Genomic DNA, 115,343 nt, shown 5'->3' with positions numbered 1-115,343 from the left:
GGTAGCCGAGCGCGGCGTCGACGGCGGCGTCCTGCGACTCGGCCATCTGGCCGAGGTTGCGCTTCTCGATCTCCGCGTCGCTCTTGCCGGGCGGATAGACGGAGTCGTGCGGCAGGACGGCCCGGTCCGTACGGAACCAGCCGTCGACGACGTCCGCGAGGTCGACGTGGGTCCGGGGCCCGGTCGCGACGATCGTCGTCATGCGCAGCTCGCCGTCGGTCTTGTCGACCGGCGCGCCGGAGATGGTGATCACCTCCTGGCCCTTGTGCCGCCCCAGCACGTCGGCGGTCGAGCCGGGCTGCGCCAGGGTGTACGGCAGCGGCGCGAACCCGGCCACGCCGAGCAGCGCGAGGACGGGCAGCCCGGAGACGAGCAGGGCACGGGTCCGGTTACGCAGGAGACTGGTGAGCAGCACGACGCCAATCTATCGGCCGGGCTCAGCGCAGGGCGTCGGCGACCTCGCGGGCGGCGTCGACCACGCGCAGGCCGACCCGCTCCGGGACCGAGTCCGCCAGCATCACCACGCCGACGCTGCCCTCGATGCCCGTCACGCCCACCAGCGGGGCGGCCGCGCCGCTCGCGCCCGCCTCCAGCTCGCCGTGCGTGAGCGTGTAGCCGGGGTCACCGAGGGCGCCCTGGCGGGCGGCGAGTATCGCCCGTCCGGCGGCGCCGCGGTCCAGCGGGTGGCGGAAACCGGCCCGGTACGCGACGTGGTAGTCCGTCCAGGTGGGTTCGACGACCGCGACGGCGAGGGCCTCGGCCCCGTCGACGAGCGTGAGGTGCGCGGTGGCGCCGATGTCCTCGGCCAGCGAGCGCAGCGCGGGCAGGGCGGCCTCGCGCACCAGCGGATGGACCTGCCGGCCCAGCCGCAGCACACCGAGCCCGACCCGGGCGCGGCCGCCCAGGTCGCGGCGTACGAGCGCGTGCTGTTCGAGCGTGGCGAGCAGGCGGTAGACGACGGTGCGGTTGACACCGAGCTTGTTGGACAGCTCGGTGACGGTCAGCCCGTGATCGGTGTCGGCGAGCAGCTTGAGGACGCGCAGTCCCCGGTCGAGCGTCTGGGAGGTCTCCGCGGTCACGACGCCCTCTCCTTCGGAGTGAGTCGGCGGACACTCTCAACGTCGGCTGCGCCGCCGGTCCCATCGGCGACGCACGGAGAGGCCGCCGGCAGGCCATGGCACACCGGCTGCGCTCCGCGGCGGCGTTGCCACGGGGCGTTTGCATTGCGATTGCCGGGACAGTAGCGAGGGACTCCGCTTAGCGGAAGACCTCGTCCAGAATCCGGGCGCAAGCGTTTGCTGTGCGGGGTATTCGCCCTGTTTTGCCCATGTTGGGCCGCTGGTGTTCGTCAACCGGGGCGTGAAAACCCTGTGCGGGGCGGCCCGCGCGGAGGGGCGGTCGGCGGCTTGGCGGGCCGGACCCGGAGGGGGACCGCCCGGCAGGGCGCGCCGCCGGACGCCCGCGACACGCGAGGCGCCGCGCGAGACCGCGCGGCGCCCCAGTCGCCAGGTCGCTACGCCACGGGGTGGCGGCTCAGCGCATGCGGGTCGCCCACTCCTGGACCTTCTTGATGCGCTCCCGGATCTGGCCCGCCGTCGCCTCCGCGCTCGGCGGGCCGCCGCACACCCGGCGCAGCTCCGTGTGGATCACGCCGTGCGGCTTGCCGCTCTGGTGGACGTACGCGCTCACCATCGTGTTCAGCTGCTTCCTCAGCTCCAGCAGCTCCTTGTGCGATACGACGGGCCGCCGCTCCGCCGGCAGCTCCAGCAGGTCGGCCTCCTCGGCCGGCTTCTGCCGGCTGTGGGCGATCTGCCGGGCCTGCCGCTTGCGCAGCAGCAGCTGCACCTGGTCGGGCTCGAGCAGGCCCGGGATGCCGAGGTAGTCCTGCTCCTCCTCGCTGCCGGGGTGGGCCTGCATGCCGAACTCGGCGCCGTCGTACAGCACCCGGTCGAAGACCGCGTCGGACTCCAGCGCCTCGAAGGGCAGCATGTCCTGCTCGCCGGTGTCCTCGTCCTGCTGCTTGTTGGCCTCGTCCATCTCCTTCTCGGACTCGGCGTACGGGTCCTCGTCCTCGCCCGCCTTCTTCGGCTTGTCGAGGGCGTGGTCCCGCTCGACCTCCATCTCGCTCGCGAAGCCGAGCAGCGTGGGGATCGTCGGAAGGAACACGGACGCGGTCTCGCCGCGCCTGCGCGATCGCACGAAACGGCCGACGGCCTGGGCGAAGAACAGCGGCGTGGAGATCGTCGTCGCGTACACGCCGACGGCGAGGCGCGGGACGTCGACGCCCTCGGACACCATGCGGACCGCGACCATCCAGCGGTCGTCGCCGTCGCTGAACTCGTCGATCCGCTTCGACGCGCCCGCGTCGTCCGACAGGACCACGGTCGCCTTCGTCCCGGTGATCTCGCGGATGAGCTTGGCGTACGCGCGGGCCGAGTCCTGGTCGGAGGCGATGACGAGGCCGCCCGCGTCGGGGATGCCCTTCCTGACCTCGGTCAGCCGCTGGTCGGCGGCGCGCAGGACGTTGGGCATCCAGTCGCCGCGCGGGTCGAGGGCGGTGCGCCACGCCTGGGAGACGGCGTCCTTGGTCATCGGCTCGCCGAGCTTCGCGGCGACCTCGTCGCCCGCCTTCGTGCGCCAGCGCATGTTGCCGCTGTAGCTGAGGAAGATCACGGGGCGGACGACGCCGTCGGCGAGGGCGTTGCCGTATCCGTACGTGTAGTCGGCGGACGAGCGCCGGATGCCGGCGTTGTCCTCCTCGTACGTGACGAAGGGGATGGGGTTGGTGTCGGACCGGAAGGGCGTACCGGTGAGCGCGAGCCGCCGCGTGGCGGGCTCGAAGGCCTCCAGGCAGGCCTCGCCCCAGGACTTGGAGTCGCCGGCGTGGTGGATCTCGTCGAGGATGACGAGCGTCTTGCGCTGCTCGCTGCGGTTGCGGTGCAGCATGGGCCGCACGCCGACACCGGCGTAGGTGACGGCGACGCCCTGGTACTCCTTGCTGAGCGGCCCGGCGCTGTACTCCGGGTCCAGCTTGATGCCTATGCGCGCCGCCGCGGCCGCCCACTGCTTCTTCAGGTGCTCGGTCGGGGCGACGACGGTGACCTGCTGGACGATGTGGTGGTGCAGCAGCCAGGACGCGAGGGTCAGCGCGAAGGTCGTCTTGCCGGCGCCGGGCGTCGCGACGGCGAGGAAGTCGCGGGGCTGCTCCTGGATGTACCTGTCCATCGCGGCCTGCTGCCAGGCGCGCAGCTTGTTGGCGGTGCCCCAGGGGGCGCGGCCGGGGAAGGCGGGTGAGAGGTGATGGGAGGCGGTAGTAGTCACGGTCTCCGATTCGGCTCTCGGGTTACGGCGGTCACGCCGCCTGCGGCGTTACGTACGACAACCGGGCCACCCTACCGGGGGCCCGGCTCCGTTCCCGTCCGTACGACGCGGTGACCACGACGACTGCGACGCGGGTCACAGCCGTCGCGGTGTCACCGGGTTTCGGCGCCCGGTCCCAGCCGCGTCGCCACCCATACCCCCACCAGCGCGACCGCTGCCATCGGCAGGAACACCGCCGCGAAGGCCGCCGTGTGGGAGCCCGTCGCCGCGGCGGCCGCGTGGCCCGAGAGCGCGCCGCCGCCGAGGGCGGCGAAGGCGGCGCCGCCCGCCGCGAGGAGCATGACGTTCGACAGGCCGTCCGAGATCTGGAGCGCGGCGGAGTTCGTGCCCGCCTCCTCCGGCGCGGACAGCTTCAGCAGCAGCACGCTCGTCGAGGCGACCACCATGCCCATGCCGAGGCAGCCGACGCCCCAGGCCACACCCAGGGTCCAGACAGGCACGGAGGGGATGAGGACGCTCGGCGCGGCGGCGATGGCCGCGGTGACCAGCAGCATGCCGAAGACCATCAGCCCCTGCCGGTACGGCTCCACGCGCGGCCGTGCCTGGATGTACGAGCCGAGGGCCCAGGTCAGGCCGCCGACCGCGAGCGACAGCCCGGCCATGGTGGGGCTCAGGCCCCGCTCGCTGACCAGCATCAGCGGCACGAACGACTCCGCCGAGATGAACGCCCCCATCGAGATGCCGCGCAGCAGCACCACCGACGGCAGCCCGCGCGCCGCCCGGTACGTGCCGCGCGGCAGCAGGCCCCGCACGGCGGGGACCAGCAGCGCCGCGCCCGCGACCGCCGGGAGGACTGACAGCCAGCGCAGCTCCTGCCCCGCGTACTGGAGCAGCCCCACCCCCAGCGAGATCCCGAGCGCCAGCCGGATACGGCGCCGGTCGAAGGGCACCGGCGGCGCCTCCGGGTCCGTGGGCCCCGACGCCATCCGCCGTACCGCGGGCAGCGCGAGTGCCAGCGGCAGCACGACGAGGACGGGGATGCCGACGAAGACCCACCGCCAGCCGAGCCGCTCGGTGACCGTCCCGGCGACCAGCGGCCCGACCACCGACGGCACCACCCAGCCCGCGGAGAACGCGGCCATGATGGCGGGGCGCAGCCGCTCCGCGTAGGCGCGGCTGATCACGACGTACAGCGCCACGATCACCAGCCCGCCGCCCAGCCCCTGCACGGCCCGCCCGACGATGAACAGCCACATCGCCCCGGCCGTCCCCGACAGCAGCAGCCCGGCCCCGAAGGCCGTGATACCGGTGGTGAGCGGCGCGAGCGGCCCGGCGCGGTCGGACCACTGCCCGGAGAGGACCATGGCGAAGAGGCTGGTGGTGAAGTACGCGGAGAAGGCGAAGGCGTACAGCGGGATCCCGTGCAACTCCCGCGCGGCGACCGGCATCGCCGTACCGATGGCGGTCGCCTCGAAGGCGATCAGCACGATGACGGAGACGACGCCGATGCTGAGCGCGCGGTGCTCCCGGTCGAGTACGCCGCCGCGCGGCTCTTCCTGCTGGTTGCCGGCGGATGTGCCGGCGCTGCTCTCCAAGGCGGTCATGCACCTCACAGTAAGGGGCATGAGAGGCGATGGCCCCTGTCTCCGGACGGGGAAGATCTCCCCCCTTGGTCGTACGACCATGAACGGCGTATGGCAGTCGTGTTGCGGCCCGCCCGCCGGGCTTTCCTTCCAACTGCCGCCGCCCGTACGGTCGTACCGAAGCACCGACCGAAGCACCGACCGAAGCACCACCGCACGACCGTGTGCCCGAGTGGCTGAGGGGCCAGACTGCAAATCTGGTGACGCGGGTTCGATTCCCGCCACGGTCTCTACGGAACGAGGGCGCGGTCCAGTCCCGCCAGGACCGCGTCCACCGTTCCCTCCACGTCGAGCTCCGACGTGTCCCGCCACAGCCCGACCCGTGGCGTCTCCTCCCGCAGCACCCGGTCCAGCCGCTCTCGCCCACCACCACACCTCCGGGCGCTCACGCCGGGCGGCGGGGGGCGATCACCGACCCGGCTCTCAAACCCCGCACGCGAGCGCGGCTACGGCCGATGAGTAGGCTCCTGTTCGCTCCGGTGCCTGCTCCGGTGCTCGCTGAGGGGGGATTCGCACATGGAACGGCCGCGCCAAGAAGCCCGGCGGGTCGGCCCGTACCACCTGATCACCCGCCTGGACCCGCCGGAGACCCCGCACGTGCCCGTCCGCCGCTTCATCGCGCGCGGCGCGGACGGCGACCGTACGGTGCTGGTCAACGCCCCGCTGCCGGGCGCGGATCCGGCGCGCTTCGCGGTGGAGGCGGACACGGCGCGGCGGCTGATGGGGCCGTGGGTGGCCCCGGTGACGGAGGTGCCGCCGCCCGGGGCGGGCTCCTGGTACGCCACGCCCTACCTTCCCGTACTGCCCCTCCCCGTCGCGCTCGCCGTCCACGGCGGCCCGCTCCCCGAGCCCACCGTCCGCGCCCTGGGCGCCGCCCTCGCCGAGACGCTCGCGGCGGCGCACGCGCAGGGCCTCACGCACGCGGGCGTGTCACCCGCCGCCGTACTGCTGGCCGCCGACGGGCCGCGGCTCGGCTGCTTCGGAGCCGTACGGGCGGCGGGGCCGGACGGCGAGCGGCGCGCGGACCTGCCGGGGCTGGATCCGGGGGCGCTCGCGCCCGAGCTGCTCGCGGGCGGCAGGCCGCGCCCGCCGGGCGACGTGTACGGACTCGGCGCGGTCCTCGCGTACGCCGCGACCGGCACCACCGTCCCGGAACGAACCGAACTCCCGCCCGCCCTGCGCCCCTTGGCCTCCGCGTGCCTCACCCGTGACGCGGCCGCACGGCCGTCGGCCGCAGCGCTCCTCGCCGACCTCGTGCCCCGTACCCCGCACGAGACCGTCGTGACCTCGGCGGGCTCGCTCCTCACCCCCGGCTGGCTGCCGGGCCGGATCGTCGCGGCGCTGGCGCGCCAGTCGGCCTCGGTCCTCGCCGCCGAACTCCCCACCGGGCCCAGGAACTGACCACGCCCATGCTGTCCCCCCTCACCCACGACGACCCCGCCGAGCTCGGCGGCTACCGCCTGCTCGCCCGGCTGGGCAGCGGCGGCATGGGCACGGTGTACCTGGCCCGCTCGGCCGGCGGCCGCACGGTCGCACTCAAGACCATGCGCGCGGCGCTCGCCGCCGACCCGGCCTTCCGCAGCCGTTTCCACCTGGAGACCAACGCGGCACGGATCATCGGCGACCGCCACGGCGCGGCGGTCTTCGACGCCGACCCGCTCGCCGAGACTCCGTGGCTGGCGACCGAGTACGTCCTCGGCCCGCCCCTCGACGATGCCGTCGCCCGGTGCGGCCCGCTCCCCGAGCCCACCGTCCGCGCCCTGGGCGCCGCCCTCGCCGGCGCGCTGGGCCAACTGCACTCCTCGGACGTGGTCCACCGGGACCTGAAGCCCTCGAACGTCATGGTCACGGCGTACGGCCCCAAGGTCATCGACTTCGGCATCGCCCGCGCGGCCGGCACCACCCACCTGACCGGCACGGGCACGACGACCGGCACGCCCGCCTTCATGTCGCCGGAGCAGGCCACGGGCCGGGAGCACGCCCCGCCGGGCGACGTCTTCGCCCTCGCGGGCGTCCTCACCTTCGCCGCCACGGGCCGGGGCCCCTTCGGCACGGGCGCCCCGGCGGACCTCCTCTACCGCGTCCGCTACGCCGAGCCGGACCTCACCGCCGTCCCCGCGTCCCTGGCCCCGCTCCTCGCCCGCTGCCTCGCCAAGGACCCGGCCCTGCGCCCCACTCCGGCGGAGCTGGCCGCGGTCCTCCACGACGGCCACGGCGACTTCGCGGACCACCTCCCGCCCCTGCTGCTCGCCGACATCGCCCGCCGCGCGACGGAGGTCTGGCGGCACGAGCCGCACCGCCTCCCGGCGCCTTCGAGCGACCCGTACGCGGAGACGGTCCCGGCGGCGGGGCGCCGGATGTCCCGCCGCGGGCTGCTGGCGTTGGGCGGCTTCTCCGTGCTGGGTGCCGGCGGCGCGGCGCTCGGCATCCGGTCCTGGCTGTCGGCCGGCGAGCCGTCCGGCGGCGACGAGCCACCGCCGGAGCCGCGGCTCGCCGCGTCGCCGCCCTCGCTGTGGGAGAAGAAGGTGTGGACGGGCGACGAGGAGCAGCGGGGCTTTCCGCTGCTCGTCGGCGAGGACGTGGCCACGGTGGTCGGCCTGGGGATCGCCGGGCTCGTGCCGCGGACCGGCAAGGACGCGTGGTTCTGCAACGTGCAGACGGCGTCGCGCCTCGTCACCGCGGGCCCCGAGGGCATCCACCTCGTCCCGCAATCGGACGCGGACCACCAGGACTTCGCCGTCCACACCATCGACACGAAGAACCCCCGAAAGCCCGGGCCGGCACTCGTCACGCTCAAGGGCCTCAACGCCAACATGAGCATCGCCCAGCTGCTGGGCGTCTCCGACGGCACGCTGTACGCCGTGGCAGGGCAGGGGACGTACACCTCGGTGCTCTCGACGTACCTGCTCGCCATCGACGTACGCCGGCGCAAGGAGGTGTGGCGGCAGGAGGTCTCCCACCCCCAGCGCGACGAGAAGTTCGACATCACCCAGTACGTCCTCACCTCGGCCGTGCGCGGGGACCGGCTCATCACCTTCGAGCTCACCGGTGAGGAGCGGCGCACGCAGGTCACCGCGCGCGACACGAGGACCGGTGAGACGCGCTGGTCGCGGCTGCTCGAGGTGAAGCGGCAGGACGTCTACAAGAGCCCGCTCGCCGTGGACGAGCGGTGCGTCTACGTCCCCGGCGCCCCGCTCGCCGCCCTCCGGCTCTCCGACGGCAAGCCGCTCTGGGAGCACCAGGGCCAGGAGCCCTTCGGCGCCCCGGCCGTGCGGGACGGCGTCGTCTACGCCGCTTCCGAGGGGCGGCTCGTGGCGGTGAGCGCCGCCGAGGGGAAGGTGCTCTGGAAGGAGAAGGAGCTCCCGGACGCGAAACCCGACCTGTCGGTGCCGCCGGTGGTCGGTGAGAAGTACGTGTACAGCAAGGTGGCCAAGGGGCTCAGCGCGGTGGACCTCCGCACGCACAGGGCCGCCTACATCTTCCAGACCACCGCCGATCGCCTCGTTCCCCAGGAGCGGGAGGGGCTTCTCATGGCCGCGGGTGAGGGTTTCCTCATCTGCCTCCCCCTCCAGTGAGCGCAGGACTGTGAACACAGAGACCAAGACACCGCTTCCCCTGCTCCCCCTCGGCACGGGCGACCCCCTGCGCCTGGGTCCGTACCGACTCGTCGGCGTACTCGGCGAAGGCGGTATGGGAAAGGTCTACCTGGCGGGTGATCAGAGTGGCCGTCCGGCCGCGGTGAAGGTCCTGCGCCCCGAGTTGGCGCACGACCGGAACCTGGCGCAGCGCTTCGTCCGCGAGGCGCACACGGCGCGGGCCGTCACGAGCAAGGGCGTCGCCCGGGTCCTGGCCGCGCAGGTGGAGGGCGGACGGCCGTGGATCGCGACCGAGTTCCTCGCCGGCCCGACGCTGGACCAGGCCGTCACCGCGTACGGCCCCCTCGGCGAGGACGCCGTCCGCGCGCTGGCCGCGGCTCTGGCCCGTACGCTGCAGGACGTCCACGCCGCCGGTTTGGTCCACCGGGACGTCAAGCCCTCCAACATCGTGCTGACGGCGGACGGTCCGCGCCTGATCGACTTCGGCATCGCCCGCCCGGAACACGGCCTCACCCTCACCACCACCGGCCAGATCCCCGTCACCCCGGGCTACGGGGCTCCCGAGCAGGTGCTCGGGCAGCGGGTGACGCCGGCCGCGGACGTGTTCTCGCTGGGCGCCGTCCTCGTCTTCGCGGCGAGCGGCCGTCCGGCGTACGACGGCCCGTACGTCGCCGCCGTCCAGTACGCCGTGGTCCACGGGCAGCCGGACCTGGGCGGCCTTCCGCCCCGGCTCCAGCAGCTCGTCGGCCCGTGCCTGCTGAAGGACGCGGCCTTTCGTCCGTCGCCGGAGGGGATCGCCAAGGCGTTCGCGCCGACGGCGAGCGCCCGCCGCGTCTGGCGCAACGGCCCGTGGGCCGGGGACATCAGGCGCCGGGAAACCGAGACCCGGCGGCTCACCGCCGTCGCCCGGCCGACCGCGGGCCCGGAGACGTCGCGCCGCCGCTTCCTCGCGTGGGCGGGCATGGGCGGTGCCGTCGTCCTCGCGGGCGGCGGGGCGTCCGCCTGGTGGCTGACCCGGCGGGACGCGACCGCCTTGCCGCCCGCCGGGGACGCGCCGGCGGCGACTCCCCTGAGGGAGGGCGAGTACAGCGAGGGCCTCACGCCGCAGCCGCTGTGGACGGCGCGGAAGGCGGCCGCCACAGGTTCGCCGCCCACTCCGGTGGTCCTCCGCGATGTGGTCGTCTTCGCCGCCGCGGGTGGCGGGGTGGCGGCCCACACGGTGACCGACGGGAAGCGGAAGTGGTCCCTCCCCGGGGTCGCGGCGCGCGCTCGCCAGCTGCCCCTGAACCGGGACCTCTTCGTGGCCGCCGACGCGGAGGGCTCGCTCCTGGCCTTCGACGCGTCCACCAGCGAACGGAAGTGGTCCACGGACGCGGATGTCGCCCTGCTGCTCGCCACGAGCGACGACGCCGTCTTCGTCCTGACGCGCGAGGGACGGCTCCGCGCGATCGACAGCGCCACGCGGAGCGTCCGCTGGACCGTACCGGCCAGGGCGGGCGCGGCGGGCGACCCCGGCCCGCAGGCCGTCCACGGCTCGGGGCGTCTGGTCGTCTCCGGCACGGACGGCAGCGTCTTCGCCCTCGACGCCGCCACCGGCCGCGAGGTCTGGCGCGCCGACGCCCAGGCCAAGGGGCCCCTCCTGCCGGCGGTCGACGGCGACACCGTGTACCTCGGCGGCCGTACGCTCACCGCGCGGGGGCTGGCGGACGGCCGGGAGATCGCGTCGCTCCCCGCGAGCACCCCCCTGGAGAGGACCAAGGGTGGCTGGGGGCCGCCGGCGCTGGACGACGACGGGGTCACCGCCCACGACGGAGGGCTCCTCTACCGGTTCAAGAAGGACCTGACCAGGAGCGAGCTCTGGATGAAGAACACGGCGGCGACCCGGCCCGTCCTGGTCCCCCCGGTGATCCAGGGCAACAGCATCTGGGTCGTCGAGGGCGACAAGGACCCCGCCGACGGCGGCGTGTCGGCCTTCGACAAGGCCGAGCAGACGCGCATGTGGACCTTCCAGCCGGACGACCACGGCCCTTGGGCGGTGGCGGCCGGCGGCAACCGCGTGTTCCTGGTCAGCCGGGGAGACGTGACCGCCATGCCCGTGTTCTGACGCCTTCCCGGGCACGGCGGCTCACACGGTTACGCCTTGGGCACCGCGACCGCCGCCTGAGGGCGGATGGGCAGCCGGTTGACGGGGCGGCCCGTGGCGGCGCGGACGGCGGAGGCCACGGCGGCCGGGGCGGTGACCACCGGGACGGCGCTGGCGGCCTTGGCGCCGAACGGCGCCACCACGTCGCGCTCCTCGACGAGTTTGACGATGCGGATGTCCGGGGCGTCCAGGGACGTCGGCAGGGCGTAGCCCGTGAGGTCCGGGTGGCGGACGAGGCCGCGGGGGGTGCGGAGGTTCTCGGTGAGGGCCGCGCCGATGCCCTGGGTGACGCCCGCCTCGATGCGGGTGGCGAGCTGGGCGGGGTTCAGCACGCGGCCCACGTCCTGGGCGACCGCCATCTCGACGACGCGGACGGAGCCGATCTCGACGTCGACGTCGACAACGGCGCGGATGGCGCAGAAGGCGAGGCCCACGAAGGCGTCGCCCTGGCCGGCGTCGTCGAGGGGTTCGGTGGGGTGGGGGCGGCACTGGGCGGTGGCCCAGAGCTCCTTGCCGTCCAACGCCTCCATGACGGTGGTGGACAGGACCCCGTCGTACGAGGTGATCTTGCCGTCCGTGATCTGGAGCAGTTCGGTGGACATGCCGAACTTGTGGGCCAGCGGCTGGAGGAGCTGCGTGCGCACCATCTTGGCGGCGCGTTCGACCGCGCCGCCCGAGACCCAGGTGTGGCGGCCGTGCGCGGCGGGGCCGGCCGGGGGCTGGTCGGTGTCGACGGAGGCGACGTGGACCTCGTCGACGCCCAGGACCTCCTGGACGATCTGGCGGGCGAGGGTGGAGAAGCCCTGGCCGGTCTCGACCGCCGCACAGATGACGGTGGCCACGCCGTCGTGGACCTTGACCGTGGCCGTGGAGACCTCGTCCGTGCCCTCCGCGCCGAGCATGTGGACCATGCCGAGCGCGTACCCGACGCCCCGCCGTACGGCGCCCGGCTCGCCCGCGCCCTCCGGGCCGCCGGGGAGCAGCCAGCCGTCCTCCGGGGAGCCCTCGGGGAGGTCGGGGAGCGGGAAGTCGCGGACGGCCTGGAGGAGTTCGGCGACGGGCGCCGGGCAGGTGACCGTCTGTCCCGTGGGGAGGAGGTCGCCGGTGGCCATGGCGTTGCGCAGGCGCAGGTCGGCCGGGTCCAGGCCCAACCGCGCGGCGAGCTTGTCCATCTGCGCCTCGTACGCGGCGCAGACCTGCATCGCGCCCTCGCCGCGCACGTGGCCGGAGGGCGGGTTGTTGGTGCGGACGGCCCAGCCCTCGATGAAGGCGTGCGGCACGACGTACGGGCCGCAGGCGAAGGCGACGGCCGCGGCGAGGGACTCGGAGGAGGCCTCGGCGTACGCGCCCGCGTCGAGGAGGATCTGCGCCTCGACCTTGACCAGGCGGCCCTCGGCGTCGGCGTGGTGGCGGTAGCGCAGCAGTGTGGGGTGTCTGTGGGCGTGGCCGAGGAAGGACTCCTCGCGGGTGGCGGCCAGTTTGACGGGGCAGCCGGTGCGCAGGGCGAGCAGCCCCAGCGGGATCTGGAAGCCGGGGTCCTCGCGGTCGCCCATGGCGCCGGGGACGCCGGTGACGACGACCTTGACCTGTTCGGGCGCGAGGCCGAAACAGGCGGCGGCCAGGTCCCGGTCGGTGTGCGGGTCGGTGGAGGCGGTGTAGATCTCCACGCCGCCGTCCGGGCGCGGCACGGCGAGCCCCGCCTCGGCGCCGATGGGCGCCGGGTCCTGGCGGCCGATGCGGTACAGGCCCTCGACAACGACCTCGCCGACCGCCTCCGGGTCGCCGTAGCGCAGCGGGATGTGGCGGATCAGGTTGCCGTCGGGGTGGAGGGGCGGGGCCGCGAAGGCCTTCTCCGGGTCGGTGACCGGGTCGAGGAGTTCGTACTCGACCGCGATGGCGGCGGCGGCCAGGCGGGCGGTGTCCGGGTGATCGGCGGCGACCGCGGCGATGGCCTCGCCGTGGTGGCGCACGAGGTCGGAGGCGAAGACGGGGCGGTCGGCGACGGTGCGGCCGTACGTGGCGGCGCCCGGCACGTCGGCGTGGGTCACGACGGCGCGGACGCCCGGCATCTCGGCCGCGGCGCTGGTGTCGATCGACACCACGCGCGCGTGGGCGTGCGGCGAACGCAGGACGGCCGCCCACAGCAGGCCCTCGGCCCACAGGTCGGAGGCGTACGGGAAGGTGCCCTCGGTCTTGGCGCGGGCGTCGGCGGACGGGAGCGACGCGCCGAGCCCGTGGGTCGGCACCTCCTGCTGCGGGACCTGGGGGGCGTCGACCGCCGGGATGGCGGTGGCCGCGTCGTTGCTCACGCCATGCCTCCGTCGTGCGGGTGGGGAACCTGGTGCGGGATGCGGGCCGTGTCGGCCGCTTCGGCGGCTGCTTCCGCCGCCGCGGCGGCGGAGGCGGCGCGCTCGGCGGCCACCTCCCGTACGGCGTCGAGGACGCCGCGGTACCCGGTGCAGCGGCAGAGGTTGCCGCACAGCGCCTGGCGGGTCTCCAGTTCGGTCGGGGCGTGGTTGCCCTCGAGCAGGTCGTGCACGGTCATGGCCATGCCGGGGATGCAGAAACCGCACTGGACGGCACCGCACGCGGCGAGGGCCCGCTGCACGTCGGAGGGCTCGCCGTTCACGGCAAGGCCCTCGACCGTGCGGACCTCGCTGCCGGCCGCGGTGGCCGCGGGGACCAGGCAGGAGGCGACGAGGCGGCCGTCGACCTGGACGTTGCAGGCGCCGCACTCGCCCTGCGAGCAGCCGTCCTTGGCGCCGGCGAGGCCGAGGCGCTCGCGCAGCACGTAGAGCAGCGACTCGCCGATCCACGCCTCGGAGACGGGGCGGTCGGTGCCGTTGACGCGCAGGACGTACGAGACGTGGGGGTGTTCGTCGCTGTCGGCGGCCTGGGGCGGCGCAGCGGCTTCTTCCCGCGGCTCCGGTTCCGGCTCCGGCTGCGGTTCCGGCTCCGGGGTCTGTGCCTCCTGCGGTTCCGGCTGCGGTCCCGGTTCCGCCGCCGGCTCGGGCTCGGCGGCGGGGACGGGCTCGGCCTCCGGCTCCGGTTCCTGCGGCGCCGCCTCCACGGGCGCGGGTGCGGGCTCGGGCGCGGGCTCCGGCGCGGTCACCGGCTCCGGGGTCGCCCAGGGCGCGGGGGCGCCGCCCGGCAGGGTGGCCGGCGGGTTGCCGCTCGTCCACTGCGAGGCCAGCGCCGAGGCCGCGAACTCGCCCGATTCGTCCGGGATATCCCCTTGTGCGACCGGAATCGTCCACTGTCCGGTCAGCTCGGTGGGCGCGGCCTCCGGCGCAGCCGCGGCCTCCGGGCCGGTGGGAGCGGCCGGCGCGGCCGGGAAGCTCCACTGCGCGGTCGCGTTCGGGTCGTGCGCCGCCCACGCCTCCGCCGGTACGTAGCCGTGCCCGGGGGCCTCCAGCGGGGCACCCTCGCCCGCGAGTTCCGGCGGCAGCTGGACGAAGGCGGTCGCGTCACCGTCGTACTCGCCCTGCGGCGTCGGCCGCCAGCCGCCGTACTCCGGCCCGTACTCCTGCCCGTACGGCTGCTCGTTCTCGTGCTCGTTCTCGCCGGTGGTCACGACAGCGCCCTCCCCAGTGCTCGTCGGGCCAGCGCGGCGACCGTGCGCCGCAAGTGCAGTACGGCGGGCGGCAGCTGCTCCCCGCCCTCCGGCGGATCCGGGATGCACGCCGCCGCGACGTACTCCCCGAACGCCGCCAACGCCTCCGGGACCAGCCCCCGGTCGCCGTCCCAGTCGATCAGCGACGCGATCCAGCGCTCGGCCTCCAGCGGCCGCAGCGGCATCGGGGCGATGGCGCCCACCGCGCAGCGCACGCCACGCCGCGCCGGGTCCAGGACGAGCGCGACGGACGCGGTGGCGCGGCCGGGTCCGGTCCGGCCGGTGGCCTTCAGGAAGACCTGCGGCGCGTGCAGCAGGGGGACGCGGACGAAGCCGACCAGTTCGCCCGGCGCGAGCAGCTCGCGGCCGGCCAGCAGGTACGACACCGGGATCTCGCGCGTACCGGCCGGGCCCGCCACGACGAGGTCCGCCTCCAGGGCGGCCAGCACGGGCAGGGAGTCACCGGTGGGCGCGGCGCTGACGATGTTGCCGCCGAGGGTGCCCGCGTTGCGGATCTGGGGCGGTCCGGCGGCGCGGGCGGCGGCGGCGAGCGCGGGGATGAGCGCCGCGAAGTCGGGGCGGCCCATGCGCGCGTGGGTGAGACCGGCGCCGAGGAGGGCGTGGCCGTCCTGGTACTGCCAGCCGCGGATCTCGTTGATGCGGCCGAGTCCGACGAGGCCGGCCGGGCGGAGCTGGCCCTTGTTGACGGCGGCCATCAGATCGGTGCCGCCCGCTACGGGCACGGCGGCGGGCATGGCCGTGAGCGCCGCCACGGCCGCGTCGAGCGTGGCCGGCAGCGTCACGGACTGCGCCGCCTGCGGTGCGTGCGTGGTCAACCCAGCTGCCCCTTCCCGGTGTCCCCGGATGTCCCCGGCTGTCCCGCCTGTGTTGCCGTACCGTACGTGCTCACAGAGCCGACGTGGCAACTCTGGCACATCTTCCGGGCTGCTCGACGCGAGGGTCCGCGAAGGGCGCATCCGCCCCGGACGTCCCGTGACCTGCGGGATGGGCGGGTTTGCCGCGCGATCGGCGGCAGGTGCGGATTGCGACGTCATTGCCACTTCTCGGCGACCTTGTACGGCTTGTTCCGGACGGCCTCCACCGTGGCAGGCGGCGGGCGCGCGGCGGGCTCCGTTCGGGCCGGGCTCACACGTTCGGGGGCGGCCCCTCGATCGGGCGTCCGAGTACGCCGGGGCGCCGCTGCCACGGCAACGGGCCGCTGGGCGGCCGGTAGTCGACGCCGAGCGCGTCCAGGCGCCGGTAGTGGACGCCCATGCGGCGTTCGAAGTCCGCGAAGTCGCGCTCGGCGGGGGCCGGGAGGCCGGTGGACCAGGCGACCTCGGCGAAGGCGGCGAGGCGGGGGAAGACCTGGTAGTCGACGCGGGCGCGGGTCTCCATGGCCTCGGTCCAGGCGTTGGCCTGGGTGCCGATGACGTGCGCGGCGGCCTCCGGGGAGAGTCCCGGCGGTACGGGGTCGAAGCGGTAGACGTCCTCCAGGGTGCGGACGAACCCGATGGGCACGGGCTCGTCAGGGCCGCCGTGCTGCCGGTGGTCGAGGTAGACGTGCTGTTCGGGGCACATGACGACGTCGTGGCCGGCCTCGGCGGCGGCCATCCCGCCGGCGTACCCGCGCCAGGAGGCGACGGTGGCGCCGGGCGCGAGGCCCAACGATGTCGTCTCGCCCTCCAGGATCTCGTCCCACCCGATCAGGCGGCGGCCCCGCTCCGCCAGCCAGCGGTCGAAGTGCCGGATGAACCAGGACTGGAGCTCGTACTCGTCCGCCAGGCCGAGCTCCTTGATGCGGGACTGTGCGGTCGGGGACGCCTTCCACTGGTCCTTGGGGCACTCGTCGCCGCCCAGGTGGATGTACGGGGAGGGGAAGAGGTCGAGGACCTCCTCCAGCACCTCCTCGAAGAAGCGGAGGGTGGTGTCGGTGGGGGCGAGGACGTTCGGGTTGACGCCCCAGGTGTCCCAGACGGAGAGCGCGCTCGTGTCGACGACGTCGGTGTTGCCGAGCTCCGGGTACGCGGCGATGGCGGCCTGCGCGTGGCCGGGGAGGTCGATCTCCGGGACGATGCGGACGTGCCGCTCGGCGGCGTACGCGACGATCTCGCGGATGTCGTCGTGCGTGTAGAAGCCGCCGTGCGGGGTGTCGTACCAGAGCTCCGAGGCCCGGTGCCCCCGCTTCGTCCGCGGCCGCCAGGCGCCGACCTCCGTGAGGCGGGGGTGGCGCCGGATCTCGACGCGCCAGCCCTGGTCGTCGGTGAGGTGGAGGTGGAGGACGTTGAGCTTGTGGGCGGCCAGGAGGTCGACGTAGCGCAGGACGTCGTCCTTGGGGAGGAAGTGGCGGGCGACGTCGAGCAGGAGGCCACGCCAGGGGAAGCGGGGCTCGTCCTCGATGACGACCGTGGGCACGTACCAGTCCCGGCCGCGCGGGCCGATGGGCGCCCTGCGGTACGCGTCGGGGCCGAGGAGCTGCCGGAACGTCTGGGCGCCCCAGAAGACGCCCGCGGCGCTGCCGCCCTGGATGCGCCGGGCGTACCCGTCGATGACGATGCGGTACCCCTCGGGCGCCAGCCCCGGTTCGATGCTCAGCACGATGCGGTTGTCGTCGTCGTTCCCGTCCGGGAAGGGGAGCCCGGTGGCGGCGCCGATCGTGGCGCGGAACCAGCGCGCGACGCCCTCGGTGCCCGGCTGGGCCTCCAGTTGGGTGTCCGTGTCGAGGGGGTCGAGGCCGGGGGGCGGCACCTCCCGGGAACGGGAGGGGGCGGGGATCAGGTCGAGGGGCTCCATGGGTCAGTCCTTCACCGCGCCGCCGAGCCCGGACACCAGGCGGCGCTGTACGAGTACGAAGAAGACCAGCACCGGGATGGTCATCACCGTCGACGCGGCCATTATGCCGCCCCAGTCGTTCTCGTCCGGTTTGAAGAAGACGAGGAGCGCCATGGGGAGGGTCGACTGCGAGGTGTCGCTGACGAGGAACGACTTCGCGAAGAGGAAGTCGTTCCAGGTGGAGATGAAGGAGAAGACGCTCGTCGCGACGAGCCCGGGGAAGACCAGCGGGAAGAGGATCCGCCACAGGAAGCGTCCCCGGCTCGCGCCGTCGAGGTACGCGGCCTCCTCCAGTGCCTCGGGGACCGCCTTGACGAAGCCGCGGAGCATCCAGATCGCGAAGGGGAGGGAGAAGGCGAGGTGCGGCAGGATCAGCGAGCCGAGGGTGTTGAGCTGGCCGAGGTCCCGCATCAGGAAGAAGAGCGGGATGGTCAGCGCCTCGATCGGGACCATCTGCGCGACGAGGAACATCACGAGCAGCGTCGTACGGAAGCGGAACCGGAAGCGGGTGACGGCGGTGGCCGCGAGGAAGGCGATGAGCGCGGACGCGACGACGACGGCGGAGGCGACGAGGAGGCTGTTGAGGAAGTAGCGGCCGAAGTCCTCCTGTTGGAAGACGCGGCGGAAGGAGTCGAGGGACGGGGCGAGCGTCCAGGGGCGGGCGTCGGTGGACTGGATCTCGCCGGCCGGCTTGAAGGCGGAGAGGACCATCCAGTACAGGGGGAAGGCGACGACGCCCGCGACGAGGAGGGCGGCGGCGTCGGCGGCCAGGCGACCGGGCGCGCGCGGGCGGAGGCGGTTCACAGCTCGCCTCCCTGGCGGCGCAGCAACCGCAGGTACACCAGCGTGACGGCGAGCAGGATCAGCAGCATGACGACGCCGATGGCCGAGCCGAGGCTGTACTGGGAGGACGCGAAGGCCTTCTGGTAGGCGTACACGTTGAGGACGAGGTTCTGGCCGGCGATGCCGCCGCCGTTGGTCATGACGTAGATCTGCGTGAAGACCTTGAAGTCCCAGATGACCGACTGGATGGTGACGACGGCCAGGATCGGCCGCAGCAGCGGCGCGGTGACGGAGCGCCAGGTCCGCCACTGCGAGGCGCCGTCGAGCGCGGCGGCCTCCAGGACCCCGGCGGGGATGGCCAAGATGCCCGCGTAGACGGTGATCATCACGAACGGGAACGAGCACCACACCACCTCGAAGAGGACGAGCGCGAAGGCGCTGTAGCGGCCGTACGTCCACGAGAAGTCGCCGAGGCCCAACAGCCGGTTGACGGGCCCGAAGTCGGGGTCGAAGAGGAACACCCACACGGTGGACCCGGTGACGGCGGGTGTCGCCCAGGCGCCGAGCGCGGCGAGCATCAGGGCGAGGCGCGGTACGGCGCGCACGCGCGTGAGGAGGACGGCGAGGCCGCAGCCGACGGCGAGGGTGGCGGTGACGCAGGCGGCGGCGAAGAGCACGGTGGCGAGGAGCACCTGCCGGAACTGCTCGTCGCGGAAGAGGGCCGCGTAGTTGCCGAACCCCTGGAAGGAGGTCGGTTCGCCGCCGCTGACCTGCGCCTGGGTGTACTCCAGGAAGGAGATGAGCCCCAGTTGGTAGACGGGGTACACGAGCAGCCCCGCGAGCACGGCCAGCGCGGGCGCGAGGTACAGCCACGGCGCCCATCCCCCACGGCGGACCCCACGGTGGAGCCCGCGACGGCCCGGTCCGCTCACGGCGCTCAACGCGCCGACGCGAACGCCGCGTTCATCTTCGCCGCCGCGTCGTCCGCCGCCGTGGCCACGTCCTTACGGCCGCTGACGATCTCCTGGAACATCGTGGGCAGCACCAGCGATGCGTCGAGCCGCCCCCAGGCCGCCGACGCGGGGACGAACTTCGTCCCGGCCGCCAGCGTGTCGATGAAGGGCTGCAGGGCGGGCTGCCTCTTCGCGGCCGCCGCGCGCACGTCGGTGTAGGTCGGCAGGAAGCCCATCGCGTCGAAGAGCTCGTTCTGGGTCGCCTTCCCGGCCAGGGACTTCAGCAGGTCGACGGCGAGCGTGCGGTGCGAACTGCTCTTCAGCACCCCGAGGTTGTTCCCGCCTGCGAACGCCGGCGCCACCGATCCGGGACGTACGCCCGGCAGCGGCACCACCGCGTACGCGCCCTTCACCGTCCCCGCCTCGACGGCCGCCCGGCTGAAGTCACCGCCGATCGCCATGGCCGCCTTGCCGGAGGCGAACGCCGTGACCGTCGCGTTGCCGCCCATCGAGGCGCACGTGGCGGCCGGGCAGTTGTCGTCGCCGAAGAGCGAGGTGTACGCCGCGATGCCCCTGCGCGCCGCCTCGCCGTCGACGGCGGAGGTGTACGAGCCGCCGCGCGCCACCGCGAGTTCGCCGCCGTGCGCCCAGATGAAGGGCAGGGCGCCGTACGTGTACGCGCCGCCGACGGCGATCCCGTACAGCCCGGGCTTCGCCTGCCGGATGCGCTTGGCCGTCGCGATCAGCTCCTGCTGGGACCTCGGGACCGGAAGGCCCAGCTCCCGGAAGACGTCCGTGCGGTAGTACAGCGCCCGTACGCCGACGAAGAGCGGCGCCCCGTACACCTTCCCGTCGACCGTGACGGAGGCGCGCGCCGTCGGGTCGGTGTCCTTGGCGTCGGGCCAGGCGGCGAACTCCGCGCCGATGTCGGCGAGTCCGCCCTCCTTCACGTATCCGGCGGTGTCGGTGTTGCCGTACTCGACGAGGTCGGGGGCGCTCGCCGGGTCGTTGAAGGCGGCCTTGATCCGCTGCGCGCGGATGTCGACGGGGATGTACTCGACCCGGACGTCCGTGCCCGCGTGCCGCTTCTCGAAGGCGGCGACGGCGGCGTCGACGACCCGTTCCTTCGGTGTGTTGTTCACCTCACGGAAGAGCCAGACGCGCAGGGTGCCGCTCTTCTCGTCCTTCTTCGGGGAGGTGCCGGAGGTCTGCGGGGCGCAGGCTCCGGCCAGCAGTAAGGACACGAGGGCGGCGGCCGTGGCCGCCAGGCGGGGTATCCGGGCAGGAAGCTTCACGGGCAGGGGTCCCCCTCCGAGGCGGCGACAGCGGCTGCGTTGCACCATGCGCAACGGGCGTTTCGTGCTGCACAACACACGCAGGAGGGTAAAGCGGCCCCGACCGGGCCCACAAGAGGTCTGAACCAGTCAGCGGCACCAGGGACGAGCGGACACGACGGAGCCCCCGGGTGCGCACGTCACGCGCGCTCCCGGGGGCTCCGGCCCCGACCCGTACCGGTCGGGTTACTTCTTGTCCTTGCCGCCCTTGTCCTTGTCGCCGCCGGCGCCCATGGACTCGTAGATCTCCTTGCACATCGGGCAGACCGGGTACTTCTTCGGGTCGCGCCCGGGCACCCAGACCTTTCCGCACAGCGCCACCACGGGAGTGCCGTCGAGGGCGCTCGCCATGATCTTGTCCTTCTGGACGTAGTGGGCGAAGCGCTCGTGGTCGCCGTCGCCGTGCGACACCTGCGGTGTCGGCTCAACGAGGGTTCCCGTACCTGCCCCGCGCTCGGGCTCAAGAGTGCTCATGAGCTCCAAGGGTACCCCCGCGCGGACAGCGACCGAAGGAGTCAGTTCAGCGACGGGTCGTCCAGATACGTCGCGATCATCGCCAGCTCGCTGCGCTGCCGCCGCAGCACCTCGCGCCACAGGTTCTCGGGCCGCGGCGACGAGACGTCGCCCGGTTCCGAGTCGACGACGAACCACGCCCCGCCGGCCAGCTCCTCCTCCAGCTGGCCCGGGCCCCAGCCCGCGTACCCGGCGAAGATCCGCAGCGAGCCGAGCGCCGCCGCGATCAGCTCCGGCGGCGTCTCCAGGTCCACGAGCCCGATCGCGCCGTACACGCGCCGCCAGCCCAGCGGGCCCTCGTCGCCCGGGATCACGGCGAGGCCGAGCGCCGCGTCCAGCGAGACGGGCCCGCCCTGGAAGACGACGCCCGGCTCCCCGGCCAGCGGGGCCCAGGGTTCGAGGATGTCGCCGACGCCGACGGGCGTCGGTCTGTTCAGGACCACGCCGAGCGAGCCTTCGTCGTCGTGGTCGAGCAGCAGTACCACCGCGCGGTCGAAGTTGGGGTCCACCAGCGCGGGGGTGGCCACGAGCAGCCGTCCTGTGAGCGAGGACACCTCGGTCATGCCGACATGATCCCGCACTTCGGGCCGCAGCGGGGGGTCGAGGGACGGGCCGACTCCGGCCACCCGGGAACGGCTCGTGGCTGGAAGTGGACCGTAACCCTCCGCAAGGGCGGGAAAGCAGAGGGTGTTGTGCCGAATTCATTACATCTGACGTAGCCCCTCGCCCTACCGGTACAGGGTCCGAAGCCCCTTACCCTTTTCCCTGGCCCCCTGCCCCTGACTCCCGGAACGCGAGATTCATGACCGGCACAGACGATGTACTGCTTGTCCACGGCGGAACCCCGCTGGAGGGCGAGATCCGCGTCCGCGGCGCGAAGAACCTCGTGCCCAAGGCGATGGTCGCCGCCCTGCTCGGCAGTGAGCCGAGCCGCCTGCGCAACGTGCCCGACATCCGTGACGTCCGGGTGGTGCGCGGGCTGCTGCAGCTGCACGGCGTGACCGTGCGTCCCGGTGACGAGCCGGGCGAACTGGTCCTGGACCCGACCTACGTCGAGTCCGCCAACGTCGCCGACATCGATGCCCACGCGGGCTCGTCGCGCATCCCGATCCTCTTCTGCGGTCCGCTGCTGCACCGCCTCGGCCACGCCTTCATCCCGGGCCTGGGCGGCTGCGACATCGGCGGCCGGCCGATCGACTTCCACTTCGACGTGCTGCGCCAGTTCGGCGCGACCATCGAGAAGCGGGCGGACGGCCAGTACCTGGAGGCCCCGCAGCGGCTGCGCGGCTGCAAGATCCGTCTGCCGTACCCCTCGGTCGGCTCGACCGAGCAGGTGCTGCTCACCGCCGTACTGGCGGAGGGCGTGACGGAGCTGTCCAACGCCGCGGTGGAACCGGAGATCGAGGACCTCATCTGCGTCCTGCAGAAGATGGGCGCCATCATCTCCATGGACACCGACCGGACGATCCGGATCACCGGTGTCGACAAGCTCGGCGGCTACACCCACCGCGCGCTCCCGGACCGTCTGGAGGCGGCCTCCTGGGCGTCGGCGGCGCTGGCGACCGAGGGCAACATCTACGTGCGCGGCGCGCAGCAGCGTTCGATGATGACGTTCCTCAACACGTACCGGAAGGTGGGTGGCGCCTTCGAGATCGACGACGAGGGCATCCGCTTCTGGCACCCGGGCGGCGCGCTCAACGCGATCGCCCTGGAGACGGACGTGCACCCCGGTTTCCAGACCGACTGGCAGCAGCCGCTGGTGGTGGCCCTGACGCAGGCGGCGGGCCTGTCCATCATCCACGAGACGGTGTACGAGTCCCGGCTCGGCTTCACCTCCGCGCTGAACCAGATGGGCGCGCACATCCAGCTGTACCGCGAGTGCCTGGGCGGCTCGGACTGCCGCTTCGGCCAGCGCAACTTCCTGCACTCCGCGGTCGTGTCGGGCCCGACGAAGCTCCAGGGCGCCGACCTGGTCATCCCGGACCTGCGCGGCGGCTTCTCGTACCTGATCGCGGCCCTGGCGGCGCAGGGGACCTCGCGGGTCCACGGCATCGACCTGATCAACCGCGGCTACGAGAACTTCATGGAGAAGTTGGTGGAGTTGGGCGCGAAGGTCGAACTCCCGGCCACCGCTGCGATCTGACGGCGTGTAACGCGCCGACCCCGCACAGACGCCGACGGCCCCCGCACCTCGCGGGGGCCGTCGGCGTCTGGCGCGTACAAGGCCTTCTGCGGGGCTGTACGGGCCCGTGTGCGGACGAACAGAAGGGCGGCCACCCTCGGTGGGGTGGCCGCCCTTCTGTCACGTCTCGTGCCCAGTGGCGCCCGGCCGGTGCGCGGCCGGCGCCCAGGGGGCTTACTTGCCCTTCGCGGCTTCCTTGAGCTTCGAGCCCGCGGAGACCTTCACGCTGTAGCCGGCCGGGATGTTGATCGGCTCGCCGGTCTGCGGGTTACGAGCGGTGCGAGCGGCACGGTGGGTGCGCTCGAAGGTCAGGAAGCCGGGGATGGTGACCTTCTCGTCGCCCTTGGCGACGACCTCACCGATGGTCTCGGCGAGCGCGGCCAGCACGGCGTCGGCGTCCTTGCGGGTCACCTCGGCGCGGTCGGCCAGGGCGGCCACCAGCTCACTGCGGTTCATGTTCTTACTCCCGTGTTCTTTCTGCCTGTGAGGCGTGCCACGCGGCGGAGCCGCATGTTGGGCACAGCGAAGCCGATGCTGCCAGGGCCCTTGGACAGTCCCCGGACCCGGGTCTGCTGTCAGACCCTCGCGCCCGAATACGCATCCTGCCCCCACCAGCGGCGGGAAAGCCAATCCGGCACCCTCCGGAGTCACACGAAAAGCGCCACTGGCCCGTCCTGGTGACGTTGGGTCGATCATGCGGGACTCCCCGGAGCCGAATCGCCACCCTAAAGGCCGACAGGGCGGCTGTACGGCTCCGGGCCCGCGCGGCGCGCCGCGAACCTCAGAGCGCCGACGGTCGGCCGGCGGCCGGCCGGCGATGAGACGTCGGCCACGCGCCGGGGCGCGCGACGGTCAGACCGACGACGGCGTGGCGGACGCCACCGTCGCGCCCGCCGCCTTCGCGGCGTCGCGCACGGCGCCCGCGACCGCGCCGGCGACCTTGTCGTTGAAGACCGACGGGATGATGTAGTTCGCGTTGAGCTCGTCCTCGGTGACGACCCCCGCCAGCGCGGTCGCCGCCGCGAGCATCATCTCGGTGTTGACGGTGCGCGACTGGGCGTCGAGCAGGCCGCGGAAGACACCCGGGAAGACCAGCACGTTGTTGATCTGGTTGGGGAAGTCGGACCGGCCGGTGGCGACAACTGCCGCCGTCTGGCGGGCGATTGCCGGGTCCACCTCGGGGTCGGGGTTCGCGAGCGCGAACACGATGGCGTCGTCCGCCATGGCCGCGACGTCGTCGCCGCCGAGGACGTTCGGGGCGGAGACGCCGATGAAGACGTCCGCGCCGGCCACGGCCTGCTTGAGGGTGCCGGTGACGCCCTCGGGGTTGGTGTTGTCGGCGATCCAGCGCAGCGCCGAGTCGGGGTCGGCGGAGACGAGGTCCTCGCGGCCCGCGTGCACCACGCCGTGGATGTCGGCGACGACGGCGTGCTTGACGCCCGCCGCGATGAGGAGCTTGAGGATGGCCGTACCGGCGGCGCCGGCGCCCGACATGACGACCCGTACGTCGCCGATCGCCTTGCCGACGACGCGCAGGGCGTTGGTCAGGGCGGCGAGGACAACGATGGCAGTGCCGTGCTGGTCGTCGTGGAACACCGGGATGTCCAGGGCCTCCCGCAGCCGCGCCTCGATCTCGAAGCAGCGGGGCGCGGAGATGTCCTCGAGGTTGATGCCGGCGAAGCCGGGGGCGATGGCCTTGACGATCTCGACGATGGCGTCGGAGTCCTGGGTGTCCAGGCAGATCGGCCAGGCGTCGATGCCGGCGAACCGCTTGAAGAGGGCGGCCTTGCCCTCCATGACCGGCAGGGCGGCCATGGGGCCGATGTTGCCGAGGCCGAGCACGGCGGAGCCGTCGGTCACGACGGCGACGGAGTTGCGCTTGATGGTGAGGCGGCGGGCGTCCTCGGGGTTCTCGGCGATCGCCATGCACACGCGGGCGACGCCCGGGGTGTAGACCATGGAGAGGTCGTCACGGTTGCGGATGGGATGCTTGCTCGCCATCTCGATCTTGCCGCCGAGGTGCATCAGGAACGTACGGTCGGAGACCTTGCCGAGTACGACGCCCTCGATGGAGCGCAGCTTGCCGACGATCTCGTCGGCGTGCGCGGTGGACGTGGCGGCGATCGTGACGTCGATCCGCAGCTTCTCGTGGCCGGATGCGGTCACGTCGAGGCCGGTGACGGAGCCGCCGGAGGACTCCACGGCCGTGGTGAGCTGGGAGACCGCGGTTCCACTCGCGGGCACCTCCAGCCGGACCGTCATCGAGTACGAGACGCTGGGCGCCGTTGCCATGGCCGAGTTCCTCTTTCCCTAGCTGCGTTGCTGCGCCGCGCCGGCGGGTGGCCGGGCGGAGCCCTCCGATGGTCGCACCTACCTGTGAGTAACAGGTAATAGCGGTCATTTAGTTTTCGGAAACTAACTTCCACCATACGAGAAACTGCCCGCTTGGCGGAAGCCCCAAGATCCCCGGACCCAAAAAGCAGCAGGTCCGTGTCATCGTCTGACGACACGGACCTGCTGCTCGTACACGCGAAGGGTGGCACCGACCCGCCATGCTCGCCTCGCGGCAAGTGGTCGCTCGAAGCGACTAAGGTTGGGCCCGGGGGCTTGGATCGAGCCGGTGCCAACACCCAGGCTAACAAACCACTCCGGAAAGTGATTCCCCTACGGACGGTTGACGCCGAACCCGTGCGTGGATCAGTCCCGGAGCAGGTCCGGCACCCCGTCCGCGTCCGGCTCGTCGCGCCGTCCGGAGACCACCGTCAGCTGCTGCGTCGCCCGGGTGAGCGCCACGTACAGCACGCGCAGCCCGGCCGGGGACTCGTCGGCGATCTCCGCCGGCGACACCACCACCGTCGCGTCGTACTCCAGGCCCTTCGCCTCCAGGCTGCCCAGCGCCACCACCCGGTCGCCGAGCTCCTCCAGCCAGCGCGCCGCCTGCCGCCGCCGCTCCATGGCCACCACGACGCCCACGGTGCCGTCCACGCGCTCCAGCAGCCGCCGCGCCTCCTCCCGTACGAGTTCGGCGAGGTCCCCGCCGTCCGCGCCGTCCGGCAGAGCGACGAAGCGGGGCTCCACGCCCGTCGAGCGGACCGCGCGCGGGGCCTCCATGCCGGGCATGGCCAGCGCCAGCACCTTCGCCGCCAGCTCGGCGATCTCGGCGGGGTTGCGGTAGTTCACGGTCAGCTCGAAGCGGCGGCGCGGCCGGGTGCCCAGCGCCTCGTCGCGCGCCTCGGCGGCCTCGTCCGGCAGCGGCCACGACGACTGGGCCGGGTCCCCGACCACCGTCCAGGTGGCGTGGCGCCCGCGCCGGCCCACCATGCGCCACTGCATGGGCGTGAGGTCCTGCGCCTCGTCGACGATGACGTGCGCGTACTCGGTGCGCTCCTGCGCCAGCCGCTCGGCCCGCTCGCGCTGCGTCTCCTCCCGTACGGGCATGAGCTCCTCGAGGCCCGTGAGCTGGTCCAACGGGTCGAGCTCCCGCTTCTTGCGGGGGCGCGCCGGGGCGCCGAGGATCGCCTGGAGCTCGTCCAGCAGCGCCACGTCGTGCACGGAGAGCTCCGGGCGCCGCAGGGAGCGGGCCAGGCGGCGCACCTCGCCCGGGTTGAGCACCCGGCGGGCCCAGCGGCCCAGCCGCTTCTCGTCGGCCATCGTGTCGAGCACACGGCGCGGGGTGAGCTCGGGCCACCAGGCGTCGAGGAAGGCGAGGAAGCTGTCCTCGGTCGTCACGTCCTCGTCGAAGGAGGAGCGCAGCTCGGCGGCGAGCTCCGGGTCGCCCGGGTGCCGCGAGGCCGCCCCGGACTTGGCGTACAGGGCGTCGAGCAGGAGTCTGCGGGCGCGCGGGCGCAGCAGGTTCACCGGCGCGGTGCCGCCGAGCGCGTTGTGGCGGATCCGGTTCAGCTCGTCGGCCTCCAGCTCCAGGCGCCGCCCGAAGGCGACGACCCGCAGCCGCTCGGGCGCGCCGCCCTGCTCCAGGGCCCCGCGCGCGGCCTTCCGCAGCACCTTGAGCATCCGCGAGGAGCCCTTGACGCGGGCGACGGCCGGCTCGTCGTACACCGTCGCCTCGACGCCGTCGACCAGGCTGCCGACGGCGCGGATGGCCACCTGGCCCTCCTCGCCCAGCGACGGCAGGACGCCCTCGGTGTAGGCGACCAGCAGCGGGGTCGGCGAGACGATCAGGATGCCGCCCGCGTACCGGCGCCGGTCCTGGTAGAGCAGGTAGGCGGCGCGGTGCAGCGCGACCGCCGTCTTCCCGGTGCCGGGGCCGCCCTCGACGTACGTCACGGAGGCGGCGGGCGCGCGGATGACGAGGTCCTGCTCCGCCTGGATGGAGGCGACGATGTCGCGCATGGTGTGGCTGCGGGCCTGGCCGAGCGCGGCCATCAGCGCGCCGTCGCCGATCACCGGCAGCTCGGCGCCGTCCAGCGTCGCGGTCAGCTCGGGCCGCATCAGGTCGTCCTCGACGCCGAGGACCCTGCGCCCCTTGGAGCGGATGACCCGGCGGCGTACGACCCGGCCCGGCTCGACGGGCGTGGAGCGGTAGAAGGGCGCGGCGGCCGGGGCGCGCCAGTCGATGACCAGCGGCGAGTAGTCGGCGTCGAGGACGCCGATGCGGCCGATGTGGAGGGTCTCCCCGATCTCGGCGGTGTTGTCCGGCCCCACGGCGTCGTCGGCGGGCTCGACGGACGTGTACGCGCCGTCGGGGCCCTTCTTGCCGTCCTTGCCGCGGAGCAGGTCGATGCGGCCGAAGAGGAAGTCCTCGTACTCGTTGTTCAGCCGGTTGAGGTGGATCCCGGCGCGGAACACCTGGGCGTCGCGCTCGGCGAGCGCGCCGGGTGTTCCGACCTGGCCGCGCTGGGCGGCGTCGTTCATCAGGAACTCCGCCTCGTGGATCTTCTCCTCGAGGCGGCGGTACACCTGGTCCAGGTGGTCCTGTTCGATACCGATCTCGCGGTCACGGATCGTATCGACACCACCGACGGCTTCCTGCGCGGCCACCGAGGCCCCCTTCTGACGTGCATTGGGCAGCCGTCGAGCCTACGCCAGGGGGACCGCGAATGTCAGGCGGGTACCGTCACGAGCCGGTTCCCTTCGAACGTCCTCACCTCGAAGTGATCGATGTCGTCGCGCTCCATGGCGGCGCCGCCGTGGACGTACAGCGGGTTCCTGGCCGCCTTGTCGGGGCTGTCCGGGATGCCGTACCCCCACTTCGGGACGGACCAGGAGGTGATGATCTCCTCCTCGCCCGTCTTGGAGACGGCGATCAGGTTGCACTTGAGCGGGCCCTTGACGTTCTTGAGCTCCAGCACGGTGTGCGTGCCCCAGGCCTTGCGCTCGGTGCCGACGGTGGCGCTGACCTTGGTGGTGGCGTCGACCGCGGACTCCTTCTGCTCCATGTGGTGGAAGAAGGCGTCCTCGGCGGGGCTGGTCGGGTGGGGGTCGAGGGCGACGGCGGGCCGTGAGTCGTCGCCGGACGAGGTGACGACCACCGCGGTCGCCGGACCGGCGATGATCAGGGCGGCCGCGGCGGCGACCAGATAGCGCGTACGGCGCCGGCGCTGGGCGCGCTTGGCGGCGACCTCGTCGACGATCCGGTCGAACAGGCGTGTCTCCCCGCCGCGCAGCGGCTCCGGCATGGGCAGGCTGACCGGCTGGGCGGACGGTCCGGGACCTTCCGCGAGCATGGCCAGCATGGGCTCCATCCCGGAGAACTCCTCCAGGTGGTGGGCGCACACCGGGCAGCCGGCCAGATGCGTTTCGAAGGCGGTGGCCTCGGCGTCGTCGAGAATTCCGAGCGCGTACGCGCCGACGGCGTCGTGCACCGACTCGTTCTCGTACGTCGTCATGCCGAGATCCCCCTCTCCTCCAGTGCGAGCTTCATGGAACGCAGTGCGTAGAACACCCGGGACCGGACGGTCCCGCTGGGTATGCCGAGCGTCTCGGCAGCCTCGTTGACCGTACGCCCCTTGAAATAAGTCTCGACCAATACTTCCCGGTGGGCCGGGCTCAAATCGTCGAGCGCGTCAGAGAGCGTCATCAGCCACAACGCCTTGTCGATCTCGTCCTCCGCGGGCATGACCTCGAGCGGCGACGGGTCGACCTCCTGCGGCCGGGCCTGCCGGCTGCGGTGGCCGTCGATGACGATGCGCCGGGCGACCGTCACCAGCCAGGGTCGGACGGAGCCGGTTGCCCGGTTGAGCTGACCGGCGTTCTTCCAGGCACGGATGAGTGTCTCCTGTACGACGTCCTCGGCGCGCTGGCGGTCGCCCGCGACGAGACGCAGTACGTAGGCGAGCAGGGGGCCGGCGTGTTCACGGTAGAGCGCACGCATCAACTCCTCGTCCGGGACGGAGGTGTTGTCGTTGCGTGGCGGCACAGCGCGATGCCGGGCCCGATGCGCTCCCCGACGGTCATCGGCCACGGCGGCATCCTTGCGCACCTGCACCTCCCGGTCGAGACCCTGTCTGAGTCGTTGTCGTTCATGACTACGGAGGCGGGCGGGATTCTTCTCAACGCGCGCGGATTCTTTTTTCGCCGGCTTCCGCTCCTACGCCTGCGGCGGCGGGTCGTTGTGGAGAATCCGCTGGTAGAGGTGGTGGTCGCGCCACGCGCCGTCGATGTGCAGATAGGCGGGGGCCGTTCCGATCCGCTCGAACCCGCCCTTGGCCAGGACGCGTTGGGAGGCGGCGTTGGCGAGGACGGTGGCCGCCTCGATCCGGTGCAGCCCGAGCTCCTCGCGGGCGGCCCGGCACACCTCGGCGACGATCCGGGTGGCGAGCCCGCGCCCGGTGTGCGCGGCGTCGACCCAGTAGCCGAGGAAGGCGCTGCGGAAGGGGCCGAGCGCGATGCCGGAGAGCGTGGCGCAGCCGACGACGTCCTCCTCGTGGCAGGCGAGCCACATCCGGCTGTTGGGCGCGGTGAGCCGGGCGTACTGCTCCTCGGCGGTGTAGTACGCGTCGGCGCGGCGCGGTTCCCAGGGGCGCATGGCGGCGCGGTTGCGGGCGAGTGCGTCGGCGAGCGCGGGGGCGTCGGCGGGGTCGGCGGGGCGGATGAGGATCGTCATCCCGCCACCGTAGGACTCCCTACGGGTGCTGCTCGCCCGCGTACTTGGCGTCTCCGCCCGGGTCCAGGGCCAGCCGGTAGCCGCGCTTGACGACCGTCTGGATGAGCTTCGGCGCGCCGAGGGCCGCGCGGAGGCGGGCCATCGCCGTCTCGACGGCGTGTTCGTCGCGGCCCGCGCCCGGCAGGGCGCGCAGCAGGTCGGCGCGGGAGACGACCCAGCCGGGGCGGCGGGCGAGCGCGTGCAGGAGCGACATGCCCGCCGGGGGCACGGGCCTCAGGTCGCCATCGACGAGGACGGCGTGGCCCCGGATCTCGATGCGCCGCCCGGCGACCGGCAGCGTACGGGCCCGGGCCGGGAGCTCCTGGCAGAGCAGCTGCACCAGCGGCCCGAGGCGGAACCGCTCGGGCTGCACGGTGTCGATGCCGTGCGCCTGGAGCGGCAGGGCGGTGACGGGTCCCACGCACGCGGCGAGCACCCCGTGGTGCAGCGCGTCGAGCAGTTCCGGCAGCAGGCCCCGGCTCTCGGCGCGGGCCAGCATCGAGGCGCCCGCCGGCGCGCTGGTGAAGGTCACCGCGTCCAGGGAGCGGGCCACGGTGGCGTCGATCAGCCGGTCCAGCGGTGCGAGGTCCTCGGGCGGCATCCACCGGTAGACCGGGACGACCACGACGTCCGCCCCGGCGTCCCGCAGCGCCTCCACGAACCCGGGCAGCGGCTCCCCGTGCAACTGGAGCGCGATGCGCCTCCCGGTGACGTCCTGGGCGAGGAGCCGCTCCAGGACCTCGGCCATGGAGTCCGAGGCGGGCGACCAGTCCTCGGTGAGCCCGGCGGCCCGGACGGCGCCCTTGACCTTGGGGCCCCGGGCGAGGACCTGCGCGCCCCTCAGGCGGGCGAGCAGGTCGTCGCCGTACCCCCAGCCGTCCGCGGCCTCCAGCCAGCCGCGGAAGCCGATCGCGGTGGTGGCGAGCACGATGTCGGGGGCCTGGGCGATGAGGCCCTTGGTGGCGTCGAGGAGCTCGGCGTCGTCGGCGAGCGGCACGATCCGCAGCGCGGGGGCGTGCAGGACCGACGCGCCGCGGCGCTGCAGCAGCGCGCCGAGCTCGTCGGCGCGGCGGGCCGCGGTGACGCCGACCGTGAAACCGGCGAGGGGACCGTGGGCGGGACCGTGCGGGGGAGCCTGCTCTTGCTCGTGCATGACACCAGAGGGTGGCAAGGGTGCGTGACGGTCCTGGTTCGCCGAGATTTCTCCCCCGTTACGGACGTCCCCGGCAGTCATGTCCCGCTCACACCTCGGAGTAGCTGAGCTGCCGCTGCGCCGGGACCTCGGCCGGACGGCGAAGGTATACCGCCCAGGTGACGGCCAGGCAGGCCGCGTAGTAGGCGAGGAAGGCGACGAAGGCCGCGGTGCCGGTGCCGCCCGCCTGGAAGGACTGGCGGAAGGCGAGGTTGATGCCGAGCCCGCCGATCGCGCCGACCGCTCCGATCAGGCCCATCGCGGCGCCGGAGAGCCGGCGCCCGTACGCGTCGGCCTCCTCGTTCGCGAGCCCGAGCCCGTACGCCTTCCGCGTGAAGACCGCAGGGATCATCTTGAACGTGGAGCCGTTGCCGATGCCGCTGAGCACGAAGAGCGCGGTGAAGCCGACCAGGAAGACGGGGAGCGACTCCGTGACCGAGGCGTAGACGACGACCCCGGTGGCTGCCGCCATGCCGGCGAAGGTCGTCAGGGTGATGCGGGCACCGCCGTGCCGGTCGGCGAGGGACCCGCCGAAGGGGCGGATCAGCGAGCCGAGGAGCGGCCCGAGGAAGGTGAGGGACGCGGCCTGGAGCGGCGTACGGCCGAACTGCGTCTGGAGGACGAGCCCGAAGGCGAAGCTGTAGCCGATGAAGGAGCCGAAGCAGCCGATGTAGAGGAACGCCAGGATCCAGGTGTGCGGGGCCCGGACGGCCTCCTTGACGGCGCCGGTGTCGTTCTTCACGGGCGCCAGGTTGTCCATGTACAGCGCGGCGCAGACGGCGGCGACGACGATCAGCGGGATGTACACGCCGAGCACGATCCTGGGGTGGGCCGCGCCGGCGACACCGATGACCAGCAGGCCGACGAGCTGGACGACGGGCACGCCGATGTTGCCGCCGCCCGCGTTCAGGCCGAGGGCCCAGCCCTTGCGGTGGAGCGGGAAGAAGGCGTTGATGTTCGTCATGGAGGAGGCGAAGTTGCCGCCCCCGACCCCCGTGAGTGCGGCGACGAGGAGGAAGGTGGTGTACGAGGTCCCCGGCTCCATCACCGCGAACGCCGCGCCCGTCGGCAGCAGGAGCAGCAGTGCGCTGAAGACCGTCCAGTTGCGGCCGCCGAAGCGGGCGACGGCGAAGGTGTAGGGGATGCGGATCACCGCGCCGACCAGCGTCGCCACCGCGATCAGGAAGAACTTCCCGGCCGGGTCGATCCCGTACTCCGGGCCCATGAAGAGGACCATCACCGACCACAGCGTCCACACCGAGAACCCGATGTGCTCGGAGAAGACGGAGAAGTACAGGTTGCGCCGGGCGACCCGCTCCCCCTCCTCCCGCCAGAAGGTCTCGTCCTCGGGGTCCCACCGCTCGATCCACCGGCCGCGCATCGCGTACCTCCGCTGCTGTCAGGTCCTGCCTGCCTGAATCCCGTCAGGACCCGACGCTAGGGAGGATGCGTTTCAGCCCGGTCATAGGACGTGACCGGGCTGAAACCTTGCTCTCACCTGGCGCGGAGGGCGGCGGTGAGGAGAGCGGTCGCGGTGGCGCGGTTCACGGCGCCCGGAACGTCTCCCCGTACATCCGCCAGACCAGGGGCGTCTTCAGCGAGAGGTTGCCGTCGCGCAGGAAGGCGCGCTGGGCCGTGTCGATGCGGCTGGTGTCCTGGTCGGACTTCGACGCGAGCATCGCCGTGCGGCAGGCGTCCAGGAAGGCGTTCAGGTAGGCCTTCTCGTCCCCGCCCTCGGACGCGGTCTTGGTCGCCGCCCGCACGCGCTCGCGGATCTCGTAGAAGCCGTTCTCGTCGATGCCCGGGCCGTGGAAGACCATCGCGTCGTAGTAGACGAACTGTCCGAGCGTCCCCAGGCCGTCCAGCTTCGCGAGGTCGACCGCCGGCTTGAAGTACATGGTGTCGCGGATCTCGTCCTGGGCGTCGCGGAAGGCCCGCTTCTCGCTCTCCCGCTGCCAGGCGTCCATGAAGGCGGTGCCCAGGCCCTCGCGCGAGTCCGTGCCGTCGACCGCCCGCAGCGCGGGCAGGTACGCGGCCAGGGCGTTGTCCGGGTGCTCCTTGGTGTACGACTCGACCAGGATGCGCATGTCCTTGGTGCCCGAGCAGAAGCCGATCACGCCCCCGCAGTAGCCGTCGCCGTCGTCGCTGTCGGCGATGTGGCCGTACAGCGTGCGCCAGTCCTTCGTGGAGTTCATGGACGAGCCGAGGATCTGGTGGGCCAGCTCCTTCTTGTCCGCGGCGGCGAGCCCGGGCGGCAGCTTGGCGAGGAGGTCCTCGGCGGACTCCAGCTCCTCCTCGGCGCGTTTGGCCGCGCCCTGGCTCTCCGACTGGCCGGCGGCCTGCTGGGCCTCCGGCTTCGGGGTCGGGGTGGAGACGAAGATCGTGAGGCCGAGGAGCGGGGCCACCGCGAAGAGCATCCATCTGGCACGCACTCTCATGCGTCACGCCCCTTCCCGCGACGCGACGCCGCTCCCGTACCCATGCCTGTACCTGCTCCGGCTCCCGTAGCCGCGCCCGTGCCCGCGCCCGACGGCCAGAGCCTCGGGCGCCGTTTGGCGGCCACGTCCTCCAGCCAGCCGAACATCAGGATGCAGTAGGCGATCAGCGACCAGCTGAAGATCAGGGTCGGCCACGGGCTGTTCATCAGCCAGGGCAGGTCCCGCCACATCACCTCCAGCGACCACAGCCGGTTCCACATCGTCACGGCGATGGCGATGCAGACGTTGTGCCAGAGGTAGACCATGACCGCACGCGCGTTGAGCAGCGTGACGGCACCGTCGAACCGCCGCAGCGGGCGCGGCCACTCGGACCACGACGGGCTGAAGTGCAGCAGCAGCAGGACGAAGCCCAGGCCCCAGAAGGCGGAGGCGAACGGCATGTTGCCGAGCTGGTTCTCGGCGCTCAGCCCGTGGTCCACGGCCCACCAGAGGCCGAGGCCCATGATGAACGGTGCGACGGAGGGGATGACGTAGCCGGGCAGGCGCTTCAGGACCCCGAGTTGGTGGGCCATGCCCAGGATCCAGCAGGCGCCGAACTCGCCGATGCCGTACAGGATGGGCGCGATCGACTCGCCGGCCTCCAGGTAGCCGAAGTTCAGCGCGGCCATCAGGGCGAGCGGCGCCGCGATCGTCGGCCAGGGCTGCTTGCGCAGGGCGGCGAGGAAGAGCGGCGAGAGGAGCACGAACCAGAGGTAGGCGCGGATGTACCACAGGGGGCCGGCGAAGGGCTCGGCCCACGTGCCGGGCAGGATGCCGGGCACACCGGCCAGCTCGGCGGCGTTCGGCGGGTCGCTGAGCGGCAGGATCCAGAACAGCAGCTCCAGCCACCAGGTGAGGGTGTCCTCGCCCTCCGCCGGGCCCCAGCCCTGGACGAGCATGCCGGTCACACCGATGGCACCGGCGGCCCACAGCGGGGGCAGGAGCCTGCGGACACGACCCCTGATGACCTGCACCGGCGGGCGCTTGAGGGAGCGCGCCATCAGGTTGCCCGCGAGGGCGAACATGACGCCCATCGACGGGAAGAGCAGGGGCAGCCACATCCAGCCGGTGAGGTGGTAGAGCACGACCCGGAAGAGGGCGAGGGCCCTCAGCAGATCGAAGTACCGGTCGCGGCCGCCGCCCGCCTTCGGCGCGGCTTCGGGCTCGACTCCGGGAGCCGGGGCGGAGTCCGGGGCGGGAACCGGGTCCGGTTCGGTGGCGGTTGCCGCGCCGGACGGCGCGAACCAGTCCGGGAACGGGTCCGGAGCCGGGGCCGGGGCCGGGGGCTGGGGCTGGGGCAGCGTCGCGTGGGCGGGCCCGGCCCAGTCGTAGGACGCCGCCGGGGACGGTGCGTCGAACCGCCCGTCGTACGGAGGCTGGTACCCGCCGCTGACGGGGGCGTCGTACGGCCTGTCGTACGGCGCGGCGTCGTAAGGCCCGTCGTACGGCCCGTCGTAAGACTCGTCGTACGACCCGCCCTGAGCGCCTCCGGGGTAGCCGTTCGTCATGCGACCGGGCTCCGATCGTCACTGGGGGAGGAGCCGCGCTGCGTGGGGATGGAGATCGGCGCCCCCACGGCTCCCGTGCGGCGCAGCTTCTGCCAGCGCAGCCGGCCGCCGGTGAGCGCGGTGATCCAGGACTGCAGCAGCACGACGTACATCAGCTGCCGGTAGAGGATCTGCTGGAGCGGGAGGGAGATGAGGTGGGTCATCTTCTCCTTGTCGAGCCGGAAGGCGTACGCCGCGCACACCGCCTGCACCAGCAGGACGCCCAGCCACGCCGTGATCGTCTTGCCGGTGGGGCCGAAGACCAGGCCGTACAGGAGGAAGACGTCGATGAGCGGGGCGAGCAGCGGCGTGATCACCATGAAGAGCGACACCAGCGGCAGGCCGACCCGGCCGAAGCGGCCCGACGGTCCCCGGTCGAACACGGCTCCGCGGTGCTTCCAGATGGCCTGCATGGTGCCGTAGCTCCAGCGGTAGCGCTGCGACCAGAGCTGCTGGACGGACTCGGGGGCCTCGGTCCAGGCGCGGGCGTTCTCCGCGTACACGACGTGCCAGCCGTCGCGGTGGATGGCCATGGTGATGTCCGTGTCCTCGGCGAGGGTGTCCTCGCTCATGCCGCCGACCCGCTCCAGCGCGGTGCGGCGGAAGGCCCCGACCGCGCCGGGGATGGTGGGCATGCAGCGCAGCACGTCGTACATGCGGCGGTCGAGGTTGAAGCCCATCACGTACTCGATGTGCTGCCAGGCGCCGATCAGGGTGTCGCGGTTGCCGACCTTGGCGTTGCCCGCGACGGCGCCGACGCGCGGGTCGCCGAAGGGCTGGACCAGCTCGCGGACGGTGGACGGCTCGAAGACCGTGTCGCCGTCCATCATCACGATGATGTCGTGACTGGCGTGGGCGATGCCGTTGTTGAGGGCGGCGGGCTTGCCGGAGTTGATCTGCCGTACGACGTGGACGTTGGGCAGCCCCATGCGCTCGACGATGTCGGCGGTCCCGTCCGACGATCCGTCGTCGATGACGATGACCTCGACCGGGTGGTCGCTCGCCATCAGGGAGCGCACGGTGTTCTCGATGCACTCCTTCTCGTTGTACGCCGGGACCAGCACCGTGACCGGTTCGGTGACCGGAGCGCCCCAGCGGAAGTCGCGGCGGCGCACCTTGCGCGCGTGCGTGAAGGCGAGGACGAGCATGAGTCCGAAGCGCCCGATGACGAGGGCGCCGACGACGGCGAGGCCGCTCACCAGGATGGTGGTGACGTTCTCGGAGATGCCGACGGCGTAGACGAACGCCTTGCCCTTCCACAGCTCCGTACCGCTGACCTCGGTGTGGGCGCTGGGCGCTCCGAGCGCCTGGGTGAGGGTGGTGAACTCGTAGCCCTTGGCCTTCTGCGCGGGGAGGAAGCGGCCGAGCGCGGCGACGGTCTGCTCGCGGTTGCCGCCGGAGTCGTGCATGAGCACGATCGCGCCCTTGCCGGGCTTCGGCGTGGCGTTCTTGATGATCGTGTCGACGCCCTGGCGCCGCCAGTCGTGGCTGTCGGTGTCGTTGAAGGCGGCGATGTAGCCGCGGCCGCCGACGTGCTTGATCAGGTCCCAGTTCTTGTTGTCCAGGTGCCATACGAAGTTGGAGTACGGCGCGCGGAACAGGGAGGAGCGGACGCCCGCCGCTCCGGCGAGCGCCATCTGGTTCTGGGACAGCTCCCAGTCGATGCGCTCCGGGGACTGCAGGGACAGGTCGGGGTGGTTGAAGGTGTGCAGGCCCACCTCGTGGCCTTCGGCGACCATCCGCTCGACCAGCTCGGGGTGGCGGGCGGTCATGGCGCCGGTGACGAAGAAGACCGCGCGGGCGTCGTGCTTCTTCAGCTGGTCGAGGACCTTGGGGGTCCAGACGGGGTCGGGCCCGTCGTCGAAGGTCAGCACGATCTTGTCGTCGGGGACGTTCAGGCTGACCGGCTTCTCCGGGTTCCGCGCGTCGATGACCGGTCCGCCCTTGTGCATGGCGGACGGCACCTTGTCACGGTCTTCGAGGAGCCGGATCCGGTGGTCGGGCCGGATCTCGTTGTGCACGTAGCCGCGCAGCATCAGCATCGCGAAGAGCGCGACCAGCAGGACGGAGGGCAGGAGATAGCGCATGGGCAGCCTGCGTCGGACGGCGCGCGCCTGCTTCACGCGCCGTCTGCCTGACGATGTCATTTACTGTGTGCCTTCCGCGGCCATCGGCTGGCCGTCACTCTCTTCGACCGGCGGTTCGGTCGGTTCTTGCGTCGGGTCTGTCGGCGGAGTGTCCGCGGGAACGTCCGGCTCCGGCGTGGGGTTCTCCGGTGGCGCGGGCACGCCCTCGCTGGGCGCGGGCGGGGCCGTCTCCTCCACCGTGCCGGGCATGTCGGCGGGACGGCCGGTGCCCGTGCCGGGTGCGGTCGTCGACGAGGCGGAGGGGTTGGGGGCCGCCGGCTCGGCCGGGGCGCCGTCCTCGGAGGTGGTGGCGGGCCGCGGGGTGTCCGGGCCGGTGGAGCCGGTGGGGGCGGGGGCGCTGGGGGCGGCGTCCGGAGCGGTGTCCGCGCCGGGGCTGGTGGAGGCGGTCGGGACGACCTTGGTGGTGTCGGCCTTCTCTTCGTTGGCCGGGCCGGGTATGAGGAGCCAGGGCGCGCTCGAGTTGCCACCTATGACGGCGACACCGAGCGTGACGGCGTACACGGCGCAGGCCGCGGCCACCACCCACCCGAGCCGGCGGAGCTTCTTACTGCGGCGGCCGCTCTCGTCGACGAAGACGGGCCCGTCGGAGGGCTCCGGTGCGGCGGCGCCGGAGGTGGGTATCGCGGTGAGGAGCGGCGCGGTGTCGCTCGCGGCTCCCTCGGCAGCCGGTCGCACCGGCCGTACGGGCCGTACGGGCCGGTCCAGGTGCCCCGGCTCTTCCAGCCGGTCCAGTTGCACCGTCATGTCCGTGGGGTGGACGCCCGCGGCCTGGGCGGCGGCGCCCGGGAGGACCGGCTGGTCCAGCTGGTCCAGCTGGTCCAGCTGGTCCAGCTGGTCCAGCTGGACCGTCATGTCGAACGACCGCTGCAGCGGCTGGGTGTACGCCTGCTCGTCATCGTCGCGGGACGGGTACGGCCGGTCGAAGGGTTCGTCGAACGGGTCACGGTAGGCGCCGGGGTAGGCGCTGGTGATGGCGTCGTCGTACGAGTCGCCGCGCGCGCCGTTCGCCTGCCCGCCGGAGGTGTTTTCTCGCCAATTTTCCACTGCTGTACGCACATCCCCCATGGAGCCGGAACAGAGTGCGTACGCGACCGGCCGGTACCACTCCCGCGCCGGGCCCCCACCCTGTCGAGGTGCTCCCTCCCACGTCGCACCTGAGTCATGAATGTAGCGCACGCCTGTGACCGTCGCGTCCGCCTCTCATTTCCTGGTGCACATCTGCAACAAATCCTCCTCGGGGAGCCAGGAACCGGGGGGCCTGTTCAGCCATTCCTCCCGCTCGGCGAGGTCGGCGGCCGCCGCGCGCAGCGCCTCCACGCCCGGGTGCTTCAGGCCCCTGCGCCACACCAGGGAGACGGGCGAGAGCGGTACGGGGCGGACGAGCGGCCGCAGCACCGTGCCCGGCATGACCGGGAAGTCCACGCCGACCAGCACGGGTGTGCGGTGCTTCTCCATCACGCGGCGGAACTCCTCGTGGCCGATGGCCACGGGTGCCGGTGGCGCGATCTTCACGCCCCGGCCCTCGAACAGCCGCTCGGCCAGGTCGGTCCACTCCCGGGTCCCGGGATTGCCCGCCCCCGCGTACACGAACTCCCCGGCCAGCTCCGCCACCTCCACCTCGGCGCGCTCGGCGAGGGTGTGGTCCTCCGGTACGAGCACGGCCATCGGCTCGTAGCGCACGGGCTGCGCCGACAGCCGGGCGCGGACGGCGGGCTCCAGGCCCGCGAACCGCCCGAAGGACGCGTCCAGCCCGCCGGTCAGGATCTTGGCGGCGGCGCCGGTCAGCCCGCTCTCGAACCGGGCCATCAGTTCGCAGTGGGGTGCCAGTTCGCGGGCGCGCGCGAGGACCCTGCCGGTGATCATCCCGTCGCTGTTGAGGTCGACGAGCAGCGGCCGCGCCTCGTCCACGAAGGCCGCGCCCAGCTCGTCGTACGCCGCGAGCACGGCCTGCGCGTACGGCACCAGCCGTTCGCCGTCCCCGGTGAGCGCCACCTGCCGCGTGGTCCGCACGAACAGCTCGGTGCCCAACTCCCGCTCCAGCCGCCGGATGTCCCGGCTCAGCGCCTGCTGGGCGACGTACAGCCGGGCGGCGGCGCGGGTGAAGTGGAGCTCGTCGGCGACGGCGACGAAGGCGCGCAGGAGGCGCGGGTCTATGTCATGGGCCACGCGCCGAATTTACAACGCAGGTGCGTCAATGGGTCCCCATCAGGTGTTGGACCGCCGCACCCGGTGGCGGTGAGGCTCACACCATGCCGCAGACCACCACCCCGACAGCCCGTCCCCTGCAGCGATACGCCCGGCTCTTCGCGCTGCCCGGCACGCGCGCGTTCACCGCCGGCAACCTGATCGCCCGGCTGCCCATGGGCATGTTCAGCGTGAGCGCCGTCATCATGATCGCCGGAGCCTACGGTTCGTACGCCCTCGCCGGGGCCGTCACCGCGACCGGTCTCGCCGCCACGGCGGTCGTCGCACCGTTCACGGCGCGGCTCGTCGACCGGTACGGGCAGGCGCGCGTCGCGGTGCCCGCCACCCTGGTGGCCGCCCTCGGGCAGCTCACCATGATGGCGTGCGTCCACGTCCACGCGCCCGCCTGGACGCTGTTCGCCGCGTACGCCGCCACCGCGACGATGCCCAACACCGGCGGCATGTCCCGCGCGCGCTGGGCCCACCTGTACCGGGACGACCCGGCCACCGTGCACACCGCGAACGCCTTCGAGCAGGCCGCCGACGAGCTGTGCTTCATGCTGGGCCCGGTCCTGGCGGCCTTCCTGTGCGCCGCGCTGTTCCCGGAGGCGGGCACCCTGACCGGCACGGTGCTGCTGGTCGCGGGCGTCCTGCTCTTCGCGGCGCAGCGCGGCACCGAGCCGCCCGTCACACCGCGCACCGGGCGCGGGCCCCGCACCCCGCTGCGTACGCCCGGCATGCCCGCCCTGCTGGCGGTGTTCCTGGCGACGGGCGCGGTCTTCGGGTCGATGGAGGTCGTCACGCTCGCCTTCGTGGACGGCCCGTCGGCCGGCGTCGTGCTGGCGCTCCAGGCGGCCGGCTCGTGCATGGCGGGCCTGGCCTACGGCTCGATGGCGGCCCCCGCCGGCGGCGCCCGGCGCCGGCTGCTCGCCTGCCTCGCCGCGATGACGGCCCTGATGTCCCTGCCCCTGCTCGCGGCGGCCGGCACGGGCTCGCTGCTCGCACTGGCGGGCGCCCTGCTGCTGGCGGGCATGGCGACGGCCCCGACGATGGTGACGGGCATGACCCTGGTGCAGCGCCTGACCCCGGCCGGGCAGCTGAACGAGGGCATGACCCTGGCCGTGACGGCCCTGCTGGGCGGCATAGCCGCGGGCTCGGCGACCGGCGGCTGGACGATCGAACACGCCGGCGCGACGACGGCGTACACGGTCCCGCTCGCCTCGGCGGGCCTGGCGCTGCTGCTGGCACTGGCCTCGAATCGCCGCTGATCACCAGTGATCGCCGCTGCCGGCCGGGACGGACGGCGCCGGACATGACGAAGGCCCGGCCGTCATGACGACGGCCGGGCCTTTGCCCACATGGGATGTCGGGGTCCGGGGGCGCGTGCCCCCGGGGCTCCGGCGAGTGGAGATGGCGGGAATCGAACCCGCGTCCAACGGTGCAGAATCAGGGCTTCTCCGTGTGCAGTCCGCTGCGCTTTTCTCGGCCCCGGAGATCACGCGGACAAGTCTCCGACGGGCTCAGTCACTGTTTGGTTTCCCTCTAGACCCCGTGACCGGGCCTAGAGGTTTAGTTCCCTAGCTGATGCCAGGATCCGGGTCGGGAACAGCCCCGGGCTGACACTTCGCGAGTCGCTACTTAGGCAGCGAGGGCGAAGGAATCGCGCTTGGTGTTGGCGATTATTGGTTGCGACATATGGTTTACGAGATCATTGCCGCTTCCTCGACACGCTTCCCCTGCTTCGACAGCCGCTGTCGAAACCGATCATCCCCATGTTGATTTTTCAATCTGCGCCCCTGCCGTGAGAGGCAAGTGCCATCGTACGGGATCAACGCCGGACGGTGCCAGCTTATTTCCCGCACCCTGTGACGCGCGTCACTCGCTTCGGCCGCGCTGGCGGCGCCGGACCGCGGACATCGCGCGTTCCGCCTCGCGGCGGTCCTGCTTCTCGCGGAGCGTCTGGCGCTTGTCGTACTCCTTCTTGCCCCTTGCCAGGGCGATCTCGACCTTCGCCCGCCCGTCCTTGAAGTACAGCACCAGGGGGACGATCGTGTGACCGGTCTCCTGGGACTTGGACTCCAGCTTGTCGATCTCGACGCGGTGCAGCAGCAGCTTCCGCTTGCGCCGCGCGGAGTGGTTGGTCCAGGTGCCCTGGCTGTACTCCGGCACGTGGACGTTGTGCAGCCACGCCTCGTGGCCGTCGATCTGTACGAAGCCGTCCACCAGCGAGGCCCGCCCCTGGCGCAGCGACTTCACCTCGGTGCCGGTCAGCACCAGACCGCACTCGTAGGTGTCCAGGATGTGGTAGTCGTGCCGCGCCTTCTTGTTCTGCGCGATCAGCTTGCGCCCTTTTTCCTTAGCCATAGTGCGGCCATTTTCGCACTACGAGGTGGTGCCGAGGCCACTCAATACCGTGCGCGCCCGCTCCTCCACGCCCTCGGCCGCCGTCACGTCGGGGGTGATGCCCCGCCCGTCCACGGCGTGCCCGGCGGGGGTGCGGTAGTGGCCGACGGTCAGCTCGGCGACGGACCCGTCCGGCAGCCGGTTCGGCATCTGTACGGAGCCCTTTCCGAAGGTCCGGGTGCCCACCGTCACCGCGCGGCCGCGGTCCTGGAGGGCGCCGGCCAGGAGCTCGGCCGCGCTCATGGTGCCGCCGTCGACGAGCGCCACCAGGGGCCGACGCGTATCGCCGCCCGGCTGGGCGTAGAGCGCCTTCTCCTCACCGTGGACGTCGTACGTGGCGACCAGCCCGCCGTCCAGGAACGCGGACGCGACGGAGACCGCCTCGGAGACCAGGCCCCCACTGCTGCCGCGCAGGTCCAGTACGACGCCGGCGCCGTCGGGTGCCTCGCGCACCGCCCGCCGCACCCGCTCGCCCGTGCCCTTGGTGAAGGCGGCCACCTTGATCCGTACGACCCGTGCGGCGCCGTCACCGAGCCGCTGGACGGTGACGTCCTCGGTGGCCAGCCGCGCGCGGCGCAGCGTCTCGGTCCACGCGCGTGTGCCGCGCTCCAGGCCGAGGACCACGGGCGTACCGGCGGCGCCGCGCAGCAGGGCGACGACCTCGGAGACGGAGCGGCCCCGCACCGGGCGGCCGTCGACGGTACGGAGGCGGTCGCCCGGTTTCAGGCCGGCCTTGGCGGCGGGGCCGCCGGGCTGGACGCGGGCCACCTCGACCCGGCCGTCCTCGTCGCGCCGTGCCGACAGGCCGACGCCGGTGTACGCGCCGTCGAGGGCCTGCTCGAACTCCTCGTACTCCCGCCGGTCGTACACCGCGCCCCACCGGTCGCCGCTGCGGCTGACGACCTCCTGGGCGGCCTTGGTGGCGGACTTGCCGTCCGCCATGGCCTCGCGCGCCGCGCGGTCGAGCTCCTCCCGGTCGACGGTGGCGGGCGAGGCGGCGCGCGCCGCGGGCAGCGGCTCGCGCGTGCGCTCCTCGTCGCGCGGAAGGCAGTTGGTGACCGCGGCGGTGGCGACGACGGTGGCGAAGACGAATGTCAGGGCCGCCCCGCGGCTGCGTGCGCCGCGGGGCCGGGTACAGAACTCGGGGCCCAGCATGGCGCCCACTCTAGGACAAGCGAAGGGCGCCGTACGGTGGTTGACCGCACGGCGCCCCGGGGCAATCGTCACACCTTCAGGTACTTGCGCAACGCTATGGCAGCAGCCAGGGACGGCATCAGCAGGCCGATGACCACGACGAACGGCAGCACCGCGAACACCGCGTCCCAGCCGATGAAGTTGACCAGCGGCATGGACTCGGCGAGCCGGAGCCCCGCGTCGATCAGGAAGTACCGGCCCACCACCAGCAGGACGCAGGCGACCACACCGCCCAGCAGGCCCGCGACGGCGGCCTCCATGATGAACGGCATCTGGATGTAGAAGCTGGAGGCGCCGACCAGCCGCATGATGCCCGTCTCACGGCGCCTGCTGAACGCCGACACCCGCACGGTGTTGACGATCAGCATCAGCGCGATGACGAGCATCAGGCCCATGACGCACAGGGCCGCGACGTTCATGCCCTTCATCATGTTGAAGAGGTTCTCCAGGATGCCGCGCTGGTCCTGGACGGAGTGCACCCCCGCCCGCCCCGCGAACGCCGTGGCCACCACCTGGTACTTCTCCGGGTCCTTGAGCTTGACCCGGTACGACTCCTGCATCTGGTCGGGCGTGATGATGCTGGCGATGGCGGTGTCGCCGTACTGGTCCTTGTAGTGCTTGTACGCCTCGTCGGCGGTCTCGTGGTGGACCGTGTCGACGATGTCCATCTTCTCGAGGTCGGTCTTGATCTCCTCCCTCTGCTGCGCGGTGACGGCGCCCTTGGCGCAGGTGTCACCGGTCTCCGCGTCGTTCTTGTTGCAGAGGAAGATGGAGACGTTGACCTTGTCGTACCAGAAGTCCTTCATCACGCTGACCTGCTCGCGCATGAGCAGCGCACCGCCGAAGAGCGCGAGTGACAGGGCCACGGAGACGATGACGGCGAACGTCATCGTGAGATTGCGACGGAGGCCGACACCGATCTCCGAGAGTACGAACTGGGCGCGCATCGCGTGCGTTCAGCCTTTCTTGCCGTCTTGGCGCTGGTGCTCAGTGCTGGTAGCCGTAGACGCCGCGCGCCTGGTCGCGTACGAGACGGCCCTGCTCGAGCTCGATGACGCGCTTGCGCATCTGGTCGACGATGTTCTGGTCGTGGGTGGCCATGACCACCGTCGTACCGGTGCGGTTGATCCGGTCCAGCAGCTTCATGATGCCGACGGAGGTCTGCGGGTCCAGGTTTCCGGTCGGCTCGTCGGCGATCAGCAGCATCGGCCGGTTGACGAACGCGCGGGCGATGGCCACGCGCTGCTGCTCACCGCCCGACAGCTCGCCGGGCATGCGGTCCTCCTTGCCGCCCAGGCCGACCAGGTCGAGCACCTGGGGTACGGCCTTGCGGATCTCACCGCGCGGCTTGCCGATGACCTCCTGGGCGAACGCCACGTTCTGGGCGACGGTCTTGTTGGGCAGGAGCCGGAAGTCCTGGAAGACGGTGCCGAGCTGGCGGCGCATGTGCGGCACCTTCCAGTTGGACAGCCGGGCGAGGTCCTTGCCGAGGACGTGCACGGTGCCCTGGCTGGCGCGCTCCTCGCGCAGCAGCAGCCGCAGGAAGGTGGACTTGCCGGAGCCCGAGGACCCCACCAGGAAGACGAACTCGCCCTTCTCGATCTCCAGGGAGACGTCCCTGAGCGCGGGGCGGTTCTGCTTCGGATAGGACTTGGAGACGTTGTCGAATCGGATCACGGGTGCACCACGGTCGGCCGGGAGTAGGTGTGCGTGACCATACGCGAACGGCGACGGCCCGCGCAGTCGCCGTGGGCCCTTGCACCTTTTGTCCCGGCGCCCCCACGCCCCCGCGACCGCCCCCGCCCGCCTTCACCGGGTGGGGCGCGCCTAAATGCGCCGGACCTGGCAGAGTGGTAGGGGGAACGGATGCGTTTCCGTGAGCGTTGTGCGGAGAGAACTTGTGCACAGTCCGCGTCTGCGGCTCCGCCGCGCGGGAGGAGGAAAGCGCATGACCTATGACCGACTGGTATGCGCGAACTGCGCGGCGCCCGTCAGCGAGGGCCGGTGCCCCGTCTGCCGGGCCAATCGGGAGCGCCTCCAGCAGGAGGGGCCCTTCGGGGGCCTCAGCCCGGCGGCTCTGCTGACGCTGCTGGTCGTCCTGGTCGCGATGGTGGCCCTGCTGGCCGCCACGGCCCAGCAGACGGCGTAAGGCTTCGCCCGGCCCCCTCGTGGCGGCCGGGCAGGGGAAGGGCCCCGGAAGGCCGCTCAGCGGCTTTCCGGGGCCCTTCCTGCGTCGTATCCCGTTACCGGGTTACCGGCCGGTTTCAGACGGCCGTACGGCCACCGGCGACGAGGCGCGGCAGCATGCGGAAGCCGATGCCACCCGCGATCATCGTCGCGGCGCCGACCAGCAGGAACGTGGTCTCGGCGGCGCCGGTCTCGGCGAGCTCGCCGCCGGTCTCGGCGGTGCCGGTCTCGGCCAGCTCCTCCTTGGCCTTGCCCTGCTCGACCGGCTTCGAGCCGGCGGAGTCGGTGTCGGTGTTGTTGGCGCACTCGGCGCCGTCGAGGTCGACGGTGCAGTTGCCGGCGTCACCGGTGGTGGAGCCGCCGGTCGCGGCCGCGCCGCCGGTGGTGGAGCCGCCCTGGTCGCCGCCGGTGCCGCCGGTCGAGGCCGCGCCACCCGTGGAGGCCGCGCCACCCGTGGAGGCGGCACCGCCCGTGGAGGCCGCGCCACCCGTCGAGGCCGCGCCGCCCGTGGAAGCCGCGCCGCCAGTCGAGGCGGCACCACCCGAGGCGGCGGCGCCGCCCGTTGAGGCCGCGCCGCCCGTGGTGTCCGTACCACCCGAAGCGGCCGCGCCACCCGAGGCAGCCGCGCCACCCGTGGTGTCCGTACCACCCGAGGCAGCCGCGCCACCCGTGGAGGCGGCACCACCCGAGGCGGCGGCGCCGCCCGTGGTGTCCGTACCACCCGAAGCGGCCGCGCCACCCGAGGCAGCCGCACCGCCCGTGGTGTCCGTACCACCCGAGGCAGCCGCGCCACCCGTGGTGTCCGTACCGCCCGAAGCGGCCGCGCCACCCGTGGTGGTGTCACCGACACCGCCCGGGTCGCCTTCGCCCTCGTTGATGCCGAGGCCGATCTCCGCGCCGTCCTTGGTCACCTCGGCGCTGGCGCCGAGGCCCGCGACGTTGACCTCCACGCCGACGGCCGAAGCGGCGCCCGCGGCGGTCAGGGACGCGCCGGCGGCAATCACCGCACCGGCTGCGATCCGCGCCACGCGGACCCGCGTCTTCTTGGTCATCTGCTTGCTACCCCCAGTAGCTGAATTCGTCAGTGGAGCAGCGCTCGGGGCAGCGGACGCTGGGGGTCGTGCTTCTTGTCGCCCCCGATCACACACGCCCCCGTACATGCGCATGCCGCGCGTCAGCTTTCCCACTTTTCAGACAAGCGTCAAGGTCGTTGCGCGTGCGATGCCCGGAATGATCACACTTGCCGGGGGTGCAACGATGCAACTGTGACGTAAAAGCCGAACAACCGCGCCAGACTTGGCCGTTCCCTTGTCGACAAAGCGCTGAAACGGCCTGTCCGCCGCTTGCGTCAGCGAATTGACGCGGCATATGCGTGCGGCGCCGGACCCCGACCGGGATCCGGCGCCGCACCTGCGCCAACCGCGTTGTTCACGCGGGAGGTTACTTCTCCTGCTGCTTCCGCCAGCGGATGCCCGCCTCCAGGAAGCCGTCGATCTCACCGTCGAGGACCGCCTGCGGGTTGCCGACCTCGAACTCCGTCCGCAGGTCCTTGACCATCTGGTACGGGTGCAGGACGTACGACCGCATCTGGTTGCCCCAGGAGTTGCCGCCGTCGCCCTTGAGGGCGTCCATCTTGGCCTGCTCCTCCTGGCGGCGGCGCTCCAGCAGCTTCGCCTGGAGGACGTTCATCGCGCTCGCCTTGTTCTGGATCTGCGAGCGCTCGTTCTGGCAGGAGACCACGATGCCGGTCGGGATGTGCGTGATGCGCACCGCCGAGTCGGTGGTGTTGACGCCCTGGCCGCCCGGGCCCGATGCGCGGTAGACGTCGATGCGCAGCTCGGACTCGTCGATCTCGACGTGGTCGGACTGCTCGACGACGGGGAGGACCTCGACACCGGCGAAGGAGGTCTGGCGGCGGCCCTGGTTGTCGAACGGGGAGATGCGCACCAGGCGGTGCGTGCCCTGCTCGACGGAGAGGGTGCCGTAGGCGTACGGCGCCTTGACGACGAAGGTGGTCGACTTGATGCCGGCCTCTTCGGCGTACGACGTCTCGTAGACCTCCGTCGAGTACCCGTGGCGCTCGGCCCAGCGCAGGTACATGCGCTGCAGGCGCTCGGCGAAGTCGGAGGCGTCGACGCCGCCGGCCTCGGCGCGGATGTTGACCAGGGCCTCGCGCTCGTCGTACTCGCCGGAGAGGAGGGTGCGGACCTCCATCTCGTCGAGCGCCTTGCGGACGGAGATCAGCTCCGCCTCGGCCTCGGCGAGGGTGTCCGAGTCGTCCATCTCCTCGGCGAGCTCGAAGAGGACGGCGAGGTCGTCGATGCGACCGCGCAGTGCCTCGGCCTTGCGCACCTCGGCCTGGAGGTGCGAAAGCCGACTCGTGATCTTCTGCGCCGCCTCCGGGTCGTCCCACAGGGACGGGGCCGCGGCCTGCTCCTCGAGCACGGCGATGTCTGCCCTCAGCTTGTCGAGGTCCAGGACGGCCTCGATCGACCCCATGGTCGAGGAGAGGGACTTCAGCTCTTCGGATACATCGACGACTGCCACGACACCAGCGTAACGGCTGACCGCGGCATCCCCGCCCGGCAGGAGGACCTCGGCGGCCCCCGCGGCCCCTCTACGGCTGCGCGGGGGCCGACTGCCGGGAGTCGCCGGGCGGCGCGGGTTCGTCGTCCGCGCTGGTCACGGCGTATCCGCCGACGCCCGCGGCGGCGACCAGCGCGGCGGCGGCGATACCCAGCGCGAGGCGCCGCTTGCGGATGGCGTCCGCTTTGTGGCGGGCGGAGCCGGGGCGGCGCCCGCCGGCGGGGCGGGGGGCGCGGGCGGTGCCCAGGGGGCCGCCGGAGAGCTCGTCGGGCGCCGGGACGCGCATGGAGGTATGGGTGTCCCGGTTGGAGTCCGGGGCCGAGCCGGGGACCAGCGGGACGGCGGCCCTGCGCGGCGCGTTCGGGACGGTGGGGTACGGGTCGTCGTCGTACGGCTCCGCGGACGGCTCGGTGTCCGGCTCGTCGACGTCCAGGGGCGGCATGCCCGCGAGGAGCGGGAGGACGTCGTGGAGGCGGGCGGCCAGCTCCGAGGCGCGCAGGCGGGAGGCGGGGGCCTTGGCCAGGCACTGCACGATCAGCTTCCACAGCTCGTCCGGGATGCCGGGGAGCGGGACGACCGTCTCGGTGACGTGGCGGCGCAGTACGGCTCCGGGATGGCCGCCGCCGAAGGGCGTGAAGCCGGCGAGGAGCTCGTACAGGACGGTGGCGAGGGCGTAGATGTCGACGGCCGCGCGGGGCGGGAGGCCCTCGACGATCTCCGGGGCCACGTAGTCGGGGGTGCCGATGACGCGGGTGGACTTCGTGCGGCCGGGCGTGTCGATGAGCTTGGCGACGCCGAAGTCGGTGAGGAGGGCGGGGTGGGCGCCGCCGGGGCCGAGCGGGCCCTCCATGTCGAGCAGGATGTTCTCCGGCTTGACGTCGCGGTGGACGACGCCCGCGGCGTGCGCGGCGGCCAGTCCGTCGGCGACGTCCGCGACGATCGCGACGGCGGCCTCGGGCGCGAGGCGGCGCTCGCGGTCGAGGCGGGTGCGCAGGTCGGTGCCGCGCACGAGGTCCATGACGAGCGCGAGGTCGTTGCCGTCGACCACCAGGTCGCGGACGGCCACCACGCGCGCGTGCTCCAGTCCGAGCAGGGCGGTGCGCTCTTGGACGAAGCGGCCGACGAGTTCCTGGTCGGATGCCAGGTCCTCGCGCAGCAGCTTGATCGCGACGGGACCCTCGGGGCCCTCGCCGAGCCACACCGTGCCGGCGCTTCCCCGTCCCAGGATCTGGTGGGCCGTGTACCGGCTGCCGATTTTCCGTGCCAAGACTGCTCCCTCAGCGGCTGGCGTTCCCGACCAAGTTACGCGGGTGCGGGCGCCGTTATTCACCTCCGGAGGGAAATCAGCCTCCGGAGGTCGACAAATCGACAGGGTTACCGGCTACTGCCCGGGGGGCGGGGTCGTGTTGTCGCCGCCGAGCTGGGAGATCCAGTCGGAGACCGAGGACACGGCGTCGCCGATGGCCTGCCAGTAGCCCTTGCCCTGGGCGATCCAGTCCTGGAGCGGGGTCTGCTCCCAGATGAGCCAGCCCGCCAGGACGAGCAGCACGACCGTGAACAGGCACCCCTTGAGGCAGCCCAGGCCCGGGATCCGCATCGGGTTGGCGCTGCGCTGCCGGGGCTGACGCGGCTCGCGCGGCGGACGCGGCGCGGGCTGCGGGGGCTGCTGCCGCTGCGGCGGGCGCGGCGGCGGCTGATGCTGCTGGGGCTGGTGGTGCTGGGGGGCGTACTGCTGCGGCGGGGGCGGCGGCGGCGCGTACTGCTGCTGGTGCCGGGGCGGCTGCGGAGGCTGCCGGTACTGCGGGGGCCGCTGCGGCTGCTGCTGCGGGTGCTGCGGGGCGGCGTACGGCTGGGGCTGCTGCGCCTGCGGGGCCTGCTGCGGCTGGGGCCGGCGGGGCGGCCGGCGGCGCAGGGGGTCCTCGCTCGGGTCCAGGTACTGGATCTGCGTCTGCTCGTTGCGGTCACGGGCCGCGCGCAGCTGCGTCTGCCAGGGGTGCGGCTCCTCCGGCTGCGGCGGGCCGTCGGGGCGCGGGGGCACCGGCGGCATGACCGCCGTCGGGTCGGCGTCCCCGGCACCGGGGCGGCCGGGGCCGCTGGTGGGCATGACGCTGGTCGCGGCGTTGGGGTCGTACTGTCCGGCGGTGCTGGGCAGCACCTGCGTCGGGTCCGCGGCGCCGGGCGTCTCCGGGACGGGGGCCGGGGCGGGGTCGGGCGCGAGCAGCGCGCCGACGCCCTCGGCGGCCTCGATCTGGGCGGGCGTGGCGTGCACGCCGATGCCGGCGGCGATGACGCGCAGGCCGCGGGCGAGGTTCTCGGCGCTCGGGCGGCGCTCCGGGTCCTTGCTCAGGCAGCGCTCGATGACGGTCCACAGGGGGCCCGGGACCGTGGAGGGGCGGCGCGGCTCCTCGCTCAGGTGGCGGTGCAGGACCTCCAGCGCGGTGCCGCCGGAGAACGGCGGCCGGCCGGTGACGAGCTCGTACAGCAGGATTCCGGCGCCGTAGATATCCACGGCGGAGGTCTGCGGGCGGCCCTCTGCGGACTCGGGCGCGACGTACGCGGGCGTGCCGACGAATTCGTGCGTACGGGTCAGGCCGGGGCTGTCGGCGAGGCGCGCGATGCCGAAGTCGGTCAGCATCGGGTGCATCCGGCCGTCCCGCTCGTCGAGCAGGACGTTGGCGGGCTTCAGGTCGCGGTGGACGACGCCGTCGGCGTGGCTGGCGGCGAGCGCGTCGGCGATCTGGGCGGTGAGGAGGGCGGCGGCGACCGGGGTGAGCGGGCCGTTCTCGCGGAGGTAGCGGTGCAGGTCCGGGCCCTCGACCAGGTCCATGACCAGGGCGAGCAGGTCGCCCTCGACGACGAGGTCGCGGGTGCGGACGATGTTGGGGTGGGTGAGGCGGAGGAGGACGGAGCGCTCGCGCAGGAAGCGCATCACCACGTCCGCGTCGTTCGCGAGCTCCTCCTTGAGGACCTTGATCGCGACGGTCTCGCCGGGCTGCCCCGGTACGGCCGCCTCGGCGCCCGCGGTCTCCCTCTGACGAGCCCGCCAGACGGTGCCCGTGGCGCCGCGTCCGAGCGGCTGCTCGAGCAGGTACTTACTGCCTACCGGCCGCACGTCATGCGCTCCCTGCGATCGTGGTCCTTGCCTGGCCCGCGCCCCCTCTGGGGGCCTCCCGGGTGTCCGCCCCACTGTAGTGCCGACGGGCACGACACCGGTTGGTCGTCTTCCGGTCTCGTACGGAGCCGAAGACGCAGCCTTCGGGTCCATGGTTGCCACACATGATCCCAAGGTGGGCACAACCTGGCATTTCCGCGATCCGGGCCGAGCATCCAAGATCATTTACTGCCGGGTCCCGGGCGTGTTGTCGGTCGCAGGTGCGAGGATGCCCTCAGCACTGAACCGGACGACGCGTCCGCGGTGGTGGGGGAATCGCGGGGTCCTCGGGGCCCTTCCCCCGGCCCGCCGGGCGCGCCGCGCAGAAGGGACCGCTGACGGCGATGCAGATCCGGCTGACCGTCCTGGCACCGACCGGCGGCCAGGCGGCGGGACGCGCCTGTGACGTGCTGGTCACCGCCCCGGCGGGGACCGCGCTGGCCGCCGTGGCCTCCGGGCTCGCCGCGGCCGTCGCCGGGCCCGACGTCTCGGGCACGGTCGTGCTGTACGCGGGCGGCGAGCGGCTCGACCCGCAGCGCCGCGTGCTGGGCGAGCCGCCGCTGGTGGACGGCGCGGTGCTCACCCTCCAGGTCCCGGGCGCGGACCACGCGCCCCTCGACGGCGCGGCGGCGCGCCTCCATGTGATCGCCGGTCCCGACGCGGGCGGCGTCCACCTGCTGCACGGCGGCCAGATCCGCATCGGCCGCTCCACCGACGCCGACGTCCCGCTGGACGACCCCGACGTCTCGCGCCTGCACTGCGCGGTGACGGTCGCCGACGACGGGCGCGTCACGGTCGCGGACCTCGGCTCCACGAACGGCACGACCCTCGACGGTGAGGAGGTCGGCCCGCGCCCGGTGCCGCTCCCCCCGGGCGCGCTGCTGCGCCTGGGCGAGTCCACCCTCCGGCTGAGCCGCGGCGCCCCGGAGCCGCCGGTGCCGACGACCCCGGACGGCGAGGGCCACCTGCGGGTGCGTGGGGCGGGCGCGGGGGCCGAGCCCGGCCCCTCCGCCACGCCCCCGATCCCGGCCCAGTCCCGGTACGCATCCGGCGCCGACGCCCCGGCCCCGGCCCCTGACACCTCGGGTGGTGCGTACGCCGCGCACCCCGGCGGAACCGTGCCCGCCCAGAGCGGTACCGGCGCCCCCGCCCAGGAGCCCCCCGCCGCCGCGGTCAAAGGCGGGCCGCGCAGGCGCGGCATAGGCGCCTGGGCCCGGCGCCTCGCGGGCGGGCGCGGCGACGAGGGCGAGGGCCCGGTGGCGTACGGGATCCCCGAGGTGCCGGGCCCGACCGGCGTCGGGGGCGAGGCGTGGCCGGACCCGGCCGCCGTGCTGCTCACGGCGCTCGGGCCGGGGCCCCGGCTCTGGGAGCGCGGCCCCGCGCACCCGGAGTCCCTCGTCGTACGGCTCGGCACGACCGACCGGGCGAACCTGCCCGCCGTGCCGGTCACGGTCGGCCTGCGCGAGGCGGGGTCCCTGGCGCTCGCGGGGCCGCGCCCGCGCCTCATGGGCCTGGCCCGGTCCGTGGTGGCGCAGCTCGCCGCGCTGCACGCCCCCGCCGGGCCCGACGGCGGCCTGGAGCTCGTGCTGCTCGCCGGAGCCACCCGCGCCAAGCGCGACTGGGGCTGGCTCGGCTGGCTGCCGCACACGCGGCCCGCCCACGGCCAGGACTGCCGGCTGCTCCTGGCGTACGACCGGGACCAGGCGGCCGCCCGCGCCGCCGAGCTCACGCGGCGGCTGGACGACGGACCGCTGGGTCCCGGCTGGGCCGCCGCCGACCGGAGGGCCGTCGCGGAGGCGGCCGCGCGCTACGACGGGCCGCGCACGGTCGTGGTCGTCGACGGCGACCCCGGCTCGGCGGAGCTGCGGGAGACGATGGCCCGGCTCGCCGGGGCCGGCCCGTCGGCGGGCATCCACCTGATCTGCCTGGCCGAGGCACCGGCGGCCTCGCCTCTCTCGCCGGTCGCGGCGACGTACGAGACGGCGTGCGCCGCGTCGCTCGCCTTCCGCGAGTGCGGGGCGGTCGCGCTGCTCTCCGGCGATGTGGCCACGGCGCTGCGCCTGATGCGTACGGCGGGCGGGCAGCCCGCGGGGCACGGCACCGTCGGCACGGTCGACGCCGTCTCGCCCGCGTGGGCGGAGCGCTTCGCCCGTGCCCTGGCGCCGCTGCGCCCCAGCTGCGACGGCGGCGCCGAGAGCCGGGCCGGTTTCCACGGGACCGGCACCGGGGCCGGTGCCGCGCCCGGCGGCCGCGTGGCGGCCATGGCGCCGCTGCCCCCGTCCTCGCGGCTCCTCGACGAGCTGGGCCTCGCCCGCGCCACGCCCGCGTCCCTGATGGCCCGCTGGGCCTCCGCCCCCGACGGCTCGGCCGTGCTGGGCACCGGTCCGCGCGGCCCGCTCGCCGTCGACCTCACCGCCGAGGGGCCGCACCTGCTGATCGAGGGCCCGGCCGGCAGCGGCCGTACGGAGCTGCTGCGCGCGGTCGCGGCGTCGCTGGCCGCCGCCTCCCGCCCGGACCGGCTGGCGCTGCTGCTGGTCGACGGCGCGGGCGGCGAGCGCGGCGAGGGCCTCGCGCCCTGTACGGAGCTGCCGCACGCCACGGAGCACCTGGTCGCCTCGGACCCGGTGCGGATGCGGGCGTTCGCCCAGGCGCTCGGCGCGGAGCTGAAGCGGCGGGCCGAGCTGCTGGGCCGCCAGGAGTACGCGGAGTGGCAGACGCAGCGGGAGGTGTCGGACCGCCTGATCGGCCCGCGCCGCCCGGCCGACGGCGAGCAGCCGCACCGCGGCGACCTCGACACCCCGCCCAGCAGCACGCTCCGCCTGCGCCCGGCGGCCCACCGCACCGCCGCGGGCCCGGGCGCCGGCGGCCCGGGGGACGACGCCCCGACCCCGCTCCCCCGCCTGGTCGTCCTCGTCGACGACTACGACGCGCTGGTCGCCCCCGCGCTCGGCAGCCCGGGCCGCCCCGCCGCCGGGTCGGTCGTGCGCGCGCTGGAGGCGGTGGCCCGCGAAGGCCACCGGCTCGGCGTGCACCTGGTGGCGACGTCCGCGCGCCCGGACCGTACGGCCGACACGGAGCTCGCTCGCGCCGCGCGCCTGCGCGTCGTGCTGGACGCGCCGCCCGCCTCGCCGGGACCGGACGATCCGGCGCCCGGGCGCGGCCGGCTGGGGCATCCGGACGGCCGGGTCACGCCGTTCCAGTCGGGCCGGGTCACCGGGCGCATCCCGCGCACGGCGACGCTGCGGCCGACCGTCGTGCAGCTCGACTGGGAGCGGATGGGCGACCCGCCGACCCGCCGCCCGGTCCGCGAGCTGGGCAACGGCCCGACCGACCTGGCGCTGCTGGCGAGCGCGCTGGAGCGGGCGGCCCGCTCGGTCGACGCCGCCCCGGTCCCGCCGCTGACGGCTCCCAGCCATCACTGACGTGACGTCACGAGCCCATCACGATCGCCCACTTGACAGGGAAGGCGGTATTGCGACCCCCGTACACCCGGCGTAGACCTGAGCGCACGGGACGCGTACGCGCACGGAAGAGTGCACGCAAGAGACGGGGCAGTGATGCGCACTACTCTTCGCACGAGCACGGTGGCCATGGCGCTGGCGGCGGTCGGCGCCCTCACCCTCGCCGGCTGCGGCGGCGGTGACGGCGGCAAAGGCGGCAGCCCCGGCCGGAGCAAGGATCCGGGCGAAACCGCCGCCACCGTCCAACTCCCCAAGCTCGACGGCCAGAAGGTCCAGGTCGTCGCCGTCTGGACCGGGCCCGAGCAGCAGGCGTTCACCAAGGTCCTCGACGAGTTCGAGAAGCGCACCGGTGCCGACGTCGCGTACGTCCCGACGCAGGACGCGATGCTCAACTACATCGGCACGAAGATCGCGGGCGGCTCCCCGCCCGACGTGGCGATGCTCCAGCAGGTCGGCGCGCTCCACCAGGCCGTCGCGCGCAAGTGGGCCAAGCCCGTCGGCCCGGAGGCCAAGGCCCAGCTGACCAAGAACTACTCCCCGGGCTGGCAGCGGCTCGGCGCGGTCGACGGCACCCAGTACGGCGTGTACTTCAAGGCCGCCAACAAGTCGCTGATCTGGTACAACACCGCCGTCTTCGACAACGCGGGCGTGTCCGAGCCGAAGACGTGGAAGGAGCTGCTGTCCACGGCCGAGACGATCTCCGCGTCCGGTGTCACGCCGGTCTCGATCGGCGGCGCGGACGGCTGGACCCTCACGGACTGGTTCGAGAACGTCTACCTCTCCCAGGCGGGGCCGGAGAAGTACGACCAGCTCGCGAAGCACGAGATCAAGTGGACCGATCCCTCCGTCACGCAGGCGCTCACCACCCTCGCCGAGCTCTTCGGCAAGCCGAACCTGATCGCGGGCGGCGCGCAGGGCGCGCTGCAGACGGAGTTCCCGGCGTCCGTCACGCAGACGTTCACCGGGGGCGACCAGCCGAAGGCGGGGATGGTCTTCGAGGGCGACTTCGTATCGATCAACATCGGTCAGACCGAGGCCAAGATCGGTAAGGACGCGAAGGTGTTCCCGTTCCCCGCGGTCGGTGCCGAGCCTCCGGTGGTCACCGGCGGCGACGTGGCGGTGGCGCTCACCGACAAGCCCGCCACCCAGGCGCTGATGACGTTCCTCGCCTCGCCCGACGCGGCGCGCATCTGGGCGGGTGAGGGCGGCTTCATCTCGCCCAACAAGTCCATGGACGTGGCGGCGTACCCGAACGACGTCCAGCGCGACATCGCCAAGGCGCTGATCTCCGCGGGCGACGACTTCCGCTTCGACATGTCGGACCAGATGCCGCAGTCGTTCGGCGGCACGCCCGGCAAGGGCGAGTGGAAGGCGCTCCAGGACTTCCTGAAGAACCCGAAGGACGTCGCCGGCATCCAGGCACGCCTGGAGGCCGACGCGGCCAAGGCGTTCACCGGCAAGAGCTGACGCCATGGCAGCCCCCGCCGCCACCCCGCCCCTGTCGAAGAGGCCCGCGCCCGCGCCTCCGCGCACGCGCGTGACCGGCACCCGCACGCTGATGGCCGCGGCCTTCCTGCTGCCGGCCCTCGTGCTGCTCGGCGCGCTCGTGGTGTATCCGATCGGGTACTCGGTCTACCGGTCCTTCTTCGACCAGTCCGGCGACGCCTTCACCGGGCTGGCCAACTACGCCGAGATCTTCACCGACGACACGATCCTCACGGCCGTCAAGAACAACGCCGTCTGGGTGGTGGTGGCACCGACCGTCGCCACCGCCCTCGGGCTGATCTTCGCGGTGCTCACCGAGCGGGTCCGCTGGGGCACGGCGTTCAAGCTGGTCGTCTTCATGCCGATGGCGATCTCGATGCTCGCCGCGGGCATCATCTTCCGGCTGGTGTACGAGCAGGACCCCGACCGCGGGGTCGCCAACGCCGTCTGGGTCGGCGTGCACGACACGTTCGCCGAGTCGGCCGGCTACCCCAAGGCCCGTCCCCTCCCGGTCCACCCGCTCAAGGCGGCGGGCGGCGGCGCGTTCGTCACCAAGGAGCCGGTACGGGCGGGCACGCCGGCGAAGCTGCCGCTGATCGGCGTGGCCCCGGCCGACATGCCCGGCGACGCCGCGCCCGCGAAGGCGCCGCCGCCGCGGGGCGACGACATCACCGGCACCGCCTGGCTGGACTTCACCCGGGGCGGCGGCGGCACGCCCAACACCGTCGACGCCAAGGAGCTCGGCCTCAAGGGCCTGAAGGTGGAAGCGGTCAAGGACGGCAGGGTCGTCGCCACCGCGACGGCGGCGGCCGACGGCACCTTCACTCTTCCCGCCGCGGCCGACGGCGCGCACCTGCGCCTGCCCGAGTCGAACTTCCGCGAGCGCTACAACGGCGTCGACTGGCTCGGCCCGTCCCTCGTCACGCCCGCCATCATCGGCAGTTACGTGTGGATGTGGGCGGGGTTCGCGATGGTGCTGATCGCGGCCGGGCTGGCGGGCCTGCCCCGCGAGCTGCTCGAAGCGGCCCGGGTGGACGGCGCCAACGAATGGCAGGTCTTCCGCCGGGTGACCGTCCCGCTCCTCGCGCCGGTCCTGGCGGTCGTCCTCGTCACCCTGATGATCAACGTACTGAAGATCTTCGACCTGGTCTTCATCATCGCGCCCGGCTCGGTCCAGGACGACGCCAACGTCCTGGCGCTCCAGCTCTACCGCTCCTCCTTCGGCACGGACGCCCACCTCGGCGTCGGCAGCGCCATCTCGGTGCTGCTCCTGCTGCTGGTGATCCCGGTGATGCTCTTCAACATCCGGCGCATCAGGAAGGAGGCGCGGCGATGAGCAGTCGGCTTCGCCCCGACGCGCCTCCCTGCCGGGGGTCCGGGGGTCGCCCCCCGGGCAGGCACAGCAACATCCGGCGCATACGGAAGGAGACGCGGCGATGAGCAGTCGGCTTCGCCCCGACGCGCCTCCCTGCCGGGGGTCCGGGGGTCGCCCCCCGGGCAGGCACAGCAACATCCGGCGCATACGGAAGGAGACGCGGCGATGAGCCCAGCAACCAAGCCGTCGTTCGCGGCCCGCCTCGCCGCCCGTGCCGGGGGCGGCGCCCTGCGCGTCTTCCTCGTCCTCGTCGCGCTCTTCTGGCTGATGCCGACCGTCGGTCTGCTGCTGTCCTCGCTGCGCGACCCCGCCGACATCAACGCCTCCGGCTGGTGGACGGTGTTCACCGCGCCCGCCGAGCTGACCACCGCCAACTACGCGAGCATCCTCGACAACGACACCTTCACCCGCTCCCTCCTCTCCACCGTCCTCATCACCGTCCCGGCGACGGTCCTCGTCATCGTCATCGGCTCGCTCGCCGGCTACGCCTTCGCCTGGATGGACTTCCCCGGCCGCGACTGGTGGTTCCTGGTGGTGGTCGGCCTGCTCGTCGTTCCCGTCCAGGTCGCGCTCGTGCCCGTGTCGAAGCTCTTCGGCGAGGTCGGGATCTTCGAGACGGCCTTCGGCGTCGTCCTCTTCCACGTCGCCTTCGGCCTGCCCTTCGCGATCTTCCTCCTGCGCAACTTCTTCGCCGAGATCCCGCGCGAGCTGCTGGAGGCGGCCCGCCTCGACGGAGCGGGCGAGATACGGCTGTTCACGCGCGTGGTCATGCCGCTCGGCGGGCCGGCCATCGCCTCGCTCGGCATCTTCCAGTTCCTCTGGGTCTGGAACGACATGCTGGTCGCGCTGATCTTCGCGGACTCCGAATCCCCGCCGATCACGGTCGCGCTCCAGCAGCAGGTCCGGCAGTTCGGCAACAACATCGACGTGCTCGCGCCCGGCGCGTTCGTCTCGATGGTGATCCCGCTCGCGGTCTTCTTCGCCTTCCAGCGGCAGTTCGTCTCGGGGGTGATGGCCGGAGCGGTGAAATGACGTACAGGTCAGCGGACGTACACGCGCGGGTCCCCCGTATGCCACGGGGCGCGTAACCCGGTCGGTCCATCGGAAGTTCCCGGGCCATGCCCCGGTTCAGCGTCATCGTCCCCGCGTACAACGTCCGGCCCTACCTGCACGCGTGCCTGGAGTCGGTGCTCTCCCAGTCCTGCGACGACCTCGAACTGATCGCCGTGGACGACTGCTCGCCCGACGGCTGCGGTGCGATCGTCGACGAGTTCGCCGCCCGCGACCACCGGGTCGTCGCCGTGCACCTCCCCGAGAACTCCGGCCTCGGCCCGGCCCGCAACGCCGGGCTCGCCCACGCCACCGGGGACTACCTCGTCTTCCTCGACGGCGACGACACGCTCGTACCGGGCGCCCTCCAGGCCGTCGCCGACCGCCTCAAGGAGACCGGCGACCCGGACGTCCTGGTCTACGACTACGCCCGTACGTACGCCACCGGCGAGACCGTCCGCAACGAGTTCCACGCCCACCTCGGCCAGGAGGGACCCGCGCCGTTCACCCTCGCCGACCGGCCGGGGCTGCTCAAGGTGCTGATGGTGGTGTGGAACAAGGCGTACAAGCGGGAGTTCGTCCAGCGCGAGGGCTTCACCTTCCCGCCCGGGTTCTACGAGGACACGCCGTGGACGTACCCGGCTCTGCTGGCCGCCGGGTCGATCGCCACGCTCGACCGGGTCTGCGTGCACTACCGCCAGCGCCGCTCCGGCTCCATCCTGAGCACCACGAGCCTGCGCCACTTCGACCTGTTCGACCAGTACGAGCGGCTGTTCGCGTTCCTCGACACCCGCCCCGAGCTGGCGCACTGGCGGCCGGTGCTGTGCCGGCGCATGGCCGACCACTTCACGTCCGTGTTCATGGCCCCGGGGCGTCTGCCGCGCGGCACGCGCGCCCGCTTCTTCCGCCGCGCCCGCGCGCACTACCGCCGCTACCGCGCGCCGGGCGCCGCCCCGAAGTTCGCCGCCCCGAGGGTCACCACGCGCCTGCGCCACGCCCTGGTGCGGTGCGGCAGCCACCGTACGTACCGCACGCTCATGGCCGCCCGTACGGCGAGGAAGCGCCTGGCCGCCGCCCTCCGGTCGGCCGCGGGCAGCGTGCGCGGCGTGCTGCTCCAGCTGCACTACCGGGTCCAGCGCTGCCTGCCCGTACGCGACGACCTCGCCGTCTTCGGTGCGTACTGGAGCCGGGGTTACGCGTGCAGCCCGGCCGCCATCGAGGAGCGCGTGCGGGAGCTCGCGCCGCACATCCGGACCGCGTGGATCTGCGCGCCGGCGTACGCCCACACCGTGCCACCCGGTACGCGCCGGGTGCATCCGGGCTCGGCGGCGTACTGGACGGCACTGGCCCGCTCCAAGTACCTGGTCAACAACGTGAACTTCGACCGTCGGCTGGTGAAGCGGCGCGGCCAGGTCGTCGTCCAGACCCAGCACGGCACGCCGCTCAAGCACATGGGCCTGGACCTGATGCACCGGCCGGCCGCCGCCCGGGGCATGGACTTCGCCGGGCTGCTGCGGGCCGTCGACACCTGGGACTACCTGATCTCCCCCAACCGCCACGCCACCCTCGTGTGGGAGCGGGTCTACCCGGCCGCGTACCGCACGCTCGAGTACGGCAGCCCGCGCAACGACGTCTTCCAGCGGGCCGGCGCCGCCGACGTCGCCCGGCTGCGCGAGACGCTCGGCGTCCCCGAGGGGCACACGGCGATCCTGTACGCGCCCACCCACCGCGACTACGTCCGCCCGCAGCCGCACCTGCTGGACCTGGACCGGCTGGCGGTGGCGCTCGGCCCCCGGTTCGTGATCCTGGCGCGCGCCCATCCCACGCACGGCGACGGCGAGCCCCTGGCCCCGGCCGCCAACCCGCGCGTGATCGACGTCTCGGCGCACCCGTCCGTCGAGCAGCTGTGCCTGGCGTCGGACGCGCTGCTGACGGACTACTCGTCGCTGATGTTCGACTACGCCAACCTGGACCGGCCGATCGTCGTCCACACCGAGGACTGGGCGGTGTACGAGGCGGCCCGGGGCACCTACTTCGACCTGCGGGCCTTCCCGCCCGGCGCGGTGGCCCGCTCCGAGGACGAGCTGATCGACATCTTCGTCACCGGGCACTGGCGGGGCTCGCGTTCGGCGCAGCTGCGGGCCGCGTTCCGGGCGCGGTTCTGCCCGTACGACGACGGGCACGCGGCCGAGCGTGTCGTGCGCCATGTGTTCCTGGGCGAGGCCCCGGAGCGGCTGGCGCCCGTCGTCCCGCTGGAGGAGCGCCGTCCGGCGCCGTCGATGGGGCAGGCGGTGTCGGTGCTGTTCCCGGCGCCGCGCTGATCAGGCGCGTACGAGCAGGGCTTTGGCGAGGCGGCGGACGACGCCCCGCCGGGCCATCGGCACGAGCAGCCGCCCCGCCGCCCCGCCCGGCCGCCACCGCACCTGGAGGCGCCCCGCGTCCCGGCCCTCCGGCTCGACGGTGACGCGGTGCCGGGCGGGCCCGGCGACCTCGAAGGGCGGGAAGTCCAGCGGCGCGAGCAGCACGCCGGCGTTCACGGCGTCCCCGCGGGTGACCTCCAGCACGGGATGGCGCACGCCCCAGAAACCGTGCGGGGGCAGCGCCACCGCCGCCAGGTCGAGGCGTACGGCGCCTTGGAAGACGCCGCTTCCGGCCGGGTCGAGCCGCACCGGCAGGGTGGTGCGCCGCCCGCCGGGCGCGAGGTGGAGCCGGGCCGGCTGGGGGGCGAGCGACAGGCGGCGCCCGGGGTCGTACGTCCGTACCGCGAGCTCGACGACCGATCCGGTGTGCCGCAGGTGCGTGATCTCGTGCCGGAAGCGCGCCGCGCCGAACGGGCACCCCTCCAGGTCGAGTTCCGTCAGGTCCAGGTCGCGGCGGCCCGCCTCGGTCGTGGGCTCCGCCCCGCCCCAGTACGTACGCCCTTCCGCCACCGTCGTCCCCCGCGGGCCGACCCCGTGCACCAGCCCGCGTGCGGCGAGCCGCGCCTCGTCGTACCGGCCCTCGCGCAACAGCCCGATCACGGCCCGCTCGACCCAGCCCAGCCGTTCGTACGCGGCCGGGGCCAGCCCGTCCAGGTACGGCAGGGTCTCGGCGGCGAACTCCGCGACCCACTCCACCTCCCGGTACGGCAGGTCGCCCGCGTACAGCCGGAGGTCGTGGGAGAGGAACTTGAAGTCCTTCTCCTCCCGGACCGCCGCCGAGACGCCGTGCTCCGCCAGGAACGCGTCGATGAGCCGCGCGATGGCGATCCGGTCGCGGACGTTGGACATCAGGTGCCGCCGGTTGGAGATGGTGGCGGCGTCGGCGGCGGCGTAGGGGGCGATGTGCCAGCGGTAGACGGGCTCGGTGAGGACGGTGAAGGCGCGGGCGAGGGTGTACGCCTGGGCCGAGAACAGCTGGTCCTCGTAGTGCAGGTTCTCGGGGAAGCGCAGCCCGTGCCGGTCGAGGAACTCCCTGCGGTACATCTTGTTGGTCGACAGGGGCTCGAAGAGCAGCCGCGGCTCGTCCTCGATGCCCCGCACCGTGCGGCGCCGGCCGAAGAGCGACGCCATCCAGGTGGAGGTGGCGCCGGTGTCGGCGCGCACGCGTTCCACCGCGCCCATGGTGAAGTCGACGTCCGCCTCCCGGTGCGCGGCGAGCAGCAGTTCCACCGCCTTCGGCGGGAGTTCGTCGTCGCTGTCGAGGAACATCAGGAAGGGCGCGCGGGCGATCTCGACGGCCCGGTTGCGGGGCGCGCCGCAGCCGCCGCTGTTGCGCTCCAGCCGCAGCAGCCGGATCCGGTCGTCCTTGGCGGCGAGCGCGGCGGCGACCTTCGGGGTGTCGTCCGTGGAGTGGTCGTCGCTGATGACGATCTCGATGGCGCGGTGGGTCTGGGCGCGTACGGAGGCGACGGCGCGCGGCAGCCGCGCCGCGTCGTTGTGGACGATCACCGTCACGGTGACGTCGGGGAAGGTGGTCATCGGCGCGCGGCCTCCTCGGGGGTGGGTGCGGGGGTGCGCCGGCCGAGGGGCAGCACGGGCGGCAGGCCCTCCTCCCCCTCACCGAGGAAGACGCGGCGCACGACCCGCTCGGCGGCGTGCCCGTCGTCGTACTCGCAGAAGCGCAGCCGGAAGTCGTGGCGCTGTTTGCGGGCGGTCTCGTCGCACCAGGCGGTGGAGGTGAGGACCTCGGCCAGTTCGCCCTGGCCGCGGGTGACGGGTCCGGGGGCCTCGGCCGTCAGGTCGAAGTAGACGCCGCGGACGCGGGTGTACGTCTCCCAGTCGTCGGCGTGGATCACGATCGGCCGGTCGAGGTTGGCGTAGTCGAACATGAGGGACGAGTAGTCCGTGACGAGGACGTCGGCGGCGAGCGCGAGCTCCTCGACCGGGTCCCAGCCGGTGACGTCGAGGACGCGGGGGTGGCGGGGCCCGGGCAGCCGGTCGTGGAAGTAGTGGCCGCGCACCAGCAGCACGGTGTCCTCGCCGAGCCGCTCGGCGAGGCGCGGCAGGTCCAGGCGGGGCGTCCAGCGGGCCTCGTGGTCGCGGTGCGTGGGGGCGTACAGGACGGCCCGGCGGCCGGGTGCGATGCCGAGGCGGGCGCGGGCGGCGAGGACGTCCTCGGCGGTGGCCCGGTAGTAGACGTCGTTGCGGGGATAGCCGTAGTCGAGGGAGCGGTAGCCGGAGGGGTAGGCGCGGGCCCAGGTCTCGGTGGAGTGGCTGTTGGCGGAGAGGCTGTAGTCCCAGCGGTCGATGCGCTCCAGGAGGGCGTCGAAGTTGAGGCCCTGGGCGGCGGCCGGGTGGTGGCGCTGGTCGACGCCCATGCGCTTGAGCGGGGTGCCGTGGTGGGTCTGCACGTGGACGGAGCCGGGCCTCTTGACGACGTCGTTGGGGAAGTTGACGTTGTTGACGAGGTACTTGGCGCGGGCCAGGACGTCCCAGTAGTGGGGCGTGCCGGGGACGACGTGGTCGGTGCCGGGCGGCAGCAGCGGGACGCGGTCCTCCTCCACCACCCACACGCGGCGGATGTCGGGCGCGAGTTCGGCGAGCTCGGCGGCGAGGGCGGCGGGGTTGCAGTGGACGCCGCGCCCCCAGTACGCGGAGAAGACGGCGAGGTCCTCGTCGACGCGGCGGCGCAGGGCCGCGCGGTAGCGGCGCCGGGTGCGGACGGCCGCGACCTGCCCGGCGCGCGCCCCGACGGCCGTCTGGAGGGCGCGGCGCTTGTCGTTGGCGCCGCGCAGGGCCCGGTAGCCGAGGTAGGCCCCGTGCGCGAGGAGGTGGTGGCGTACGCCGTCGAGGCCCCCGGGGGCGCGGTGGCCCTCGGGGCGGAAGCGGGCCGCGTGGCGGGCGGCGCGGCGGAAGTACTCGGCGACGAGCGCGGGTGGCAGCTCGTCGCGGCGGGCGAGGGTGGCGAGGTAGTCGGCGGTCATCCGGTCGTACAGGCGGGCGCGTACGGCGGGGTTCCCGCAGCCGGCGTACAGCTCGTGCAGCCGCTCGTACGGGCCGAAGGCGGCGAAGTGCCGCTCGGGCTCGGCTGCGCGCCGCTGCACGGGCCGGTCGCGGCGGTGGACGACCGCCACGGTGTCGCAGCAGGCGACGCGCCGGGCCAGGAGGAGTGCGGCGTACGCGGGGTACAGGTCGCCGTCGACGGCGAGGAGCCCGGGGTGGTGGTCGAGGAGCCGGGCGCTGATGACGCGGGCGCCGAGGACGGGCGCGAGGTCCAGCAGCGCGGGCCGCTCGTCGAGGCTGGTGAGCCGGGGCAGGCGGGTGAGGAGCTCGGTGTCGCCGCTGGGCGCGGCGTCGTCCCACCAGTGCGCCACCCGGTGGTCGCACAGCAGGACGTCGACGGCCGCGGCCTCCGGCAGGGCGTCGAGCCGGGCGGCCACGGCGGCCGCCGCGCCCTCGGGCAGCCGGTCGTCGGGGTGGACGAACTGCACGTACGCACCGCGCGCGGCGCCCACGGCGGCGGCCCGGGCGGTGGCCGTCGACGCGTGCGGGGAGACGGGGACGACGGTGACGCGCGGGTCGCGCGTCTCGTGGGTCTCGGCGAGCGCGCGGGCGGCCGGGTCGTCGAGCGGCACGGTCACCACGACGTCGAGGCGCGCGTACGGCTGGGCGGTGACGCTCTCCAGGCACTCGCGCAGCCGGCTGAGCGAGGCGCGGCCGGAGACGATGACGCTGAGCTGGGTCATGGCGGTCCCCCTAGGAACGTTGGCCGGCGAAGACGGTGACGAGGCCGATGACCACGAGCAGCGACCCGGCCCAGGTCCACGGCGAGGTCCGCTCGTGCAGGAGGGTCGAGCCGGCGAGCACGATGAGCAGGTAGCCGAGGGCGTTGAAGGGGTACGCGACCGACAGCGGCACCCGCGCGAGGGTGGACATCCAGGCGACGGCGGAGACCGCGAAGACGGCGAGGCCGACCACCACCCAGGGCGTGGTCGCGGCGTGCACGGCGAGGGAGCCGCCGCCCTTCTCGACGGCGGTGGCGGCGGCCCGCATCCCGTGCTTGAGCATGATCTGCCCGGCGGCGGAGGAGAACACCGCGAAGAGCAGCAGGGAGAAGCTGGCGAGGGTCAACGTCCGCCTCTCAGACGCCCACGCGGTGGGCCCGGGCATCGGCGGGGACGTCGGTCGGCACGTACTGGCGGTTGAGGATGTCCTGGACATCGATGTGCTCCCCAGCGATGATCGTCCGCGCCGCGTGCGGGGTGAGCACGGCGACGTACTGGTAGCCGAAGAGGGTCGGCCGGATCCGGGTCAGCAGCTTCGACAGCGCGCCGAGCCCCCTGGCGGCCGGTCCGCCGCCGAGGACGGACCAGAAGGGCGCTCCGGTGGCGCGGAGGGACAGCACGTCGTAACCGGCGGAGCGCACGGTGCGGCGCAGACTGGCGCGGCTGAAGAAGCGCAGGTGCGTCTCGTCGAGGATGCCGCGCCGGTCGTAGTCGAAGATGCCGAGTGCGACGCGCAGCCGCGAGTACCAGTGGCCGAAGTTCGGTACGGACAGCAGGACGTGTCCGTCGGGGCGGAGCACGTCGCGCAGCTCGGCGAGGAGGCGCTCGGGGCGGGAGAGGTGCTCGACGACGTCGCCGGCGACGACGTAGTCGTAGCCGTCGCCCTCGTGGACGGCGTCGGGCAGGCCCTCCTCCAGGTCGGCCAGGTGGAACCCGCCGGAGCAGCGCGCGCGTACGCCCTCCACCTCGACGCAGTCGATGCCGGTGACGGTGTGCCCGAGGGCTTCGAGGCGCTCGGCGAACAGGCCGCCGGAGCAGCCGACGTCGAGGACGCGCCCGGGGGGCAGGTCGCGCATCCGGTCCAGGATGACGGCGTGCGAGGAGCCGTCGCCCTCCTTGAAGGCGTACGCGACGGGCTTGGGGATCCAGCCGCAGGTGCCGAAGCCCTTCTTCGCGAGGCGGTATTCGAGGACGTCCTTGACGACGTCCTTGGCGTAGCGCAGGCCGTTGACGTAGCAGATCTCGTCCCCGTAGTAGGTGGGGATGGGGATCTCCTTGATGCGCATGCCGGCGTCGACGAGCTGGACGATGATCTGGGTGTCGAAGTCGAAGGCGTCGGTGTTGCGGTCGATGGGCAGGCGCCGCAGGGCGTCCACCTTGTAGGCCCGGTAGCCGGAGTGGAACTCGGTGAGGGCCGAGCCCAGGAGGGCGTTCTCCAGCCGGGTCAGGATGCGGTTGCCCAGCCACTTGTAGGCGGGCATGCCGCCGCGCAGGGCGTCGCGGGGCCGCATCATGCGGGAGCCGAAGACGGCTTCGCACTCGCCGCGCACGAGGGGCTCGACCATCTGCGGGAGCAGCTCGGGGGCGTACTGGCCGTCGCCGTGGAGGAGGACGACGATGTCGAGGCCGCGCTCGGCGGCGAGGGCGTAACCGGCCTTCTGGTTGCCGCCGTAGCCGAGGTTCTTGGTGTGCCGCATGACGACGGTGGGCGGCATGCCGTCGAGCTGCGACCAGCGGCAGCCGGCGGTGAAGGTGGCGTCGTGGCTGGCGTCGTCGAGGATGAGGATCTCGGCGATGCGGGACCGGAAGTCGGCGGGGATGCGGTCGAGGGTCTTCTCGAGGGTCGACTCGGCGTTGTACGCGACGACGAGGACGCCGATACGGGGATCGGCGGCCCCGGCGGGGCGGGTCGACGCGGTGATTCCTGGCACCCCGGCGGGGCTTGCGGGACCGGCGGGGCTCGGGGGGCCGGCGGGACTCGGCAGCCCGGCGGGACTCGCGAGGGATCCGGGATCTGCGGGGCCTGCGGGACCGGCGGGACTTGCGGGGGCTTCGGGGCCTGCGGGACCGGCGGGACCGGCCGGGCTCGGCAGCCCGGGGGGACTCGCGGGGGCTTCGGGGCCTGCGGGACTGTCGGGAGTCATGGGACTTCTCCACTCTCGGGTGTCTCGGGGCCCGGGGGCGGGCCCGAGGGTCGGGGAACGGGTCAGTTGGCCGACCGGGCCGGTCGCGACTCCGTGCGCGGGCGGGCGATGTCCACGGCGGGCGCCCCCGGATCGCGGCCCCTCGCCGCGGAGCCCACGGCGCGGTGGACACCGGTCGCCACGCACACCGCCAGCACCGCCCACCCCAGCGCGCCGAACGCCATCTCCGTGTCCGTCCAGTGGACGGGCCGCTGCCCCGCGTAGACCGACACGGCCACGCCGCCGACGACGACGCCGTACGCGATCCCCTGCCACAGGCCGATGACGAAGAGCCCGGCCGCCGGCCACGCGAGGTACTGCACCCCGGACGCGGTGCTCAGCAGGAGCAGCAGCCCCAGCGTGGTGGCGACGGCCACCGGCGCGTCGGCGGGGCGGCGCCAGGCCAGCCACACCCCCGCCGCCATGATCGCCGCGACGATGAGGAAGTGCCCGTCACCGCGCACCAGCGCCACGTACGGCTCCGGCACCCCGGCCCAGCGGGCGAAGCGGATGATGCCCCAGAAGCTGAAGTTGCCGCCCGCGTACTCCAGCACGTTCGCCTTGAGCGCGCCGGGCACCGTGGCGATGACCGGCCCCCACACGGCGAGGAACACCACCGCGAAGCCACCGCCGAACCGCAGCAGTGCGGGCCGTCCGGCGCGCCACGCGGCGACGAACAGCAGCGGAACCGCCACCACCGGCACGATCTTCACACTGATGCAGAGCGCCGCCGCGACCCCCGCCGCCCTCGGCATCTTCCGGTCGACGAGCAGGTACGCGGCCGCGAAGGCGAACATCACCGCCACCGAGTCGGTGTTGCCGTGATACCCGGAGGTGGCGACGAGCACCGGGCACAGCGCCGCGCCCAGCGCGCAGGCGACGGCCGTCCGCAGCCGGCCCCGCCTCCGTACGATCTCGAACACCAGCAGCACGGTGATGAGGTCGGCCAGGCACGCGGGGAACCGGATCAGCGGCCGCCACGGCACCCCCTGCTGGGCCAGCCACTCCATGACGAGCAGCATCCAGCTCGCCAGCGGCGGGTGGTTGTAGACGGGCAGCCAGGGCAGCGGCTCGGCGTAGACGCGAATCGGGTCCGTCCGGGCGATGGCCCGCGCGAAGCCCCAGAAGAAGCGCACGTCGGCGGGCCCCCGGGTGGAGGCCGCGAGCGCGACTTTCGAGACGAACGCGACCGCCGCGACGACGAGGACGACGATCCGGGCTTTCCGCACGTCCCACGAGAGGGACGACATTCGGACGTTCATGTTGACGAACGTAGCAATACGGACGGTGCGAAGCGAAGCACCGATAAACACACTTAAACCGGCGTAAACGCAATACAGTTCACTGTACGTGCATTATCGCTACAAAACCGACTTGACGAATCACACGTATGGCTCACGGCCGTACGCAGGGCGCGGCGTCAACTCTCGTTCAAGGTAGGCCCAGTGAAAGCACTCGTACTCTCCGGAGGGGCCGGCACCCGGCTGCGCCCCATCACGCACACGTCCGCGAAACAGCTCGTGCCGGTCGCCAACAAGCCGGTGCTCTTCTACGGGCTCGAGTCCCTCGCCGCCGCCGGAATCCGGGACACCGGTCTCGTCGTCGCCCCGGACACCGCCGACGAGATCCGCGCCGCCGTCGGCGACGGCTCGCGCTTCGGCCTCGACGTCACGTACATCCCGCAGCACGCGCCGCTCGGCCTCGCGCACGCGGTGCTGATCGCCCGCGACTTCCTCGGCGACGACGACTTCGTGATGTACCTGGGCGACAACTTCATCGTCGGCGGCATCACGGACCTCGTCGAGGAGTTCCGTACGAGCCGCCCCGACGCCCAGATCCTGCTGACCAAGGTCCCCGACCCGCGCGCCTTCGGCGTCGCCGAGCTCGACGTCGACGGGCGGGTGGCGCGCCTGGAGGAGAAGCCGGCGCATCCGCGCAGCGACCTCGCCCTGGTGGGGGTGTACCTCTTCTCCCCCGCCGTCCACGACGCCGTGCGCGCCATCACGCCGTCGGCGCGCGGCGAGCTGGAGATCACGCACGCGCTCCAGTGGCTCATCGACGAGCGCCGCACGGTCACCTCCACGATCATCTCCGGCTACTGGAAGGACACCGGGAACGTCGCCGACATGCTGGAGGTGAACCGTTCCGTCCTGGAGATCCTCACCCCGGCGAACGAAGGCACGGTCGACGCCGCCACCGAGATCATCGGCCGCGTCCGCATCGGCGGCGGCGCGGCCGTGCGCGGCTCGCGGATCGTCGGCCCGGTCGTCATCGGCGCGGGCACGGTCGTCGAGAACTCCTACATCGGCCCCTCCACCTCCATCGCCGAGAACTGCCGGGTGACGGACAGCGAGATCGAGTACTCCATCGTGCTCAGCGGCTCCTCGCTCCACGGCGTGGGTCGCGTGGAGGCGTCCCTCATCGGCCGTAACGTCGAGATCACCCCCGCCCCGCCCATTCCGGCCGCCCACCGCCTGGTGCTCGGCGATCACAGCAAGGTGCAGATCTCGTCATGACCGTTCCCGTCACGCGGATCCTGGTGACCGGCGGCGCCGGTTTCATCGGCTCGCACTACGTCCGTACGCTGCTGGGCCCCGACGGGCCCGCCCACACCGAGGTCACGGTCCTGGACCGCCTCACCTACGCCGGAAACCCCGCCAACCTCGCCGCCGTCCGGGACCATCCCCGCTTCGCCTTCCTCCACGGTGACATCCGGGACGCCGACCTCGTCGACAAGCTGGTCTCCGAGCACGACCAGATCGTCCACTTCGCCGCCGAGTCGCACGTGGACCGCTCCATCCTGGGCGCGGCCGAGTTCGTCCGTACGAACGTACTGGGCACGCAGACGCTGCTGGACGCCTGCCTCCGCCACCGCACCGCGCCCTTCGTCCACATCTCGACGGACGAGGTGTACGGCTCGATCGAGACCGGCTCCTGGACGGAGGACGAGCCGGTGCGGCCCAACTCGCCGTACGCCGCGTCCAAAGCGTCGGCCGACCTCATCGCGCTCTCCTACCACCGGACGCACGGCCTGGACGTCCGGGTCACCCGCTGCTCGAACAACTACGGCCCCCACCACTTCCCCGAGAAGGTCGTCCCCCTCTTCATCACCCGGCTGCTGGACGGCGGAAGGGTGCCGCTGTACGGGGACGGCTCCCATGTGCGGGACTGGCTGCACGTCGACGACCACGTGCGCGCGATCGAGCTCGTACGGACGCGGGGCCGGGCGGGCGAGATCTACAACATCGGCGGCGGAACGGAGCTGTCCAACCGCAAGCTGACGTCCTATCTGCTGGACGCGTGCGGGGCGGACTGGTCCCACGTGGAGGAGGTCGAGGACCGCAAGGGCCACGACCGCAGGTACTCGGTCGACTGGACCAAGATCCGCGACGAGCTCGGCTACCGCCCGGCCAAGGACTTCGCGACGGGACTCGCCGAGACGGTCGCCTGGTACCGCGAGAACCGCTCCTGGTGGCAGCCGCTGCTGAACCGGGCGGCGCTGTGAGCTGGCTCGTCACCGGGGCGGGCGGCATGCTCGCCCAGGACGTGCTGGACCGCCTCGGCGGCGACGCCGTGGGCCTCACCCGGCGCGACCTGGACGTGTGCGACACGCACGCGGTCCGCGCGGCGGTGTCGGCGCTGCGCCCCTCGGTCGTCGTCAACTGCGCGGCCTGGACGGCCGTGGACGACGCCGAGACCCGGGAGGCCGAGGCCCTGGCGGTCAACGGCACGGCGGTCCGGTCGCTGGCGGAGGCCTGCGCGGAGGTCGGCGCTCGCCTGCTGCACGTCTCGACGGACTACGTCTTCGACGGCCGGGCCTCGGTGCCGTACGCCGAGGACGCGACCCCCGCGCCCCGCACCGCGTACGGCCGCACCAAGCTCGCGGGCGAACGCGCCGTCCTGGAGCTGCTCCCCGAGCGCGGCTACGTGATCCGGACGGCCTGGCTGTACGGAGCGGGCGGCGCCAACTTCGTCCGCACCATGACCCGCCTGGAGGCGGAACGCCCCTCCGTGGACGTCGTCGCGGACCAGCGCGGCCAGCCCACGTGGAGCGCCGACGTCGCCGGACTCCTCGTCGCGCTGGGCCGCGCGGACGCACCGCCGGGCGTCTACCACGCCACGAACGCGGGCGACGGCACCTGGCACGACCTCGCCCGCGAAACCTTCCGTCTGCTGGGCGCCGACCCGGACCGCGTCCGCCCGACGACGAGCGCGGCCTTCCCGCGCCCGGCGCCCCGGCCCGCGTACAGCGTCCTGGGCCACGCCCGCTGGCGCGAGGCGGGGCTGACGCCACTGCGCGACTGGCGGGAGGCGCTGCGGGCGGCGCTCCCCGCGCTGCTCACCCCTGCGCGGTGAACTCCGCGCCTACCCCGCTGCGCGCCCCGCGGAGGCGGCGACCACGAAGAACGGAACGGCGATGAGGAGGCGGTCGGCCTCGGCGCGCCGGCGTTGCTCGGCGAGCCACCCGTCGGCCTGGGCACGGCCGACGGCGCCGCTCGCGCAGGCCGGCTCGGCGAGCCGGGTGAGCAGCGACAGCATCGCGGGGTCGGTGAACACGCTGGTGTGCACCTCGACGGTGACGTCGTCGAAGCCGCCGTCCAGGAGCAGGTTGCGGTACTGGCGGCCGACGTGGGGCGCGCCCAGGAGGTCGGCGCGGGCGTGCACGATCGTGCGGGTGAGCTCCGCGTCATCGGACGCGATCATGATGGCGTCCCAGTCCTGCCCGATCGGCTGCCGCACTGCGGCGGCTCCCTTCTGGGCGGCGGCCCGCCCAGCCCCGCCGGGGCGGGCGGGTCGCGCTCGTCGCGCATCCTGGCGCTGGATGCCAACGACATGGCGCCCGCTGCCAACGACGGAGCCGTATCCCCCGACAAGGATGTCGACCGACCATTTCGTCATGCGCACCCGGGCTGGATGCGGTGCGCGGACTCGGGGGACGCATGCCCATGACCTCACCCATGCACCGAACACGCGGGCGCGGCTTCACCAGGCCCCTCACCAGGGCCCTCACCATGGCTCTGGCGCTGGCCTGCGCCCTCGTCCTCGGCGGCGCACCTCAGGCGGCCGCCGTGACCAAGCCCGTCGTCAACGGGCCCGTCTTCAACGACCCCTTCGGGACGGCGGACCAGCAGAAGGCGGTCTTCACGCAGTTGATCGCCCTCATCGACGCGACCCCGGCGGGACAGTCGATCCGCGGTTCCATGTTCGAGTTCGGCGACCAGGCCGTCGCGGACGCGCTGCTCGCCGCCCATCGGCGCGGTGTCGACGTCAAGCTCATCGTCGACGACTCGACGTACGTCAACGGCGAGGGCAAGCAGTACGCCAACCCGGCGTACCAGTCCCTCAAGTCGGGGCTGGGCGGCAACGACAGCGCCCGGTCCTGGGTCGTGGTCTGCGACGACAGGTTCGAGGACGACGACGGGGTGGACGACGTCAAGCGAGGCTGCCTCGCGGTGGCGCCGCCCGGGCCCGCGTACAACCACAACAAGTTCTTCCTGTTCTCGAAGATCGGCCCCTTCGGTGACGGCACCAGCTACTCGAAGGTGGTCTTCCAGACGTCGTCCAACCTGACGAACTGGTACAAGGTCGAGTCGTTCAACGACGCCGTGACCTTCTCCGACAGCGCGGTGTACGACGGCTACGCGAGCTACCACGAGAAGCTGCGGGCCGGCCGCCACCTGGCGGGCGGCAACAACAACGTGTACTTCTCCACGCCGACCGGCTCCACGTACCGCGGCTTCTTCTTCCCGCGCGGCGACACCTCGTACAACAACCCGGCCACTGACACGATCGTCAACGCGCTCGACGAGGTCTCCTGCTCCTACACGGGCACGGACGGCAAGCGCCACCAGACGGACATCCGGATCGTCATGCTGTACTTCAACGACTCGGGTTGTGGGCCTCGGCGACGGCGGCCGGCTTGAGGGCGGGATCGTGCAGGTTCCGGCTGATGAAGTCCCGCATCCGGTGGTACAGCGCGGAGGTGTGCGACTCCGGTGGCAGGGCGGAGGTCCGCTCGATGTGTCCGGCGACGACGGCGGCGGCCAGGTCCACCACCGTCGTGCCCAGCCGGGCGCGGTCGGCCTCGCTGAGCTCGATGTCCGGGTCGGTCAGCGCGTGGAGCGTCTGCCGGAAGACGTGGCCCACGCCCGCCGCTCCCCTGAGGTTCTCCCCGCACAGCGGGGCGACGACCTTGTCGGGGAGCGGCATCAGCTTCCTCGGGAACTGCACCAGCAGGGAGCTGCACCGGTTCCCGTCGACTCCGGCCAGGGCCTCGAAAGGGCGGGAGCTGTCGTAGAAGACGATGTCGCCCGGTTCCAGGAGCGTACGGTGGCCCGCCTGCTCGATGCCCTGCTGCCCCGAGGTGATCACGGCGAGCTGGTACACCTCGGGGTCCGACTGCCGGATCAGACGCCCCGAGCGGTACGAGATCAGGGGTGAGTACGACATCGTGGACAGCTGGACGGCGCCCAGCTCCACGGCGGCTATGCGGGCCCCGAAGCTCTCGGGCTCGGGGAACCGGAAACGCGTGGTCACCGCGGCCAATGCCGTCGTCTCGACCCAGGCCGCCGTCCTCTCCTCCGGCGGTAAGGACGTCGTGTCCAGCACCGTCGTCATCATGATGGCCCCCGGTTCACGGTCCGTCATCGCGCGGTCGTACAGAAGTCTGAGACGGCAAGATCGAACGAGGAAGTGGACTACGCGCCATTTCCCGCCTCGTGGGGCGTCACCGCCCGGCCGGGATGCGGGGCGCCCCGTCGGCGACCTGCGTCGCCGTCCGCAGCCTCGCGTACCACTCCGTACACGCCTCGTACGACGGCAGCAGGCCGGCGCGTTCCGCCTCGGCGAGCGGGGGCGCGGCGGCGTCCTTGTCGGAGAGCACGGGGGTGAGGTCGGCCGGCCAGGCGATGGCGAGGTCCGGGTCGAGGGGGTGGACGCCGTGCTCGCGGGCGGGGGCGTACCCGCGCGAGCAGAGGTAGACGACCGTGGCGTCGTCGGTGAGGGCCATGAAGGCGTGGCCGAGTCCCTCGGCGAGGTGGACGGCGCGGTGGTCCCGGTCGTCGAGCCGGACCGCCTCCCAGGCGCGGTAGGTGGGCGAGCCGGTGCGCAGGTCCACGACGACGTCGAGGACGGCGCCGCGCACGCACGTCACGTACTTGGCCTGGCCGGGCGGCACGTCCGCGAAGTGGATGCCGCGCAGGGTGCCGCGGCTGGACACCGAGCAGTTCGCCTGGGCGAGCCCGAGCCCGTACCCGGCGGCCTCGGTGAGGTCCGGGGCCCGGAACCACTCGTGGAAGCTGCCCCTGCTGTCGTGGAACACGCGGGGTTCCATGACCCACGCACCGTCGATACCGAGCGCACGCACTGTCGGCCCACCGTCCTCACCGCTGCACGGAAACGGAAACGGAATACGAACGGCAGGCTCAACCCCCGGGGGCCGCAACCGTCACTCACCGGGCGCCCAACCAGGTGACAGGGGGCTCAACCGCGCAGCGCCGCGACCGCCGAGCGCGCCAGGTCGTCGAGGTAGCCCTTGGGGAGGGGCGAGCGGACGACCACGAGCCGCCAGTACAGCGGTCCGATGATGAGGTCCAGCGCCCGCTCCGGGTCCGCGCCCTCGGGGAGTTCGCCGCGCTCGACGGCCTCGCGGACGACGACCGCCGCCACGCCCTGCTGGCTGTCGAGCAGCGCGGCGCGGACCGCGTCGGCGATCTCGGGGTGGCGGGCCGCCTCCACCAGGAGGTCCGGGATGACCTGGGAGGCGACGGGGTGGCGCAGCGCGTGGGCCGCGACCTCCAGCAGCGCGCGGACGTCGCCGTACAGCGAGCCGGTCGCGGGGGCGGGGAGGCCCTGGGTCGCGAAGGCGGTCAGCAGGTCCAGGACGAGCGACAGCTTGGACTTCCAGCGCCGGTAGACCGCCGTCTTGCCGACGCCGGCGCGGCGCGCGATGCCCTCGATGGACATGCGGGCGAAACCGACGGCCGCGAGCTCGTCGAAGACGGCGGCCCTGATCGCATCGGTGACGTCCTCCCGCAGCACGGCGGCTCCGGCGGGGGCGCGGCGGCGCGTGCTCCCGGAGGGCGGGGTCGGCGGTGCAGTCATGCCCCGGATCATAGCGCGACGACCGCGTCACGACGGGACGGTTGCGTTCCGACGTCACCGCGTCTTACTCTCGCCGTAACGACGATACGGTCCCGTTCCGACCATGGAGCATGACACGAAGGGCTGAAGGGCTGCAGTGAGTGCGAGTGCCAGTACGAGTGCGCCGGCGAGCGCCCACGCGGCCGGGGAAGACCTCCGGCAGCTCGCCCTGCGCCACGGGCTGTCGGTCAGCAACGCCCGCCCGCCCCTGACCGAGTACGCCCGGCGGCTCTGGTCGCGGCGCCACTTCATCACCGCCTTCGCCACCGCCCGCCTCACCGCGCAGTACAGCCAGGCGAAGCTCGGGCAGGTCTGGCAGCTGATGAACCCGCTGCTCAACGCGGCCGTCTACTTCTTCATCTTCGGCGTGCTGATGAACACCCGGCAGGACATCGCGGACTACGTCCCCTTCCTCGTCACCGGCGTCTTCATCTGGACCTTCACGTCCTCCTCCATCGCCGTCGGCACCCGCGCCATCAGCGGCAACATCGGTCTGGTCCGCGCCCTGCACTTCCCGCGCGCGAGCCTTCCCGTGTCGCTGGCGCTGCAGCAGCTCCAGCAGCTCGCCTTCTCGCTGGGCGCGCTCATCGTCATCCTGTTCTGCTTCGGCGTCCGGCCCGGCTTGTCCTGGCTGCTCGCGGTGCCCGCCCTGTTCCTCCAGTCCCTGTTCAACGCGGGCGTCTCGCTGGTGATGGCCCGCCTGGCGGCCCGTACGCCGGACATCGCCCAGGTGATGCCGTTCGTGCTGCGCACCTGGATGTACGTGTCCGGCGTGATGTGGAGCATCGACAAGGTGCTGGCGGACAACCGCGTACCGCACCTCGTCGGCCTGGCCCTGGAGTACAACCCGGCGGCCCTCTACATCGACCTCGTGCGCTTCGCGCTCATCGACAGCTTCACCGCCGACCGGCTGCCGCCCCACGTGTGGGCCGCGGCATCCGGCTGGGCACTGCTCGCCTTCGCGGGCGGCTTCATCTACTTCTGGAAGGCAGAGGAGACCTACGGCCGTGGCTGACACCCTGACCGCACCCACCGAGACCGCGCCCACCACCACCCCCACCGAGCGCGTCCCGACCGTCATCGTGGACGACGCCCACGTCACGTACACCGTCCAGGGCGCGGGCGGCAAGCCCCAGGGCCCGCCCCTCGCCCGCATCCTGAACCGCCGCAAGGCGCGGGCCGCCACCCGCAAGGTGCACGCCGTCAAGGGCGTCAGCTTCGTCGCGTACAAGGGCGAGGCCATCGGGCTCATCGGCACCAACGGCTCCGGCAAGTCCACCCTGCTCAAGGCCATCGCGGGGCTGCTGCCCACCAACAAGGGGCACATCTACACCCAGGGGCAGCCGTCCCTGCTCGGCGTGAACGCGGCGCTGATGGGCGACCTGACCGGCGAGCGCAACGTCATCCTCGGCGGTCTGGCGATGGGCATGACGCGCGAGGAGATCCACGCCCGCTACCAGGACATCGTCGACTTCTCCGGGATCAACGAGAAGGGCGACTTCATCTCGCTCCCGATGCGGACGTACTCCTCCGGCATGGGCGCCCGCCTGCGGTTCGCCATCGCCGCGGCCAAGAGCCACGAGGTGCTGCTCATCGACGAGGCGCTGGCGACCGGCGACGCGAAGTTCCGCAGGCGCAGCCAGGAGCGGATCAACGAGCTGCGCGCCGAGGCGGGCACGGTGTTCCTGGTCAGCCACAGCAACGGCACGATCCGGGAGACCTGCGACCGGGCGATCTGGCTGGAGGCGGGGACCATCCTGATGGACGGGCCGGCGAACGAGGTCGTGGACGCGTACGAGGCGCACACGAACAAGAAGTAGCGAGAAACGGTCGGATGGCGGACGGTAAATAGTCAAAACTCGCGCACAAGGAACATAAAGTGCGCTGAGATGACGACGACCTCCCGCTACCGGCTCAGCGGCGGCGGCCGCGCCCACCGCACGGCCCCCGCCCTCCGCCGCACCGCGCTCCGCCGCACCACACTGCGCCGCACGGCCCGCCACACCGCCGCCCGCCTGCCCCTCTCCGCCGTACTCGCCCTCACCGCCGTCTGGGTCCTCACCCGCTCCGGCATGCTCCTGCTGCTGTGGCACGACACCCTCGGCATCGGCGGCGTCGGGCGCGAGGTGTACGTGCTCTACCGGCACTGGTACGAGCTGCTCGCCCTCGGGACCTTCCCCGTGGGCGACGTCACCTGGCAGTACCCGCCGGGCGCCGGGCTGGTGCTCCTCGCCCCGGGGGCCGTGCCGTGGCTGACGTACTACCAGGCGTTCGTGGCGCTGACGCTCCTCGCCGACGCCGTGGTGGCGGTCGCGCTCGCCCGCGCCGGGCGGACCGGCAGCAGCGCGGGGGCCTGGCTGTGGACCGGCGCGCTGCCGCTCCTGCTGCACCTGCCGCTCGCCCGCTACGACGTCCAGGTCACGGCCTTCGCGGTGCTCGCGCTGCTGGCGCTGGGCGCCCGCCGCCCCCGGGCCCGGCTCGGCGGGGCGCTGGCCGGGCTCGGCGCCATGGTCAAGGTGTGGCCGCTGCTCACCCTGCTCGGTACGCCCCGGGGGCCGGCCACCCGCCGCGCCTGGACCTCCGCCGCCGTCGCGGCGGGCGCGCTCCTCGGCGTCATGGTCCTCTCCTTCGCACACCCGCTCGACTTCCTGCGCCAGCAGGGCGACCGGGGCGTGCAGATCGAGTCGCTCGGCGGCAGCGCGCTGTCGCTGGCCCGGCTGCTCGCCGGCTGGCCGGGCGCGGTCGAGTACCGCTATGGCGCCTTCGAGCTGACCGGGCCGTACGTGTCGAGCGTCGCCCGCCTCGCGCTGCTGCTCACCGCCGCCGCGCTGTGCTGGCTGCTGGTGTGGCGGCTGCGGTCCCGCCGCTGGAACGCCGCCACCCCGCTGGACGCGGGCCTCGCCGCCGTCCTCCTCTTCACCGTCACCAGCCGGGTGATCAGCCCCCAGTACATGGTGTGGCTGCTGGGCCTGGCGGCGGTCTGCCTCACCTCCCGGCACACCACCCAGCGGCCCGTCGCGCTCCTGCTGCTGCCCGCGGCGGCGCTCAGCTCGCTGGCGTACCCGGGGCTGTACGACGAGGTCATCAACGTCACGCCGACGGGCGTCGCCGTCGTGGCCCTACGGAACGCGCTGCTGCTTGCGGCGACCGTGCTGTCCTGCCGGCGGCTGTGGCGCGCGACCGCGTGATGCGGCGCGTATGAGCGGCGCGTATGGCGAAGGCGCCCCCCGCTGATGCGGGAGGCGCCTTCATCGCACGTCAGACGGCTCAGCTGTGCGTACGCAGCAGCGTCCGCATCGTCCGCATCGCCACCGACAGGTTGGCCAGGTCGAAGTCGTCCGAGCTCTGGATCTCGTCGAGCGTCGTACGCGCCCGGCCCAGGATCGCGGCGTTCTTCTGCTCCCAGGCCTGGAACCGCTCCTCGGGCGTCGAGGTGCCGTTGCCCGCCGACAGCACGTCGGCCGTGAGCGCGGCGTGCGCGGCGTACAGGTCCTCGCGGATGGAGGCGCGGGCCATGGACTGCCAGCGGTCCGCGCGCGGCAGCTCGATGATCCGGTCCATCAGCTGGGTGATGGCCAGCCGGTCGGCCAGGTCGTAGTAGACCTCGGCGACCGCCATCGGGTCCTTGCCCGTCCGGTCCGCGATCGCGACGATGTCGAGCGTCGGGAAGGCGGAGGAGAACCCGGCCACCCGCAGCGCCAGCTCGTCCGGGACGCCCGCCCCGGTGAGCTCCTCGACCAGCGACTCGTACCACTCCAGGTCGGCGCCGCGCAGCATCTTCGGCAGCTGCGCCCAGACCAGCTCGACGCGCTCGGCGAAGAACTCGATGGTCTCGGCGAGCTTGAGCGGCTGCGGCCGGTTGTTCAGCAGCCAGCGCGTACCGCGCTCGACCAGGCGGCGCGAGTGGAGCCGGATGCGGGTCTGGACGTCGGCCGGGACCTTGTTGTCGAGGGCCTCGACGGCGTCCCACACCTCGCTCAGGCCGAAGATCGCGCGGGCGGCGGTCTGCGCGCGCACGATCTCCTCGGTCGAGGCGCCCGTCTCCTCGCGCAGCCGGTGCAGGAAGGTCGAGCCACCGGTGTTGACGGTGTCGTTGACCAGCACCGTGGTGATGATCTCGCGGCGCAGCGCGTGGCCGTCGATCTGCGCCGGGAACTCCTCGCGCAGCTTCGACGGGAAGTACGCGTGCAGCAGCTCGCGGAAGTACGGGTCGTCGGGCAGATCCGTGTGGATCAGCTCCTCCGCGACCGTGATCTTGGTGTAGGCGAGCAGCACGGCCAGCTCGGGCTGGCTGAGGCCCTGCTTGTTGTTGAGCAGCTCGCGGATCTGGCGGTCGGTCGGCAGGAACTCCAGCGCCCGGTCCAGGTGGCCCTCGCGGCTGAGCCGGCGCATGAAGCGCTGGTGGGCGTGGAGGAGCGACGGGGACTGCGCGACGGCGTTGGCCAGGGCGACGTTCTGCGCGTAGTTGTTGCGCAGCACGAGCGCGCCGACCTCGTCCGTCATCTCGGCGAGGATCTTGTTGCGCTGCTTGACGGTCATGTCGCCGTCGGTGACCAGGGCGTTGAGCAGGATCTTGATGTTCACCTCGTGGTCGGAGGTGTCCACGCCGGCGCTGTTGTCGATGGCGTCGGTGTTGATCTTGCCGCCGGTGCCCTCGGGGCCGCCCTTGCGGGCGAACTCGATGCGGCCGAGCTGGGTCAGGCCGAGGTTGCCGCCCTCGCCGACGACCTTGACGCGCAGGTCCTCGCCGTTGACGCGGATGGCGTCGTTGGCCTTGTCGCCGACGTCGGCGTGCGACTCGGTGGAGGCCTTGGCGTACGTACCGATGCCGCCGTTCCACAGCAGGTCGACGGGCGCCTGGAGGATCGCCTTCATCAGCTCGGCCGGGGTCAGCTTGGTGACGCCCGCCTCGATGCCGAGGGCGGCCCGCATGTGCGCGTTGACCGGGATCGACTTGGCCGTACGGGGGTGGATGCCGCCGCCCGGGGACAGCAGCTCCTTGTCGTAGTCGGCCCAGGAGCTGCGCGGCAGCTCGAACAGGCGGCGCCGCTCGGCGTACGAGACGGCCGCGTCGGGGTTCGGGTCGATGAAGATGTGGCGGTGGTCGAACGCGGCCACGAGCCGGATGTGCTCGGAGAGCAGCATGCCGTTGCCGAACACGTCACCGGACATGTCGCCGACGCCGACGACCGTGAAGTCCTGCGTCTGGGTGTCGTGGCCCAGCTCGCGGAAGTGCCGCTTGACGGACTCCCAGGCGCCGCGGGCGGTGATGCCCATGCCCTTGTGGTCGTAACCGGCGGAGCCTCCGGAGGCGAAGGCGTCGCCGAGCCAGAAGCCGTACGCGACGGCGACCTCGTTGGCGATGTCGGAGAAGGTCGCGGTGCCCTTGTCGGCGGCGACGACGAGGTACGTGTCGTCCTCGTCGTGGCGGACGACGTCGGCCGGCGGCACGACCTCGCCACCCACCAGGTTGTCGGTGATGTCGAGCAGCGCCGAGATGAAGGTGCGGTAGCAGGCGATGCCCTCCGCCAGCCAGGCGTCGCGGTCGACGGCCGGGTCCGGCAGCTGCTTGGCGACGAAGCCGCCCTTGGCGCCGACGGGCACGATGACGGTGTTCTTCACCATCTGCGCCTTGACCAGGCCGAGGATCTCGGTACGGAAGTCCTCGCGCCGGTCGGACCAGCGCAGACCGCCTCGGGCGACCTTGCCGAAGCGCAGGTGGACGCCCTCGACGCGCGGCGAGTACACCCAGATCTCGAACGCCGGGCGCGGCGCGGGCAGGTCCGGGATCGCCTGCGGGTCGAACTTCATCGAGACGTACGCGTGCGGCTCGCCGCTCTCCGTCTTCTGGAAGAAGTTGGTGCGCAGGGTCGCCTTGATGACGGTGAGGAAGGAGCGCAGGATGCGGTCCTCGTCCAGGCTCGCGACCTGGTCGAGCGCGCCGTCCAGCTCCTCCATCAGGCCGTCGATCAGCTCGGTGCCGGCGCGCTGCCGCTCGGGCGCCATGCGCGCCTCGAAGAGGGAGACCAGCAGCCGGGTGGTGTGGACGTTGTTGCGGAGGGTGTCCTCCATGTAGTCCTGGCTGAAGGTCGAACCGGCCTGGCGCAGGTACTTCGCGTACGCGCGCAGCACCATCGCCTCGCGCCAGTTCAGGCCGGCGCTCAGGACGAGGGCGTTGAAGCCGTCGTTCTCGGCGCGGCCGGTCCAGGTCGCGGCGAACGCCTCCTGGAAGCGCTCGCGGGCGTCGTCGGCGAGGTAGTCGGCGCCGTTGGCACCGGCGCCGCCGGCGGTGTGCGGCATGCGCAGACCGAAGTCGTACACCCACGCGCTCGTGCGGTCCGCGCAGCGCAGCTCGTACGGGCGCTCGTCGACGACCTCGACGCCGAGGCGGTTGAGGACCGGCAGGACGGCGGAGAGGGAGACCTGCGCGCCCGTCTTGTAGATCTTGAAGCGGCGCTCGCCGGGGCCCGCGCCGACCGGCTCGTAGAGGGAGAGGGCGAACTCCTTCTCGCCCTTGATCAGCTGCTCCAGGTGGACCAGGTCGGAGACGGCGGAGCGCGGCGAGTGGTCGGCCTTGTAGCCCTCGGGGAAGGCGCCCGCGTACCGGCGCAGCAGCTCGGCGGCGCGCTCCTCGCCGGTCTCGGCGTTCAGCGCCTCGGCGAAGCCGTCGTCCCAGGAGCGGGCGGCCTCGACGAGCCGGCCCTCGATGCGCTCGACGTCGGCGTCGGTGAGCGGGGTCAGCTCGCTGCCCTGCGCGACGCGGATGACGAAGTGCAGCCGGGTCAGCACCGACTCGGTGCTCATCAGGGTGAAGTCGGCGCTGGTGCCGCCGAGCTCCTCCTTGAGGATGTCGGTCAGGCGCTCGCGGACGGTGGTGTTGAAGCGGTCGCGCGGCAGGTAGACGAGGGCGGAGTAGTAGCGCCCGTACTCGTCCTGGCGCAGGTAGAGGCGCAGCCGGCGCCGCTCCTGGAGGTAGAGCACGCTCGTGGCGATCGCCTCTAGCTGGTCGACGGGCGTCTGGAAGAGCTCGTCGCGCGGGTACGTCTCCAGGATCTGGAGCAGGTCGCGGCCGTCGTGGCTGCTCGGCGTGAAGCCCGCGAGGTCGAGGACCTCCTCGACCTTGCGGCGGATGACCGGCACGCGGCGCACGGACTCGGTGTACGCGGCGGACGAGAACAGGCCCAGGAAGCGCCGCTCCCCGATCACGTTCCCGTTGGTGTCGAACTTCTTCACGCCGACGTAGTCGAGGTACGAGGGCCGGTGCACGGTGGCGCGGCTGTTCGCCTTCGTCAGGATCAGCAGCTTGTGCTCGCGGGCCTTGGCCCGGGCGTCGCGCGGCAGGCGGTTGAAGGACGGCGAGACGGGGTGGGCCTCGTCGCCGCTGTGGTGCGGGTCCGAACGCAGTATCCCGAGCCCGGTGCCGGGGACGGCGGCGAGGGCGTCGTCCTCGGTGAGGCTGTACTCGCGGTAGCCGAGGAAGGTGAAGTGGTCGTCGGCCAGCCAGCGCAGCAGCTCGCGGGCCTCCTCGACCTCCGTGGAGCGCAGGTCGTCGGCGATCGGCTCCTGCGGCAGGTCCTCGGCGATGCGCAGCGCGGCGTCGCGCATCTTCTCCCAGTCCTCGACGGCCTCGCGGACGTCGGACAGGACGCGCAGCAGGTCGGAGGTGATCTGCTTGAGGTCGCCGCGGTCGGTCTCGCGGTCGATCTCGACGTGGATCCACGACTCGGTGAGGGCGTCGTGCGGCAGACCGCTGCGGGTGTGGGACTCGGCGGGGAGGATCTCGATCAGCTTGCCGGTCACGTCACGGCGCACGACGACCTGGGGGTGGATGACGACGTGGATGCCGCGCCCCTGGCGGGACAGCTCGTTGGTCACCGAGTCGACGAGGAACGGCATGTCGTCCGTCACGACCTCGACGACGGAGTGGCTGCACGTCCACCCGTTCTCTTCCACGGTGGGCGTGTGCACGCGGACGTTCGCGGTGCCCTGGGGGCGGTTCTCGGCCAGCCGGTAGTGGGAGAGCGCGGCGCCGAAGACGTCGACGGGGTCGCGGTCCGCGAGGTCCTCCGGAGCCGTGTGGAGGTAGTAGCGCTGGAGGTAGTCGAGGACGGTGTCCCGGTCCGGTCGCTCCCCGTCCTCGGTCCCGATCGCGAGTCGCCCCCCGACCGGGCTGTTCTCAGCTACCCGGGCAGCCCGTTCGAGCAGCTCGGCCTTGGCTTCGTCCAGCTTGGTCTGCATGTCCTCTGGCTCCTGTCGCGCGCCGTTGCGTGACGTAGGTGAAAGAAAAGGTGACACAACGCCACGACGCGGGGTTTCCGGTCTGAGGTGACGTTATGCCGCGATGAGAGATCTCCGGGCCGTTATCGGCCAAATTCGGCGAGCGCCCCGGAAACGAAAAATCAGCGCTAGCCCGGGCACGATGGCATCCCGGGCGCAGGCCGGGGGCCTCGCTGCCCCCTCGGCGTATAGCGCTGATCACGGGTCCAGGCTATCGCTCTTCCCCCCGGCCCCGTCATGAGCCGTATGTGTACAAATCCCGGTGCGGAAGTTTGACACTCTGGACAGCGACAGGTCTCCCCCCGGCAACCCCTCGTCCAGAGCGGCCCCTCGCGGCGCCTCACGCAAAGGCCACCCCGAAGCCCCGACCCGACACGAACCGGCCAGCGCCCCACACCCGCCGACGGCGCAAAGCCCGTCAACCGGCCCCGCGCCGGCGACCCCGCGGCTACGCCACCAGCTCCTCCGCCACCGCCACCGCTTCCTCCAGCGAGTCCACCACCGGCACTCCCACCGCCATCAGGCTCGCCCGGCTGTGCGACCCCCCGGTGTACAGCACCGCCTTCGCGCCCACGTGCGCCGCCGCCACCGCGTCGTCCGCCGCGTCGCCGATGACGACCACGCGCTCCGGCGACGACGCCACGGTTCCGTCCAGCGCCAGCAGGTGCCGCACCATGTGCTCGGCCTTGCCCGCCGTCGACGCGCCTATGCGCCCGTCCACGCGGACGAACCGCGACTCGATGCCGTACCGCCGCACGATCGGCAGCAGCCGCTCATGCGGCGCCAGCGACAGCAGCGACTGCGTGAACCCCTCGGCCTGCCGCGTCGCCAGCAGCTCCGCCGCCCCGGCCGTCAGCCCGCACGCCTCCGCGCGCACCCAGTAGTGCCGGTGGAAGGCGCCGTCCATGACGGCCCACTCCGCCTCCGTGGGCATCCGGCCCATCAGCCGCTCGTAGAACAGGGGCACCGGCACGCAGTACAGCTCGCGGTACCGCGCGAGGGTGATCGGCTCCAGGCCTATCTCCTCGAACGCAGCGTTCGTCGCCCCGATGACCGCGTCGATGTCGTCGAGCAACGTGCCGTTCCAGTCCCACACCAGGTGAGTGCCGCGCTTCCCCATGCGAAAACGGTACCGGCACCCACCGACAATCGACCCGGACGGCCCTCAGCCCAGCAGCGCGGGGATCTCCTGCACCCCGAACCACAGCAGCTCGTGGTCCTCGGCCCCGTCCACCGTGAACTGGGCGTCCTCGTCCCCCTGGTCCGCCGCGCCCAGCGCGTCCGCCGCCGCGGAGACGTCCGCCACCGCGTCGTCGGCGTCGGCGTGCACCGCGGCCGCCTTGGTCAGCGGCACCGGCCCGGCGACGCGTACCTCGCCCACCGACGCCGGGTCGAGACCCGCGTCGGGGTCGGCGGTCACGGCCGCGTCCGGTACGTCGAGGGCGACGACCACCCGCCGCCGCGCGGCCCGCGGGTCACCGGCGATGAGCCGCAGTGACCCCGCCGCGGCGCGGCTCAGCGCGGCGTACTCGAGCTCCTCGATGTCGTCGGAGACGTACCACTCGCGCAGTCCGGGCGTCACGGCGTAGGCGGTGAGCGGACCGGGCCCGAGCGCGCCCGCCTTGTGCGCCTCTGCGAGGCCGGGGAGCGTCAGGGGGACGTACACGCGCATGGCAGGCCGCTTTCGTAGTCGGAGACGCCCTCAGGATACGTGCGCGGTCCCCTTTTCGGGCCCTGCGGCCACCCGCCCCACACGTCCACCGGCGGACTCCGCGAACCCTTCCCCGCCCAGGCCGCACACCGCCCCCGTCACCCGGATAGGTGAACCTCTCGGGCCCCCTCCCCCGCCGCCGGGAGCGATTGCGGCGGCCCGCCCCGCCCCCGTACAAGATCCCCCAACCGAAGTTACCGCCCGGTAGAAAGCCGGGTCCGACTGGAACGGGGCCGCCATGACCACCGCCGCCACGCGCACGCAGACGAGCCGTACGACGACGCGCCCGCTAACGCCCCGCCCGGCCGGCCGCCGCGACCAGCGGGGGCCGGGGGACGCCGGCTCGGCCCGCCAGGCCCGGCCCCGCCGCCCGCAGCAGCCCCACGCGGTGTTCGCCGAGCGCCTGCTGGCCGTCCTGAGCGGCGAACGCCCGGTCCACTGGATGCTGGGCCAGACCGTCGGGGAGGCGTACGACCAGCTGATCCGCCTCGCGCCCCACGCACCCCTGCGCGCCCGCGGCGCGCACGCCGCCCGCCCCGTGATCCGCCGCTGCGGCGTCTTCCCGCTGCGCCCGGGCGTGGTGGAGGCGTTCGCGACGATCGCGACCGGCGACCGGTTCCGGGCGATGGCGTTCCGCCTGGAGCAGGGCGAGGACCGCAGGTGGCGCTGCGCGGCCGTGGAACTCGGCGGGAACGGGAACGGGAAGGGCATCGGGAGCCCCACGAACGGGAACCACACCTGAAACGCGCGGCGGGGCCGGGACACGCGCCACGCGCGCGTACCCGGCCCCGCCGACAACGCCTTGCAGGAACCGCCGCTACTTCTTGCGGCGACGCCCGCCCTTCTGGGCCTTGCGCCGCTCCGCACGGGTCATGCCGTCACCGTCGCCCCGAGCGCCACCGTCGGCGGTCTCGAAGTCGCCCTCGATGATGTCGCCCTCGCCGTCGACCTTCGGCGCCGTGAAGTGCAGCCGGTCCGGCCGCCTCGGCGCCTCCAGCCCCTTGGCGCGGATCTCCGGGCGCGCGGCACCCGCCTGCGCCGGGACGGCGTCCTCCTTGGTCAGCGAGGTCTTCTCGGCGGCGACCGCGTCCTGCACCGGGACCTCCTCGACCTGCTGCTCGACCTGGACCTCCAGGTTGAACAGGTAGCCGACGGACTCCTCCTTGATGCCCTCCATCATCGCGGTGAACATGTCGAAGCCCTCGCGCTGGTACTCGACCAGCGGGTCCTTCTGCGCCATGGCGCGCAGGCCGATGCCCTCCTGGAGGTAGTCCATCTCGTAGAGGTGCTCGCGCCACTTGCGGTCCAGCACGGAGAGGACCACGCGCCGCTCCAGCTCGCGCATGATCTCGGAGCCGAGCTGCTTCTCGCGCTCGTCGTACTGCCGGTGGATGTCTTCCTTGACCATCTCGGCGATGAACTCGGCGGTGATCCCGGCACGGTCGCCGGCCGCCTCCTCCAGCTCGTCGACGGTGACCTTGCACGGGTAGAGCTGCTTGAAGGCGCCCCACAGCCGGTCCAGGTCCCACTCCTCCGCGAAGCCCTCGACGGTCTCCGCCTGGATGTACGCGTCGATCGTGTCGTCCATGAAGTGGCGGATCTGCTCGTGCAGGTCCTCACCTTCCAGGACGCGGCGGCGCTCGCCGTAGATGACCTCGCGCTGCCGGTTGAGCACCTCGTCGTACTTCAGGACGTTCTTACGCGTCTCGAAGTTCTGCTGCTCGACCTGGGACTGCGCGGAGGCGATGGCGCGCGTGACCATCTTGTTCTCGATCGGTACGTCGTCGGGGACGTTGGCCATCGCCATCACGCGCTCGACCATCTGCGCCTTGAACAGCCGCATCAGGTCGTCGCCCAGCGACAGGTAGAACCGGGACTCGCCGGGGTCGCCCTGACGGCCGGAGCGGCCGCGCAGCTGGTTGTCGATACGCCGCGACTCGTGCCGCTCGGTGCCCAGCACGTAGAGCCCGCCGAGCCGCTTGACCTCTTCGTTCTCGGCCTTGACCGCGAGCTCGGCCTTCTCCAGGGCGGCGGGCAGCGCCGCGGCCCACTCCTCCGCGTGCTCGACCGGGTCGAGGCCGCGCTGGCGCAGCTCCGCCTCGGCGAGGTCGTCGGGGTTGCCGCCGAGCTTGATGTCGGTACCGCGGCCGGCCATGTTGGTGGCGACGGTGACGGCGCCCTTGCGGCCGGCCTGGGCGACGATCGTCGCCTCCCGGTCGTGCTGCTTGGCGTTGAGCACCTCGTGCGGGATGCCGCGCTTGGACAGCTGCTGCGAGAGGTACTCGGACTTCTCGACCGACGTCGTACCGACGAGGATCGGCTGGCCCTTCTTGTGCTTCTCCTCGATGTCGTCGACGACCGCGGCGAACTTGGCGACCTCGGTGCGGTAGATCAGGTCCGACTGGTCCTTGCGGACCATCGGCCTGTTCGTCGGGATCGGGACGACGCCCAGCTTGTAGATCTGGTGGAACTCGGCCGCCTCGGTCATGGCCGTACCGGTCATGCCGGAGAGCTTGTCGTAGAGGCGGAAGAAGTTCTGCAGGGTGATCGTGGCGAGGGTCTGGTTCTCGTCCTTGATGTCCACCCCTTCCTTCGCCTCGATCGCCTGGTGCATGCCCTCGTTGTAGCGGCGGCCGGCGAGGATACGGCCGGTGTGCTCGTCGACGATCATGACTTCGCCGTCGATGACGACGTAGTCCTTGTCCTTCTTGAACAGTTCCTTGGCCTTGATGGCGTTGTTCAGGTACCCGACGAGCGGGGTGTTGACCGACTCGTAGAGGTTGTCGATGCCGAGCCAGTCCTCGACCTTGGCGACGCCGGACTCGTGGATGGCGACGGTGCGCTTCTTCTCGTCGACCTCGTAGTCGCCGGTCTCCTCGATGCCCTTGAGGGGGTTGCCGGGCTCGCCGCGCTTGAGGCGGGTGACGAGCTTGGCGAAGTCGCCGTACCACTTGGTGGCCTGGTCCGCCGGGCCGGAGATGATCAGCGGCGTACGGGCCTCGTCGACCAGGATGGAGTCGACCTCGTCGACGATGGCGTAGTTGTGGCCGCGCTGGACGAGCTCGTCCTTGGACCACGCCATGTTGTCGCGGAGGTAGTCGAAGCCGAACTCGTTGTTCGTGCCGTACGTGATGTCGCAGCCGTACTGCTCGCGGCGCTGCGCGGGCGACATGTTGGCGAGGATGCAGCCGACCGACAGACCCAGGAACTTGTGGACGCGGCCCATCATCTCGGAGTCGCGCTGCGCCAGGTAGTCGTTGACCGTGATGAGGTGCACGCCCTTGCCGGAGAGCGCGTTGAGGTACGCCGGGAGCGTGCCGACGAGGGTCTTGCCCTCACCGGTCTTCATCTCGGCGACGTAACCGAGGTGCAGCGCGGCGCCGCCCATCAGCTGGACGTCGTAGTGGCGCTGCCCGAGGACGCGCTTGGCCGCCTCACGTACGGTGGCGAACGCCTCCGGAAGCAGGTCGTCGAGGCTCTCGCCGTCGGCGTACCGCTGCTTGTACTCCTCGGTGAGCGCCCTCAACTCGGCGTCGGAGAGGTTGACGAAGTCCTCTTCGATGGAGTTGACCTGGTCCGCGATGCGGTGCAGTTTGCGCAGGATCTTGCCTTCGCCTGCACGCATGAGCTTGTTGAAGACGGACACTGAGGTTGGTCTCCTTGCCGGTCGGGCCTGGCACTGGGTCTTGTCATGGACACTGGCACGGGCACGGCAGGTGGGCCCCACCGCAACGGCCATCGTAAGCGAGGACGCCGCCGGGCTGGGAGGTCCGCGCCCACCTGAGCCGACCGCCGCGCCGACATGCCGCCCGCAAGGACAACGCACGGGGTGCACCGAAGGTGCCGCTGAACCCGAAAAGTGTTCGCCCCGGGCGGCCGGCGCCTTCCGGCCCCGGCCCCGGTCCGAGCGCCGGCCGGACTGTCAGTGCCGCCCTCTATCGTGCCGGGCATGACCACGATGCCGCCCCCGACCGCCGAACTCTCCGCCGACGAGGCCCGTCGTATCGCGCTGCGCGCCCAGGGCTTCCTGGGTGCGCCGGACCGCCGCGCGGGGGTGCGCGGCGTCCTGCGCCGTCTCGGGGCCGTCCAGCTCGACACCATCTCGGTGCTGGCCCGCTCCCACGAGCTGGTTCCGTACGCGCGCCTGGGCGCCGTCGGCCGCAAGACCGTCGACACGGCGTACTGGTCGCAGACCCACGCCTTCGAGTACTGGTCGCACGCGGCGTGCATCCTGCCCATCGAGGAGTGGCCGCACTTCGCCTTCCGCCGCCGCGCCTACCGCGCCCGCCCGCAGTGGCACCACGACCTGCCGGACGGCGCGTACGCAACGGTGATCGAGCAGCTGCGCACCCAGGGGCCGCTGACCGCGACGGAGCTGGGCGGCGCGAAGAACGGCGGCGAGTGGTGGGACTGGTCCGCATCGAAGGTCGCCGTCGAGCGCGCCCTGATGTACGGGGAGGTGGTGTGCACCGAGCGGCGCGGCTGGAAGCGGGTGTACGACCTGGCCGAGCGCGCCGTCCCGGGCCACCTCCTGCACGACGAGCTGGACGACACGGAGTGCCTGCGCCGCCTGGTGCGGCTGGCGGGGGAGGCGCTGGGCGTGGGCACGCGCGCGGACATCGCCGACTACCACCGGCTCAAGGGCGAGCAGTTCGACGCGGTGATCGCCGACTCGGGGCTGGTGCCGGTGCGGGTGCAGGGCTGGTCCAAGCCCGCCTGGGCGGACCCCGAGGCCCTGGCGACCGTGCCGCGCGGCCGCCACCGCACGACCCTGCTGTCGCCGTTCGACTCGCTGATCTGGGAGCGGGCCCGTACGGAGCGGATCTTCGGCTTCACGCACCGCCTGGAGGCGTACGTCCCCAAGCAGAAGCGGATACACGGCTACTTCGCGATGCCGTTGCTGGCGGGCGGGCAGCTGGTGGGGCGGGTGGACCCCGCCCGCGAGGGGACGACCCTCGTGGCCAAGCAGGTGTCGCTGCTCTCCGCCAAGGCCGTGGCCCCGATGGCCGAGGCGCTGCGCGAGGCCGCCGGGTGGGTGGGCTGCGACGCGGTGCGGATCGAGCGCGTCGACCGCCCGGAGCTCGCGCCCGAGCTGACCGCCGCCCTGGCCCGGCTCACCTGATCTCGAGGATCTTCTCCCTCATCGCGTACACCACCGCCTCCATCCTGGAGTGCAGCTGGAGCTTCTCCAGGATGTTGCGCACGTGGTTCTTCACGGTGTTCTCGGAGATGAACAACTCCTTGGCGATGTCCCGGTTGTTCATCCCGGTGGCGACCAGCTTGAGGACCTCGAGCTCGCGGTCGGTCAGCCGGGGCGCGGGCACCAGCCTGCGCTCGTCGGTGCGCTGGATCATCGACTTGAACTCGGTGAGCAGCTTGGACGCCATGGAGGGGCTGATCTGCGACTGCCCGTCGGCGACGGCGCGGATGGCGGTCGCGACCTCGTCGGTGGAGATCTCCTTGAGGAGGTAGCCGGTCGCACCCGCCTTGATCGCGTCGTAGAGGTCGGCCTCCTCGTCGCTGATCGTCAGCATGATGATCTTGGCGCTGGGGGCGACCTCCTTGATGGAGGTGCAGGCCTCGATACCGCCCCGCTTGGGCATCCGCACATCCATGAGGATGATGTCGGGCAGCAGGTCGGCGGCCTTGTCGACGGCTTCCGCGCCGTCGCCCGCCTCGCCCACCACCTGGATGTCCTCCTCCTGCGCGAGGACGATCTCCAGGCCGCGCCGGAAGAGCGCGTGGTCGTCCACCACCAGGACCCGGATGGGCTCCTTGCGGTACAGGGACGCGCCGCCGTCGGCGCCGCCGTCCCGGCCGTCACCTGCATCCGCCCCGCCCACCGGGGCGTCGGAGCCGCCCCGGTGGTGCACCGGGCCGAAGCTGTCCGCCATCGTTCCTCCCCCTGAAGGCCTGGCCTGAGGTCCCTGTTCGGTGCGCCAACCGCAGGTCGCAAAGCACCGGTTGGCGTGAGACGCCATGATTTCATGCCCGCGCGGCGGAGCGGTGCTCCTCCGGTCGCACGGTGGTGCCCCTGGGGGCGCACGAGGCGCTCCAGGGGCACCGTCTCGGGACGGGGTCGGCTACGGTCAGCCGCCGAGCGCACCACCGGCGCCGCCCGCTTCGGAACCGGCCAGCGGGTCGGTCTCCAGGTGGATCACGCCGTAGTCGTAGGCGTGGCGGCGGTAAACCACGGCGGGCAGTTTGTTCTCGGAGTCGACGAACAGATAGAAGTCGTGACCGACCAGCTCCATTTCGTAGAGCGCCTGGTCGAGCGACATCGGGGCGGCCTTGTGCGTCTTCTCACGCACCACCAGCGGTCCTTCGCCGCGGACTTCGAGCGGGCCGACCTTGGTGGTCGGGATGTCGTCCTGCTGCTCCTCGGTCGCGGTGGCGCCGTTTCCGTTCATCCTGGCCACGCCCGGAATCGCCGTGGGCACCTCGGCTGCCGACAGCCGGCCGTTGCCCCGGCGGGTGAAGCGCTTGTCGTGCTGCTTGCGCAGCCGCGCCTCCAGCTTGCTCGTCGCTAGATCAAGCGCTGCGTACGGGTCGCCTGCCGCTGCTTCCGCCCGGATCACCGGACCGCGGGAGTGGAGGGTGATCTCCACGCGGTCGGACCGGTCGGCCTGCCGCGGGTTGGGCTCCTTGGACACCTCGACGTCGAGGCTGATCACCTTGCTGTCGAGCTTCTGGATCTTCTCCGGATTCAGCTTCTCGGCCACGTGCTTGCGGAACCGCTCGGGCACCTCGGTCTTGCGGCCCTTGACGACGATGTCCACGCAGAACTCCGTTCCCGGATCGCTCCGCCGGCTCACCGGCCGGCGAGCATCTCCCTTTTGCACCAGACCCCGGTGAGCACCGGAGCCTCGGACTTGGCGACGTTCACCTCCTCCTCCCCAGTGGACAAGATCCCCACCCCACCCGATTTCATGTCCTGACCGGATTCCGGTAAACACCCGGAAGCGCGGCAGTGCATTCGGTGAAGCGCGGCCTTCGCCATTCCTCACAACCGAACATAGCTCGCTCGGACGGATGTCGGCACCCGATACCAGCACGTACGTCCGATCGAGTGCTTTTACTCCGTCACTGACTGCAACGAAGCAGGCCACGGCTCAGTTCCGCGTTATTCGCATACTTCGAACGGATGCCAAAGGACGACGGTGGCGGCCACAACGGCCACGACGGTCACGACGGCGGCGCGGTGAAGGACGACGGCGGGGCGGCCACCACCGCGGCCCCCACGTGTCCGGGCACGGCCCTGGCCGCCTCGACGAGCGAGGCCCCGGTCGTCATGAGATCGTCGACGAGTACGGCCCTGCCTCCCGCCAGTACCCGGCCGCCGCCCGCCACCACCTCCAGCGCCCCCGCCATGTTCGCCAGCCGCTGCCGGGCGTCCAGCCGCGACTGGTCCGACACCGACCGCCGCTGCCGCAGCAGGGGCAGAACCCGCGCCGCCGTTCCCGTACGCCGCAACTCGGCCGCCGCCGCCCACGCGATCCGCCGCGCCGCGTCGTGCCCGCGCGCCCGCACCGCACGCCGTGACGACGGCACCGGTACCAGCAGCAGCGGCCCGGCCCCGACCCCCGCCGAGGAGGCCGCGGCCGCTCTGACGGCCCCTGCCAGGGCGAGGCCGAGCGGCCGGGCCAGTCCCAGCACGCCGCGCTCCTTGTGCCCCAGCAGCACCGCGCGTACCGCATCGCCGTACGGCGCGGCGGCATGCACCACGGGCAGGCCCGCGGGCTCGGGCACGGGTCGCACCCGGCCGGGCGGACGCCCGTACAGGGCACGCCCGCACTCCTCGCACAGCTGCGTACGGGCACGGCCGCAGCCTCCGCAGGCGACGGGCAGCACGAGCCCGGCGATCTCCCGCCACCATCCCCGCATGCCCCCACTGTGCCGACCGGCACGGCGCCCTCGCCACCCCTGTGGACAACCGTGCACACCGACGGGACGGCGGGCCGGCATCAGCCGGGATAGACCGGTGACGTGCCCTTCTCGGCCATCGGCTGCCAGTTGCCGCCGGCCTGCAGCCGCACGATGCCGTCGTCGGCGGAGGCCGCCACCAGGGGCGCCCGCTCGTCGTTGGCCGCCGCGACCGCCTTCACCTGGTTGAGCCCCGGAATCCCGGCGGCCGAGGTGGAGCCGTCCGTCTGGATGTAGCGCACCTGCTGCACGCCGCCAGCCAGCTTGCCGAGCACCACCAGCCGGCTCGGCCCGGCCCAGGACACCGAGCTCACCGAGTCCATGCGCGGCGCGGCCGACTGCAGTTCCACCACGGCGGCCGTCTGCTGCGTGCCCGCGCCGTCCCTCTGGACCCGGCCGATGTGCAGCGTGGTTTTGCCGTTCTTCTCCAGCAGCAGCGCCATGCGCACGCCGTCCTCGGAGACCCGCAGCGCCTTGATCCGCACGCCGTCGGTGAGCCACGGCGCCGTCACGGGCAGTGGCGCGCCGGAACCGCCCGGGATCAGCAGCAGCCGCGGCTTGGCCGGATTGCGGTCGGCCACCCACAGATCGCCGCGTCCGTCCCAGCTCGGCGCCGACAGGCCGTCCTCGGGCGTGCCGCCGTCGCTGCGCAGGATCGGCACCGGCAGCTGCCCCTCCGAGGTGATCGACGCCACCCTCAGGTACCGGCCGTCCTGCGACACACCGGCCGCGTACCGCTCGTCCCGCGCCACCGCGACGGAACCCACCTTCGCCGCGCCGTTGCCGAACGGTCCCCGCACATGCCGCGGCCCCCCGACGTCCTTCGCCGTGGCGTCGAGCTCGGCCAGCTGTCCGTTCGCGTCGATGAAGTACGGATTCTTCGGGGCGACGGCGGTCGGGACGGCCATGAAGTCCTCCTTCTGGCCCTCACCCAGCACGCAGAGCCGCGAACCGTCCGACCGCTGCAACTCCACCTGCTCGACCCTGGTGGACGCCAAATCCCCCACGGTGAACAACAATTGGGCCGCCATGTTCCGGCACTGGTCCTGGCCGACGTTGTCGGCCTTCTCGTTCAGCGGCACCTTCAGTGAGTTCTGGTCGTCCGGCGTCAGCGACTTCACGTCCTCCTTCAACGCCGTACCCGTGGGAAAACGCGAATCGACCACCGGCTTCAGCCAGTTCGTCGGCCCTTCCAGCAGCGCCTTGACGGCCTGCGCCACCGGGTCCATCCGGGTCACCGGATCCTGCCGCTGCCGGATGTACACGGGGTCGGCCACGACCCGCCCGCTCGCGAAGTAGTACTTGTTGACCGACCGGTAGTTGCGCAGAAAGTCCGACTCACCGAGGACGAGGCCCGGCGGCAGACTGTCGATACGCCACTCCTTGCCCTTCCCCTCCGGACCGGCGACCTGCACCAGATGGATCGTGCCGTTGTAGTTGGACGGGCCGAGCGGCTGGTAGGCCTGATGGGCGTCCACGGCCGCGACCGGCTGCCCGTACAGCCGGTAGAGCAGCCCGGGGCCCTCCTGCCCGGCGGTGCGCTCGGGCTGCTGCGGTTCGGGCGCGGCGGCGAGGACCGTGGTGCGCTCCTCGGGCTTCCAGGTCTGCGCCGCCTGCTTGGTCAGGTACTTCCGGGCGGTCGCGAAGCCGGGGTCGTCGCCGGTCATCGCCTCCAGGAAACCGTCGACGATCTCGTCCGGCGCGGCGTTGTCCCGTGGTGTCACCGGGTAGACCCGCACCTGGGAATCGCCCGGCTTGGAGGCCTTCACCGCGGATACGTCTCCGCTGTCCGGCATCGAGGCGCACCCGGCGACCAGTGTGGCGAGGCCGAGCAGCGCGGCCCTCCGCGCCGTACGTCCCCGCCCGTACCGATGACGCTCAGCGCCCACGAGCCATGCCCTCCCGCTCCGTGTCCCAGCCCCTGTGCCCGCCTGTGCCCCCGCCCGCGTCCCCGCCGGTATCCGGTTCGCGATCCGCTTCCCGCGCCGGTTCGCCGCCCTCGCCGGTCCGTTCCCCGGTCTGTCGTGCCACCACCCGGGCTCCACTGCCGGGCAGGGCCGTGGGGTCCGCGGTCGCCTGTGCCGGTGCGTGGCGCGGCGGTATCGGCGGCTGGCCCGCGCCCCCTTGTCCCGGCACGGCCGCCGGCCGGGGGCCTTCCGGCCCCTCGGCGGCGGCCCGCTCGCGGTTGCGCCGCGAGTCCTCCGGCTCCAGGGGTATCGGGGAACCGCGCAGCGGCTCGTCCGCCGTGCGCGGCAGCGTCAGCCGGAACTGCGAGCCGCCGCCGGGCTCGCCCCAGGCCTGCAGCCAGCCGCCGTGCAGCCGGGCGTCCTCCAGCGCGATGGAGAGGCCGAGGCCGGTCCCGCCGGTCGTCCTGGCCCGCGCGGGGTCGGCGCGCCAGAACCGGTTGAACACGCGCGTCGCCTCGCCGGGCTTGAGGCCGACTCCGTAGTCGCGTACGGCAATGGCCACGGCGCCGCCCGCGGCGGCCATCCGGACCACCACGTCACGGCCCTCGCCGTGCTCCACGGCGTTGACGACGAGGTTGCGCAGGATGCGCTCGACGCGCCGCGGGTCGGCCTCGGCGACCACCGGCTGCTCGTCGCCGACGACCAGGATCCGGCCGCCCTTGCGCTCCGCGAGCGGCTCGGCGCCGCCGATGACGCGGCGCACGACCTCCCGCAGGTCTATCGGCTCCGCCTCGAGAGCCGCCGCGCCCGCGTCGAACCGGCTGATCTCCAGCAGGTCCGCGAGCAGCGACTCGAACCGGTCCAGCTGGTCGCCCAGCAGCTCCGCGGAGCGTGCCGTCACCGGGTCGAAGTCCCCACGCGCCTCGTGGATCACATCGGCGGCCATCCGCACGGTCGTCAGCGGCGTACGCAGCTCGTGCGAGACGTCCGACACGAACCGGCGCTGCATCCGCGACAGGTCCTCCAGCTGCTGGATCTTCAGCTGGAGGTTCTGCGCCATCTTGTTGAAGGCCTCGCCGAGGCGGGCGATGTCGTCCTCGCCGGTGACCTTCATCCGCTCCTGCAGCCGGCCCGCCGACAGCCGCTCGGCGATGCCCGCCGCCATCCGTACCGGCGTGACGACCTGCCGCACCACCAGCCACGCGATGGCGCCCAGCAGGACGACGACGAACAGCCCGGCCGTCGCCAGCGTCGTCTTGACCAGGGCGAGCGAGTCCTCCTCCTGCGTCAGGGGGAAGAGGTAGTACAGCTCGTAGGAATTGCCCTCGACGTCGTTGAGTCGCTTACCGATCACCAGCCCGGCCTCGGACGCCTTGCCGTCGGTGTAGTGGATGCGGGTGTACGTCTGGAAGGTCCCGGTCCCCTGCGCGACCGAGTCGCGCAGCGCCGCCGGGATGCTGGTCGCCGGCTCCACGCCCCCGGAGGCCCGGGCGCCGCGGCTGGGGGCCGTGCCCGCCGAGTCGGAGCTCAGCGCCACCACGTTGAACGCGCTCTGCCCGCCGCTGGCGAGCTGCACGACCAGGTCGGAGCGCCAGTTCAGCGACGAGGGCGCCGTCGGGCTGCCGCCGCCGACCTGCCCGGGCCGCGGCGCACTGGCCTGGTCCTGTGCCGCGGAGAAACCGCCGGAGGCCTGGCTCTGCGCCGCCCTCTCCTTGGCGTCCAGCAGACCGTTGCGCATCTGCCCGATGACGACGATGCCGAGCAACAGCACCACGCCGAGTGACATCAGCAGCGTGCCGGCGACCACCCGCAGCTGGATGTTGCGCCGCCACAGCCGTACGGCGGGCAGCAGCGGACGGCGCACCCAGCGCGCCAGGAGCCGGAGCACCCGGCCACCGGGCGCCCCGTCCTGGAGCAGCCGACCGCCGTGGAACAGGCGGCCGACGCGCGAGGGGGCACGCCCCGGACCGGCAGCCCGCCCCGCACGGACTCCCGGCTTCCCGGGCTTCGGAGCAGCACTGCCGCGGGACATGTCAGCTCGGTCCGGCCTTGTAACCGACACCACGGACGGTCACCACGATCTCCGGCCGCTCCGGGTCCTTCTCGACCTTGGAGCGCAGCCGCTGGACATGCACGTTGACCAGCCGCGTGTCGGCGGCGTGGCGGTAGCCCCAGACCTGCTCCAGCAGCACCTCGCGCGTGAAGACCTGCCACGGCTTGCGGGCCAGCGCGACGAGCAGGTCGAACTCGAGCGGCGTCAGCGCGATCGACTGACCGTCCCGCTTGACCGAGTGGCCGGCCACGTCGATGACCAGGTCACCGATGGTCAGCTGCTCCGGCGCGGGCTCCTCCGACCTCCGCAGCCGCGCCCGGATCCGGGCCACCAGCTCCTTCGGCTTGAACGGCTTGACGATGTAGTCATCGGCACCGGACTCCAGCCCGACCACCACATCGACCGTGTCGCTCTTGGCGGTGAGCATCACGATCGGCACCCCGGACTCGGCCCTGATCAGCCGGCACACCTCGATGCCGTCCCGCCCGGGCAGCATGAGGTCCAGCAGCACCAGGTCCGGCTTGACCTCCCGGAATGCGGCAAGGGCCTTGTCGCCGTCCGCTACGAACGACGGCTCGAAACCCTCACCACGCAGCACAATCCCGAGCATCTCGGCCAGTGCGGAGTCGTCGTCGACGACAAGGACGCGTCCCTTCATAATCGACATCATCCCATTCTCATAACGACAACAAAGGCAGTGGTGAGGTAGGTCACTGGCCAGCGACGATAGTCGTACGTGACCACTGGTGTCTGTATGTGTCCGTGCCTGTTGGTGTCAGTAACGGATGTCAGGCAAGACCGCCCGGTCAGCCTGCCACACGGTCGGCGGAGCGGCTTTGGGCGGGAGCTGCCATGGGGCGAGAGATCGGGGCCCGTACGCTCGCCGCGAATCGGGCTGGCTCCTGGCCTGCCCGCAATAGCCCGATCTGGGCCCCGATCTTCGAGGCTCGCCCCATGGTGGCTGCCTAAAGCCGTGATGCCGACCGCCCCAGCCACAGAGGGGTTCACCCTCATCAACCCCCGCCGTCCGGCGCGCGGCCGGCGGCCGGGCCGGAGCGGGGCGAAGACAGGAGCGTCGGCCCGGGCCGACGGGCCGCGCGACGCCGCGCCGTGCGCGGCGGATGCGCCTTGATGATGTAGAGAAAGTCTTACCGCGTGTGCTCGGGACGCGGTCAGAGGTGCCATGTACTGAGCTTGCTCAGGGCCTCGGCGCGATCCTCGATGACCTTCATGCGGGCCCGACGCTCCGCGTCGTCGTGGTGGCTGCTCTGCGCGGTGCTCTGTCCGGGCCACTTCCGGTACAGCAGCCCGCATTCCTCGATGAACCAACCGGTGCTTACGGCGTTGAGCGCCATGAGCAAGCCTGTGTCCTCCGACGAAGGCAGCGCCATCCAACCGCCCAGTGCGGTCACCAGGTCGCGTCGCGCACACAACGTCGCCGGATGTACCTGCGCCCTGTAGTCGTGCGTTCGCCACCGCTCCAGCACAGCGCCTTGCGCGATGGGTCCAGGCGGGGGGTCACCCTCGAAGCCGACAGTGGAACCGTCCGGCAGTAGGTCAAGGACGCGCGAGGTGGTCCACGCGATGCCGCTCTGTTCGGTAAGGACCTTGATGTCTCGATGCAACGCACTGGGCGTCAGGACGTCGTCGGCGTCCAGCACCTTGACGAGATCGCCGCGCGCCCGGGCCAGCGCCATGGTCCGCGCCATGCCAGCGCGTCCCTGTCGCCCTTGCTCGAAGCTGATCCGAGGGTCCGAAGGAACATGCGGCCGCACATCCGCCGTCTCGCCATCCTCCTGGATGATCCACTCCCAGTCCCACCCTGGCGGCATCTCCTGCTCGGTGAGGGAGACATGAGCCTCGGCGAGGTAGCGGGCACTCGGCCCGTGCACCGGTGTGATCACCGATACGAGGTTCGTCATGCGCCCCTTCACCACCTTTCCAGCGGGGTCACACACTTCACGACGTAGCGGTCTCCGGGGAGCACGACGTCCGCTACTTCCACGATGCGGCCGCTGATGTCGTAGAGAGTCTTCCGGACATCCATGACCGCCACACCCGGCATGAGCCCGAGCTCTTCGATCTCCTCGGATGTCGGAGGCCGGGCGGCCACCACCTCTTCGACGCGATCGATCTCGATCCCCACGGTGTGGAGCTGGTTCATGGTGCCGCCGGGCCAGGGCTCCTGGCCCGCGTCGAGCAGGTCGGGATTCTTCGCGGCGATCTCGTACGGGATGTAGGAGCGGGCTACGTTCAGCGGCTCGTCCTCGTTCACGCTGCGCGTGCGGTACGTCCGCCTCAGGACCGCCGCGCCCGGCTCGATGTTCAGTGCTGCGGCCAGCTCTGCAGAAGCCTCGATCTGCTCGTATTCGGCGTGGAACGCCAGTTGCTTGATCGTCAGGCCGGTATCCCGCTCGGTGGCGCCCGTGCTGCTCCGCTCCCTCAGGTCGGCGCGTGCGCGGTCCTTCTCCCACTGGTGGCGGAGGTTGCTTCGCTCGGCCCGCTGCCGCGGCTTGCGTACGAAGTTGCCGCGACCGTGCCGCTTCTCGATCAGCCCCTCGGTCTGAAGGGCCGCCAGGGCTTGCCGCAGGGTGGGCAAGCTGACTTTGTACTCCGTGACAAGCGTCGTCTCGGCCGGTAGCCGATCTCCGGGCGCGTACTCACCGGATTCGATACGACGACGCAAATCGTCGGAAACCTTCTCGTATCGCTTCGCCATCTGCGGCCTCCTAGGTCTCCTCACAGGCTAAGTCCTCAAGAGGACTTGACGACCGCCGGGCAGCGCCTTCATAGTCTTAGCAACTCCTAAAGAGGAGTTGAGGACAATAGCTCTGCATGAGCCGACATCTGTCGGCCTGGCGAAAGCGAGACTGCGATGCGTCAGATCCCCGTCGACACCTCCGCCGCCACCGTGATGGTGGCTCAGGGCCCGGAACCGAAGATCCGCGACCGCCGCACCGGTGAGGTCGCGACCGACACCGAGACCGGCGCGACCCTGATGACGGTGAACGTGATGTTCGCCCTCAACGGCGAGGTCGAGATCCTGAACATCACCGTCCCGGAGACCGGCATCTCCGGTGACCTGGCCATGGGCACCCCGGTCGCGCTGACGGGTCTGATCGCGCGGCCGTGGGAGAACGAGTTCAACGGCCAGAAGCGCCACGGCATCGCCTTCCGCGCGGTCGCGGTCACCTCGCTCGTCGCCGGTGCCTCGAAGGCCGCCTGACCATGTCCTGGACGGCTGCCTTACTCCCGCTGGTCGTCGCCGTCGTGGCTCTGCTGCGGTGGCGGCGCCCCGCCTGGTACTGGCTGACCTTCGGGGTCACCCTCGCCGCGCTGCGCGTCCTGGTGCGGTACGCCTCGGTCATGGACGCCTGTGGCCTGACCGTGCCGCCCTCCCGGTGGCGCCTGGCCCTGGCCCGGATCGCCACCCGGCCGGTCCCCGAGTCCCGCCCGCCCCGCATTCTGCGGCTCCGGCCGACCCGGACCGGCCTGGTCCTCCGGCTCAAGCTCCAACCGGGACAGGACGCCTTCGACGTGGCGGCCTCGTGTGACCGGCTGCGGCACTCCTTCCGGATGTACGGCGTCACCTCCCGCGAGCTGCGCTCAGGCATCGTGGAGGTACGCATGACCGGGTACGACGTGCTGCGGCGGGTGCAGATGCCCGCCAATGTCGACCACGAACCGATGCGGGTCCCGGTCGCTCTGCGGGAGGACGGCTCGGTCCACTACCGCGACTACCGCGAGATCCCGCACGCCTTGACCCTCGGTGCCACAAAGTCCGGGAAGTCCGTCTACCAGCGCAACCTGGTCACCGAACTCGCGCCGCAGGACGTCGCCCTGGTCGGCATCGACTGCAAACAGGGCGTCGAGCTCTACCCGCTGGCCCGCCGCTTCTCCGCGCTCGCCGACAACCCCGACACCGCCGCCGAACTCCTCGACGCGCTCGTGTCGCACATGGAGGGCGTCTACCAGCTCATCCGCGCCGAGCAGCGCATCACCGCTGATGTGCCGGATGCGGAGATCGCCGCCGACATCTGGGACCTGCCCGAAGACCTGCGCCCGACTCCGATCGTGGTGCTCGTGGATGAGGTCGCCGAACTGGCTCTCTTCGCGTCGAAGGATGAGGAGAAGCGGCGGGATCGGGTCATCACCGCGCTGGCCCGGCTCGCCCAGCTCGGCCGCGCTGCTGGCGTCTATCTGGAGGTTTGCGGGCAGCGCTTCGGCTCCGAACTCGGCAAGGGCATCACCATGCTCCGTGCCCAGCTCACCGGCCGTACCGCCCACCGCGTCAACGACGAGACCTCGGCGAACATGGCCTTCGGCGACATCGCCCCGGACGCCGTCCTCGCCGCGATCCAGATCCCCACCGACAAACCCGGGCTCGCCGTCACCGGTGACTCCTCGGGTGGCTGGACTCGCATCCGGACCCCGCACACCACGCTGCGCCAAGCCGTCAACGCCTGCAACCGGCACGCGCACCGCACCCCGGATCTGCCCGCACTGGCGGCGTTCCGGCCCGCGCTGCCGAGCCTGACGAAGGATCCGGCCCCGGCCATCGAGCCCGCCCCGGCCACTGCCTGACCCACCCCGCCCAACCGGTCGGCGCGACCGCTTCGCGCCAGGTCCCTACCCGCCCCATGCCCAAAACAGGAGGCGAACCAATGGACGCCTACGAGGACTTCGACCGTACGGTCAACCTGCTCGGTGCCCTGACCCTGTACGCGCACCTGCTCAGAGCCGATCTCGACTTCGTCGACGCCGTCGGCCCGGCGCTGGCCGTGTCGCTGCCGTCCGGTGTGCTCCCGCCCTTCCCGCCCGGTTACGACCCCAACGACGGCCGCGACTACCCCGGCTGCGGGTGCTGACCGTGGCTGCGCGGAAGACCACGAGCCGCAAGCCCCAGGCCAAGAAGTGCCTCGACTGCGACGGCACCGGCGAGATCACCGAGACCGTACGCGTCGGCTCCGCCCGCAAGCCCCGCGACACGGACGACCGGCAAGCCGCGCTCTGCCTGACCTGCTTCGGGTCCGGCGACGCACCCACCGACTGAACCACCGCCGGGACCGGGCGGCGGACCTTGAGCCCCGTCCCGTCCCGGCCCCAACCCGCAAAGGAGGTGAAGACCATGCCCCGCTCACTCCGCCTAGACGCCGTCCTCGTCCAGGCCGTGATCGCCGGTGCCCTGTCCTTTGCCCACCTGCACGACCTGGCCGCCGCTGCCGGGCAGGACGGGTGGAAGGCGTGGGCCTACCCGATCAGCGTCGACCTGCTGCTGGTCGCTGCTTGGCGACGGCTCCGCAGTCAGGGCCCATCCCGGCTGGCCTGGTGCTGGTTCGTGATCGCCCTGTTCGCCTCTCTCGGTGCCAACGTCGCCACCGCCGGATTCCTCGACCTGGCGCACCCCCCGTCCTGGCTCCGCTTCGGTGTCGCCGGATGGCCCGCCCTCGCCTTCCTCGGCGGAACCCTCCTGGCCCACTCGGCCGGGGATCGGGTGCCGGTTCGGCCGGCGCCCGCAGCCCCTGCCCCCGCACCGAAACCGACCGGGCCTGAGCCGGAACCCGTCGCGGTCGCCGAGACCGAACCGGCCCCGGCTTTGCCCTCCACGTCCCAACCGGCACCGATCCCTGCCGTTCCGGCTGCGCTGGTCGACCACGCCCGCAAGGTCGCCGACGACCACCGCGCCCGCACCGGCTCCCCGATCGACACCGACACCCTGCGCGCCCGCCTCGGTGTCCCCGCCCCGATGGCCGACGCGATCGCCGCCCAACTCATTTGACCAGGCAAGGAGACGACGCCATGCCCGCCCGCGACCACTTCCACTCCGTGCTCCGTATCGGCCCCGTGCAGATCGGCAGCCACCGCGACCGCCACGGCCGCACCAAGCACGCCGCCGTCTGCACCGCCGACCGCTGCGGCTGGTCCGCCGACTACTCCTCTTCGTCGGCCGCCCAGCTCGCCGCCCGCACCCACCGCTGCCGCCTCGCCGACTGACCGGAGACCCGCCATGGACGTCCCGCTCTGGCTCGCCCTGATTGCCATCGGCTACCTCGGCATCAAGCTCATCCGCCCGCCCTGGTGGCTCGTCGCCGTCCTGCTTCTGGGCGGCTACCTCCTCGCGGACAGCCTGCTCGCCCCCGCCATCGACACCGCCATCCAGTGAAGGGAGACCCGACCATGTTCCGCCCGAAGATCCCGACCATGCCGCAGCCGACCGGCATCGTCACCCCGCCCGCCGTCATCGAGCCGACCACCGTCGTCCAGCACACCCCGACTCCGGCGCCGATGCCGGTGGCCCCTGCGCCGACTCGACCGATGGTGCAGCTCACCCCCGGTGCCCTGCTCGCCGTCATCGGCGGCGGAACCGCCGCGGTCCTGGTCGTCGGCGCCGTCCTGGTCTCCATGCTCCTCGCGGTCGCCATCACCGCGGCCTCCGTCGCGGTGTGCGCACTCGTCGCCCGCTCGCTGATCACCGCCGAGACCAAGCGGCGCTGACCGGCCCCCGGGGCGGCCTCTATGGCCAAGTGTCGTCCGCCCCGGGAGCCGTGCCCCTGTCCGAACCACTGATCCGGAAGGAACCCTCATCATGACGGACCGCGCACGCCCCGCGCCGCGCATCTGCCCGGCCTGCGACGGCTTCGCCTCCGCCGCGATCACGCTCGGCGGCCGCGACCGCCACGGCTACCTGCGCACCATCACCGTCCGCTGCTCGGCCTGTCTCGGCGCCGGCACCCGTCCGGCACGTGCTCGGGAGGCGGCCCGTGTCTGAGCCCCGTCTGCGGGTCCTGGACCTGTTCTGCTGCTCCGGCGGTGCCGCCATGGGTTACCACCTGGCCGGCTTCGACGTGGAAGGCTGCGACATCGCCGACCGCCCCCGCTATCCCTTCACGTACCACCGTGGTGACGCCCTCGACCTGCTTGCCCGGCTCACCACTACCGGTGACATCGAGCGGTACGCGCTTGTGCACGCCTCACCGCCCTGCCAGGCCGGCTGCGCCCTGACCGTCGGCACCAACAAGGCCCGTGGCTGGGGCCGTACCCACATCCAGCTCATCCCCGAACTGCGCACCCTGTTGGACGCCACCGGCCTGCCGTATGTGATCGAGCAGCCCAACGGCCAGGCCCCAGTCCGAAAGAACCTGACCCTGTGCGGGGAGAGCTTCGGGCTCGGCGTGCTGCGTCACCGGACCTTCGAACTCGGCCGCTGGGCCACCGCCCAACCCCCGCACCCCCGCCATCGGGGCCATGTCCGCGGCTACCGACACGGCACCTACCGCACCGGTCCCTACGTCGCCGCCTACGGCAAGGGCGGCGGCAAGGCCACCGTGACTGAGATGCAGCACGCCATGGGCATCACCTGGACCGACGTCCGCGAAGAACTCACCGAAGCCATCCCGCCGGCCTTCACCCACTGGATCGGCACCGCCTTCCGCACCGCCCGCCAAGAGGTGATCGCGTGACCGACACCGCGACCTTCGCGGGCCTGGACCCGGTCACCCTCGGCGATCTGCTGCGGGTGGCCGGGTCCCCCGGCTTCAACCGCTGGCAGGACCAGGTCCGCCGTACCGGGGGCTGCGCGAACCCGATCCACCTCACCGGCTGGACCGTCACCAAGGACAAGGTGACCGGCGAGACGCTGCACAGCTACTCCACCAAGGAAGAGCCCGGCGGGCGCCTTCGCCTCGCCTGCGGCAACCGACGCGCCTCCCGCTGCCCGGCCTGTGCCTGGACGTACGCCGGTGACACCTACCACCTGATCCGCGCCGGACTCGCGGGCGACCAGGCCAAGGACGTCGCCGCCACCGTCCGCGATCACCCGCGCGTCTTCGCCACCCTCACCGCGCCCGGCTTCGGCCCGGTCCACAACCGACCCGACACCGGCCGCTGCCGCTGCGGCAGCCGACACCAGGCCGACGACGACGTACTCGGCACGGCGCTGAACCCGGACACGTATGACTACGCGGCCGCCGTGCTGTTCAACAACCACGCCGGGCACCTGTGGCAGCGGTTCACCAACCGTCTTCGCCGCGAGATCGCCGCCCGCGCCGGGTTCACCCAGCGCGAGCTGAAGGAAGCCGCCCGCGTCTCGTACGGCAAGGTCGCCGAGTTCCAGAAGCGCGGCGCCGTCCACTTCCACGCCGTCATCCGCCTCGACGGACCGGACGGCCCCGAGGGCTCACCGCCCGCCTGGGCCACGGTGCAGCTGCTCGCCGACGCGATCCGCGCCGCCGCTGCCCACCCGTATACGACCGTCACCGTCCCGGCCGCCGCCGACCAACCCGCCCGGGCGCTGCGGTGGGGCACCCAGCTCGACATCCGGCCCATCCGCGCCTTCGAGGCCGGCGCCGACATCACCGAACAAGCCGTCGCCTCCTACGTCGCCAAGTACGCCACCAAGGCCGCCGAAACGACCGGCACTCTGGACCGCCGCATCGGCGAACTCGCCGAACTCGACCGCCACCAGGTCCCCGAACACGCCCAGCGCCTCATCCGGGCCTGCAAGGAACTCGACCCCGTCTACCCCGACCGCCGCCTGTGGGCATGGGCTCACATGCTCGGCTTCCGCGGCCACTTCTCCACCAAGTCCCGCCGCTACTCCACCACCCTCGGCGCCCTCCGCCAGATCCGCGCCGACTACCGCGCCGCCCAGCAACGCGAAGCCCTCGGCCTGCCCGACTTCGAGCACGACCAGGACGACTCCGTCCTCGTCCTCGCGGACTGGCAATACGCCGGCCACGGCCACAGCCCGGGCGAATCCGCCCTCGCCGCCACCATCGCCCGGGACATCCAGCTCAACCGCGAAACCGCCCGCGAAGCCCTGCACAACCAACTCGCCCTGGAAGGAGTCGCCCCGTGACCATCGTCACAGCCGAACTGCTGACCGTGCCCGAGGTCATGGCGCGGCTCAAACTCGGCCGCTCCAAGGTCTACGACCTGATCCGCACGCACCGCCTCTTGTCCATCAAGGTGGACGGGGCTCGCCGCATCCCGGCCGACGCCGTACGGGACTTCATCCTCGGCCAGATCGACGAGGCTGCCTGATGGTCGCTCGACGCAAGCGGAACCCCAACGGGTCGGGCACCGTCACCAAGCGAACCGACGGCCGATATCAGGCGGCGGTGTACGTCCCTCAGCCCGACGGGACGGTGAAGCGGAAGTACGCGTACGGCAAGACCTTTGACGAGTGCGACCAGAAGCGGCGAGAGCTGATCGACCGCGCCAAGGGCGGCATCCCCACCCCGACGCGAGACATGACCTTGGGGCAGTGGTTCGACTACTGGCTTGAGGTCATCGTGAAGCCGAACCTCGCCCACCGGAGCTACGAGACCTACGAGCAGGCAGTCCGCAACCATCTACGGCCGCTCCTGGGCTCCAAGGTTATGGTGAAGCTGGGCGTCAAGGAGCTGCGCGGGGACATACAGCGCCTCGCGCAGGCGAAGGGGGCCAAGACCGCCAAGCACGCTCTACGGGTCCTCTCAGCGGCGCTGACGGCCGCGATGATCGAAGACATCGGGCTCACGCGGAACGTGGCCAAGCTCGTCCACGTGCGGGCGACCACCGACAGCGGCAAGAGCTGGGACGCCGTCACGGTGCTCCGCTTCCTGGCAGCCGCCCGACGCCTGACCGTGTACTACCCGGCCTTCCTGCTCATCTGCTTGCTGGGCCTGCGCCGCGCCGAGGTGTGCGGCCTGCGCTGGGAGAACATCGACCTCGATAACCGGATCCTCTGGGTGGAGCAGCAGCGGCAACGTACGAGCGCGGGCACGATCGACGTGGCTCCTAAGTCCGAGACGTCCAAAGCCCCCCTGCCTTTGCCCGCTCAGTGCATCGCCCCGCTGCGCTGGACTCGGATGCGCACCGCCATGCTCCGGGAGCGGGCGATCAGCCTCGGCCGCCCCTGGTTCGAGGACCCTGATGGCCACGTGTTCATTTCGCGGACTGGTCACCCGCTCCTGCCCTCGAACCTCTATCTGACCATGCAGCGGATCATCCGGATAGCGGGGCTCGGAAAGATGAACCTGAAGGGGCTGCGGAAGTCCTGCGGCACGCTCCTGGTGCATCTCGGGGTGCATCCGAGGATCATCAAGGCGGTCTTGCGGCACAGCCGGATCGCGACGACTCTCGACATCTATGCCGAAGCGCTCGACCCTGACGTGGTCGAGGCGGTGGCGCAGCTCGATCGGCTGCTACGGCAACCGGCCCGCATCCTCCAGCTGGAGGTTGCCCACGCGGGCTCAGAGGTCGACTGATGTAGCCGTTGGATGTCACGGCCCCTCCCCTTGCGCATCGCCGCAGGTGGAGGGGCCGTTTTGGTCGATCAGCGCGACATCATCCCATTAGCTAATCGTTACCTGGCGTGACCTGGCACACAGCTCGGCGATTCCTGTTGCGGTGACGGGCGAGACTACGCCCTCCTCGGTAACGATCGCCGTCACCAGCTCCGGCGGCGTGACGTCGAAGGCGGGGTTGTACGCCTGCGTTCCGAGCGGGGCCACCGGCAGCCCTCCACCCGATCCACCATGCGCCAGCATGACCTGCGGCGGCGCCGTGAGCTCCGTCACCTCCTGCCCGGAACGCTGCTCCACCTCGATGGACGCCCCGTCCGGGGTGTTCAGATCGATCGTCGTGACGGGCGCGACCACGATGAACGGCACGTGGTGGTACTTGGCGAGCACCGCGAGCGGATAGCTTCCCACCTTGTTGGCCACCGATCCGTCGGCGGCGATCCGGTCGGCCCCGATCAGGACGGCGTCGACCTCCCCCGCCGCGAACAGCGAACCCGCGGCGTTGTCGGTGAGCAGCGTGTACGCCAGCCCGTGCCGGGCCGCCTCGTACGCGGTGAGCCTGGCGCCCTGCAGCAGCGGGCGTGTCTCGTCCACCCACAGCCGCCGCAGCCGACCGGCCCGGTGCGCCGCGAGCGCCACCGCGAAGGCGGTGCCCTCGCCTCCGGAGACGAGCGCCCCCGTGTTGCAGTGCGTCAGGACGCGGTGCCCGCCGCCCGGCAGCAGCTCGTCGAGGAACGTCAGCCCGTGCCGCGCCATGCTCGCGCTCGCCTCGGCGTCCTCGCGGTGCAGCGCCCGCGCCTCCGCGAGGACGACACCGGCCGCTTCCTCCCGGCCCGCGCCCTTCTCCAGAGCCACCCGGTAGGCGGCTTCCGCGCGCCGCACCCCGTACCCGAGGTTCACCGCGGTGGGCCGCGCCCCCGCCAGCAGGGCGGCCGCCTCCTGTACGTCGTAGCCGCGCGCGGCGGCCAGCGCGACCCCGTAGGCGCCGGCGATGCCCAGCAGCGGCGCGCCCCGCACGGCGAGGGTCTGTATCGCCCGCACCAGCGCCGGCACGTCCGTGCAGACCAGCTCGACCTCCTCGGCGGGCAGCCGCGTCTGGTCGAGGAGTACGACCACCGGTCCTTCCGGTGGCTCTTCCCACCGCAGTGCGGGCAACGCGGACGGCTCGGTACCGGACGGCGTGTGTGCGTACTGATCAGCCATCCGCCCAGTCTGCCCGCTGAACGACCGACAATGAAGGTGCCGATGAGATACAGGCCCTGGCCCGGCCACGGGCGGCGCGTGGCACGATGGCTGCCAACCTGCCGCCAAGCCGAGCGGCCCGGCACCCCGACCGAGCCGGCTCGACGAGCCGGCCCCGCGACAGATTCACGAGGTGGACGACCGTGAACGACACTCCGGGCTGGGCCTCGCCCGGGTCCGCACCCTCCGACGGCCAGGGCGCCGGCGTCCCGCGCCCCGCCGGGCCCTCCGACGGGGACGGCGCCGCTTCCAAGTGGTCCAAGGAGCAGCCGCCCGGCGGCCAGTGGTCCCCACCGGGCTCGCCCTACCCCACCGGACCCGTTCCGCCCCCCGCCCCGCAGTGGAGCGGCGGCCAGCACCAGGGCGGATGGGGTCGGCCGCCGGCCGCCAAGCCCGGCGTGATCCCGCTGCGCCCCCTCGGCGTCGGTGAGATCCTCGACGGCGCGGTCTCCACCCTGCGGGCCCACTGGCGCACCGTCCTCGGCATCACGATCACCGTCGCCGTGGTGACCCAGATCGCCGACATCCTCGTCCAGCGCTTCCTGCTTCCGGCCCCGCCGACGGTCGACCCCAACGCGACGCCGTCGGAGGCGCTGAACCAGTCCGTCGAGGCCACCCAGGCGAGCATGGTGTCCCTGGCCCCGACCATGCTCATCAGCCTCATCGGCACACTCTTCACCACCGCGCTGCTCACCGTCGTGATCAGCCGCTCGGTGCTGGGTCGTCAGGTGAACCTCTCCGACGCCTGGCGCGAGGCCCGCCCCCGGCTGCCCCAGCTCCTCGGGCTGACCCTGCTGCTGCCGCTGATAAGCGTGACGGTCATGCTGGTGGGCGTACTGCCCGGGATACTCCTCGGCTCCGCCGCCGGAGTCGCCCTCGCCGTCTTCGGCGGTCTCGGTGCCGTCCTGGTCGTCGCCTGGCTGATGGTGCGCTTCAGCCTCGCCTCGCCGGCGCTGATGCTGGAGCGGCAGGGGGTCATCCCCTCCCTGCGCCGCTCCGCCAAGCTGGTCCGGGGCGCGTGGTGGCGGATCTTCGGCATCCTGCTGCTGACCGCTCTGCTGCTCTTCCTGGTCATGATGATCATCGCGATCCCGTTCAGCATCATCGCCCTGGCCGTCGACGGCGACGGATTCAGCGGCCTGCTCACCGGAACTCCTCCGGAATACGGGTGGCCGTTCCTGATCATCACCGGCATCGGCTCCGTGATCGGCGCGTCGATCACGTACCCGATCTCCTCCGGCGTCACCGTCCTGCTCTACGTGGACCAGCGCATCCGCCGCGAGGCCCTCGACCTGGAACTCGCCCGCGCCGCCGGCATCCCCGGCTACGGCTCCGCGCCCGGCGACACCACGTCCAGGAGCTGATGCGGTGCTCGTCACGGGGGGACCGACGACGGCATGGTCGCTGAACCGCGCCACTGACGACGTACCGGTGGACATCCCGCGCGTGCCCGCCCGCGAGGCGGCGGAGCGGGAACTGTCCAAGCCGATGTACCACGAGGACGATCCGAACCTCCTGCAGCGGGGTCTCGACCGGTTCTGGGAGTGGGTGGGCGACCTCTTCGCCTCCGCCTCCGCGGCCACCCCGGGAGGGCTGCTCGGCATCGTGGTCATCGCGCTGATCGTCGTGGCGCTCGTCGGCGCCTTGTGGTGGCGCCTGGGAACTCCCCAGCGCGCCGCCGTGTCGTCGGATTCCCTCTTCGACGACCGCCCCCGCAGCGCCGCCGAACACCGCGCCGCCGCCGAGGCCCACGCCACCGCCGGCCGCTGGAACGAGGCCACCCAGGAGCGGATGCGCGCCATCGTCCGCTCCTTGGAGGAACGCGCCCTCCTGGAGCCGCGCCCCGGCCGCACCGCGGACGAGGCCGCGGCCGAGGCGGGCCGCTCCTTGCCGGCGCACGCGGACGAACTGCGCGCGGCGGCCCGCGCCTTCGACGACGTCACATACGGTGGCCGCACCGCCGACCAGCGCGTGTACCAGCGCCTCAAGGAGCTGGACGGCGCCTTGGAACGGACGAAGCCACAGCTGAATGAAGCGGCCCCGGCAGGAGCAGGACCAGCGGGCGGAGGAGCCGCCGAATGACCGGCACACCCACCTCGCTCGCACTGACACCGCGCCAGGTCTGGAAGAGAGCCCGCGGCTTGCTGATCGCGCTCGCCATCCTCATCGTGGCCGGAATCCTCATGGCCCTCCTCCGCTCCGGCGAGCAGCACGGCCGCCTCGACCCCCGCTCCGCCGACCGCTATGGCAGCCGCGCCGTGGCCGAACTCCTCAAGGGCCAGGGAGTCACCACCCGCGTGGTGACCACCCTCGACGAAGCGGTCGCCGCAACGGGCCCCGACTCCACCCTCCTCGTCGCGGCCCCGGACCTGCTGACCGACCATCAGCAGAAGACCCTCCGGGCCTCCATGGACACCTCCGGCGGCCGCACGATTCTGGTCTCCGCAGGCCCCGCCTCCCTTGAGACCCTGGCTCCCGGCGTCAGCACGGAAACACCCGCTGAAACCGAGGCCCTGACTCCTCAGTGCTCTTTTCCCGCCGCCGAGCACGCCGGCGACGCCGACATGGGCGGCGAGCGCTATGTCACCGCCCTCCCCGGCACGGACGCCTGCTACCGCAGCGACGGCCTGCCCACACTCCTCCGCATCGAAGGCCGCGCCGAGGGCGACACCGTCCTCCTCGGCGCCCCCGACATCCTGTACAACGACCGCCTCGACAAGCGGGGCAACGCCTCGCTCGCTCTCCAGCTCCTCGGTTCCCGGACCCATCTCGTCTGGTACCTCCCCTCGCTGAGTGACCCCTCTGCCACCGAAGGCGGCGGTGACCGTGAGGACGGCCGGGGCGCCGGCGAGACGTCGTTCCTCAGCCTGATTCCCTCCGGCTGGCTCTGGGGCACCCTCCAGCTCGCCCTCGCCGCCGTCCTCGCCGCCATCTGGCGCGCCCGCCGCCTCGGCCCTCTCGTGACCGAACGCCTTCCTGTGGCCATCCGCGCCTCCGAGTCCACCGAAGGCCGCGCCCGCCTCTACCGCAAGGCCAACGCCCGTGACCGCGCGGCCACCGTCCTGCGTACGGCGACCCGAACCCGCCTCGCTCCCCTCCTGGGTGTCCCACCGACGGAAGCCCACGCCCCCGACTCCCTGCTGCCCGCCGTCTCCGCCCGCCTCTCCGGCGCCGACCAAGGCGCTGCCGGCGAGACGGACCTGCGCACCCTTCTCTTCGGCCCGGCCCCCACGGACGACACCGCTCTGATCCTTCTGGCAGACCAACTCGACGCCCTCGAAAGAGAGGTACGCACCTCATGAGTGCCCCGACCCCCGAGACCCCTGAGAACTCGGACAGCGCCCGCGCTTCCCTGGAAGCACTGCGCACCGAGATCGCGAAGGCCGTGGTCGGGCAGGACCCCGCTGTCACCGGTCTTGTGGTCGCGCTGCTCTGCCGGGGCCATGTCCTGCTGGAAGGCGTCCCCGGCGTCGCCAAGACGCTGCTCGTCCGCGCCCTCGCCGCATCCCTCGAACTCGACACGAAGCGCGTTCAGTTCACCCCTGACCTGATGCCGAGTGACGTCACGGGCTCGCTGATCTACGACGCCCGCACCGCCGAGTTCTCCTTCCAGCCCGGCCCCGTCTTCACCAACCTCCTCCTGGCCGACGAAATCAACCGCACACCGCCCAAGACCCAGTCCTCCCTCCTGGAGGCGATGGAGGAGCGTCAGGTCACCGTCGACGGCACCCCCCGCCCGCTGCCGGAGCCCTTCCTCGTCGCAGCCACGCAAAACCCCGTCGAGTACGAGGGCACCTATCCGCTTCCGGAGGCCCAACTCGACCGCTTCCTCCTGAAGCTGACGGTCCCACTGCCCTCACGCGAGGACGAGATCAACGTCCTGACCCGCCACGCGGAAGGCTTCAACCCTCGGGACCTCCAGGCCGCCGGAGTACGCCCCGTCGCCGGCCCCGCCGACCTCGAGGCCGCCCGCGCGGCCGTTGCCAAGACGTCGGTATCCCCCGAAATCGCGGGCTACGTTGTCGATATCTGCCGTGCCACCCGTGAATCCCCCTCACTCACCCTTGGCGTCTCACCCCGAGGCGCCACCGCCCTGCTCTCCACCGCTCGCGCCTGGGCCTGGCTCACCGGCCGCGACTACGTGATCCCGGACGATGTGAAGGCCCTCGCCCTCCCCACCCTCCGTCACCGCATCCAGCTGCGGCCCGAGGCCGAGATGGAGGGAGTCACCACCGACTCCGTGATCACCTCGATCCTCGCCCACGTCCCCGTCCCCCGATGAGGCAGTGACCCGTGGCCCTCACCGGACGAACCGCGCTGCTCGCGGCCCTCGGCTCTCTCCCCGTCGGCATCCTGGCCCCCAGTTGGACGGGGATGCTGGCCGTCAACGCGCCCCTTTCACTCGCAATTCTGTGCGACTACGCTCTCGCCGCGCCAGTGCGAACGCTCCGATTCACCCGAAGCGGTGACACAAGCGTTCGGCTCGGTGACAGCGCGGAAGTCCAGCTGACGGTCACCAACCCCTCCCGGCGCCGCCTCCGGGCCCAGCTCCGCGACGCTTGGCCGCCCAGCAGTTGGCTCCCGGGCACGGAGCAGCCCGCGTCCCGGCACAAGCTGACGATCCCGGCCGGCGAACGTCGACGCCTCACCACGGTTCTGCGCCCGACGCGCCGCGGTGATCGCCACGCCGAGCGCATCACCGTGCGGTCCTACGGTCCCCTCGGCCTTGCCGCCCGCCAAGGAAGTCACAAGGTCCCCTGGACGGTCCGCGTCCTCCCGCCCTTCACCAGCCGCAAGCACCTGCCGTCCAGACTCGCCCGCCTGCGTGAGCTCGACGGCCGCACGAGCGTGCTCATTCGCGGCCAGGGCACCGAGTTCGACAGCCTCCGCGAGTACGTCCCCGGCGACGACACCCGTTCCATCGACTGGCGCGCAACAGCCCGCCACTCCAGCGTCGCCGTGCGAACGTGGCGCCCCGAACGCGACCGCCACATCCTCATCGTCCTCGACACCGGCCGCACGTCGGCCGGCCGCGTCGGCGACGTACCCCGCCTCGACGCCGCCATGGATGCCGCACTGCTTCTCACTGCGCTGGCCACCCGCGCCGGCGACCGTGTGGACCTCCTGGCGTACGACCGCACTGTCCGCGCGCGCGTCCAGGGTCGTTCCGCGAGCGACATCCTGCCCGCCGTGGTGAACGCCCTGGCCCCTCTGGAGCCCGAACTCGTCGAAACCGACGCCCGCGGCCTCAGCTCCACGGCTCTGGCAACCGCGCCCCGCCGTTCGCTCATCGTTCTTCTGACGGGTCTGGAAGCGGCACCCATCGAAGAGGGGCTGCTGCCCGTACTGCCCCAGCTCACCCAGCGCCATACCGTTCTGGTCGCTTCCGTCTCCGACCCGCACACGGAACAGATGGCCCGCGCCCGAGGCTCCGTCGACGCCGTATACGAGGCCGCAGCCGGCGCCCAGGCCCAAGCTCAGCGCCAGCGCACCGCAGAACAGCTCCAGCGCCACGGCGTCACCGTCGTGGACGCGACCCCGGACAACCTCGCCCCCGCCCTCGCCGATGCGTACCTGGCACTTAAGGCTGCAGGCCGCCTCTGATACTCCAGTCGTAGATCGTTATGTGCCCTGGTGTCTTGGAGCTGTCTGCAAAACCAGGTGGCCTCAGCGGACCATCTGGGTAAGGTCGGGCAATGCCCATGCTGAAGCCGCTGCATACCGGCCATGCCCCGGCGGTCCTAGCCTTCGAGCTGGCGAACCGCGCCTACTTCGCTGCCTCGATCTCCGACCGCGGCGACGACTTCTTCGACCAGTTCACCGACCGGTACAACGCCTCGCTGGCCGAGCAGGAGGCCGGCATCTGCGCCTTCTACGTGCTCGTCGACGAGGACGGCTCGGTACTCGGCAGGTTCAACCTGTACGACTTGGAGGACGGCACTGCCAGACTCGGCTACCGGGTCGCGGAGCGGGTCGCCGGCCGCGGCGTGGCGACCGCGACCGTCCAAGAGCTGTGCCGGATGGCGACAGCGCGGCACGGCCTGCGCACACTGCGGGCGGCCACCTCCCACGACAACACCGCGTCCCAGAAAGTTTTGGCCAAGGCCGGGTTCATCCCGGTTGGCCCTGCCACCCCGGCCGATCTCGGCGGCAAGTCAGGCACCTGGTACCAGCGCGACCTCCAGCCATAGCCCTTGATCTTGCTCGTGGGTCGGCTGCGGGAAGGCTGCGGCCACCGCTGATCATCGGTGTGTGAAGACTAACGATCTTGCGATGGCCGCAGGTCACAGCGTAGACCCTGCCCGCTGGCAGGAAGCGTTCGAGGGCCTGATGAGCCGGATAGCCGGCCGGTTCGCCCGGGTCGAACCCCGGCGTCGGGTACGGGATCTGATGCTGGGGCTGACCTGCCACGCAAAAAGGGCACGCACACCGTCATCCCTGGCCGCGAAGGTCCCCAAGCGGTCCTGGCAGAAGCTGTCGGCCGGAGCCGGTGCCAAGGGGCACCGTTTCTACGACTGGGCCGTTATCGCTGTCGTCAGTGCTGACGAACACGCCCGCCATCCCGCCCCGGACGGACTGATCCCGCTCACCTGCAACGAGGTCCAGCGGCTGTTCACAGCATTCGTCCGGCCCATGTGCGACGCGGCCCACCGGCTCGGCTGGTCCGCCTGGCGACGCCGCCATGGCCCGAGCCAGGGCCAGCCATTACCGCCGACAGGCGAATCAGCCTGAAGATCACGATCTACGACTGGAGTAACTAACAGCACCGTGACCGGTCGGCATTCACCGGCCGGTCATGCACGCTGCCGACTCCCGACCGAACGCAAAAAAGCCCCGGTCCCCGCACAAAGTGCGGTGACCGGGGCCCAAAAATTGTTCGGCGGCGTCCTACTCTCCCACAGGGTCCCCCCTGCAGTACCATCGGCGCTGAAAGGCTTAGCTTCCGGGTTCGGAATGTAA

General features: G+C 72.3%; 96 protein-coding genes, 1 tRNA gene, 1 rRNA gene, 1 other RNA gene and 1 pseudogene (1 of these 100 running past the window's edge). 41 read left to right on the top strand and 59 right to left on the bottom strand.

Annotated elements, in window-relative coordinates:
• The 4 genes from AB0A69_RS18985 to AB0A69_RS18970 all read right to left on the bottom strand — a co-directional run.
• Positions 1 to 412: the 5' portion of a S16 family serine protease gene (locus tag AB0A69_RS18985; RefSeq protein WP_361423189.1), read on the bottom strand. 377 nt of this gene lie to the left of the window's left edge; 412 of the gene's 789 nt are visible here — the first part of the coding sequence; its start codon is at positions 410 to 412; its stop codon lies beyond the left edge, outside the window.
• A gap of 25 nt (positions 413 to 437) precedes the next feature.
• Positions 438 to 1,079 (bottom strand): helix-turn-helix domain-containing protein, encoded by a 642-nt coding sequence (locus tag AB0A69_RS18980; RefSeq protein ID WP_361422753.1) that lies wholly within the window; start codon positions 1,077 to 1,079, stop codon positions 438 to 440.
• Positions 1,080 to 1,533: 454 nt separating this feature from the next.
• A complete protein-coding gene (locus tag AB0A69_RS18975; RefSeq protein ID WP_361422750.1) occupies positions 1,534 to 3,321 on the bottom strand; it encodes a DEAD/DEAH box helicase in 1,788 nt (595 codons plus the stop codon).
• A 152-nt stretch (positions 3,322 to 3,473) separates the two neighbouring features.
• Positions 3,474 to 4,946 carry an MFS transporter gene (locus AB0A69_RS18970; RefSeq protein ID WP_361422747.1) on the bottom strand — a complete coding sequence of 491 codons (1,473 nt, stop codon included), beginning with the start codon at positions 4,944 to 4,946 and terminating at the stop codon, positions 3,474 to 3,476.
• 176 nt (positions 4,947 to 5,122) lie between these two features.
• Between AB0A69_RS18970 and AB0A69_RS18965 the strand changes: the two genes are divergently transcribed.
• A tRNA-Cys gene (locus tag AB0A69_RS18965) sits at positions 5,123 to 5,194 on the top strand.
• Here AB0A69_RS18965 and AB0A69_RS18960 read toward each other — a convergent pair.
• On the bottom strand, positions 5,195 to 5,353 hold the full coding sequence (locus tag AB0A69_RS18960) for a hypothetical protein (RefSeq protein ID WP_361422744.1): 159 nt from the start codon (positions 5,351 to 5,353) through the stop codon (positions 5,195 to 5,197).
• Positions 5,354 to 5,480: 127 nt separating this feature from the next.
• On the opposite strand from AB0A69_RS18960, the gene AB0A69_RS18955 reads away from it, so the two are divergent.
• From AB0A69_RS18955 to AB0A69_RS18945, 3 genes are read left to right on the top strand one after another with little or no spacing between them, the layout of a single operon-like run.
• Positions 5,481 to 6,365 (top strand): serine/threonine protein kinase, encoded by an 885-nt coding sequence (locus AB0A69_RS18955; protein ID WP_361422741.1) that lies wholly within the window; start codon positions 5,481 to 5,483, stop codon positions 6,363 to 6,365.
• 8 nt (positions 6,366 to 6,373) lie between these two features.
• A complete protein-coding gene (locus tag AB0A69_RS18950; protein WP_361422738.1) occupies positions 6,374 to 8,539 on the top strand; it encodes a PQQ-binding-like beta-propeller repeat protein in 2,166 nt (721 codons plus the stop codon).
• Between the two features lie 10 nt (positions 8,540 to 8,549).
• Positions 8,550 to 10,664: a serine/threonine-protein kinase gene (locus AB0A69_RS18945; RefSeq protein ID WP_361422735.1), complete on the top strand. Its 2,115-nt coding sequence runs from the start codon at positions 8,550 to 8,552 to the stop codon at positions 10,662 to 10,664.
• Between the two features lie 29 nt (positions 10,665 to 10,693).
• Here the strand turns inward: AB0A69_RS18945 and AB0A69_RS18940 are convergent, their stop codons facing one another.
• The 9 genes from AB0A69_RS18940 to AB0A69_RS18900 form a co-directional block, all read right to left on the bottom strand.
• Positions 10,694 to 13,012 carry a xanthine dehydrogenase family protein molybdopterin-binding subunit gene (locus AB0A69_RS18940; RefSeq protein WP_361422732.1) on the bottom strand — a complete coding sequence of 773 codons (2,319 nt, stop codon included), beginning with the start codon at positions 13,010 to 13,012 and terminating at the stop codon, positions 10,694 to 10,696.
• Positions 13,009 to 14,277 (bottom strand): (2Fe-2S)-binding protein, encoded by a 1,269-nt coding sequence (locus AB0A69_RS18935; RefSeq protein ID WP_361422729.1) that lies wholly within the window; start codon positions 14,275 to 14,277, stop codon positions 13,009 to 13,011. Before AB0A69_RS18935 ends, AB0A69_RS18940 begins: the two co-directional genes overlap by 4 nt.
• A complete protein-coding gene (locus tag AB0A69_RS18930; RefSeq protein WP_361422726.1) occupies positions 14,274 to 15,152 on the bottom strand; it encodes an FAD binding domain-containing protein in 879 nt (292 codons plus the stop codon). The genes AB0A69_RS18935 and AB0A69_RS18930 overlap by 4 nt, the downstream gene beginning before the upstream one ends.
• Positions 15,153 to 15,462: 310 nt before the next feature.
• Positions 15,463 to 17,109 (bottom strand): beta-N-acetylhexosaminidase, encoded by a 1,647-nt coding sequence (locus AB0A69_RS18925; protein WP_361422723.1) that lies wholly within the window; start codon positions 17,107 to 17,109, stop codon positions 15,463 to 15,465.
• A 3-nt stretch (positions 17,110 to 17,112) separates the two neighbouring features.
• On the bottom strand, positions 17,113 to 17,952 hold the full coding sequence (locus AB0A69_RS18920) for a carbohydrate ABC transporter permease (RefSeq protein ID WP_361422720.1): 840 nt from the start codon (positions 17,950 to 17,952) through the stop codon (positions 17,113 to 17,115).
• Positions 17,949 to 18,863 carry a sugar ABC transporter permease gene (locus tag AB0A69_RS18915; protein WP_361422717.1) on the bottom strand — a complete coding sequence of 305 codons (915 nt, stop codon included), beginning with the start codon at positions 18,861 to 18,863 and terminating at the stop codon, positions 17,949 to 17,951. Before AB0A69_RS18915 ends, AB0A69_RS18920 begins: the two co-directional genes overlap by 4 nt.
• A gap of 5 nt (positions 18,864 to 18,868) precedes the next feature.
• Positions 18,869 to 20,179, bottom strand: a complete 1,311-nt coding sequence (locus AB0A69_RS18910; RefSeq protein WP_361422714.1) for an extracellular solute-binding protein — start codon at positions 20,177 to 20,179, stop codon at positions 18,869 to 18,871.
• 225 nt (positions 20,180 to 20,404) lie between these two features.
• Positions 20,405 to 20,692, bottom strand: coding sequence for a DUF3039 domain-containing protein (locus AB0A69_RS18905; protein ID WP_063835429.1), 288 nt, complete (start codon positions 20,690 to 20,692; stop codon positions 20,405 to 20,407).
• 41 nt (positions 20,693 to 20,733) lie between these two features.
• On the bottom strand, positions 20,734 to 21,294 hold the full coding sequence (locus AB0A69_RS18900; protein WP_361422710.1) for a YqgE/AlgH family protein: 561 nt from the start codon (positions 21,292 to 21,294) through the stop codon (positions 20,734 to 20,736).
• Between the two features lie 239 nt (positions 21,295 to 21,533).
• Here AB0A69_RS18900 and murA point away from each other — a divergent pair, with 239 nt between their 5' ends.
• On the top strand, positions 21,534 to 22,874 hold the full coding sequence (gene murA / locus AB0A69_RS18895; protein WP_361422707.1) for a UDP-N-acetylglucosamine 1-carboxyvinyltransferase: 1,341 nt from the start codon (positions 21,534 to 21,536) through the stop codon (positions 22,872 to 22,874).
• A 213-nt stretch (positions 22,875 to 23,087) separates the two neighbouring features.
• Here murA and AB0A69_RS18890 read toward each other — a convergent pair whose 3' ends face one another.
• The 13 genes from AB0A69_RS18890 to AB0A69_RS18830 all read right to left on the bottom strand — a co-directional run bounded on the left by AB0A69_RS18890 (position 23,088) and on the right by AB0A69_RS18830 (position 39,544).
• Positions 23,088 to 23,369, bottom strand: coding sequence for an HU family DNA-binding protein (locus AB0A69_RS18890; RefSeq protein ID WP_023588435.1), 282 nt, complete (start codon positions 23,367 to 23,369; stop codon positions 23,088 to 23,090).
• A gap of 396 nt (positions 23,370 to 23,765) precedes the next feature.
• The gene (locus tag AB0A69_RS18885; RefSeq protein ID WP_361422703.1) at positions 23,766 to 25,205 is read right to left on the bottom strand and encodes an NAD-dependent malic enzyme; all 1,440 of its coding nucleotides are present in this window, start codon (positions 25,203 to 25,205) and stop codon (positions 23,766 to 23,768) included.
• 405 nt (positions 25,206 to 25,610) lie between these two features.
• Positions 25,611 to 27,911, bottom strand: coding sequence for a UvrD-helicase domain-containing protein (locus AB0A69_RS18880; RefSeq protein ID WP_361422700.1), 2,301 nt, complete (start codon positions 27,909 to 27,911; stop codon positions 25,611 to 25,613).
• A 62-nt stretch (positions 27,912 to 27,973) separates the two neighbouring features.
• Positions 27,974 to 28,759 carry a zf-HC2 domain-containing protein gene (locus tag AB0A69_RS18875; RefSeq protein ID WP_361422698.1) on the bottom strand — a complete coding sequence of 262 codons (786 nt, stop codon included), beginning with the start codon at positions 28,757 to 28,759 and terminating at the stop codon, positions 27,974 to 27,976.
• Positions 28,756 to 29,358 (bottom strand): sigma-70 family RNA polymerase sigma factor, encoded by a 603-nt coding sequence (locus AB0A69_RS18870; protein WP_355363460.1) that lies wholly within the window; start codon positions 29,356 to 29,358, stop codon positions 28,756 to 28,758. Before AB0A69_RS18870 ends, AB0A69_RS18875 begins: the two co-directional genes overlap by 4 nt.
• Before the next feature lie 102 nt (positions 29,359 to 29,460).
• Positions 29,461 to 29,976 (bottom strand): GNAT family protein, encoded by a 516-nt coding sequence (locus AB0A69_RS18865; RefSeq protein WP_361422695.1) that lies wholly within the window; start codon positions 29,974 to 29,976, stop codon positions 29,461 to 29,463.
• Positions 29,977 to 29,995: 19 nt separating this feature from the next.
• The gene (locus AB0A69_RS18860; RefSeq protein ID WP_361422692.1) at positions 29,996 to 31,168 is read right to left on the bottom strand and encodes a uroporphyrinogen-III synthase; all 1,173 of its coding nucleotides are present in this window, start codon (positions 31,166 to 31,168) and stop codon (positions 29,996 to 29,998) included.
• 88 nt (positions 31,169 to 31,256) lie between these two features.
• A complete protein-coding gene (locus AB0A69_RS18855) occupies positions 31,257 to 32,588 on the bottom strand; it encodes a nitrate/nitrite transporter (RefSeq protein ID WP_361422689.1) in 1,332 nt (443 codons plus the stop codon).
• Positions 32,589 to 32,751: 163 nt separating this feature from the next.
• Positions 32,752 to 33,645 carry a chitosanase gene (locus tag AB0A69_RS18850; RefSeq protein WP_361422686.1) on the bottom strand — a complete coding sequence of 298 codons (894 nt, stop codon included), beginning with the start codon at positions 33,643 to 33,645 and terminating at the stop codon, positions 32,752 to 32,754.
• Complete coding sequence (locus AB0A69_RS18845; protein ID WP_361422683.1) at positions 33,642 to 35,192, bottom strand: acyltransferase; 1,551 nt, start codon at positions 35,190 to 35,192, stop codon at positions 33,642 to 33,644. Before AB0A69_RS18845 ends, AB0A69_RS18850 begins: the two co-directional genes overlap by 4 nt.
• Entirely contained in the window at positions 35,189 to 37,318 is a 2,130-nt protein-coding gene (locus AB0A69_RS18840; protein WP_361423186.1) for a bifunctional polysaccharide deacetylase/glycosyltransferase family 2 protein, read from the bottom strand. Before AB0A69_RS18840 ends, AB0A69_RS18845 begins: the two co-directional genes overlap by 4 nt.
• A gap of 60 nt (positions 37,319 to 37,378) precedes the next feature.
• Positions 37,379 to 38,434 carry a hypothetical protein gene (locus AB0A69_RS18835; protein WP_361422680.1) on the bottom strand — a complete coding sequence of 352 codons (1,056 nt, stop codon included), beginning with the start codon at positions 38,432 to 38,434 and terminating at the stop codon, positions 37,379 to 37,381.
• Positions 38,435 to 38,578: 144 nt separating this feature from the next.
• Complete coding sequence (locus AB0A69_RS18830) at positions 38,579 to 39,544, bottom strand: LysR family transcriptional regulator (protein ID WP_361422677.1); 966 nt, start codon at positions 39,542 to 39,544, stop codon at positions 38,579 to 38,581.
• A gap of 83 nt (positions 39,545 to 39,627) precedes the next feature.
• Here AB0A69_RS18830 and AB0A69_RS18825 point away from each other — a divergent pair, with 83 nt between their 5' ends.
• Complete coding sequence (locus AB0A69_RS18825) at positions 39,628 to 40,830, top strand: MFS transporter (protein WP_361422674.1); 1,203 nt, start codon at positions 39,628 to 39,630, stop codon at positions 40,828 to 40,830.
• A gap of 134 nt (positions 40,831 to 40,964) precedes the next feature.
• Here AB0A69_RS18825 and ssrA read toward each other — a convergent pair.
• The 5 genes from ssrA to ftsE form a co-directional block, all read right to left on the bottom strand.
• Positions 40,965 to 41,334: a transfer-messenger RNA gene (gene ssrA / locus AB0A69_RS18820) on the bottom strand.
• A gap of 103 nt (positions 41,335 to 41,437) precedes the next feature.
• On the bottom strand, positions 41,438 to 41,926 hold the full coding sequence (smpB, locus tag AB0A69_RS18815; RefSeq protein WP_361422671.1) for an SsrA-binding protein SmpB: 489 nt from the start codon (positions 41,924 to 41,926) through the stop codon (positions 41,438 to 41,440).
• Between the two features lie 18 nt (positions 41,927 to 41,944).
• Positions 41,945 to 43,120, bottom strand: a complete 1,176-nt coding sequence (locus AB0A69_RS18810) for a S41 family peptidase (RefSeq protein ID WP_361422668.1) — start codon at positions 43,118 to 43,120, stop codon at positions 41,945 to 41,947.
• A gap of 68 nt (positions 43,121 to 43,188) precedes the next feature.
• Positions 43,189 to 44,106: a permease-like cell division protein FtsX gene (gene ftsX / locus AB0A69_RS18805; protein WP_361422665.1), complete on the bottom strand. Its 918-nt coding sequence runs from the start codon at positions 44,104 to 44,106 to the stop codon at positions 43,189 to 43,191.
• A gap of 40 nt (positions 44,107 to 44,146) precedes the next feature.
• Positions 44,147 to 44,836, bottom strand: a complete 690-nt coding sequence (ftsE, locus tag AB0A69_RS18800) for a cell division ATP-binding protein FtsE (RefSeq protein ID WP_355363492.1) — start codon at positions 44,834 to 44,836, stop codon at positions 44,147 to 44,149.
• A 271-nt stretch (positions 44,837 to 45,107) separates the two neighbouring features.
• On the opposite strand from ftsE, the gene AB0A69_RS18795 reads away from it, so the two are divergent.
• Positions 45,108 to 45,308 carry a hypothetical protein gene (locus tag AB0A69_RS18795; protein ID WP_355363494.1) on the top strand — a complete coding sequence of 67 codons (201 nt, stop codon included), beginning with the start codon at positions 45,108 to 45,110 and terminating at the stop codon, positions 45,306 to 45,308.
• Between the two features lie 115 nt (positions 45,309 to 45,423).
• Here the strand turns inward: AB0A69_RS18795 and AB0A69_RS18790 are convergent, their stop codons facing one another.
• The 4 genes from AB0A69_RS18790 to AB0A69_RS18775 form a co-directional block, all read right to left on the bottom strand.
• Positions 45,424 to 46,398: a hypothetical protein gene (locus AB0A69_RS18790; RefSeq protein ID WP_361422662.1), complete on the bottom strand. Its 975-nt coding sequence runs from the start codon at positions 46,396 to 46,398 to the stop codon at positions 45,424 to 45,426.
• 388 nt (positions 46,399 to 46,786) lie between these two features.
• The gene (prfB, locus tag AB0A69_RS18785; protein ID WP_361422659.1) at positions 46,787 to 47,893 is read right to left on the bottom strand and encodes a peptide chain release factor 2; all 1,107 of its coding nucleotides are present in this window, start codon (positions 47,891 to 47,893) and stop codon (positions 46,787 to 46,789) included.
• 70 nt (positions 47,894 to 47,963) lie between these two features.
• Positions 47,964 to 49,199, bottom strand: coding sequence for a serine/threonine-protein kinase (locus tag AB0A69_RS18780; protein WP_361422656.1), 1,236 nt, complete (start codon positions 49,197 to 49,199; stop codon positions 47,964 to 47,966).
• Between the two features lie 114 nt (positions 49,200 to 49,313).
• Entirely contained in the window at positions 49,314 to 51,044 is a 1,731-nt protein-coding gene (locus tag AB0A69_RS18775; protein WP_361422653.1) for a serine/threonine-protein kinase, read from the bottom strand.
• A gap of 383 nt (positions 51,045 to 51,427) precedes the next feature.
• Here AB0A69_RS18775 and AB0A69_RS18770 point away from each other — a divergent pair, with 383 nt between their 5' ends.
• From AB0A69_RS18770 to AB0A69_RS18750, 5 genes are all read left to right on the top strand, one after another.
• Positions 51,428 to 54,505, top strand: coding sequence for an FHA domain-containing protein (locus AB0A69_RS18770; RefSeq protein WP_361422650.1), 3,078 nt, complete (start codon positions 51,428 to 51,430; stop codon positions 54,503 to 54,505).
• A gap of 135 nt (positions 54,506 to 54,640) precedes the next feature.
• Positions 54,641 to 56,011, top strand: a complete 1,371-nt coding sequence (locus tag AB0A69_RS18765; protein ID WP_361422647.1) for an ABC transporter substrate-binding protein — start codon at positions 54,641 to 54,643, stop codon at positions 56,009 to 56,011.
• A gap of 4 nt (positions 56,012 to 56,015) precedes the next feature.
• Positions 56,016 to 57,365, top strand: a complete 1,350-nt coding sequence (locus AB0A69_RS18760) for a sugar ABC transporter permease (RefSeq protein ID WP_361422645.1) — start codon at positions 56,016 to 56,018, stop codon at positions 57,363 to 57,365.
• Positions 57,366 to 57,569: 204 nt separating this feature from the next.
• Complete coding sequence (locus AB0A69_RS18755; RefSeq protein ID WP_361422642.1) at positions 57,570 to 58,436, top strand: carbohydrate ABC transporter permease; 867 nt, start codon at positions 57,570 to 57,572, stop codon at positions 58,434 to 58,436.
• A gap of 86 nt (positions 58,437 to 58,522) precedes the next feature.
• On the top strand, positions 58,523 to 60,775 hold the full coding sequence (locus AB0A69_RS18750) for a bifunctional glycosyltransferase family 2 protein/CDP-glycerol:glycerophosphate glycerophosphotransferase (protein WP_361422639.1): 2,253 nt from the start codon (positions 58,523 to 58,525) through the stop codon (positions 60,773 to 60,775).
• On the opposite strand, the gene AB0A69_RS18745 is transcribed toward AB0A69_RS18750, so the two are convergent.
• The 5 genes from AB0A69_RS18745 to AB0A69_RS18725 form a co-directional block, all read right to left on the bottom strand.
• A complete protein-coding gene (locus AB0A69_RS18745) occupies positions 60,776 to 62,413 on the bottom strand; it encodes a glycosyltransferase family 2 protein (protein ID WP_361422636.1) in 1,638 nt (545 codons plus the stop codon).
• Entirely contained in the window at positions 62,410 to 64,620 is a 2,211-nt protein-coding gene (locus AB0A69_RS18740; RefSeq protein WP_361422633.1) for a bifunctional glycosyltransferase family 2 protein/CDP-glycerol:glycerophosphate glycerophosphotransferase, read from the bottom strand. The genes AB0A69_RS18745 and AB0A69_RS18740 overlap by 4 nt, the downstream gene beginning before the upstream one ends.
• 10 nt (positions 64,621 to 64,630) lie before the next feature.
• A complete protein-coding gene (locus tag AB0A69_RS18735) occupies positions 64,631 to 65,005 on the bottom strand; it encodes an SMR family transporter (protein WP_361422630.1) in 375 nt (124 codons plus the stop codon).
• A 10-nt stretch (positions 65,006 to 65,015) separates the two neighbouring features.
• On the bottom strand, positions 65,016 to 66,803 hold the full coding sequence (locus AB0A69_RS18730) for a bifunctional glycosyltransferase/class I SAM-dependent methyltransferase (RefSeq protein WP_361422627.1): 1,788 nt from the start codon (positions 66,801 to 66,803) through the stop codon (positions 65,016 to 65,018).
• A 62-nt stretch (positions 66,804 to 66,865) separates the two neighbouring features.
• Complete coding sequence (locus AB0A69_RS18725) at positions 66,866 to 68,104, bottom strand: glycosyltransferase family 39 protein (protein ID WP_361422624.1); 1,239 nt, start codon at positions 68,102 to 68,104, stop codon at positions 66,866 to 66,868.
• 183 nt (positions 68,105 to 68,287) lie between these two features.
• On the opposite strand from AB0A69_RS18725, the gene AB0A69_RS18720 reads away from it, so the two are divergent.
• The 3 genes from AB0A69_RS18720 to rfbD are packed head-to-tail and all read left to right on the top strand — an operon-like array spanning position 68,288 to position 71,198.
• Positions 68,288 to 69,358 (top strand): glucose-1-phosphate thymidylyltransferase, encoded by a 1,071-nt coding sequence (locus AB0A69_RS18720; RefSeq protein ID WP_361422621.1) that lies wholly within the window; start codon positions 68,288 to 68,290, stop codon positions 69,356 to 69,358.
• Positions 69,355 to 70,347, top strand: coding sequence for a dTDP-glucose 4,6-dehydratase (gene rfbB / locus AB0A69_RS18715; protein WP_361422618.1), 993 nt, complete (start codon positions 69,355 to 69,357; stop codon positions 70,345 to 70,347). Before AB0A69_RS18720 ends, rfbB begins: the two co-directional genes overlap by 4 nt.
• Positions 70,344 to 71,198 (top strand): dTDP-4-dehydrorhamnose reductase, encoded by an 855-nt coding sequence (gene rfbD / locus AB0A69_RS18710; RefSeq protein ID WP_361422615.1) that lies wholly within the window; start codon positions 70,344 to 70,346, stop codon positions 71,196 to 71,198. Before rfbB ends, rfbD begins: the two co-directional genes overlap by 4 nt.
• A gap of 9 nt (positions 71,199 to 71,207) precedes the next feature.
• Here rfbD and AB0A69_RS18705 read toward each other — a convergent pair whose 3' ends face one another.
• Positions 71,208 to 71,582, bottom strand: coding sequence for a hypothetical protein (locus tag AB0A69_RS18705; protein ID WP_361422612.1), 375 nt, complete (start codon positions 71,580 to 71,582; stop codon positions 71,208 to 71,210).
• 218 nt (positions 71,583 to 71,800) lie between these two features.
• Between AB0A69_RS18705 and AB0A69_RS18700 the strand changes: the two genes are divergently transcribed.
• A complete protein-coding gene (locus AB0A69_RS18700) occupies positions 71,801 to 72,766 on the top strand; it encodes a phospholipase D-like domain-containing protein (protein ID WP_361422609.1) in 966 nt (321 codons plus the stop codon).
• Here the strand turns inward: AB0A69_RS18700 and AB0A69_RS18695 are convergent.
• The 3 genes from AB0A69_RS18695 to AB0A69_RS18685 all read right to left on the bottom strand — a co-directional run bounded on the left by AB0A69_RS18695 (position 72,723) and on the right by AB0A69_RS18685 (position 74,945).
• Positions 72,723 to 73,490, bottom strand: a complete 768-nt coding sequence (locus AB0A69_RS18695) for an AraC family transcriptional regulator (RefSeq protein WP_361422606.1) — start codon at positions 73,488 to 73,490, stop codon at positions 72,723 to 72,725. The two genes, AB0A69_RS18700 and AB0A69_RS18695, sit on opposite strands and share 44 nt — an antisense overlap.
• Positions 73,491 to 73,569: 79 nt before the next feature.
• Complete coding sequence (gene rfbC, locus AB0A69_RS18690) at positions 73,570 to 74,208, bottom strand: dTDP-4-dehydrorhamnose 3,5-epimerase (RefSeq protein ID WP_361422603.1); 639 nt, start codon at positions 74,206 to 74,208, stop codon at positions 73,570 to 73,572.
• A 116-nt stretch (positions 74,209 to 74,324) separates the two neighbouring features.
• Entirely contained in the window at positions 74,325 to 74,945 is a 621-nt protein-coding gene (locus tag AB0A69_RS18685) for a TetR/AcrR family transcriptional regulator (RefSeq protein WP_361422600.1), read from the bottom strand.
• Between the two features lie 136 nt (positions 74,946 to 75,081).
• Here AB0A69_RS18685 and AB0A69_RS18680 point away from each other — a divergent pair, with 136 nt between their 5' ends.
• From AB0A69_RS18680 to AB0A69_RS18670, 3 genes are all read left to right on the top strand, one after another.
• Positions 75,082 to 75,999 carry an ABC transporter permease gene (locus tag AB0A69_RS18680; RefSeq protein ID WP_361422597.1) on the top strand — a complete coding sequence of 306 codons (918 nt, stop codon included), beginning with the start codon at positions 75,082 to 75,084 and terminating at the stop codon, positions 75,997 to 75,999.
• Positions 75,992 to 76,804, top strand: a complete 813-nt coding sequence (locus AB0A69_RS18675) for an ABC transporter ATP-binding protein (protein ID WP_361422594.1) — start codon at positions 75,992 to 75,994, stop codon at positions 76,802 to 76,804. The genes AB0A69_RS18680 and AB0A69_RS18675 overlap by 8 nt, the downstream gene beginning before the upstream one ends.
• Before the next feature lie 252 nt (positions 76,805 to 77,056).
• On the top strand, positions 77,057 to 78,172 hold the full coding sequence (locus tag AB0A69_RS18670; RefSeq protein ID WP_361423183.1) for a glycosyltransferase 87 family protein: 1,116 nt from the start codon (positions 77,057 to 77,059) through the stop codon (positions 78,170 to 78,172).
• 79 nt (positions 78,173 to 78,251) lie between these two features.
• Here the strand turns inward: AB0A69_RS18670 and AB0A69_RS18665 are convergent, their stop codons facing one another.
• The 3 genes from AB0A69_RS18665 to AB0A69_RS18655 all read right to left on the bottom strand — a co-directional run bounded on the left by AB0A69_RS18665 (position 78,252) and on the right by AB0A69_RS18655 (position 84,933).
• A complete protein-coding gene (locus tag AB0A69_RS18665; RefSeq protein ID WP_361422591.1) occupies positions 78,252 to 83,222 on the bottom strand; it encodes an NAD-glutamate dehydrogenase in 4,971 nt (1,656 codons plus the stop codon).
• A gap of 487 nt (positions 83,223 to 83,709) precedes the next feature.
• On the bottom strand, positions 83,710 to 84,381 hold the full coding sequence (locus AB0A69_RS18660) for an HAD hydrolase-like protein (protein WP_361422589.1): 672 nt from the start codon (positions 84,379 to 84,381) through the stop codon (positions 83,710 to 83,712).
• A gap of 45 nt (positions 84,382 to 84,426) precedes the next feature.
• Entirely contained in the window at positions 84,427 to 84,933 is a 507-nt protein-coding gene (locus tag AB0A69_RS18655) for a hypothetical protein (protein WP_361422586.1), read from the bottom strand.
• Positions 84,934 to 85,210: 277 nt separating this feature from the next.
• Here AB0A69_RS18655 and AB0A69_RS18650 point away from each other — a divergent pair, with 277 nt between their 5' ends.
• On the top strand, positions 85,211 to 85,714 hold the full coding sequence (locus tag AB0A69_RS18650) for an Rv3235 family protein (RefSeq protein WP_361422583.1): 504 nt from the start codon (positions 85,211 to 85,213) through the stop codon (positions 85,712 to 85,714).
• Positions 85,715 to 85,789: 75 nt separating this feature from the next.
• On the opposite strand, the gene secA is transcribed toward AB0A69_RS18650, so the two are convergent.
• The gene (secA, locus tag AB0A69_RS18645) at positions 85,790 to 88,618 is read right to left on the bottom strand and encodes a preprotein translocase subunit SecA (RefSeq protein ID WP_361422580.1); all 2,829 of its coding nucleotides are present in this window, start codon (positions 88,616 to 88,618) and stop codon (positions 85,790 to 85,792) included.
• Positions 88,619 to 88,921: 303 nt separating this feature from the next.
• On the opposite strand from secA, the gene AB0A69_RS18640 reads away from it, so the two are divergent.
• Entirely contained in the window at positions 88,922 to 90,094 is a 1,173-nt protein-coding gene (locus AB0A69_RS18640; protein ID WP_361422577.1) for a crosslink repair DNA glycosylase YcaQ family protein, read from the top strand.
• Here AB0A69_RS18640 and AB0A69_RS18635 read toward each other — a convergent pair.
• The 8 genes from AB0A69_RS18635 to AB0A69_RS18600 all read right to left on the bottom strand — a co-directional run bounded on the left by AB0A69_RS18635 (position 90,087) and on the right by AB0A69_RS18600 (position 99,574).
• Entirely contained in the window at positions 90,087 to 90,866 is a 780-nt protein-coding gene (locus AB0A69_RS18635; RefSeq protein WP_361422574.1) for a response regulator transcription factor, read from the bottom strand. The genes AB0A69_RS18640 and AB0A69_RS18635 overlap by 8 nt on opposite strands.
• 195 nt (positions 90,867 to 91,061) lie before the next feature.
• Positions 91,062 to 91,751 carry a ribosome-associated translation inhibitor RaiA gene (raiA, locus tag AB0A69_RS18630; RefSeq protein WP_361422571.1) on the bottom strand — a complete coding sequence of 230 codons (690 nt, stop codon included), beginning with the start codon at positions 91,749 to 91,751 and terminating at the stop codon, positions 91,062 to 91,064.
• Positions 91,752 to 92,157: 406 nt separating this feature from the next.
• A complete protein-coding gene (locus AB0A69_RS18625; RefSeq protein ID WP_361422568.1) occupies positions 92,158 to 92,856 on the bottom strand; it encodes a ComF family protein in 699 nt (232 codons plus the stop codon).
• A gap of 80 nt (positions 92,857 to 92,936) precedes the next feature.
• Positions 92,937 to 94,784: an LpqB family beta-propeller domain-containing protein gene (locus AB0A69_RS18620; RefSeq protein WP_361422565.1), complete on the bottom strand. Its 1,848-nt coding sequence runs from the start codon at positions 94,782 to 94,784 to the stop codon at positions 92,937 to 92,939.
• Positions 94,774 to 96,834 (bottom strand): MtrAB system histidine kinase MtrB, encoded by a 2,061-nt coding sequence (gene mtrB, locus AB0A69_RS18615; RefSeq protein WP_361422562.1) that lies wholly within the window; start codon positions 96,832 to 96,834, stop codon positions 94,774 to 94,776. Before mtrB ends, AB0A69_RS18620 begins: the two co-directional genes overlap by 11 nt.
• A 1-nt stretch (position 96,835) precedes the next feature.
• Positions 96,836 to 97,525: a two-component system response regulator MtrA gene (mtrA, locus tag AB0A69_RS18610; RefSeq protein WP_355363568.1), complete on the bottom strand. Its 690-nt coding sequence runs from the start codon at positions 97,523 to 97,525 to the stop codon at positions 96,836 to 96,838.
• A 502-nt stretch (positions 97,526 to 98,027) separates the two neighbouring features.
• Entirely contained in the window at positions 98,028 to 98,777 is a 750-nt protein-coding gene (locus AB0A69_RS18605; RefSeq protein ID WP_361422558.1) for a glycosyltransferase, read from the bottom strand.
• 8 nt (positions 98,778 to 98,785) lie between these two features.
• Positions 98,786 to 99,574 carry a GntR family transcriptional regulator gene (locus AB0A69_RS18600; protein WP_361422555.1) on the bottom strand — a complete coding sequence of 263 codons (789 nt, stop codon included), beginning with the start codon at positions 99,572 to 99,574 and terminating at the stop codon, positions 98,786 to 98,788.
• Positions 99,575 to 99,730: 156 nt separating this feature from the next.
• On the opposite strand from AB0A69_RS18600, the gene AB0A69_RS18595 reads away from it, so the two are divergent.
• From AB0A69_RS18595 to AB0A69_RS18535, 13 genes are all read left to right on the top strand, one after another.
• On the top strand, positions 99,731 to 100,081 hold the full coding sequence (locus AB0A69_RS18595) for a hypothetical protein (protein ID WP_361422553.1): 351 nt from the start codon (positions 99,731 to 99,733) through the stop codon (positions 100,079 to 100,081).
• 2 nt (positions 100,082 to 100,083) lie between these two features.
• Complete coding sequence (locus AB0A69_RS18590; RefSeq protein ID WP_361422550.1) at positions 100,084 to 101,439, top strand: FtsK/SpoIIIE domain-containing protein; 1,356 nt, start codon at positions 100,084 to 100,086, stop codon at positions 101,437 to 101,439.
• Between the two features lie 80 nt (positions 101,440 to 101,519).
• The gene (locus AB0A69_RS18585) at positions 101,520 to 101,723 is read left to right on the top strand and encodes a hypothetical protein (protein ID WP_361422547.1); all 204 of its coding nucleotides are present in this window, start codon (positions 101,520 to 101,522) and stop codon (positions 101,721 to 101,723) included.
• Positions 101,724 to 101,725: 2 nt separating this feature from the next.
• Positions 101,726 to 101,908, top strand: a complete 183-nt coding sequence (locus AB0A69_RS18580) for a hypothetical protein (RefSeq protein WP_361422544.1) — start codon at positions 101,726 to 101,728, stop codon at positions 101,906 to 101,908.
• A 75-nt stretch (positions 101,909 to 101,983) separates the two neighbouring features.
• A complete protein-coding gene (locus AB0A69_RS18575) occupies positions 101,984 to 102,634 on the top strand; it encodes a DUF2637 domain-containing protein (protein WP_361422541.1) in 651 nt (216 codons plus the stop codon).
• Between the two features lie 20 nt (positions 102,635 to 102,654).
• Positions 102,655 to 102,849, top strand: a complete 195-nt coding sequence (locus tag AB0A69_RS18570) for a mobile element transfer protein (RefSeq protein WP_361422538.1) — start codon at positions 102,655 to 102,657, stop codon at positions 102,847 to 102,849.
• A 13-nt stretch (positions 102,850 to 102,862) separates the two neighbouring features.
• Entirely contained in the window at positions 102,863 to 103,018 is a 156-nt protein-coding gene (locus tag AB0A69_RS18565; RefSeq protein WP_361422535.1) for a hypothetical protein, read from the top strand.
• 14 nt (positions 103,019 to 103,032) lie between these two features.
• Positions 103,033 to 103,350: a SpdD-like protein gene (locus AB0A69_RS18560; RefSeq protein ID WP_361422532.1), complete on the top strand. Its 318-nt coding sequence runs from the start codon at positions 103,033 to 103,035 to the stop codon at positions 103,348 to 103,350.
• Between the two features lie 91 nt (positions 103,351 to 103,441).
• The gene (locus AB0A69_RS18555; protein ID WP_361422530.1) at positions 103,442 to 103,624 is read left to right on the top strand and encodes a hypothetical protein; all 183 of its coding nucleotides are present in this window, start codon (positions 103,442 to 103,444) and stop codon (positions 103,622 to 103,624) included.
• A gap of 49 nt (positions 103,625 to 103,673) precedes the next feature.
• On the top strand, positions 103,674 to 104,315 hold the full coding sequence (locus AB0A69_RS18550; RefSeq protein ID WP_361423180.1) for a DNA methylase: 642 nt from the start codon (positions 103,674 to 103,676) through the stop codon (positions 104,313 to 104,315).
• Positions 104,312 to 105,712 carry a replication initiator protein RepSA gene (repSA, locus tag AB0A69_RS18545; RefSeq protein WP_361422527.1) on the top strand — a complete coding sequence of 467 codons (1,401 nt, stop codon included), beginning with the start codon at positions 104,312 to 104,314 and terminating at the stop codon, positions 105,710 to 105,712. The genes AB0A69_RS18550 and repSA overlap by 4 nt, the downstream gene beginning before the upstream one ends.
• On the top strand, positions 105,709 to 105,897 hold the full coding sequence (locus AB0A69_RS18540; RefSeq protein WP_361422524.1) for a helix-turn-helix domain-containing protein: 189 nt from the start codon (positions 105,709 to 105,711) through the stop codon (positions 105,895 to 105,897). The genes repSA and AB0A69_RS18540 overlap by 4 nt, the downstream gene beginning before the upstream one ends.
• Positions 105,897 to 107,105, top strand: coding sequence for a tyrosine-type recombinase/integrase (locus AB0A69_RS18535; RefSeq protein ID WP_361422521.1), 1,209 nt, complete (start codon positions 105,897 to 105,899; stop codon positions 107,103 to 107,105). Before AB0A69_RS18540 ends, AB0A69_RS18535 begins: the two co-directional genes overlap by 1 nt.
• Positions 107,106 to 107,192: 87 nt before the next feature.
• Here the strand turns inward: AB0A69_RS18535 and mtnA are convergent, their stop codons facing one another.
• Positions 107,193 to 108,344, bottom strand: coding sequence for an S-methyl-5-thioribose-1-phosphate isomerase (mtnA, locus tag AB0A69_RS18530; protein ID WP_361422518.1), 1,152 nt, complete (start codon positions 108,342 to 108,344; stop codon positions 107,193 to 107,195).
• A 182-nt stretch (positions 108,345 to 108,526) separates the two neighbouring features.
• On the opposite strand from mtnA, the gene AB0A69_RS18525 reads away from it, so the two are divergent.
• The 7 genes and pseudogenes from AB0A69_RS18525 to AB0A69_RS18495 form a co-directional block, all read left to right on the top strand.
• Complete coding sequence (locus AB0A69_RS18525) at positions 108,527 to 109,747, top strand: hypothetical protein (protein WP_361422515.1); 1,221 nt, start codon at positions 108,527 to 108,529, stop codon at positions 109,745 to 109,747.
• A gap of 4 nt (positions 109,748 to 109,751) precedes the next feature.
• Complete coding sequence (locus AB0A69_RS18520; RefSeq protein WP_361422512.1) at positions 109,752 to 110,465, top strand: DUF4129 domain-containing protein; 714 nt, start codon at positions 109,752 to 109,754, stop codon at positions 110,463 to 110,465.
• Complete coding sequence (locus AB0A69_RS18515) at positions 110,462 to 111,685, top strand: DUF4350 domain-containing protein (RefSeq protein WP_361422509.1); 1,224 nt, start codon at positions 110,462 to 110,464, stop codon at positions 111,683 to 111,685. Before AB0A69_RS18520 ends, AB0A69_RS18515 begins: the two co-directional genes overlap by 4 nt.
• Positions 111,682 to 112,665: a MoxR family ATPase gene (locus AB0A69_RS18510; RefSeq protein ID WP_361422506.1), complete on the top strand. Its 984-nt coding sequence runs from the start codon at positions 111,682 to 111,684 to the stop codon at positions 112,663 to 112,665. Before AB0A69_RS18515 ends, AB0A69_RS18510 begins: the two co-directional genes overlap by 4 nt.
• A gap of 11 nt (positions 112,666 to 112,676) precedes the next feature.
• Positions 112,677 to 113,987, top strand: coding sequence for a DUF58 domain-containing protein (locus tag AB0A69_RS18505; RefSeq protein WP_361422503.1), 1,311 nt, complete (start codon positions 112,677 to 112,679; stop codon positions 113,985 to 113,987).
• Between the two features lie 92 nt (positions 113,988 to 114,079).
• Positions 114,080 to 114,574 carry a GNAT family N-acetyltransferase gene (locus tag AB0A69_RS18500; RefSeq protein ID WP_361422500.1) on the top strand — a complete coding sequence of 165 codons (495 nt, stop codon included), beginning with the start codon at positions 114,080 to 114,082 and terminating at the stop codon, positions 114,572 to 114,574.
• A gap of 247 nt (positions 114,575 to 114,821) precedes the next feature.
• Positions 114,822 to 115,140 (top strand): annotated as a pseudogene (locus AB0A69_RS18495) (hypothetical protein); the annotation flags it as partial.
• Between the two features lie 118 nt (positions 115,141 to 115,258).
• Here AB0A69_RS18495 and rrf read toward each other — a convergent pair.
• Positions 115,259 to 115,343 (bottom strand): 5S ribosomal RNA (gene rrf, locus AB0A69_RS18490); the annotation flags it as partial.

The organism is Streptomyces sp. NPDC045431 (assembly GCF_040646655.1).
Classification (GTDB): domain Bacteria; phylum Actinomycetota; class Actinomycetes; order Streptomycetales; family Streptomycetaceae; genus Streptomyces.
Note: the sequence above shows the minus strand (reverse complement) of the source record. Positions and strands in the feature narration are given on the sequence as shown.

Bases quoted from the DNA above. Each gene is read 5' to 3' on its own strand.
- AB0A69_RS18970 (WP_361422747.1), bottom strand. From the start codon at position 4,946: ATGCCCCTTACTGTGAGGTGCATGACCGCCTTGGAGAGCAGCGCCGGC.
- AB0A69_RS18955 (WP_361422741.1), top strand. From the start codon at position 5,481: ATGGAACGGCCGCGCCAAGAAGCCCGGCGGGTCGGCCCGTACCACCTG.
- AB0A69_RS18950 (WP_361422738.1), top strand. From the start codon at position 6,374: ATGCTGTCCCCCCTCACCCACGACGACCCCGCCGAGCTCGGCGGCTAC.
- AB0A69_RS18925 (WP_361422723.1), bottom strand. From the start codon at position 17,109: ATGGAGCCCCTCGACCTGATCCCCGCCCCCTCCCGTTCCCGGGAGGTG.
- AB0A69_RS18905 (WP_063835429.1), bottom strand. From the start codon at position 20,692: ATGAGCACTCTTGAGCCCGAGCGCGGGGCAGGTACGGGAACCCTCGTT.
- AB0A69_RS18900 (WP_361422710.1), bottom strand. From the start codon at position 21,294: ATGACCGAGGTGTCCTCGCTCACAGGACGGCTGCTCGTGGCCACCCCC.
- murA (WP_361422707.1), top strand. From the start codon at position 21,534: ATGACCGGCACAGACGATGTACTGCTTGTCCACGGCGGAACCCCGCTG.
- AB0A69_RS18890 (WP_023588435.1), bottom strand. From the start codon at position 23,369: ATGAACCGCAGTGAGCTGGTGGCCGCCCTGGCCGACCGCGCCGAGGTG.
- AB0A69_RS18885 (WP_361422703.1), bottom strand. From the start codon at position 25,205: ATGGCAACGGCGCCCAGCGTCTCGTACTCGATGACGGTCCGGCTGGAG.
- AB0A69_RS18875 (WP_361422698.1), bottom strand. From the start codon at position 28,759: ATGACGACGTACGAGAACGAGTCGGTGCACGACGCCGTCGGCGCGTAC.
- AB0A69_RS18865 (WP_361422695.1), bottom strand. From the start codon at position 29,976: ATGACGATCCTCATCCGCCCCGCCGACCCCGCCGACGCCCCCGCGCTC.
- AB0A69_RS18860 (WP_361422692.1), bottom strand. From the start codon at position 31,168: ATGCACGAGCAAGAGCAGGCTCCCCCGCACGGTCCCGCCCACGGTCCC.
- AB0A69_RS18855 (WP_361422689.1), bottom strand. From the start codon at position 32,588: ATGCGCGGCCGGTGGATCGAGCGGTGGGACCCCGAGGACGAGACCTTC.
- AB0A69_RS18850 (WP_361422686.1), bottom strand. From the start codon at position 33,645: ATGAGAGTGCGTGCCAGATGGATGCTCTTCGCGGTGGCCCCGCTCCTC.
- AB0A69_RS18845 (WP_361422683.1), bottom strand. From the start codon at position 35,192: ATGACGAACGGCTACCCCGGAGGCGCTCAGGGCGGGTCGTACGACGAG.
- AB0A69_RS18840 (WP_361423186.1), bottom strand. From the start codon at position 37,318: ATGCGCTATCTCCTGCCCTCCGTCCTGCTGGTCGCGCTCTTCGCGATG.
- AB0A69_RS18825 (WP_361422674.1), top strand. From the start codon at position 39,628: ATGCCGCAGACCACCACCCCGACAGCCCGTCCCCTGCAGCGATACGCC.
- smpB (WP_361422671.1), bottom strand. From the start codon at position 41,926: ATGGCTAAGGAAAAAGGGCGCAAGCTGATCGCGCAGAACAAGAAGGCG.
- AB0A69_RS18810 (WP_361422668.1), bottom strand. From the start codon at position 43,120: ATGCTGGGCCCCGAGTTCTGTACCCGGCCCCGCGGCGCACGCAGCCGC.
- ftsX (WP_361422665.1), bottom strand. From the start codon at position 44,106: ATGCGCGCCCAGTTCGTACTCTCGGAGATCGGTGTCGGCCTCCGTCGC.
- AB0A69_RS18795 (WP_355363494.1), top strand. From the start codon at position 45,108: ATGACCTATGACCGACTGGTATGCGCGAACTGCGCGGCGCCCGTCAGC.
- AB0A69_RS18790 (WP_361422662.1), bottom strand. From the start codon at position 46,398: ATGACCAAGAAGACGCGGGTCCGCGTGGCGCGGATCGCAGCCGGTGCG.
- AB0A69_RS18770 (WP_361422650.1), top strand. From the start codon at position 51,428: ATGCAGATCCGGCTGACCGTCCTGGCACCGACCGGCGGCCAGGCGGCG.
- AB0A69_RS18765 (WP_361422647.1), top strand. From the start codon at position 54,641: ATGCGCACTACTCTTCGCACGAGCACGGTGGCCATGGCGCTGGCGGCG.
- AB0A69_RS18760 (WP_361422645.1), top strand. From the start codon at position 56,016: ATGGCAGCCCCCGCCGCCACCCCGCCCCTGTCGAAGAGGCCCGCGCCC.
- AB0A69_RS18755 (WP_361422642.1), top strand. From the start codon at position 57,570: ATGAGCCCAGCAACCAAGCCGTCGTTCGCGGCCCGCCTCGCCGCCCGT.
- AB0A69_RS18750 (WP_361422639.1), top strand. From the start codon at position 58,523: ATGCCCCGGTTCAGCGTCATCGTCCCCGCGTACAACGTCCGGCCCTAC.
- AB0A69_RS18745 (WP_361422636.1), bottom strand. From the start codon at position 62,413: ATGACCACCTTCCCCGACGTCACCGTGACGGTGATCGTCCACAACGAC.
- AB0A69_RS18740 (WP_361422633.1), bottom strand. From the start codon at position 64,620: ATGACCCAGCTCAGCGTCATCGTCTCCGGCCGCGCCTCGCTCAGCCGG.
- AB0A69_RS18730 (WP_361422627.1), bottom strand. From the start codon at position 66,803: ATGACTCCCGACAGTCCCGCAGGCCCCGAAGCCCCCGCGAGTCCCCCC.
- AB0A69_RS18725 (WP_361422624.1), bottom strand. From the start codon at position 68,104: ATGAACGTCCGAATGTCGTCCCTCTCGTGGGACGTGCGGAAAGCCCGG.
- rfbB (WP_361422618.1), top strand. From the start codon at position 69,355: ATGACCGTTCCCGTCACGCGGATCCTGGTGACCGGCGGCGCCGGTTTC.
- AB0A69_RS18700 (WP_361422609.1), top strand. From the start codon at position 71,801: ATGCACCGAACACGCGGGCGCGGCTTCACCAGGCCCCTCACCAGGGCC.
- AB0A69_RS18695 (WP_361422606.1), bottom strand. From the start codon at position 73,490: ATGACGGACCGTGAACCGGGGGCCATCATGATGACGACGGTGCTGGAC.
- AB0A69_RS18685 (WP_361422600.1), bottom strand. From the start codon at position 74,945: ATGACTGCACCGCCGACCCCGCCCTCCGGGAGCACGCGCCGCCGCGCC.
- AB0A69_RS18670 (WP_361423183.1), top strand. From the start codon at position 77,057: ATGCTCCTGCTGCTGTGGCACGACACCCTCGGCATCGGCGGCGTCGGG.
- AB0A69_RS18665 (WP_361422591.1), bottom strand. From the start codon at position 83,222: ATGCAGACCAAGCTGGACGAAGCCAAGGCCGAGCTGCTCGAACGGGCT.
- AB0A69_RS18660 (WP_361422589.1), bottom strand. From the start codon at position 84,381: ATGGGGAAGCGCGGCACTCACCTGGTGTGGGACTGGAACGGCACGTTG.
- AB0A69_RS18655 (WP_361422586.1), bottom strand. From the start codon at position 84,933: ATGCGCGTGTACGTCCCCCTGACGCTCCCCGGCCTCGCAGAGGCGCAC.
- AB0A69_RS18650 (WP_361422583.1), top strand. From the start codon at position 85,211: ATGACCACCGCCGCCACGCGCACGCAGACGAGCCGTACGACGACGCGC.
- AB0A69_RS18640 (WP_361422577.1), top strand. From the start codon at position 88,922: ATGACCACGATGCCGCCCCCGACCGCCGAACTCTCCGCCGACGAGGCC.
- AB0A69_RS18635 (WP_361422574.1), bottom strand. From the start codon at position 90,866: ATGGCGGACAGCTTCGGCCCGGTGCACCACCGGGGCGGCTCCGACGCC.
- AB0A69_RS18625 (WP_361422568.1), bottom strand. From the start codon at position 92,856: ATGCGGGGATGGTGGCGGGAGATCGCCGGGCTCGTGCTGCCCGTCGCC.
- mtrB (WP_361422562.1), bottom strand. From the start codon at position 96,834: ATGTCCCGCGGCAGTGCTGCTCCGAAGCCCGGGAAGCCGGGAGTCCGT.
- mtrA (WP_355363568.1), bottom strand. From the start codon at position 97,525: ATGATGTCGATTATGAAGGGACGCGTCCTTGTCGTCGACGACGACTCC.
- AB0A69_RS18605 (WP_361422558.1), bottom strand. From the start codon at position 98,777: ATGACGAACCTCGTATCGGTGATCACACCGGTGCACGGGCCGAGTGCC.
- AB0A69_RS18600 (WP_361422555.1), bottom strand. From the start codon at position 99,574: ATGGCGAAGCGATACGAGAAGGTTTCCGACGATTTGCGTCGTCGTATC.
- AB0A69_RS18595 (WP_361422553.1), top strand. From the start codon at position 99,731: ATGCGTCAGATCCCCGTCGACACCTCCGCCGCCACCGTGATGGTGGCT.
- AB0A69_RS18590 (WP_361422550.1), top strand. From the start codon at position 100,084: ATGTCCTGGACGGCTGCCTTACTCCCGCTGGTCGTCGCCGTCGTGGCT.
- AB0A69_RS18585 (WP_361422547.1), top strand. From the start codon at position 101,520: ATGGACGCCTACGAGGACTTCGACCGTACGGTCAACCTGCTCGGTGCC.
- AB0A69_RS18575 (WP_361422541.1), top strand. From the start codon at position 101,984: ATGCCCCGCTCACTCCGCCTAGACGCCGTCCTCGTCCAGGCCGTGATC.
- AB0A69_RS18570 (WP_361422538.1), top strand. From the start codon at position 102,655: ATGCCCGCCCGCGACCACTTCCACTCCGTGCTCCGTATCGGCCCCGTG.
- AB0A69_RS18565 (WP_361422535.1), top strand. From the start codon at position 102,863: ATGGACGTCCCGCTCTGGCTCGCCCTGATTGCCATCGGCTACCTCGGC.
- AB0A69_RS18560 (WP_361422532.1), top strand. From the start codon at position 103,033: ATGTTCCGCCCGAAGATCCCGACCATGCCGCAGCCGACCGGCATCGTC.
- AB0A69_RS18555 (WP_361422530.1), top strand. From the start codon at position 103,442: ATGACGGACCGCGCACGCCCCGCGCCGCGCATCTGCCCGGCCTGCGAC.
- AB0A69_RS18550 (WP_361423180.1), top strand. From the start codon at position 103,674: ATGGGTTACCACCTGGCCGGCTTCGACGTGGAAGGCTGCGACATCGCC.
- AB0A69_RS18535 (WP_361422521.1), top strand. From the start codon at position 105,897: ATGGTCGCTCGACGCAAGCGGAACCCCAACGGGTCGGGCACCGTCACC.
- mtnA (WP_361422518.1), bottom strand. From the start codon at position 108,344: ATGGCTGATCAGTACGCACACACGCCGTCCGGTACCGAGCCGTCCGCG.
- AB0A69_RS18515 (WP_361422509.1), top strand. From the start codon at position 110,462: ATGACCGGCACACCCACCTCGCTCGCACTGACACCGCGCCAGGTCTGG.
- AB0A69_RS18510 (WP_361422506.1), top strand. From the start codon at position 111,682: ATGAGTGCCCCGACCCCCGAGACCCCTGAGAACTCGGACAGCGCCCGC.
- AB0A69_RS18500 (WP_361422500.1), top strand. From the start codon at position 114,080: ATGCCCATGCTGAAGCCGCTGCATACCGGCCATGCCCCGGCGGTCCTA.